This is a genomic window from Brevundimonas nasdae (assembly GCF_016654005.1).
Lineage (GTDB): Bacteria > Pseudomonadota > Alphaproteobacteria > Caulobacterales > Caulobacteraceae > Brevundimonas > Brevundimonas nasdae.
The window spans coordinates 1-114,995 of record NZ_JAEPWN010000005.1 but is presented as its reverse complement, the minus strand read 5'-3'; the positions used below and the strand labels follow the sequence as shown (position 1 = coordinate 114,995).

102 protein-coding genes and 1 tRNA gene (1 of these 103 running past the window's edge) are annotated in these 114,995 nt (G+C 66.0%); 61 read left to right on the top strand and 42 right to left on the bottom strand.

The window, feature by feature from the left end:
* The 4 genes in view from polA to JKF87_RS09380 are tightly spaced (at most 41 nt apart) and all read left to right on the top strand, a layout consistent with a single transcriptional unit that may run on beyond the window.
* Positions 1–1,710: the 3' portion of a DNA polymerase I gene (gene polA / locus JKF87_RS09395; RefSeq protein WP_201099625.1), read on the top strand. Its footprint begins 1,206 nt before the window's first position; 1,710 of the gene's 2,916 nt are visible here — the last part of the coding sequence; its start codon lies beyond the left edge, outside the window; it ends in the stop codon at positions 1,708–1,710.
* Positions 1,711–1,726: 16 nt separating this feature from the next.
* Positions 1,727–2,209 (top strand): hypothetical protein, encoded by a 483-nt coding sequence (locus tag JKF87_RS09390; RefSeq protein ID WP_201099624.1) that lies wholly within the window; start codon positions 1,727–1,729, stop codon positions 2,207–2,209.
* Positions 2,210–2,235: 26 nt separating this feature from the next.
* Complete coding sequence (locus tag JKF87_RS09385; protein ID WP_201099623.1) at positions 2,236–3,024, top strand: enoyl-CoA hydratase-related protein; 789 nt, start codon at positions 2,236–2,238, stop codon at positions 3,022–3,024.
* Positions 3,025–3,065: 41 nt separating this feature from the next.
* Positions 3,066–3,980 (top strand): alpha/beta fold hydrolase, encoded by a 915-nt coding sequence (locus JKF87_RS09380; protein WP_201099622.1) that lies wholly within the window; start codon positions 3,066–3,068, stop codon positions 3,978–3,980.
* A gap of 1 nt (position 3,981) precedes the next feature.
* Here the strand turns inward: JKF87_RS09380 and JKF87_RS09375 are convergent, their stop codons facing one another.
* From JKF87_RS09375 to JKF87_RS09355, 5 genes are all read right to left on the bottom strand, one after another.
* The gene (locus JKF87_RS09375; protein WP_201099621.1) at positions 3,982–5,502 is read right to left on the bottom strand and encodes a S41 family peptidase; all 1,521 of its coding nucleotides are present in this window, start codon (positions 5,500–5,502) and stop codon (positions 3,982–3,984) included.
* An 80-nt stretch (positions 5,503–5,582) separates the two neighbouring features.
* Positions 5,583–7,463 (bottom strand): DNA helicase RecQ, encoded by a 1,881-nt coding sequence (recQ, locus tag JKF87_RS09370; RefSeq protein WP_201099620.1) that lies wholly within the window; start codon positions 7,461–7,463, stop codon positions 5,583–5,585.
* 88 nt (positions 7,464–7,551) lie between these two features.
* Positions 7,552–8,529 carry a complex I NDUFA9 subunit family protein gene (locus tag JKF87_RS09365; protein WP_201099619.1) on the bottom strand — a complete coding sequence of 326 codons (978 nt, stop codon included), beginning with the start codon at positions 8,527–8,529 and terminating at the stop codon, positions 7,552–7,554.
* A 105-nt stretch (positions 8,530–8,634) separates the two neighbouring features.
* Positions 8,635–10,587, bottom strand: coding sequence for a M1 family metallopeptidase (locus JKF87_RS09360; protein ID WP_201099618.1), 1,953 nt, complete (start codon positions 10,585–10,587; stop codon positions 8,635–8,637).
* A gap of 99 nt (positions 10,588–10,686) precedes the next feature.
* Positions 10,687–11,937 (bottom strand): multidrug effflux MFS transporter, encoded by a 1,251-nt coding sequence (locus JKF87_RS09355; RefSeq protein WP_201099617.1) that lies wholly within the window; start codon positions 11,935–11,937, stop codon positions 10,687–10,689.
* Positions 11,938–12,066: 129 nt separating this feature from the next.
* Between JKF87_RS09355 and JKF87_RS09350 the strand changes: the two genes are divergently transcribed.
* From JKF87_RS09350 to JKF87_RS09330, 5 genes are all read left to right on the top strand, one after another.
* Positions 12,067–13,512, top strand: a complete 1,446-nt coding sequence (locus tag JKF87_RS09350) for an AMP nucleosidase (protein WP_201099616.1) — start codon at positions 12,067–12,069, stop codon at positions 13,510–13,512.
* A 118-nt stretch (positions 13,513–13,630) separates the two neighbouring features.
* Positions 13,631–14,254, top strand: a complete 624-nt coding sequence (locus JKF87_RS09345) for a hypothetical protein (RefSeq protein WP_201099615.1) — start codon at positions 13,631–13,633, stop codon at positions 14,252–14,254.
* The gene (locus JKF87_RS09340) at positions 14,254–14,556 is read left to right on the top strand and encodes a winged helix-turn-helix domain-containing protein (protein ID WP_201099614.1); all 303 of its coding nucleotides are present in this window, start codon (positions 14,254–14,256) and stop codon (positions 14,554–14,556) included. Before JKF87_RS09345 ends, JKF87_RS09340 begins: the two co-directional genes overlap by 1 nt.
* Positions 14,557–14,578: 22 nt before the next feature.
* The gene (locus JKF87_RS09335; RefSeq protein ID WP_201099613.1) at positions 14,579–15,358 is read left to right on the top strand and encodes a tyrosine-protein phosphatase; all 780 of its coding nucleotides are present in this window, start codon (positions 14,579–14,581) and stop codon (positions 15,356–15,358) included.
* Complete coding sequence (locus JKF87_RS09330; RefSeq protein ID WP_307417790.1) at positions 15,355–16,668, top strand: anthranilate synthase component I family protein; 1,314 nt, start codon at positions 15,355–15,357, stop codon at positions 16,666–16,668. Before JKF87_RS09335 ends, JKF87_RS09330 begins: the two co-directional genes overlap by 4 nt.
* Here the strand turns inward: JKF87_RS09330 and JKF87_RS09325 are convergent.
* The 3 genes from JKF87_RS09325 to JKF87_RS09315 are packed head-to-tail and all read right to left on the bottom strand — an operon-like array spanning position 16,665 to position 18,177.
* Complete coding sequence (locus tag JKF87_RS09325) at positions 16,665–17,204, bottom strand: TadE/TadG family type IV pilus assembly protein (RefSeq protein WP_201099612.1); 540 nt, start codon at positions 17,202–17,204, stop codon at positions 16,665–16,667. The two genes, JKF87_RS09330 and JKF87_RS09325, sit on opposite strands and share 4 nt — an antisense overlap.
* 2 nt (positions 17,205–17,206) lie before the next feature.
* Positions 17,207–17,698, bottom strand: coding sequence for a TadE/TadG family type IV pilus assembly protein (locus tag JKF87_RS09320; RefSeq protein ID WP_307417792.1), 492 nt, complete (start codon positions 17,696–17,698; stop codon positions 17,207–17,209).
* A 59-nt stretch (positions 17,699–17,757) separates the two neighbouring features.
* The gene (locus JKF87_RS09315) at positions 17,758–18,177 is read right to left on the bottom strand and encodes a pilus assembly protein N-terminal domain-containing protein (protein ID WP_201099611.1); all 420 of its coding nucleotides are present in this window, start codon (positions 18,175–18,177) and stop codon (positions 17,758–17,760) included.
* Between the two features lie 246 nt (positions 18,178–18,423).
* Here JKF87_RS09315 and JKF87_RS09310 point away from each other — a divergent pair, with 246 nt between their 5' ends.
* From JKF87_RS09310 to JKF87_RS09270, 9 genes are all read left to right on the top strand, one after another.
* Positions 18,424–18,597 (top strand): Flp family type IVb pilin, encoded by a 174-nt coding sequence (locus JKF87_RS09310; RefSeq protein ID WP_201099610.1) that lies wholly within the window; start codon positions 18,424–18,426, stop codon positions 18,595–18,597.
* A gap of 110 nt (positions 18,598–18,707) precedes the next feature.
* Entirely contained in the window at positions 18,708–19,223 is a 516-nt protein-coding gene (locus tag JKF87_RS09305; RefSeq protein WP_201099609.1) for an A24 family peptidase, read from the top strand.
* Positions 19,224–19,351: 128 nt separating this feature from the next.
* A complete protein-coding gene (cpaB, locus tag JKF87_RS09300) occupies positions 19,352–20,311 on the top strand; it encodes a Flp pilus assembly protein CpaB (protein ID WP_201099608.1) in 960 nt (319 codons plus the stop codon).
* A gap of 8 nt (positions 20,312–20,319) precedes the next feature.
* Positions 20,320–21,729 (top strand): type II and III secretion system protein family protein, encoded by a 1,410-nt coding sequence (locus tag JKF87_RS09295; RefSeq protein ID WP_201099607.1) that lies wholly within the window; start codon positions 20,320–20,322, stop codon positions 21,727–21,729.
* 8 nt (positions 21,730–21,737) lie between these two features.
* Positions 21,738–22,400: a CpaD family pilus assembly protein gene (locus JKF87_RS09290; protein WP_236261256.1), complete on the top strand. Its 663-nt coding sequence runs from the start codon at positions 21,738–21,740 to the stop codon at positions 22,398–22,400.
* A 3-nt stretch (positions 22,401–22,403) separates the two neighbouring features.
* A complete protein-coding gene (locus JKF87_RS09285; RefSeq protein WP_201099605.1) occupies positions 22,404–23,915 on the top strand; it encodes an AAA family ATPase in 1,512 nt (503 codons plus the stop codon).
* A gap of 3 nt (positions 23,916–23,918) precedes the next feature.
* Positions 23,919–25,577, top strand: a complete 1,659-nt coding sequence (locus JKF87_RS09280) for a CpaF family protein (protein ID WP_201099604.1) — start codon at positions 23,919–23,921, stop codon at positions 25,575–25,577.
* A 3-nt stretch (positions 25,578–25,580) separates the two neighbouring features.
* Positions 25,581–26,555 (top strand): type II secretion system F family protein, encoded by a 975-nt coding sequence (locus tag JKF87_RS09275; RefSeq protein WP_201099603.1) that lies wholly within the window; start codon positions 25,581–25,583, stop codon positions 26,553–26,555.
* 9 nt (positions 26,556–26,564) lie between these two features.
* On the top strand, positions 26,565–27,557 hold the full coding sequence (locus JKF87_RS09270; protein ID WP_201099602.1) for a type II secretion system F family protein: 993 nt from the start codon (positions 26,565–26,567) through the stop codon (positions 27,555–27,557).
* A 12-nt stretch (positions 27,558–27,569) separates the two neighbouring features.
* Here JKF87_RS09270 and JKF87_RS09265 read toward each other — a convergent pair whose 3' ends face one another.
* Positions 27,570–28,010, bottom strand: a complete 441-nt coding sequence (locus JKF87_RS09265) for an SRPBCC domain-containing protein (RefSeq protein WP_201099601.1) — start codon at positions 28,008–28,010, stop codon at positions 27,570–27,572.
* A gap of 59 nt (positions 28,011–28,069) precedes the next feature.
* Positions 28,070–28,420, bottom strand: a complete 351-nt coding sequence (locus JKF87_RS09260; protein WP_201099600.1) for a hypothetical protein — start codon at positions 28,418–28,420, stop codon at positions 28,070–28,072.
* Between the two features lie 88 nt (positions 28,421–28,508).
* Between JKF87_RS09260 and JKF87_RS09255 the strand changes: the two genes are divergently transcribed.
* Complete coding sequence (locus tag JKF87_RS09255; RefSeq protein ID WP_201099599.1) at positions 28,509–29,813, top strand: amidohydrolase; 1,305 nt, start codon at positions 28,509–28,511, stop codon at positions 29,811–29,813.
* On the opposite strand, the gene JKF87_RS09250 is transcribed toward JKF87_RS09255, so the two are convergent.
* The 3 genes from JKF87_RS09250 to dapE all read right to left on the bottom strand — a co-directional run bounded on the left by JKF87_RS09250 (position 29,814) and on the right by dapE (position 32,433).
* Positions 29,814–30,710 (bottom strand): sigma-70 family RNA polymerase sigma factor, encoded by an 897-nt coding sequence (locus JKF87_RS09250; protein ID WP_307417799.1) that lies wholly within the window; start codon positions 30,708–30,710, stop codon positions 29,814–29,816.
* A complete protein-coding gene (locus JKF87_RS09245) occupies positions 30,697–31,161 on the bottom strand; it encodes a carboxymuconolactone decarboxylase family protein (RefSeq protein WP_201099597.1) in 465 nt (154 codons plus the stop codon). The genes JKF87_RS09250 and JKF87_RS09245 overlap by 14 nt, the downstream gene beginning before the upstream one ends.
* 78 nt (positions 31,162–31,239) lie before the next feature.
* The gene (dapE, locus tag JKF87_RS09240; RefSeq protein ID WP_201099596.1) at positions 31,240–32,433 is read right to left on the bottom strand and encodes a succinyl-diaminopimelate desuccinylase; all 1,194 of its coding nucleotides are present in this window, start codon (positions 32,431–32,433) and stop codon (positions 31,240–31,242) included.
* Between the two features lie 43 nt (positions 32,434–32,476).
* Here dapE and JKF87_RS09235 point away from each other — a divergent pair, with 43 nt between their 5' ends.
* Both JKF87_RS09235 and JKF87_RS09230 read left to right on the top strand, forming a co-directional pair.
* On the top strand, positions 32,477–32,953 hold the full coding sequence (locus JKF87_RS09235; protein ID WP_201099595.1) for a cupin domain-containing protein: 477 nt from the start codon (positions 32,477–32,479) through the stop codon (positions 32,951–32,953).
* Positions 32,950–34,242, top strand: coding sequence for an MFS transporter (locus JKF87_RS09230; protein WP_307417802.1), 1,293 nt, complete (start codon positions 32,950–32,952; stop codon positions 34,240–34,242). The genes JKF87_RS09235 and JKF87_RS09230 overlap by 4 nt, the downstream gene beginning before the upstream one ends.
* A 155-nt stretch (positions 34,243–34,397) precedes the next feature.
* Here JKF87_RS09230 and JKF87_RS09225 read toward each other — a convergent pair whose 3' ends face one another.
* Complete coding sequence (locus tag JKF87_RS09225; RefSeq protein ID WP_201099594.1) at positions 34,398–35,423, bottom strand: 2'-deoxycytidine 5'-triphosphate deaminase; 1,026 nt, start codon at positions 35,421–35,423, stop codon at positions 34,398–34,400.
* Positions 35,424–35,504: 81 nt separating this feature from the next.
* On the opposite strand from JKF87_RS09225, the gene apaG reads away from it, so the two are divergent.
* Complete coding sequence (gene apaG, locus JKF87_RS09220) at positions 35,505–35,912, top strand: Co2+/Mg2+ efflux protein ApaG (protein ID WP_201099593.1); 408 nt, start codon at positions 35,505–35,507, stop codon at positions 35,910–35,912.
* Between the two features lie 224 nt (positions 35,913–36,136).
* Here apaG and gcrA read toward each other — a convergent pair whose 3' ends face one another.
* The gene (gene gcrA / locus JKF87_RS09215) at positions 36,137–36,676 is read right to left on the bottom strand and encodes a cell cycle sigma 70 cofactor GcrA (RefSeq protein WP_201099592.1); all 540 of its coding nucleotides are present in this window, start codon (positions 36,674–36,676) and stop codon (positions 36,137–36,139) included.
* A gap of 267 nt (positions 36,677–36,943) precedes the next feature.
* On the opposite strand from gcrA, the gene JKF87_RS09210 reads away from it, so the two are divergent.
* The 4 genes from JKF87_RS09210 (at position 36,944) to argF (ending at position 41,178) form a co-directional block, all read left to right on the top strand.
* On the top strand, positions 36,944–37,777 hold the full coding sequence (locus JKF87_RS09210) for an ABC transporter permease (RefSeq protein ID WP_201099591.1): 834 nt from the start codon (positions 36,944–36,946) through the stop codon (positions 37,775–37,777).
* A 41-nt stretch (positions 37,778–37,818) separates the two neighbouring features.
* A complete protein-coding gene (locus JKF87_RS09205; protein ID WP_201099590.1) occupies positions 37,819–38,841 on the top strand; it encodes a M28 family metallopeptidase in 1,023 nt (340 codons plus the stop codon).
* Between the two features lie 117 nt (positions 38,842–38,958).
* Complete coding sequence (locus JKF87_RS09200; RefSeq protein WP_307417808.1) at positions 38,959–40,152, top strand: aspartate aminotransferase family protein; 1,194 nt, start codon at positions 38,959–38,961, stop codon at positions 40,150–40,152.
* A gap of 111 nt (positions 40,153–40,263) precedes the next feature.
* Complete coding sequence (gene argF / locus JKF87_RS09195) at positions 40,264–41,178, top strand: ornithine carbamoyltransferase (protein WP_236261255.1); 915 nt, start codon at positions 40,264–40,266, stop codon at positions 41,176–41,178.
* A gap of 67 nt (positions 41,179–41,245) precedes the next feature.
* On the opposite strand, the gene JKF87_RS09190 is transcribed toward argF, so the two are convergent.
* Positions 41,246–41,755: a pyridoxamine 5'-phosphate oxidase family protein gene (locus JKF87_RS09190; RefSeq protein ID WP_201099588.1), complete on the bottom strand. Its 510-nt coding sequence runs from the start codon at positions 41,753–41,755 to the stop codon at positions 41,246–41,248.
* A 55-nt stretch (positions 41,756–41,810) separates the two neighbouring features.
* Complete coding sequence (locus JKF87_RS09185; RefSeq protein WP_201099587.1) at positions 41,811–42,020, bottom strand: hypothetical protein; 210 nt, start codon at positions 42,018–42,020, stop codon at positions 41,811–41,813.
* 218 nt (positions 42,021–42,238) lie between these two features.
* Between JKF87_RS09185 and JKF87_RS09180 the strand changes: the two genes are divergently transcribed.
* From JKF87_RS09180 to JKF87_RS09170, 3 genes are all read left to right on the top strand, one after another.
* The gene (locus JKF87_RS09180; protein WP_307417812.1) at positions 42,239–45,103 is read left to right on the top strand and encodes a hypothetical protein; all 2,865 of its coding nucleotides are present in this window, start codon (positions 42,239–42,241) and stop codon (positions 45,101–45,103) included.
* A gap of 100 nt (positions 45,104–45,203) precedes the next feature.
* Positions 45,204–46,127, top strand: coding sequence for a sulfite exporter TauE/SafE family protein (locus JKF87_RS09175; RefSeq protein WP_201099585.1), 924 nt, complete (start codon positions 45,204–45,206; stop codon positions 46,125–46,127).
* Positions 46,127–46,939, top strand: a complete 813-nt coding sequence (locus JKF87_RS09170; RefSeq protein WP_201099584.1) for a TIGR02186 family protein — start codon at positions 46,127–46,129, stop codon at positions 46,937–46,939. Before JKF87_RS09175 ends, JKF87_RS09170 begins: the two co-directional genes overlap by 1 nt.
* Here JKF87_RS09170 and gluQRS read toward each other — a convergent pair.
* Positions 46,923–47,783, bottom strand: coding sequence for a tRNA glutamyl-Q(34) synthetase GluQRS (gene gluQRS, locus JKF87_RS09165; protein WP_201099583.1), 861 nt, complete (start codon positions 47,781–47,783; stop codon positions 46,923–46,925). The two genes, JKF87_RS09170 and gluQRS, sit on opposite strands and share 17 nt — an antisense overlap.
* Positions 47,784–47,860: 77 nt before the next feature.
* Here gluQRS and JKF87_RS09160 point away from each other — a divergent pair, with 77 nt between their 5' ends.
* The 8 genes from JKF87_RS09160 to JKF87_RS09125 all read left to right on the top strand — a co-directional run bounded on the left by JKF87_RS09160 (position 47,861) and on the right by JKF87_RS09125 (position 63,487).
* The gene (locus JKF87_RS09160) at positions 47,861–48,502 is read left to right on the top strand and encodes a DNA-3-methyladenine glycosylase family protein (RefSeq protein WP_201099582.1); all 642 of its coding nucleotides are present in this window, start codon (positions 47,861–47,863) and stop codon (positions 48,500–48,502) included.
* Positions 48,503–48,513: 11 nt separating this feature from the next.
* A complete protein-coding gene (locus JKF87_RS09155; protein WP_370874328.1) occupies positions 48,514–49,164 on the top strand; it encodes a trimeric intracellular cation channel family protein in 651 nt (216 codons plus the stop codon).
* A 152-nt stretch (positions 49,165–49,316) separates the two neighbouring features.
* Positions 49,317–49,877 (top strand): HNH endonuclease, encoded by a 561-nt coding sequence (locus JKF87_RS09150; RefSeq protein WP_201099580.1) that lies wholly within the window; start codon positions 49,317–49,319, stop codon positions 49,875–49,877.
* An 85-nt stretch (positions 49,878–49,962) separates the two neighbouring features.
* A complete protein-coding gene (locus JKF87_RS09145; protein ID WP_201099579.1) occupies positions 49,963–51,846 on the top strand; it encodes a glycosyl hydrolase family 28-related protein in 1,884 nt (627 codons plus the stop codon).
* A 119-nt stretch (positions 51,847–51,965) separates the two neighbouring features.
* Complete coding sequence (locus tag JKF87_RS09140; RefSeq protein ID WP_236261254.1) at positions 51,966–54,020, top strand: glycoside hydrolase family 97 protein; 2,055 nt, start codon at positions 51,966–51,968, stop codon at positions 54,018–54,020.
* Between the two features lie 274 nt (positions 54,021–54,294).
* Positions 54,295–57,531: a TonB-dependent receptor gene (locus tag JKF87_RS09135; RefSeq protein WP_201099578.1), complete on the top strand. Its 3,237-nt coding sequence runs from the start codon at positions 54,295–54,297 to the stop codon at positions 57,529–57,531.
* Positions 57,532–57,706: 175 nt separating this feature from the next.
* A complete protein-coding gene (locus JKF87_RS09130; protein ID WP_201099577.1) occupies positions 57,707–60,004 on the top strand; it encodes a beta-glucosidase in 2,298 nt (765 codons plus the stop codon).
* Positions 60,005–60,313: 309 nt separating this feature from the next.
* The gene (locus JKF87_RS09125) at positions 60,314–63,487 is read left to right on the top strand and encodes a DUF3857 domain-containing protein (RefSeq protein ID WP_201099576.1); all 3,174 of its coding nucleotides are present in this window, start codon (positions 60,314–60,316) and stop codon (positions 63,485–63,487) included.
* 58 nt (positions 63,488–63,545) lie between these two features.
* On the opposite strand, the gene JKF87_RS09120 is transcribed toward JKF87_RS09125, so the two are convergent.
* Positions 63,546–64,559: a LacI family DNA-binding transcriptional regulator gene (locus JKF87_RS09120; protein WP_201099575.1), complete on the bottom strand. Its 1,014-nt coding sequence runs from the start codon at positions 64,557–64,559 to the stop codon at positions 63,546–63,548.
* A gap of 67 nt (positions 64,560–64,626) precedes the next feature.
* Here JKF87_RS09120 and JKF87_RS09115 point away from each other — a divergent pair, with 67 nt between their 5' ends.
* Entirely contained in the window at positions 64,627–66,129 is a 1,503-nt protein-coding gene (locus JKF87_RS09115) for an MFS transporter (RefSeq protein ID WP_201099574.1), read from the top strand.
* A gap of 52 nt (positions 66,130–66,181) precedes the next feature.
* On the opposite strand, the gene JKF87_RS09110 is transcribed toward JKF87_RS09115, so the two are convergent.
* From JKF87_RS09110 to JKF87_RS09095, 4 genes are all read right to left on the bottom strand, one after another.
* Positions 66,182–67,558 (bottom strand): MATE family efflux transporter, encoded by a 1,377-nt coding sequence (locus JKF87_RS09110; protein ID WP_201099573.1) that lies wholly within the window; start codon positions 67,556–67,558, stop codon positions 66,182–66,184.
* An 85-nt stretch (positions 67,559–67,643) separates the two neighbouring features.
* Positions 67,644–68,405 (bottom strand): ligase-associated DNA damage response endonuclease PdeM, encoded by a 762-nt coding sequence (gene pdeM, locus JKF87_RS09105; RefSeq protein WP_201099572.1) that lies wholly within the window; start codon positions 68,403–68,405, stop codon positions 67,644–67,646.
* Positions 68,402–70,921 (bottom strand): ligase-associated DNA damage response DEXH box helicase, encoded by a 2,520-nt coding sequence (locus JKF87_RS09100; RefSeq protein WP_201099571.1) that lies wholly within the window; start codon positions 70,919–70,921, stop codon positions 68,402–68,404. The genes pdeM and JKF87_RS09100 overlap by 4 nt, the downstream gene beginning before the upstream one ends.
* A complete protein-coding gene (locus JKF87_RS09095; protein ID WP_201099570.1) occupies positions 70,882–71,070 on the bottom strand; it encodes a hypothetical protein in 189 nt (62 codons plus the stop codon). The genes JKF87_RS09100 and JKF87_RS09095 overlap by 40 nt, the downstream gene beginning before the upstream one ends.
* An 80-nt stretch (positions 71,071–71,150) precedes the next feature.
* Here JKF87_RS09095 and JKF87_RS09090 point away from each other — a divergent pair, with 80 nt between their 5' ends.
* Genes JKF87_RS09090 through hisC form a run of 5 tightly spaced genes read left to right on the top strand, consistent with a single transcriptional unit; the run spans position 71,151 to position 77,394 of the window.
* On the top strand, positions 71,151–74,006 hold the full coding sequence (locus JKF87_RS09090) for an ATP-dependent DNA helicase (protein ID WP_201099569.1): 2,856 nt from the start codon (positions 71,151–71,153) through the stop codon (positions 74,004–74,006).
* A gap of 1 nt (position 74,007) precedes the next feature.
* Positions 74,008–74,481, top strand: a complete 474-nt coding sequence (gene ybaK, locus JKF87_RS09085) for a Cys-tRNA(Pro) deacylase (protein WP_201099568.1) — start codon at positions 74,008–74,010, stop codon at positions 74,479–74,481.
* 57 nt (positions 74,482–74,538) lie between these two features.
* Positions 74,539–75,591, top strand: a complete 1,053-nt coding sequence (locus JKF87_RS09080; RefSeq protein ID WP_201099567.1) for a DUF2125 domain-containing protein — start codon at positions 74,539–74,541, stop codon at positions 75,589–75,591.
* A complete protein-coding gene (locus JKF87_RS09075) occupies positions 75,591–76,277 on the top strand; it encodes a hypothetical protein (RefSeq protein ID WP_201099566.1) in 687 nt (228 codons plus the stop codon). The genes JKF87_RS09080 and JKF87_RS09075 overlap by 1 nt, the downstream gene beginning before the upstream one ends.
* Before the next feature lie 13 nt (positions 76,278–76,290).
* Entirely contained in the window at positions 76,291–77,394 is a 1,104-nt protein-coding gene (gene hisC, locus JKF87_RS09070; protein ID WP_201099565.1) for a histidinol-phosphate transaminase, read from the top strand.
* Positions 77,395–77,489: 95 nt separating this feature from the next.
* Here the strand turns inward: hisC and JKF87_RS09065 are convergent, their stop codons facing one another.
* The 6 genes from JKF87_RS09065 to JKF87_RS09040 form a co-directional block, all read right to left on the bottom strand.
* Positions 77,490–79,106: a M61 metallopeptidase family protein gene (locus JKF87_RS09065; protein WP_201099564.1), complete on the bottom strand. Its 1,617-nt coding sequence runs from the start codon at positions 79,104–79,106 to the stop codon at positions 77,490–77,492.
* Positions 79,107–79,190: 84 nt separating this feature from the next.
* Complete coding sequence (locus JKF87_RS09060) at positions 79,191–79,970, bottom strand: MipA/OmpV family protein (RefSeq protein WP_201099563.1); 780 nt, start codon at positions 79,968–79,970, stop codon at positions 79,191–79,193.
* A 37-nt stretch (positions 79,971–80,007) separates the two neighbouring features.
* A complete protein-coding gene (locus tag JKF87_RS09055; RefSeq protein WP_201099562.1) occupies positions 80,008–80,745 on the bottom strand; it encodes a lysophospholipid acyltransferase family protein in 738 nt (245 codons plus the stop codon).
* Complete coding sequence (locus JKF87_RS09050; protein ID WP_201099561.1) at positions 80,746–81,390, bottom strand: YdcF family protein; 645 nt, start codon at positions 81,388–81,390, stop codon at positions 80,746–80,748.
* Positions 81,387–82,334, bottom strand: a complete 948-nt coding sequence (locus JKF87_RS09045) for a cell division protein FtsX (RefSeq protein ID WP_236261253.1) — start codon at positions 82,332–82,334, stop codon at positions 81,387–81,389. Before JKF87_RS09045 ends, JKF87_RS09050 begins: the two co-directional genes overlap by 4 nt.
* A complete protein-coding gene (locus JKF87_RS09040; protein ID WP_201099560.1) occupies positions 82,331–83,050 on the bottom strand; it encodes a cell division ATP-binding protein FtsE in 720 nt (239 codons plus the stop codon). The genes JKF87_RS09045 and JKF87_RS09040 overlap by 4 nt, the downstream gene beginning before the upstream one ends.
* A 72-nt stretch (positions 83,051–83,122) precedes the next feature.
* Between JKF87_RS09040 and JKF87_RS09035 the strand changes: the two genes are divergently transcribed.
* Entirely contained in the window at positions 83,123–84,085 is a 963-nt protein-coding gene (locus JKF87_RS09035; protein WP_201099559.1) for an MJ0042-type zinc finger domain-containing protein, read from the top strand.
* Positions 84,086–84,103: 18 nt separating this feature from the next.
* Positions 84,104–84,637 (top strand): phosphoribosyltransferase, encoded by a 534-nt coding sequence (locus tag JKF87_RS09030; RefSeq protein WP_201099558.1) that lies wholly within the window; start codon positions 84,104–84,106, stop codon positions 84,635–84,637.
* Positions 84,638–84,731: 94 nt separating this feature from the next.
* On the opposite strand, the gene lysA is transcribed toward JKF87_RS09030, so the two are convergent.
* Genes lysA through argH form a run of 3 tightly spaced genes read right to left on the bottom strand, consistent with a single transcriptional unit; the run spans position 84,732 to position 87,613 of the window.
* The gene (gene lysA / locus JKF87_RS09025) at positions 84,732–86,006 is read right to left on the bottom strand and encodes a diaminopimelate decarboxylase (protein WP_201099557.1); all 1,275 of its coding nucleotides are present in this window, start codon (positions 86,004–86,006) and stop codon (positions 84,732–84,734) included.
* Between the two features lie 3 nt (positions 86,007–86,009).
* Entirely contained in the window at positions 86,010–86,252 is a 243-nt protein-coding gene (locus JKF87_RS09020; protein ID WP_236261287.1) for a hypothetical protein, read from the bottom strand.
* Entirely contained in the window at positions 86,249–87,613 is a 1,365-nt protein-coding gene (argH, locus tag JKF87_RS09015) for an argininosuccinate lyase (RefSeq protein WP_201099760.1), read from the bottom strand. Before argH ends, JKF87_RS09020 begins: the two co-directional genes overlap by 4 nt.
* Positions 87,614–87,686: 73 nt before the next feature.
* Between argH and JKF87_RS09010 the strand changes: the two genes are divergently transcribed.
* Complete coding sequence (locus tag JKF87_RS09010; RefSeq protein WP_201099556.1) at positions 87,687–88,367, top strand: TlpA family protein disulfide reductase; 681 nt, start codon at positions 87,687–87,689, stop codon at positions 88,365–88,367.
* Between the two features lie 11 nt (positions 88,368–88,378).
* On the opposite strand, the gene JKF87_RS09005 is transcribed toward JKF87_RS09010, so the two are convergent.
* From JKF87_RS09005 to JKF87_RS08995, 3 genes are all read right to left on the bottom strand, one after another.
* On the bottom strand, positions 88,379–88,687 hold the full coding sequence (locus tag JKF87_RS09005; protein WP_201099555.1) for a hypothetical protein: 309 nt from the start codon (positions 88,685–88,687) through the stop codon (positions 88,379–88,381).
* 68 nt (positions 88,688–88,755) lie between these two features.
* On the bottom strand, positions 88,756–89,334 hold the full coding sequence (locus JKF87_RS09000) for an NUDIX domain-containing protein (protein WP_201099554.1): 579 nt from the start codon (positions 89,332–89,334) through the stop codon (positions 88,756–88,758).
* A gap of 37 nt (positions 89,335–89,371) precedes the next feature.
* A tRNA-Met gene (locus tag JKF87_RS08995) sits at positions 89,372–89,448 on the bottom strand.
* A 183-nt stretch (positions 89,449–89,631) separates the two neighbouring features.
* On the opposite strand from JKF87_RS08995, the gene JKF87_RS08990 reads away from it, so the two are divergent.
* The 4 genes from JKF87_RS08990 to JKF87_RS08975 all read left to right on the top strand — a co-directional run bounded on the left by JKF87_RS08990 (position 89,632) and on the right by JKF87_RS08975 (position 94,769).
* Positions 89,632–90,867 (top strand): PQQ-dependent sugar dehydrogenase, encoded by a 1,236-nt coding sequence (locus tag JKF87_RS08990; protein ID WP_201099553.1) that lies wholly within the window; start codon positions 89,632–89,634, stop codon positions 90,865–90,867.
* 56 nt (positions 90,868–90,923) lie between these two features.
* On the top strand, positions 90,924–91,148 hold the full coding sequence (locus JKF87_RS08985; protein ID WP_201099552.1) for a hypothetical protein: 225 nt from the start codon (positions 90,924–90,926) through the stop codon (positions 91,146–91,148).
* A 205-nt stretch (positions 91,149–91,353) separates the two neighbouring features.
* Positions 91,354–92,559, top strand: a complete 1,206-nt coding sequence (locus JKF87_RS08980; protein WP_201099551.1) for an acetyl-CoA C-acetyltransferase — start codon at positions 91,354–91,356, stop codon at positions 92,557–92,559.
* 17 nt (positions 92,560–92,576) lie between these two features.
* Positions 92,577–94,769 (top strand): 3-hydroxyacyl-CoA dehydrogenase NAD-binding domain-containing protein, encoded by a 2,193-nt coding sequence (locus JKF87_RS08975; RefSeq protein WP_201099550.1) that lies wholly within the window; start codon positions 92,577–92,579, stop codon positions 94,767–94,769.
* 162 nt (positions 94,770–94,931) lie between these two features.
* On the opposite strand, the gene JKF87_RS08970 is transcribed toward JKF87_RS08975, so the two are convergent.
* Complete coding sequence (locus JKF87_RS08970) at positions 94,932–95,768, bottom strand: aldo/keto reductase (RefSeq protein ID WP_201099549.1); 837 nt, start codon at positions 95,766–95,768, stop codon at positions 94,932–94,934.
* 47 nt (positions 95,769–95,815) lie between these two features.
* Here JKF87_RS08970 and JKF87_RS08965 point away from each other — a divergent pair, with 47 nt between their 5' ends.
* Complete coding sequence (locus JKF87_RS08965; RefSeq protein WP_201099548.1) at positions 95,816–96,811, top strand: alpha/beta fold hydrolase; 996 nt, start codon at positions 95,816–95,818, stop codon at positions 96,809–96,811.
* Between the two features lie 104 nt (positions 96,812–96,915).
* Here JKF87_RS08965 and JKF87_RS08960 read toward each other — a convergent pair whose 3' ends face one another.
* A complete protein-coding gene (locus JKF87_RS08960; RefSeq protein ID WP_201099547.1) occupies positions 96,916–97,914 on the bottom strand; it encodes an LLM class flavin-dependent oxidoreductase in 999 nt (332 codons plus the stop codon).
* Between the two features lie 102 nt (positions 97,915–98,016).
* Here JKF87_RS08960 and JKF87_RS08955 point away from each other — a divergent pair, with 102 nt between their 5' ends.
* The 4 genes from JKF87_RS08955 (at position 98,017) to JKF87_RS08940 (ending at position 100,733) form a co-directional block, all read left to right on the top strand.
* Positions 98,017–98,367, top strand: a complete 351-nt coding sequence (locus JKF87_RS08955) for a ribonuclease (RefSeq protein WP_236261252.1) — start codon at positions 98,017–98,019, stop codon at positions 98,365–98,367.
* A 77-nt stretch (positions 98,368–98,444) separates the two neighbouring features.
* Positions 98,445–98,969 carry a hypothetical protein gene (locus tag JKF87_RS08950; protein ID WP_201099546.1) on the top strand — a complete coding sequence of 175 codons (525 nt, stop codon included), beginning with the start codon at positions 98,445–98,447 and terminating at the stop codon, positions 98,967–98,969.
* Entirely contained in the window at positions 98,966–99,778 is an 813-nt protein-coding gene (locus tag JKF87_RS08945; RefSeq protein WP_307417825.1) for a phosphatase PAP2 family protein, read from the top strand. The genes JKF87_RS08950 and JKF87_RS08945 overlap by 4 nt, the downstream gene beginning before the upstream one ends.
* Position 99,779: 1 nt before the next feature.
* The gene (locus JKF87_RS08940; RefSeq protein WP_201099545.1) at positions 99,780–100,733 is read left to right on the top strand and encodes a right-handed parallel beta-helix repeat-containing protein; all 954 of its coding nucleotides are present in this window, start codon (positions 99,780–99,782) and stop codon (positions 100,731–100,733) included.
* A gap of 14 nt (positions 100,734–100,747) precedes the next feature.
* On the opposite strand, the gene glmM is transcribed toward JKF87_RS08940, so the two are convergent.
* Positions 100,748–102,097: a phosphoglucosamine mutase gene (gene glmM / locus JKF87_RS08935; protein WP_201099544.1), complete on the bottom strand. Its 1,350-nt coding sequence runs from the start codon at positions 102,095–102,097 to the stop codon at positions 100,748–100,750.
* 163 nt (positions 102,098–102,260) lie between these two features.
* Here glmM and glmS point away from each other — a divergent pair, with 163 nt between their 5' ends.
* Positions 102,261–104,075 carry a glutamine--fructose-6-phosphate transaminase (isomerizing) gene (glmS, locus tag JKF87_RS08930; RefSeq protein ID WP_201099543.1) on the top strand — a complete coding sequence of 605 codons (1,815 nt, stop codon included), beginning with the start codon at positions 102,261–102,263 and terminating at the stop codon, positions 104,073–104,075.
* Positions 104,076–104,106: 31 nt separating this feature from the next.
* Here the strand turns inward: glmS and JKF87_RS08925 are convergent, their stop codons facing one another.
* Together JKF87_RS08925 and JKF87_RS08920 are read right to left on the bottom strand one after the other, a co-directional pair.
* Positions 104,107–105,192 carry a glycosyltransferase family 4 protein gene (locus JKF87_RS08925; RefSeq protein ID WP_201099542.1) on the bottom strand — a complete coding sequence of 362 codons (1,086 nt, stop codon included), beginning with the start codon at positions 105,190–105,192 and terminating at the stop codon, positions 104,107–104,109.
* Positions 105,193–105,268: 76 nt separating this feature from the next.
* Positions 105,269–105,730, bottom strand: coding sequence for an Lrp/AsnC ligand binding domain-containing protein (locus tag JKF87_RS08920; protein ID WP_201099541.1), 462 nt, complete (start codon positions 105,728–105,730; stop codon positions 105,269–105,271).
* Between the two features lie 110 nt (positions 105,731–105,840).
* On the opposite strand from JKF87_RS08920, the gene putA reads away from it, so the two are divergent.
* The 5 genes from putA to JKF87_RS08895 all read left to right on the top strand — a co-directional run bounded on the left by putA (position 105,841) and on the right by JKF87_RS08895 (position 112,663).
* Positions 105,841–108,972 carry a bifunctional proline dehydrogenase/L-glutamate gamma-semialdehyde dehydrogenase PutA gene (putA, locus tag JKF87_RS08915; protein ID WP_201099540.1) on the top strand — a complete coding sequence of 1,044 codons (3,132 nt, stop codon included), beginning with the start codon at positions 105,841–105,843 and terminating at the stop codon, positions 108,970–108,972.
* A 144-nt stretch (positions 108,973–109,116) separates the two neighbouring features.
* Positions 109,117–109,899 (top strand): ABC transporter permease, encoded by a 783-nt coding sequence (locus JKF87_RS08910; RefSeq protein WP_201099539.1) that lies wholly within the window; start codon positions 109,117–109,119, stop codon positions 109,897–109,899.
* Positions 109,900–109,941: 42 nt separating this feature from the next.
* Positions 109,942–111,105 (top strand): chain-length determining protein, encoded by a 1,164-nt coding sequence (locus JKF87_RS08905; protein ID WP_201099538.1) that lies wholly within the window; start codon positions 109,942–109,944, stop codon positions 111,103–111,105.
* Positions 111,105–111,770 carry an ABC transporter ATP-binding protein gene (locus JKF87_RS08900; RefSeq protein WP_201099537.1) on the top strand — a complete coding sequence of 222 codons (666 nt, stop codon included), beginning with the start codon at positions 111,105–111,107 and terminating at the stop codon, positions 111,768–111,770. Before JKF87_RS08905 ends, JKF87_RS08900 begins: the two co-directional genes overlap by 1 nt.
* 2 nt (positions 111,771–111,772) lie before the next feature.
* The gene (locus tag JKF87_RS08895) at positions 111,773–112,663 is read left to right on the top strand and encodes a hypothetical protein (RefSeq protein WP_201099536.1); all 891 of its coding nucleotides are present in this window, start codon (positions 111,773–111,775) and stop codon (positions 112,661–112,663) included.
* On the opposite strand, the gene JKF87_RS18585 is transcribed toward JKF87_RS08895, so the two are convergent.
* On the bottom strand, positions 112,599–113,876 hold the full coding sequence (locus JKF87_RS18585; protein WP_201099534.1) for a glycosyltransferase family 4 protein: 1,278 nt from the start codon (positions 113,874–113,876) through the stop codon (positions 112,599–112,601). The genes JKF87_RS08895 and JKF87_RS18585 overlap by 65 nt on opposite strands.
* Before the next feature lie 93 nt (positions 113,877–113,969).
* Positions 113,970–114,857: a methyltransferase domain-containing protein gene (locus JKF87_RS08885; protein ID WP_201099533.1), complete on the bottom strand. Its 888-nt coding sequence runs from the start codon at positions 114,855–114,857 to the stop codon at positions 113,970–113,972.
* Between the last annotated feature and the right edge of the window lie 138 nt (positions 114,858–114,995).

The window sequence follows — 114,995 nt, the reverse complement described above, 5'->3', positions numbered from 1 at the left end:
AACGAGGCCTGCTACATCCCCCTGACCCACGAACACGAGCCGCAGGCCAATGAAGGCGGTCTGTTCGGCGAACCGGGCGAGGCGCGCCAGCCGATCCATCAACTGGACAAGCCGACGACCCTGGCCAAGCTGAAGACGCTGCTGGAAGATCCTTCGGTCCTGAAGGTTCTGCAGAACGCCAAATACGACATCGCCGTGATGGCGCGTCGGGGCATCCGCGTGGCGCCCTATGACGACACCATGTTGATCTCCTATGTGCTGGAGGGCGGGCTGCACGGCCACGGCATGGACGAACTGGCGCGGCTGCACCTGGGCCACGAACCGATCCCGTTCAAATCGGTGGCGGGCGCGGGCAAGAGCCAGAAATCCTTCAAGCACGTCGGGCTGAAACCGGCGACCGGCTATGCCGCCGAGGACGCGGACGTGACCCTGCGCCTGTGGCGCATCCTGAAGCCGCGCCTGGCCCGCGAAGGCCTGTCGACGGTCTATGAGACGCTGGAGCGCGGGATGCCGACCGTGCTGGCGGACATGGAGCTGAACGGCGTCCGCATCGATCCCGACCGTTTGAAACGCCTGTCCAGCGAGTTCGGCCTGCGCATGGCCGAGTTGGAGGCTCAGGCCCATGAGATCGCCGGGCGGCCCTTCAACATCGGATCGCCCCGCCAGATCGGCGAAATCCTGTTCGGCGAACTGAACCTGCCGGGCGGCAAGAAGACCGCGTCCGGCCAGTGGGGCACCGACGCCAGCGTGCTGGAGGAGCTGGCGCTGACGCACGACCTGCCGCGCGCCATTCTGGACTGGCGCCAGCTGTCAAAGCTGAAGGGCACCTACACCGACGCCCTGATCGCCGCCGCCGATCCAGCGACGGACCGGGTTCACACCAGCTATCAACTGGCCGCCGCCTCGACCGGGCGGCTGGCCTCGTCAGACCCGAACCTGCAGAATATCCCGATCCGCACCGAGACGGGGCGCGAAATCCGTCAGGCCTTCCTCGCCGCGCCCGGCCATGTGCTGATCAGCGCCGACTACAGCCAGATCGAGCTGCGTCTCTTGGCCCATATCGGCGACATCCCTGAGCTGAAACGCGCCTTCAAGGCCGGGCTGGATATTCACGCCGCCACCGCCTCCGAGATGTTCGGCGTGCCGATCGAGGGCATGCCGTCCGAGACGCGCCGCCGCGCCAAGGCCATCAACTTCGGCATCGTCTATGGCATTTCCGCCTTTGGACTGGCGGCCCAGCTGGGCATCGATCAGGGCGAGGCCGGGGCCTATATCAAGACCTATTTCGAACGCTTCCCCGGCATTCGCGGATATATGGACAAGACCAAGGCCGAGGTCCGCGAGGCGGGTTTCGTCTCCACCGTCTTCGGTCGCCGCATCCATATTCCGGCCATCCACTCCAAGTCGGGCGCAGAGCGTCAGTTCGGCGAACGTGCGGCCATCAACGCCCCCATCCAGGGGGCGGCTGCGGACATCATCCGCCGCGCCATGATCCGCATGCCGGGCGCCCTGGCCGACGCCGGTCTGCAGACGCGCATGTTGCTGCAGGTCCACGACGAACTGGTGTTCGAGGCCCCGGAAGCTGAGGCCGAGCGCGCCATCGTGATCATCAAACGGATCATGGAGAAAGCCTCTGATCCGGCGGTCGTCCTGACCGTGCCGCTGGTGGTCGAGGCCCGCGCCGCCGCCAACTGGGATCAGGCCCACTGACGCCCGGAGCCGCCGAATGACCCTGCGCCAGCGCCATCTGTGGATCGCTATCGTCACCACCCTCGGGGTCTGGGGCCTGTATGGCTGGCGGCTGGTCGAACACATCCGGCTGGGTGATCTGGCCCGGTCGGGGTTTGCGGGCAAGATGGGCGGACTGTTCCTGCTGGGGGTGGTGCTGATCGTCGTGACCGAAGGCGTGCTGACCCTGATCGCGCGGCTTCTGCCTCATCCCGACACGCGCGAAGGCGCTGCGGAACGCAAGGCCACCCTTCAGGCCAGCCATATCTCGTTGATGGCCCTGATCGGCCTGGTCACCTTGACGGCGGCGGTCCTGTTCGTTCTGGGCTGGATCGGTCAGCCGGTCCTGTCGCGCCTGATGACGGCCGTGACGCCCGCCAATCTGCTGGTTCTGATCGCAAACGGGCTGATGGCCTGCATCGTCGTGTCCGAGCTGATCCGTTTCTCCATGACCCTCGCCCTGCTGCGGGCGAGGCGTTAGATCACCGTCAAAGAGGAAACATCGCCATGGCCGACGCCTATTCCAACCTGCTGATCGAACGCCACCAAGACGGCTATGCGGTGGTGACCCTGAACCGGCCCGAGGCCCTCAACGCCCTGAATTCGGCCCTGTTCAAGGATCTGGCGGACTTCCTCGACAGCGTCGAACATGACGACAGCGTGCGCTGTCTGATCCTGACCGGATCGGGCGAAAAGGCCTTCGCCGCCGGCGCCGACATCAAGGAGATGGCGGACCAGACCTATGCCCAGATGTATGCAGGCAATTTCTTCGCGCTGGGCCATGACCGGATCACGCGTTTCAGGAAGCCGATCATCGCCGCCGTCAACGGCTTCGCCCTGGGCGGGGGGTGCGAACTGGCCATGCTGTGTGACTTCATCATCGCCAGCGACAAGGCCAAGTTCGGTCAGCCGGAGATCAATCTGGGCGTGGCGCCCGGCATCGGCGGCTCGCAGCGCCTGACCCGTCTGGTGGGCAAGTCCAAGGCCATGGACATGGTCCTGACCGCCCGGATGATGGACGCCGCCGAGGCTGAGCGTGCCGGCCTGGCCTCGCGCGTCTTCCCGCATGACACCCTGCTGGACGAGGTCCGCAAGATCGCCGCCAAGATCGCCGCCCAAAGTCCGCTGGCCGTCATGGCCAACAAGGAGATGGTCAACGCCGCGCTGGAGACGACTCTGACGCAAGGGGTCCAGTTCGAGCGCCGCCTGTTCCACTCCCTGTTCGCGTTTGAGGACCAGAAGGAAGGCATGGCCGCCTTCGTCGAAAAGCGGAAACCCGAATTCAAAGGGCGTTGATCGGTCAACCGATCGCCGTCTTCCGGCGTTAGGGACGGGTCATGATCCGTCTCTTCGCCGTCCTGTTTGCGTCCCTGTTCCTGGTTCTGCCCGCCGCAGCCTGCGCCCAGACCGTGCCGGGCATTCCGTTCACGCCGTCCGCGCCGCCTGTTTTCCAGTCGAACCGGATCATCGTCGAGACGCGGGGAGCCGGGCCGGACATCATTTTCATTCCGGGGCTTGGCTCGACAGCGGACGCCTGGCGCTCCACGGCGGCCCAGCTTCAGGGGCGCTACCGGGTCCATCTGATCACCCTGCGCGGGTTCGGTCAGACCAACATCGGCGGCAATGACAGCGGCGGCCTGGCCGGGCCTGCCGCCTCTGAAATCGAACGTTTCATCCGTACACAGAAGATCGAGCGCCCAGCCGTCATCGGTCACTCGCTGGGCGGCCAGATCGCGATCCGCGTCGCCGCCGACATGGGCGACCGGATCGGGCGTGTGATGGTGGTGGATTCCGCGCCCTTCTTCCCGGCCCTGGTCGATTCCCGCGTCACGTCAGACCAGATCGAGCCGATGGCGCGCCTGGGCTATCAGGCGCTGATGCTGTTCGGCGATCAGGCGCTGAAGTCCCAGGTGGCCAATCTGGGCGGCGATCTGGGGCTGGCCGGAGACATGGTGTTCGGCGGTCTGGGTCTCCAGGGCGGCGACCGGCGCGTGTTGGCCCAGGGCCTATACGAAGCCCTGACCGTCGATCTGCGCCTTCGCCTGCGTCAGGTCACGGCGCCGATGACGGTGGTCTATGGCTGGACGCCAGACACCAACAGCCCCCGCAACCGCCTGGAAGGTCTGTACCGCTACGGCTTCAGCAACCTGCCCCGACCCGCCCGTTTCGAGCGGATCGAAGGCGCCGACCATCAGGTGATGATCGACCAACCCGCCCGGTTCCAGGAAGCGGTCGAGCGGTTTTTGAGCTGATCTAGCGGGCGGCCAAGCCCGCAATCCAGGCGCGCAAAGCTGCGTCATCGGTCATGTCGCCTTCAAACAGGCGATCGGGCCGCTGTGGTTCATTGTTGCCGCGCGCCCGGCCGCGATAGACTTTCATCGGCAGGGCGATCTGCGCCAGACCGCTGGGCAGAACCGGATTGCGGATGTCCATATAGACGGTGTCGGCGGTGGTCTCGCGTCCAACCTGAACAGCGCCAGCGGCCTTCCATAGGTCGACAGCGTCCAGACAGGCCGAGCCGCAGCTTGAATCGGTCAGGACATAGGCCGGACCTGCCATCAATTGGGGCGCGGGTGCGGGGGGCGTGACCGGGGCGCCGGTGTCATCGTTTGCATCGCGCCAATAGACTTGGCCTTCCGCTTGCGCCGCCTTCATGCCTGTCACCACTCTTTCGGCCCAGGCGATCATCTGCGGCTGGCCGTTTGCGGCGCGCAGCTGGTCGAGAAAGTCTGATATCTGGGCCAGATTGCCGTCCGAGGCGCGCCACTCGACAGCCTCAATCGCCGGTTCCGAGTGGGCGGCCATCCAGTCGTCCCCCCACAGAATCTGCGCCATCAGTTCGCTCCAGTGCGAGGAGCCGCCGCCGTTGCCGCGCACGTCAAGCACCACATAAGGGGCCGCGCGCAAGGACGCCTGCCGGACCTGCATTTCTTCGATCAGGGCGGTCAGCTTGGCGTAGGTTTCGCCCGAAGGATCGCCGTTGAAGGAGGGCGTCGAAATCCACAAACCGCCGTCGTCCAGGGTGGTGATGCCGAAGTCGAGTGCTCTGCTCTGAATCAATCGGGTGCGGCGCGCCCCCAGATCATCTGGCGTGGCGCGCCAGTTCAGGCTGTAGGTCTTGGTCGCCCCGTCGGTCTCGAACCGGCAATGGCGCATTTCGCTGATCCACGGGTTTTGGGCGTTGAGGAACATCCAGTCGCCGAAAAGGACGTGCTGCGCTTCCAGGAACCAGCGGCCGCGGAACTGACCGATGCGTTGTTCAGCCAGGGCTTCTGCAGCCACGCCGTCGCAGTCGATCAGCCGGGCGCCCAGCGGCGGGGTCGCGGAATCGGCCTCGTCCCGGTCGGCGACCACCTGATCGGCGTCGCGATAGATCGTTAGAAAGCCGGGCCAGCGGGTGGCGAAGCCGTAGCCCGGCTGCGTCACATTGATGCCGACGTGACCGTCTTCAAAACTGGCGACATAGGCGCGCAGCGCCCACCACCAGCCGCCTGCGTCAGTCGTCGTCTTGGCGCGTTCGAGGGCGAGCTCCAGCCCCCGGTCGAGCCGAGGGCGGAAGGCGGGGTTCAGCGGGTCATGCGTCCCTGGATGGCTGTCCACCATGATGTCGTGAAGGCCCGTTGCGTCCTGGACCAGGGTCGCCGACCAGTCGCGGGGCTGGTCCATCGGCTTGGGTGTTTCAACTGTGGCGGCCTCGGGCTGGCTTTGGTTCTGAGCCTGAACCGCGCTTGTCATCGCCAAGCAGGCTGCGCCCGCCGCCAGAAATTGTTTCACGTTTAGTCCCCTCACTCGTCTCAAATCAAACTAGCAGCGCAACTGAGCCTCGCCAGTTAAGCTTTGGTCATGGATGCCCGTCATCCGAGGGCGGCCAGCGTCTCCAGCACGCCCTTGCCGTAGCGATCCAGTTTCGACTGGCCGACGCCGGGCAGGGCGCCCAGGCTGGCCATGTCGCCGGGCTCGGCGTGGGCGATCTCCAACAGGGTCTTGTCCTGGAAGATGACATAGGGCGGGACGTGCTGTTCAGCTGCGCGGTCGCGGCGCCAGGCGCGCAGGGCCTCGAACCGGGCGCGGACGTCGGCGTCCATCGTCTCCAGCGCGGCGTTGCGGCCTTCGCCCGTGCGGTCGCGGCGACGCGGGGCGATCTCGGCGCGAAGGGGCGCGCGGCGGACCTCGACCTGGCGTTCCGACTTATAGACGGCGCGCACGGCCTCGGCGTCGCCCAGACCCACCAGCGGCTTGCCGTCGTTGGGATCCTCGACCAGCAGGCCGTCGAACAGCAGATGGTCGACAATCTCGCGCCATGAGGTCAGCGAGATCTCACGCCCGATGCCCCAGGTGGACAGCTGTTGCTCCCACGGCTGCACGTCCTTGGTGCGGCCCGTCAGGTGATCGACGACGCGGTTGCGCCCGAACCGTCCGCCCAGCCGCTGCACCGCCGCCAACGCCTTCTGGGCCGGGACCGTGGCGTCATAAAGCTGGGGCGGGTCGCCGCAGATGTCGCAGACGCCGCACGGCGCTGCGTCCTGTTCTCCGAAATAGCGGCGCACGGCCTGCGGGCGGCAGACGCCGCCGTCCAGCATGGCGAACAGCTGGCGCGTCTTTCGGACCTGGACCTGTTTGATCTCTTCGGCCATCGGGCGGCTGTCGAGGCGTCGCAGCGACCAGGCGATGTCGGACGGGCCATACAGGGTGATGCCCTCGGCCGGTTCGCCGTCACGGCCCGCGCGTCCGATCTCCTGCCAGTAGGCTTCCAGAGAACCGGGCGGATCGGCGTGGATGACGAAGCGGACGTCGGCCTTATCCACGCCCATGCCGAAGGCGATGGTGGCGACCATGACCGCGCCGTCCTCGGCCAGGAACCGCTCCAGACGCTTGTCGCGTTCGCGCGTGTCCATGCCGGCGTGATAGGCGATGGCGTTGGTTCCGGCGTCGCGCAGCGCCTGGGCGACGCGGTCGCAGCCGTCGCGGCTGCCGCAATAGACCACGCCCGACTTGCCGCGCCGTTCGCGGACCAGTTCGATGACGCGGGCGTCGGTCTTGGCGCGCGACGCATTCTCCTTGCGCTCGGCCGACAGTTGCAGGTTCGGGCGGGCGAAACTGTCGACGAAGACCCGGGCCTCCTCCAGCCGCAGCGAGCGCAGGATGTCGTCGCGGGTGCGGGCGTCGGCGGTGGCGGTGACGGCGATGCGCGGCACGTCGGGGAACCGCTCGGCCAGCAGGCCCAGATTGCGGTAATCCGGGCGGAAGTCGTGGCCCCATTGGCTGACGCAGTGAGCTTCGTCGATGGCGATCAGGCTGAGGGGCAGTTCCGACAGCCGGTCCAGCATGGCGCCCGCCGCCAGACCTTCGGGCGAGACATACAGAAGGTCCAGTTCGCCCGAGCGGGCCGCGCGCCAGATGGCCGAACGCTCATCCAGCGACACGCCGGAATCCAGACGGGCGGCGGCGACGCCCTGCTGTTTCAGCGCCTCGACCTGATCGGTCATCAGGGCGATCAGCGGCGACACCACCAGACCCAGGCCGGGGCGCAGAATGGCGGGGATCTGATAGCAGACGCTCTTGCCGCCGCCGGTCGGCAGGACCGCCAGCACATCTCGCCCGGCCAGAATTTCCGTCACCACCTGACCCTGCAGCCCCCGGAAGTCGCCGTGGCCCCAGACGCGGGCCAGCAGGGCGCGCGCGTCTTCCAGCGTCTGGCTCTCGGCATAGGTGGGCAGGGTCTGCGTGGCGGTCATCCTTCAGGCGTGCTCTGTTTGTTCCAGCAGCGACATACGCCCGACCGTTTGCACAGCCGGGCGTCGCGACGCCGATCAGGCGAGAATCTCAGTGGGCGGGCGAGGCGGCGAACTGACCGCCGACGCGGTATTTCCACAGATAGGTCGGCGCGGTGGATTCCATGCCGGTCGTGTGGGTGACGCCCAGATCGGCCAGGGTGGCGGCGTTCGGTGAGACGACGTTGTCGTGCTCCAGCATCAGCACCTGATCGCGCGTCAGCGGCGGGGTCACGCCCAGAACGCCGACCAGAGACAGCAGCGAGCCCAGCGGCTTGGCCACGAAGAAGGGCAGGGGCGCCAGCAGGCGATTGCGGCCCGTCTCGCGACGCACCAGCTCCAGAATTTCGCGGAAGCTGTAGGTCGACGGTCCGCCCAGCTCAAAGGTCTTGCCAACCGCGTCGCCGCGGATGACGCCGCGGGCGATGGCCTCGGCGACATCGCCGACATAGACGGGCTGGAACTTCGTCTCGCCGCCGCCGATCAGCGGCAGGACGGGCGAGAAGGTCGCCAGGGCCGCAAAACGGTTCAGGAAGCCGTCGCCCGCGCCGAACACCAGCGACGGACGCAGGATCACCGCATCGGGATAGACGGCGCGGACCTCGGCCTCGGCCTGGGCCTTGGAGCGACCATAGGCGGAGGCGCTATTGGCGTCGGCGCCGATGGCGGAGATCTGGACCAGGCGTTTGACGCCCGCAGCCTTGGCGGCCTCGGCGATGGTCTTGGCGGCCTCGACATGGACGGCCTTGAAGGCGCGCTTGCCGCCGCCTTCGTGCAGGACGCCGACCATATTGACCACGGCGTCGGAGCCGCGCACGGCGGCGGCCACATCAGCAGCATTGGTGACGTCGCAACGCAGGAACTGAATCTGGCCGGGATCGCCCAGCGGCTGGATCTCGATGGCCAGGACGGGGTTGCGCACGGCGATGCGGATGCGCCAGCCGCGACGGGCCAGGGCGCGCACGGCCTGCGACCCGATGAAGCCCGATCCTCCGAAGAGGGTCACGACGCCGGGGGCGAGGTCAGCCATGAGAAATCTCCAGTCGAAATCAGTGTCGGCGGGATAGACGATAGGCCGCCGCGCCGCAACGCACATCCGCCCCTCCATCCAGCGACGAAGGGGCGGATGCGTTGGTCAGGGGCGGCCGACCAGAGCGTCGACCGAACCGGCCGTCACCGGGTGATACAGCGGCCGCGCCTCGGCGTAGATGCGACGCGCCTGGGCGCGGCCCCAGTCGCCCTCGTTCCATAGCGTCTGGAACAGGGGCAGGACGAACTTGCGGCGCCCTTGGCTGGTCAGGAATTTCTCGGCCGTGACGACCGAGGGCTGATAACGGTGGGCCAGGGCGATCTGCAGCCAGGCGAAGATCAGTTCGCTGTTGCCCTCATTGGCCAGGTTCAGGGTCGACTGCAGGTCGCCCAGCTGCGCATCGGTCAGCCAGTCGGCGTTGGCCGCCAGACCTTGCGGACGCCAGCTGAGGAAACGCTGGCGCTGCTGGGTGTTCCAGCCTGACCACGGGATCGCCGAGGCCGGGCCCTTGTTCTGGAAGAAGGCGACGGCGGCGACATCCACCGGCTCGAACGCATGGGACACGGGGGCTACGGCATTGGACGGCAGGCCGGGCTGATAGACCCATTCGTCCAGCTTCAAGGCGGTTTCCAGACGGGCGTCGCCCTTCACCAGATGGGCGCGGATGTCGTCCAGGAACATGGCCGTGGTCATCGGGCGATAGGCGTTGCGGTCGAAATAGCCCCGCATCCAGGCATCGAACTTCTCACGCCCCGCGATGCCCTCGATGGTGCGCAGGAAGGCGGCGCCCTTGTCATAGGCGATGGTGTTCATGCCGTCGTCGGGGTCGCGGCCCGTCAGGTTGAGATGCAGTTTGGTGTCGTCGGCGGGCAGGCTCTTCAGCTCGTCCTGCAGACCGTCCCAGGCCAGGACCTGCTCCTGAACCGCCAGGTCATGACCATAGACGGACTCCATGATCCGGTTCTCGAAATAGGAGGTGAAGCCCTCGTTCAGCCAGAAGTCGTTCCAGGTGGCGTTGGTGACCAGATTGCCCGACCAGGAGTGCGCCAGTTCGTGCGCGACCAGCGACACCAGCGACCGGTCCCCGGCGATGATGGTCGGGGTGGCGAAGGTCAGCTTGGGGTTCTCCATGCCGCCGAACGGGAAGCTGGGCGGCAGGACCAGCAGGTCGTACCGGCCCCAGCGATAAGGGCCGTAGAGCTTCTCGGCGGCGGTGACCATGGCGGCGGTCGGCTCCAGCTCCCACTGGGCGGCGGCCAGGCGGCTGGGCTCGGTCCAGACGCCGGTGCGGTTGTCGAAGGGCGCAAAGGCCAGCTCCCCGACGCCCAGGGCGATCAGATAGGGCGGGATCGGATTGTTCATCCGGAAGCGCCAGGTCTTCTGGCCGTTAGGCGCCGCTTCGCCCTCAGGCGTCAGGTGGTCGGCGCTCATCACCACCGTCAGGTCGGCGGGGGCGGTGATGCGGGCGGAATAGGTCTGGCGGATGCCGGGGCTGTCCTGGGTCGGCACCCAGGTGCGGGTCAGGATCGCCTGACCCTGGCTGAACAGATAGGGTTTCTGCCCGCCCGCCGTCTGGGCCGGGGTCAGCCATTGCAGGGCGGCGGCGTCAGGGCGGGTCGAATAGCGGACGATGATCTTGCGGCGCCCGTCGCCCTCGGCGGCCGGGAAATGAACCGTCAGGGGCTGGCCCTTGATGGCGTCGTCGGGGCCGATGTCGAAGCGCAGAGGCTGGCCCGCCGCATCGCTGACCGACTGGATGTCGAGGTTGCGGATGTCCAAGATCACTTCGCCGGCGTTCGGCGCCGTCAGCAGGTCCAGGGTCGCCGTGCCGGACAGGGTTTTGGCCTGGAAGTTCGCCGTCAGGTCCAGCGCCACATCGACGACGCGGGCGATCTCGGGGCGGCCATAGGTGTGGCTGTCGACAGCCTGCGGGCCGGGCGCGGGGGCGATGGCGGGCGGCGTCATGGAAGCCCCTCCGGTCGTGGTGGAGCAGGCGCTCACGCCCAGCGCGGCGGCGAGGGCGAGGGCGGAGACGAGACCGAAGGCTTTGCGCTTCATCGAGACTTTCCGGGTTCTGACCAGAGGATTGGCCGGAGAACGCGCGGAAACGGCGAAAAGATCAAGTCTTGGGTCGTCGCATCCTTCACGGCCCCTGGGTCAGGCGCCGGGCAGAGGCTTGGCGTGATGGGCCTGGAACAGCCGCCCCCGCTCGGCATACAGGACGCAGGCCAGGGCGATCAGGCCCATGGCCGTGAAGCCGACCGCCATAGGCGTCACCGTGCCATTGAACTGCTGGCCGATGGCGAAGCCCAGCAGGGAGCCGATGATGGTGGAGATGAAGCCCTGGATCGAGGCGGCGGTGCCTGCGATATGGCCCATGGTCTCCATGGCCATGGCTCCGAAATTGCCCGCGATCATGCCGAAACAGAACATAGTCAGGGTCTGAAGAATGGCGAAGGTCCAGATGGATTCATGCCCCGTCAGGGTCACCAGCGCATGGATGCCCGCAATGGAGGTGAAGCCGATCAGGGCCGTGTGCGAAATCTTTCGCGACCCCAGGCTGACGACCAGACGGGCATTCAACAAGGAGGCTGCGGCGATCCCGCCCGCGATCAGGGCGAAGACGGCGGGGAAGATGGCCTCGGCATGGAAGACGTCGGCGAAGATCTGCTGCGATGAGTTGATGAAGCCGAACAGGGCGCCGGTGACGGCCGTCATGGCCAGGGTGTAGCCCATGGCGGTGCGGTCGGTCAGGGCGGTCTTGTAGGCGGAAACCAGACGGCTGAACTGGATGGGCAGACGATCCTCCGGCTTCTGGGTCTCGGGCAGGCGCAGCGACGCCCAGACGATCAGGCTCACCCCAACCAGCCCCAGACCGCCGAAGATCCAGCGCCACGGCCCGACCAGCATGATCAACTGACCGATGGAAGGCGCCAGGATCGGCACGCCCAGGAAGACCAGGAAGCTGAAGGACATGACGCGGGCCATGGTGCGGCCTTCATAGCGGTCGCGCACGATGGAGACGGCCAGAACGCGGGTGCAGGCGCTGCCCAGTCCCTGGCCGATGCGGGCCAGGATCAGCATGTCGAAGGTGGGCGCCATGGTCGCCAGCAGGCTGAACACCACATAGATGCCGACCCCGATCAGCAGCACAGGCTTGCGTCCGAAACGGTCCGCCAGCGGTCCATAGATCAGTTGCGCCCCGCCAAACCCCAGCAGATAGGCGGTGACCACCCACTGGCGGTCATTGTCGTTCACCAGACCCAGGTCTTCGGCGATGTGCGGCAGGGCCGGCAGCATGGCGTCGATGGCCAGGGCGTTCAGCGCCATCATCAGGGCGACGATGCAGACGAACTCGACGAAGCCGAGCTCCTTCTTCGGGGCGGATGACGCGGGGGAAGCGGACATGGGGCTCCAGATGCGCCGCCAAGCCTCGATGCGCAACCGCACAGCCATGACAAGTTGCTGCAACGCAACGAAATCGAGCTTGAACGCGTGGCGCCTCGCCATTGTCATGAAGCTTCGCTAGAGGAAGTCATGACAGAACAAATGACAGCACAGGCGGCGCTGGACCGCCTCGAAACCCTCTACACCCAATCCGTGACCAACCTGCGCGACGCCGTGCGGGATTTCGTCAACACCGGCGAGCGGCCCGATCCGCTGAAACGCGCCGAAGGGGTGTTCGCCTATCCCGAACTTCGCATCCGCTGGGACGGGGATCGCCCCCAGGACCTGGCGCCGCGCGCCTATGCCCGGCTGTCGCGCCAGGGCAGCTATTCGACCACTGTCACGCGGCCGGACCTGTTCCGCCCCTATCTGACCGAGCAGCTGGGCCTGCTTGAGGAAGAATACGGCGCGACCTTCGAGGTCGAGGTCTCGCGTCAGGAAATCCCCTTCCCCTATGTGACCGACGGTCTGGAAGTGGCGCTGGACCGGTCGATGACGGCGGCGCTGGCGCGCTGGTTCCCGACGACGGACCTGGCCCATATCGGCGACGAAATCGCCGATGGCCTGTTCGAGCCGGGCGGCGACTTCCCCCTGTCGCATTTCGACGGCCTGCGGACCGACTTCTCTCTGGCGCGGCTGAAGCACTACACCGGCACGCCGGTCGACGATGTTCAGTCCTATGTCCTGTTCACCAACTATAATCGCTACGTCGATGAGTTCGTGCGCTGGGCCATCGAGCAGCTGCAGACGCCGGGTTCGCCCTACGAAACCCTGTCCTGCGCGGGCGGCATCGTCATCACGCGCGACACGCCCAACCCAGAGGCGGCGATCAGCGACACGGCCTGGAAGAAGCACCAGATGCCGGCCTATCACCTGACGGCGCCGGGCAATCAGGGCGTGACCCTGGTCAACATCGGCGTCGGCCCGTCCAACGCCAAGACCATCACCGACCACCTGGCGGTCGTACGTCCCCATGTGTGGCTGATGATCGGTCACTGCGGCGGCCTGCGCGCCAGCCAGACCATCGGCGACTATGTGCTGGCCCACGCCTATCTGCGTGACGACCATGTGCTGGACGCGGTTCTGCCGCCGGACATCCCCATCCCCTCGATCGCCGAGGTCCAGCGCGCCCTGTACGACGCCACCAAGTCGGTCAGCGGCATGCCGGGCGACGAGGTCAAGCTGCGCCTGCGCACCGGCACCGTCGTCACCACCGACGACCGGAACTGGGAGCTGCGCTATTCCAAGTCGGCGCTGCGTTTCAACCAGAGCCGCGCCGTCGCCATCGACATGGAAAGCGCCACCATCGCCGCCCAGGGTTACCGCTTCCGCGTGCCCTACGGAACGCTGCTGTGCGTGTCGGACAAGCCGCTGCACGGAGAGATCAAGCTGCCGGGCCAGGCCAATCGCTTCTACGAAGGCTCGATCTCCGAACACCTTCAGATCGGCATTCAGGCCGTGGACCTGCTGCGCAACGAAGGCCCGCGCCTGCATTCCCGCAAGCTGCGCGCGTTCGACGAGCCGCCGTTCCGTTAAGCCTTCATCCGCCCGGTCCGTGAGCTGCGGATCGGGCGGATATGATCGCTATAAAAAGAACTTTACAAAATAAAGCAAATGACTGATCCTGAGCTCATCAGGTTCAGGAGGACGCCCCATGGCGCGCGACAATCAGGCTATTCAGGACGACATCGCCTATATGCGGGCGCTGGCGCACGAGGGACGGCACGCCCCGCTGCTGGCAGGGCCGATACTGGTCGCGGCCGCCATCATTTTCGGGATAGCCAGCCTGGGCCAATGGGTCATGCAGGCAGGCTTGGTCGAGGCGGGGCCATGGGCGCCCTTGTGGCTTTGGGTCGGCGCGGGCGTGGTCTTCACAGCCGTCCTGACCGTATTGATCGGACGCATCAAGGCCCGGCCCGGCGCCCACTCCTCGGCCAATCGCGCCGTGGGCGCCGCTTGGTCCGGCGTAGGATATGGCATATTCGCCACCTGGCTGGCCCTGGCCGCCCTGTCAGTGAAGACCGGCAACTGGTCGTGGATGGCGGTCATGCCGACGGTGGTGCTGGTCGCCTATGGCTCGGCCTGGATGATCGGCGCTGCGATGACCCGCACCCGCTGGATGGGCTGGACTGCCCTGCTGGCCTATGTCGGCGGCGTCGCTGTAGCCTGGTTCATCGACAGTCCGGCCATCTATCTGGTTTTCACGGTCGTTCTGATCGCAGTGGCCCTGATCCCGGGCCTGATCCTGATGCGCCAGGAACCGGCTGAGGTCATCTGATGGCGGACGACTTCGACATCAGCCGCATCGACGAGGTCATTCACGGTCGCATCCGACTGGGCATCATGGCCTTCCTGTCGGGCGCAGAGACGGCGGATTTCACCAGCCTGAAGGCCCGGCTGCAGACCACGGACGGCAATCTGTCCGTCCATCTGCGCAAACTGGAAGAGGCGGGCTTCGTCAGGGTCGACAAGAGCTTCAAGGGGCGCAAACCCCTGACGGAAGCCAGTCTGACGGAAACCGGGCGCGCCGCCTTCGTCGCCTATCTGGATGCAATGTCGCAACTGCTGCCAGAACGATGAAGACACGCTAGAAGGCCTGTCTATGAGCAGCCGCCTTCTGACCTTCGACGCCATCGACAACTTCCGCGACTATGGCGATTACGCCGTTGGAGCCGGGCTGCGTCTGCGGCCCGGTCTTCTGCTGCGCTCGGCCCACCATGCCCGGGCCAGCGATGCGGATCTGGAGCGGGTGAAGACCTTGAACATCGGCACGGTGGTCGACCTGCGCCGGGCGGGCGAACGCCGCGACCAGCCCTCGCGCAGGCCCGAAGGTTTCGACGCCCAGGTGATCGCCGGAACGGTCGATGACGGCATGGAGGCGCCGCACATCACTTTTCTCAAGACCGAAGACCTGACGCCGGAATCGGGGCGGCGGTTCATGGAGCGCACCTATCGCCGCCTGCCGTTCGACGTGTCGCATCGGGATGTGTTCAGCCGCTATTTCCGCGCCCTGGCCGAGACGGATCGGCCCGTGTTGATCCATTGCGCGGCGGGCAAGGATCGCACCGGTTTTCTGGCCGCTCTGACGCATCATCTGTTGGGGGTTTCGCGCGACGACCTGATCGAAGACTTCCTGCTGACCAACGCCGCTGTCGATCTGGACCGACGCGCCCCGTCCGTCGCCCGCCAACTGGAGAAGATGACCGGCCGTGTCGCCTCGCATGAGGCGGTGGTCGCCTTCCTGGGGGTGGAGCCGGACTATCTGGACGCCGCCTTCGCCGAAATCGCCAAGCGCAACGGCTCGCTGGACGCCTATCTGGAACAGGTGCTGGGCGTGGATGCGGCCCTGCGCGACCGGATCACGGCGCGTCTGTCGGCGTGAGCCAGGGACTGAACCACGTCGCCACCCGCAGCCACCCATGGGTGGAGCCTCTGCATGTCGTCGCCGGACTGGGCGGCGGCGATGGTGTTCTGGCCCTGTTGTCGGATGGCGGGCCGGGCGGGCGGTGGTCCCATGTCGGGGCTGAGCCGGACCGCATGTCCGTCGGCTCGGTCAATGAGGCGGCCCCGTTCGAAGCCTTGCGCGATCCGACCTTTGGTCCCGGAACGGTCGGCCTGGCCGCCTATGATGCAGGCGCGCGTCCGGCGACGGGGCGGCGGGAGGCGGTCTGGCCTGATTTGATGCTGGCCCGTTATCCGGCGCTGCTGAGCTTTGATCATCATGAGCGATCCGTCCACATCATCGGCCGGGGCGTGACGCAAGCGGATGCCGAAGCCGCCGCCGTTCGTGCGGAAGACTGGCTGGGCGGCGCGAGGCGGCCCCACGCCCGCCCTGCTCCCGCTGAAACCTTCGAGGCGGAGGTATCGGAAGGCGGCTATCAAGATGCGGTCGCCGATGTCGTGTCTCGCATCGCGGCGGGCGAACTGTTTCAGGCCAATATCGCCCGCGCATGGTCCGGCGTTCTGAAGTCCGACGCCGATCCTTTCGACGTCTTCCTGCGCCTGCAGCAGGGGCGGGCGTCACCGTTCGGGGCCTATTGGCGGATCGAGGGTCGGGCCTTGGCGTCGAACTCCCCCGAGTTGTTCCTAGCCTTCGACGCCGCGACGGGCCGCATCGAGGCCCGTCCGATCAAGGGCACGCGCCCCCGCGCCGCCGACCCCGTTCAGGACGCCGCCCAGGCCGCCGATCTTTTGGCCAGCGCCAAGGACCGGGCCGAAAACCTGATGATCGTCGACCTGATGCGCAATGATCTGGCCCGCGCGTCACTGCCCGGTTCGGTGCGTGTCGAAACCCTGTTCGCGGTCGAGAGCCACCCCACGGTCCATCATCTGGTTTCGACGGTGACGGCGCGCGCTGCGCCGGGTGTCACCCCTGCCGATCTGCTGGAGGCGACCTTCCCGCCAGGCTCCATTACGGGTGCGCCGAAGCATCAGGCGATGAAGCTGATCGCCCAGCACGAACCGCCGCGCGGCCCCTGGTGCGGTTCGCTGTTTCTGATCGAAGCGAACGGCGGCCTGACCGCCTCGGTCCTGATCCGCACGGCCTCGTTCGAACTTACCGACAGCGGCTGGCGTTACCGCACCCTGGCCGGAGCTGGGATCGTGGCAGACAGCGATCCTGAGGCCGAATGCGCCGAAACCGACGCCAAGATATCCGCCCTGCGGGACGCCCTGATCTCGACCCGCGACTAGGTGCAGGCGCGTATGCAATCCACCGTGTTGGTGTTGCGTGGCTGAAGATAGGTCGTGTGCTTGAAGTTGGTGAGCGCCGGCATGACGTAGCCCAGGGGCGACCTATAGGCGTAGTAGGCCTCGGTGATGATCACGGTCTGGCCCGGCGCGATCAAGTCGTCCGGCACAGAGGCTTCGCTGAGCGTCATTGGCGACATGCCGTCGCCCTTGCTCCAGTCCAACTGCAGTTTGGTGGCGGAGATACGTGTGACGCTGGTCACGCGCTGTTTCAGCGTCGTCACCGGGAAGGGCGCCATGATCTGACCGCCGATGCCGAAGACATTGGTGAAGCCTGCCTGATCCAGCGAACTGCTCTGGGTCACCAGATCGCCGACCATGGCGGCGACATGGTTGGTGCGCTTCATGGCCATATAGCCTTGGCACACCTCTGCCACGCCGACGTAGATCAGGATCATCACAGGCGCGAGGATGGCGAACTCCACCGCCGCGAGCCCCCTGGTGTCCCGCGCCAGCCTGCTGAGGATATTTCGACCCATCGTCATTTACAGGTTGCGCCGCCAGAGCCGGACTGGGTGAAGGGTTCGTTCTTGAACGCGGTCGTCGCCTGCAGCAGGGCGGTGCGCTGGTTGCCGACGCGGGCAATGGCCTGATCAAGGATGGGCGTGATCACCGGCTGGCGATACCAGACCCGAGCCAGAACCAGACTGCCGGGGCCGCCGCCATTATAACAGTCCTTCAGATCTTCAGGCTTGGAAGGCGCTGGAAGTTCGGTGTTGAACGAGCCGATGACGCGCACATCGACGGTCGCGCGCGTTTGGCAATCGCCAGACCAGACGCTCATGCGGCTGCAGACTTCCTCCTTGAAGCGTGCGGCGTCGAAACCCTGGGCGTCCGCCTGGCCGGTGCGGATCATCCGGCCGGTGTCCATGGTCGCGGCCTCCAGCACGGAATCCAGCACAAAGACCATGGCGAGCTCCATGATCGCGCCCAGAAGCAGAAAGAAGGGAGCGGCGACCAGCGCGAACTCCACCGCCGCAGTACCCTGCGTCGCCTTACTGAATCTGCGAGCGAAACCCATCGGACGAAGGGTCAAGGCGCAGTCGAACGGGCGGCGCCGCTGTCGCCTGCCGTGCGCACGCTGGGCGCGCAACTCGCGCCGCACGCCATTTCCGTCGCCTGGGCGCCGCGCCATACCCGGACAGAGCCGGTCGAACCTGCGGTGACGACGATGTCGCGCTGGAACAGGGTGCGTCCGATGGCGTCGACGGCGACAACCTGGGTAACGCCATAACCCTTGCCCGTGATGAACAGGGTGTTGGCGTCCACGACCGTGACGTCGGCGATCTGCGGATTGCCGACGATCACCGAAGCCGCGCCTCCGGTCAGACGGACGCGGGTGGAACGGTCGATCTCCACATTCATCGTGCTCGCCTGCGCCCAGGACATGGACGGAGTCGTGACGGCGGCGAGGGCGAGAACGAGGCCGAGGGCGGCGGAAGTCCGGGACATGGTGATGCCTGATAAACGGCGCGCACGCGCGTGGTGACGCGCAAGATGCGTCAGTATTTCTCAACAAAGACTGAAGCGGCGAAAACAGAGATCTTGGATATTTTTTTCAAGTAAATATCGGAGTAACCAAACCTCATGACGCGGCTTTAACTCGCGTCGGGCATTTTGATCCTGCGTTTGGGGGTCAAGCGGGCATCCGGCTCCCCCCGCCAAGTTGCTCGCTGATCTATTTGAAAGGGATCCAAAATGACCAAGTTTGTTTCGCGTTTCGTTAAAGACGAGTCCGGCGCCACCGCCATCGAATACGGCCTGATCGCCGCCCTGATCGCCGTCGTCATCATCGGCGCCGTGACCACTCTGGGCACCAAGCTGTCGTCCACTTTCGCTGCTGTGTCGGACAAGCTGGTCGCTGCAAAGTAATAATCAAACGCCTTTTACGCAGAACGGAAGGCCGGAGCGACATCGCTCCGGCCTTTTGCTTTTCGACTTGAGAAACGCGGCCTTAATGTCTTTTGAATAGAGTGCCGTTCATGGACGCCGCCATTTTCATCGCTCTGGGCATCATGCCCGCTCTCGTCATCGTCGGAGGTCTGCACGATCTCTTGACCATGAAGATCCCGAATTGGATTTCATTGGCTCTGGTCATGCTGTTCTTTCCTGCTGCGCTTCTGGCAGGTCTCAGTCCGGCGGCCTTGGCGATCCACGTCGGCGTTGGCTTGGCCGCCCTGTTCGCGGGAATGGGTATGTTCGCCCTGCGCTGGATCGGCGGCGGCGACGCCAAGCTGATGGCTGCGACGTGTCTATGGCTCGGCCTGTCCGGGTCGGGCATGTTCCTGTTGTGGACCGGCGTGGTCGGCGGTGCATTCTGTCTTTTCCTGATGATGGCGCGCCAACATCTTCAAATGGTCACACCCTTTGCGCCCGGATGGGTCACGCGTCTGCTGGAGCCCAAGGGCGATATTCCTTATGGCGTGGCCATCGCCATCGGCGCGCTGCTGGCCTTCCCGGGCGCCGATCTGATGCAGGCGTTCGCGCTCACTCAATAACAGCGCACGTCCAAAGAGCGGCGGTCTTGAAGGTTTAGGGGCGCGTTAACCTACTCGCCTCATGATTGTTAACGGCAGAGTGTTCTTGGACCGAATCCTGGTTCCACTCCCCGCCGGAGACCGCCTGGATGAAGCCCGCTCGCATCGCCGTCATCTGCATCGCCGCCGTGGCCGCTATCGGCTTGGCCCTGGTCGTCCGGGCCATGGGCTCCTCTTCCAGCGCGCCTGCAACGCCTGCGGCCGCCGCCGACACCCAGCCCAAGGCGCGGGTTCTGGTCGCCGCACATGATCTGGCGCCCGGCAAGAAGCTGACGGAGGCTGATCTCGACTGGAAGGAAATGCCGGTCGCAGAGGTCAATCCGCTCTACATCACCGACGGCGCCACGCCCGTTCCGGCCAAGCCGGTCGAGGCCGACGCCAAGGCCGAGCCCGCCAAACCCGCCGCAGGAACCGTCGAGGGCCAGCCCAGCGCCGTCGCCAAGGTGGCGCGCGCCGCCAACGACATCGCCACGGGCGGCGCCAAGGCCGACTATGTCGGTTCGGTCGTCCGTGAACCCATTCTGGCCGGAGAACCCATCGTGGCGCGCAAGATCGTCCGTGCGGGCGACAGCGGCTATATGGCCGCCTATCTGGAGCCCGGCATGCGGGCCATGGCCATCCGCGTCACGGTCGAGACGGCGGCAGGCGGCTTCATCCTGCCTGGCGACCGGGTTGATGTGGTCCTGACCCGTCAACTGGACAACAATAACAACGCGACCGAAGGCGGCGCCTCGGACCGCGCTAAACACGCCACGGGCACGGTGCTTGAGAACCTGAAGGTTCTGGCCGTCGACCAGACCACGCGCGCCGGAGACGATGAACAGTCCGTGGTCGGCGCGACCGCCACGCTGGAGGTCACGCCCAAGGACGCCGAACTTCTGGCCCTGGCCAAGGCGGAGGGCGAACTGTCGCTGGTTCTTCGTTCATACGCCGACACCGCCGGGCCGTCCGGCGCCGTTCGCGGCGCCCAGCGCGCGGCGGTCGCTGCGCGAAACACCTCCGTCCGCGTCTATCGCGGCGGCGCTCCCGAAGTGGTGACGATCCCGTGAGGCTCTCGATGAAACCTGCCACCGTCGTCGCCTGCGCCCTGCTGGCCGCGCTGGGGCCGATCGCTCCGGCCATGGCCCAGACACGCGCCGCCGTGTCGATGGGCGCCGCGCCGCAACTGATCAATCTGCCCCGCGGCACCTCATTCGCCGTGGACCTGCCCGCCGACGCCCGCGATGTGATCGTGTCCAATCCGCAGGTGGCCGAGGCCATGCTGCACTCGCCGCGCCGCATCACCATCATCGGTCTGGGCGCAGGCGAAACCGACGCCGTGTTCCTGGACGCCGCAGGACGCCAGATCCTGACGCTGCGGGTTCGGGTCGATGCAGGCACCGGCGCGCTGCAGGACACGCTGAACCGGCTGATCCCCGGCGGAACGGTTCGCGCGGAAGCCGTCAACGACAGCATCATCCTGACCGGCATGGTCGTCAGTCCGGCCCAGGCCGATCAGGCGCAGCGCATCGCCCGCGCCTTCGTCTCGGCGCCCGAAAAGGTGCTGAACATGGTCAGCGTCGCCGGTTCGGATCAGGTCACCGTCAAGGCCCGCGTCGTCGAGGTGCAACGCACCGCCGTCAAGCAACTGGGACTGGATGTTTCGGCGGTGTTGAACTCGGTCGGCGACGGTCTGTCCTTCGCCAACAGCGCCACCTTCGGCGTGAACGGCAGCATCCTGGGCGGCGGTTCTCTGGGCTATACGGACCAGAGCGGAGACGGCAATCGGCTGAGCACTCGTCTGCGCGCCTTTGAGCGGGCGGGCCTGCTGCGCACCCTGGCCGAACCGAACATCACCGCCGTCAGCGGCGAAAGCGGCGAGTTCCTGGCGGGCGGCGAATTCCCCATCCCGGTGAACCAGACGACCGACAACGGCAGCTCGCGCATCGGCATCGAGTTCAAACCCTATGGGGTGCGTCTGGCGGTGCGGCCGATCGTTCAGTCGGAAGGCCGCATCACGCTGCAGTTGTCGACCGAGGTGTCGGAACTGACCAGTGAAGGCGCCTTCACTATGAACCCGTCAGCGGAAAACTCGCTGGTGATCCCGGCGCTAAGCGTCCGTCGCGCCAACTCCACTGTCGAACTGCCCAGCGGCGGATCGTTGATGATCGCGGGACTGCTTCGGGAATCGACGCGTCAGAACATCGATAAGGTGCCTGCGCTGGGCGACGTGCCGGTGCTCGGCTCTCTGTTCCGTTCGCGCGACTATGTGTCGGGTCAGACGGAACTGGTCATCATCCTGGAAGCCTATGTGGTGTCGCCGACGGCGCCGGGGCGGCTGCAGACGCCAGCGGACGGGCTGCATATCGCCAGCGACGCTCAGAGCATTCTGTTCGGCCAGTTGAGCCAACGTTACGGCAGCCCCGAACCGTCCTCCAATCCTGCGGGCAGCGGCTGGCAGGGCCCCGTGGGCTATGTGATCGAATGAGGCGCGTCATGAAACACACCGCAATCGCCCTGGTGTTCGCCGCGACCGCGCTGGGCGCCTGCGCCACCAGCGTCCCGACGCAGCCGGCCGCTCTGAACAGCCTGTCCAACTATGTGCTGGAGGTCGAGCCGGGCCTGGACCGTATCGCCCTGGCCGTCCACGACAATGGACTGTCGGCCAATCAGCAGGCGGCTCTGTCCGGCCTGGTGCAAAGGTTCGCGGCTGAACAGGCGGAAGTGATCCGCATCGAGGGGCCGTCCGGCGGCGATCCCGTCTCGGCCCAGATCGCCTGGAGCGTGCGCGACGCCCTGACGGGCATGGGCGTGCCGTCGGAACGGGTCGTGGTGATGGCCTATAATGCGCCCCATCCGCGCGCGCCGGTGCTGGCGGGCTTCGAAACCCTGCGGGCGCATATTCCGAACTGCGCAACCGCGCCGACCCAACTGGGCGGATCATGGACCAACCGCACCTCGCCAGACTTCGGCTGCTCGGTCACCGCCAACCTGGCGGCGCAGATCGCCAATCCGCGCGACATTGTTCAGCCGCGCGGCATGACCGGCGCCGATCAGGGCCGCCGATCCAAGGTGTTCGAAATGTATCGCGCGGGAACAGCGACCTCTGCGCCGCAGGAAGAACTGGTCAATGGCAGAATCTCAAAAGCGGTGGACTAGCGGATGAACGCCTACGCTTCCCAGACCCAGGGTTCCTACGCCGACGACGCGTTCGATGTGGACATGGATTTTTCAGAGGCTGCGCCTCAGCCCCAGGCCTCTCCCCTGTCATTCAGCGCGCCCCCGCAACCCCAGACGCCGCCGTCCGCTGGCGCCCCGCAGGGCGGTCATCAGCGCGTAGAGGCGGTCACGGGCTACAACCCCGCTGGCGAACTGGCGCCCCAGGCTCAGACGGGTCTGACGCCGGCCGGCGGCATCGCCGAAGTGTCGGTGCCGCGCATCGCCATCCATGTCTTCGCCGAACGCCAGGACACCCTGAACGCCGCCGAACGTGCGGCCCAGGACCGTCGCATGTCGCGGGCCACGACCCAGATCCGCGTCGGCGGCGTCATGGCGGCGGTCGAAACCTATCAGCACGAACCGACGCCGCCGCTGATCATCGTCGAATGCCTGCGTGACCCTCAGGGGCTGCTGCAGGAAGTGGATCAACTGGCCGAGGTCTGCGACGCAGGCACCAAGGTCGTGGTCATAGGCTCGACCAACGACATCATCCTGTTCCGCGAACTGATGCGGCGCGGGGTCAGCGAATATCTGGTCGCGCCGCTGCAGCCGCTTCAGCTGATCTCGGCCATCGGCGGCCTGTTCAACGACCCGGCCCAGCCGTTCGTCGGCCGCACCATCGCCTTCGTCGGCGCACGCGGGGGCGCAGGCGCCTCAGCCGTGGCCCACAACACCGCCTATGCGATCTCGGAGCGGATCGGCGCCAATACGGTCATGGTCGACTATGATCTGCCGTTCGGCACCGCCGGTCTGGACTTTAATCAGGATCCGCTGAATGGCGTCGCCGACGCCTTGGGCCAGCCGGATCGTCTGGACGCCACCCTGCTGGACCGGATGATGGTCCGCTGCACGGACAAGCTGAGCCTGTTTGCGGCCCCCGCCACCCTGGACGCCGACTGGGACATCTCGACCGAGGCGTTCGAGGAGGTCACCAACCGCATCCGCTCCACCGCGCCGTTCGTGGTGCTGGACCTGCCGCACCTGTGGTCGCCGTGGATGCGCCGCACCCTGATCAGCGCCGACGAGGTGGTGGTGGTGGCGACGCCGGATCTGGCGTCCCTGCGCAACGCCAAGAACATGATCGACCTGATCCGCCACAGCCGCCCGAACGACGCGCCGCCGCGCCTGGTGCTGAACCAGGTCGGGGTGCCGGGACGTCCTGAAATTCCGGCCAAGGATTTTGGCGCGGCGCTTGGCGTTCACCCAAGCCTGATCATTCCGTTCGACGCCAAGACCTTCGGGGCGGCCGCCAACAACGGTCAGATGGTGGTCGATGCAGGCGCCAAGACCAAGGCCGCCGAAGCCTTCCAGACCCTGGCCCAGATCGTGACCCGGCGCGAACTGCCTGCAGCGGGCGCCAAGGGCAAGGCGGCCAAGCCGGCGCGTACCGCCGCCGCCAAGCCCGCGACAGGAGAGTCCAAGTCCGTGATCGCCTCTCTGTTCAAGAAGCGCTGACGCGTGTTCGGCAAGCGCACAGGTCAACCCGGCGCCCCACCCGCGCCCGCGCCTCCCGCAGCCAAGCCGGGCGGCGCTTCCGGCTATGCGGACGCGGCGGTGCTGACGCCTCACTCCGTGTCCGGCGTTCAGCCCGAACCCTTCGCCTTCGGAGAAGAGGGCGCGTTCGAACCCGCGGCCTCATTCGCCGACAATGGCCCGACCCAGACTGGACCCCAGACTGGGCCGCAGACGACCGCCGCAGCGGACCGTCTCGATGCGCTGGCTAATCGGCCAAAGGCGCCGCCTGCGCCCGCGCCCACCCCGCGTCAGGGCGCCGGTCCCAAGCCGACAGCCGGTCTGGAACAGCTGAAGAAGGCGCAGTCGGTCACACAGATCGTCCGTGAACAGAGCGACTATTATCACGCGACGAAGACGACCATCTTCAACGCCTTGATGAACACCATCGACCTGTCCCAGCTGGCCCAGCTGGACCAGAAGGCGGCGTCTGAGGAAATCCGCGACATCGTCTCCGAACTGGTGGCGATCAAGAACGTCTCCATGTCGGTCGCCGAGCAGGAGCATCTGGTTCAGGACATCGTCAATGACGTCCTGGGCTATGGCCCGCTGGAGCCGCTGCTGGCGCGCGACGACATCGCCGACATCATGGTCAATGGCGCGGGCCGGGTCTTCATCGAGGTCGCGGGCAAGGTCCAGCTGACCAATGTCCGTTTCCGCGACAACACCCAGCTGATGAACATCTGTCAGCGGATTGTGTCGCAGGTCGGCCGCCGCGTCGATGAATCCAGCCCCATCTGCGACGCCCGCCTGCCGGACGGATCGCGCGTCAACGTCATCGCCCCGCCTCTGGCGATCGATGGTCCGACCCTGACCATTCGTAAGTTCAAGAAGGACAAGCTGACGATGAAGAATCTGGTGGAGTACGCCTCCATCAGTCCCGAGGGCGCGCGCGTCCTGGGCGTCATCGGCGCGTCGCGATGCAATCTGGTCATCTCGGGCGGCACGGGTTCGGGCAAGACCACGCTGCTGAACACCCTGACGGCCTTCATCGATCCGACCGAGCGGGTCATCACCTGCGAGGACGCCGCCGAGCTGCAACTGCAGCAGCCGCACGTGGTGCGCCTGGAGACCCGCCCGCCGAACCTTGAGGGCCAGGGCACGATAACCATGCGCGATCTGGTCAAGAACTGCCTGCGGATGCGTCCTGAACGGATCATCGTCGGCGAGGTCCGGGGACCGGAGGCGTTCGACCTGCTGCAGGCGATGAACACGGGCCACGACGGCTCCATGGGCACGCTGCACGCCAACAGTCCCCGCGAAGCCATCAGCCGGATGGAATCCATGATCACCATGGGCGGATACGGCCTGCCGTCCCGCACCATCCGCGAGATGATCGTCGGATCGGTCGATGTCATCGTCCAGGCCGCGCGCCTGCGCGACGGTTCGCGCCGCATCACCCACATCACCGAAGTGGTGGGCCTGGAAGGCGACGTGATCGTGACCCAGGACCTGTTCGTCTATGACATCACCGGCGAAGACGAGAACGGCAAGGTCGTGGGTCGTCACCGCTCGACCGGCATCGCCCGTCCCCGCTTCTGGGACCGCGCCCGCTATTATGGGCTGGAACGCGAACTGGCCGACGCCCTGGACGCGGCGGAGTAACCGATGCTTCCGATCCTCGCCGCCATTCTGGCCTTCATCACCATCGGCGGTCTGGGCTGGGCGCTGGTCGGAGGCGATGATTCCAGCAGCCAGGCCCTGAAACGGGCCGAAACGATCACCGGAAAGAAGAGCGCGGCCAGCAGCAAGACGACCGCCGTCGCCAATACGCCCGAAGCGCGCCGCAAGCAGATCATGACGCAGCTGCAGGAGGCCGAGCGGCGCGAACGCAAGGCCCGCATGTCCATGTCGGCCAAACTGGCCCACGCCGGTTTGTCGCTCAAGGTGCAGACCTTCTACATCATATGCGGGGTTCTGGGCGTCCTGGCTCTGGGCCTGACCCTGTTGTTCGGCATGAACATCGTCATCGCCCTGGGCATAAGCCTGATCGTCAGCATTGGCCTGCCGCGCTGGATCATCGGCTTCCTGGCCAAGAAGCGGATGGCGAAGTTTTCACTGGAGTTTCCCAACGCCGTCGACGTCATCGTGCGCGGCATCAAATCGGGCCTGCCGGTCCATGAATGTTTCAAGATCATCGCCCGCGAAAGCCCGGCGCCGCTGGGGCCTGAGTTCCAGCGTCTGGTCGAGGGGCTGGGCGTCGGCATGACGCTGGAGCAGTCGCTGGAACGTATGTATGGCCGCATACCGACCCCGGAACTGCGCTTCTTCGCCATCGTCATCGCCATTCAGCAGAAGACGGGCGGCAACCTGGCCGAGGCCCTGGGCAATCTGTCGAGCGTCCTGCGGGCGCGCCGGATGATGGGCGAAAAGATCAAGGCGCTGTCATCGGAAGCCATCGCTTCGGCCGGCATCATCGGCTCCCTGCCGCCCGTCGTGATGCTGCTGGTCAGCATAACCACCCCGTCCTACATGGGACTGTTGTTCACGGACCCGCGCGGCAACTTCGTGCTGCTGATTGCGGTCATGCTGATGTCGCTCGGCATCTTCGTGATGAAGCGCATGATTTCGTTCAAGTTCTGAGGTGAAGGCATGAACGGCTTCATCCATTTCATCACCCAGCCGCAGAACCTGCTCAGCATCGCCGTCGGCGTGCTGGTCTTTGCATCGGTGATGACGTTGCTGTCCTCGATGGGCGGCGACCGGAACCTGAACAAGCGCATCAAGTCGGTGAACGAACGCCGCGACGAGTTGAAACGCCGCTCGCGCGCCGCCTTGCAGAATCCCGGCTCCGTCGGCCTGCGTCATACGGACGAAGGCTTTCAGAAGCGGGTCGTCGATCGGCTGAACCTGATCAAACTGCTGGAAGATCCCAAGCTTCTGGATCGGCTGGCGGAAGGCGGCTATCGCGGCCCTCGCCCGATCACGACCTTCTATTTCTTCCGCTTTGCGACGCCCTTCATCTTCTTCGCCATCGCGGTCTTCTACGTCTTCATCCTGAATGACTTCGGCCTGGCCTTCACGGTGCGGCTGGTCATTGTCGTCGGGGCGGCGGTGGTGGGCTTCTATGCGCCGAACGTCTTCCTTTCGAACCAGATCACCAAGCGCCGCACCTCGATCATGCAGGCGTTTCCCGATGCCCTGGACCTGCTGCTGATCTGTGTCGAAGCGGGCATGTCGATCGAGGCGGCCATCGCCAAGGTCAGTCAGGAAATGGGCACGACATCGGTCGCCCTGGCCGAGGAGCTCAGCCTTCTGTCGGCGGAGCTGTCCTATCTGCCGGACCGGCGCATGGCCTATGAAAATCTGGGCAAGCGCACCAACCATCCGGGCGTCAAGTCGGTGGCGACCGCCATGACTCAGGCGGAAACCTACGGCACACCCCTGGCCACCGCGCTACGGACCATGGCCAAAGAAAACCGCGACCTGCGTCTGTCGGCGGCGGAGAAGAAGGCGGCAGCCCTTCCGGCCAAGCTGACCGTGCCGATGATCCTGTTCTTCCTGCCGGTTCTGTTCCTGGTCATTCTGGGCCCCGCCATCATCCGCATCCAGGACACGATGGGCGGGGGCGGCGCAGGCGGTTAAGCGGCGTAGGCTTCAGGCGCTCTGAAGCTCCGCCGCTGTCTTCAGACCCTCGACAATGGCTTCCTGGGCGCTGCGGATGCTGGCCCTGTGCTTGTCCAGATGCAGTTCGCCGCGCAGGCCGACAAACCGGATGCCGGAGGTGACGATGCAGCTTCCCTTGTCCAGTTCCTCGATGCCGATGTAGCGGACCGTTGCGAACAGGAAGCCGCGTTTCTCGGTCCAGACCAGGCGCGAATAGGGCTGCCATTCCGCGACCCGGCCGATGGCGCGCCGCTCGGTCATGCCGGGATAGGCCTCGGTCATCGCCAACTGGCCGCCATAGGCGATGGCGCCTTCGACATTCGTGTCGATGGGGTTCCAGTGGTTCCAGGACGGCAGGTCCGAGATCAGCTCCCAGAGCCGATCCGATGTGGCCTTAACGCCAGCGCGCTTGTCGATGCGGGTGTCTTCCATGGCGTGCGATCTGACACGGCTTTTCGCCGGAAGGAAGGCCCGATGCGTTGCTGCGTCGCTTACTCAGGCTGAACCAGTTTCAGCCGCCGCCCGTCATCCAGCCCCAGCCGCGTCTTGACCTCGAACAGGTCGGCGCCGACGGGAATGATCAGCAGCTTCTTAGGCTGGGCCGTATTGACCGCCACCACCGCATCCCTGGGACAGATGTCGAAACAGTCGGCGCCGGTGACGGTCAGCTCGCCCTTGCGGCCCTTCTTACCCTTCTTGAGGTGCAGATATTTCCGCAGGGCCTTCTTCAGCGTCAGGTCGCCGTCGGGGCCGAAGCCGCCATCCAGCTTCTTGGAGCATTTGCGGCAGACCAGAACGACGTCGCGCCACTGGGTGTCTGTGCTCTTGATGGGCTTTGCCATAAAATGATGATCGGCGACCGATGGTGGTTGCACAAGTGGGCGGGGCGCCTTCACCATCGCCGAAAACGAAATTTCACGAGAGCTTCACATGCGCCGTCTGCTCGTCGCCTCCACCCTTGCACTGACGCTGGCGGCGGGCGCCGCTCATGCGCAGGCCGTGCCCATTGCGACTGTGGATGCCGCCGTTCAACGCATCCTGCCGGAAGTCACCGCCTGGCGGCGCGACCTGCACCAGCATCCTGAACTGGGCTTTGCCGAGACCCGCACCGCCGGGGTGGTCGCTGATCATCTGCGGGCCCTGGGGCTGGAGGTCCGCACCGGCGTCGGCAAGACGGGCGTGGTCGGGGTGCTGCGCGGCGCAAAGCCGGGGCGCGTGGTGGCCCTGCGCGCCGACATGGACGCCCTGCCGGTGCAGGAGGCGACCGGCCTGCCCTTCGCCTCGACCGCGACCGGAACCTATATGGGCGCGACCGTGCCGGTGGCCCACGCCTGCGGCCATGACATGCACATCGCCATGCTGATGGGCGCCGCCGAGGTGCTGGCGGGCCTGAAGGACCAGATCAGCGGAACCATCGTCTTCGTCTTCCAGCCCGCTGAGGAAGGCGCCCCTCCGGGAGAGCCCAAGGGCGGCGCCGCCCTGATGATCGAGCAAGGCGCCCTGGCCAATCCCAAGCCGGAGGCGATCTTCGGCCTGCACGTCGTGCCGGGCCGTCCGGGAACTGTCTTCTACCGCCCCGAAGGCTTCATGGCGGCGTCAGACCGGGTCGACATCAGCCTGAAGGGAAAACAGACGCACGGCGCCTGGCCCTGGCGCGGCGTCGACGTGGTGGCGGTCGCGGCCCAGGTGGTCGATACGGTCAACACCCTGACCGCGCGCACGGTCGATCCGACCACCACACCGACCGTCTTCACCATCGCCACGGTCAATGCGGGCGTGCGCTACAACATCATTCCCGACAGTGCGACCCTGTCCGGCACCCTGCGGACCTTCGACGTGGCCCAGCGCGACGCCCTGGTGGCCCGCGCCAACTCGGCCATCGGCCATGTCGCCGAAGCTTACGGCGCGACGGCGGAGTTCAGCGTCAAACAGAACGCGGCCCTGGTCTTCAACGACGTGGGCCTGTCGGCCTGGCTGGCCCCGGTCCTGACCGAGGCGGCCGGGCAGGGCAATGTGAACCCGGCGACACCCCCGACCACCGTGGCCGAGGACTTCAGCTATTTCCAGCAGGTCATCCCCGGCGTCTTCTATCATCTGGGCGCCAGCCCGGACGGCGTCGATCCGTCCCAGTCCGCGCCCAACCACTCGCCCGAATTCTCGCCCAACGAGAAGGTGCTGCCGCTGGGCGTGAAGACCCACGTCCTGACGGCGCTGCGCTTCCTCGAACGCCCCTGATCAGTGGACGCCGCCGGGCGGGGACAGACCCAGTTCGGCGGCGACGCGGGCCAGCTTGTCCGGATTGCGGGTGATGAAGATCTCGACGATCCGTCCATCCTCGATGTTGAGAGCCGTGGTCTGAAGCACCCGCCCGCGCTCCAGGCTGACAAACCCCGGCAGGCCGTCGATCCACAACAGGCGCAGGAAGACGAACGAGTCCATGCCGTATTTGCGATGAAGGCCGGTGTAGAGGCGTTTGATGCGCGCCAGCCCGTCTATCGGATTGCGGAAGGCGATCACCTTGCCGCCGCCGTCCGCGCGCACGACGGCGGTTTCGGACAGCAGGTGGGTCAAGGCATCGACATCGCCGCTGCGGCTGGCGTCAAAAAAGGCGCGGGCGATGCGGTCGCCTTCTTCACGTCCGACGACGTAGCGGGGCCGGGCGTCCTGCACATGGCGGCGGGCGCGGGCGGCCAGCTGGCGCACAGCCGCAGCATCGCGGTCCAGCGTCGTCGCCACTTCATCGAACCCGACGCCGAAGACGTCGTGCAGCAGAAAGGCCGCGCGCTCCAACGGCGATAGTCGCTCCAGCGCCATCATCAGCGTCAGCGTCAGGCTGTCCTGAGCCGGCTCAGCCTCGGCCTCAATCAAGGGTTCGGGCAGCCAGGCACCGAAATAGGTCTCGCGCCGGGCGCGCGCCGACTTCAGCACGTCCAGCGCCAGGCGGCTGGTGGTGCGCGTCAGCCAGGCGCCGGGCTCGCGCACCTGATCCGCGTCGACGGTGCGCCAGCGCAGCCAGGCGTTCTGGACCACATCCTCGGCCTCGGCGACTGAACCCAGCATCCGATAGGCCAGACGCACCAGCCGGGGCCGGTGCGTCTCGAACAGGTCCGTCGCCGGATCAGGCGGCGACACGCGCAGCATCCGCCGGATGGGCCAGCCGCAGGCCGATCGCCAGTCGGTTCCAGGCGTTGATCGTGCCGATGGCGATCGTCAGGTTCACCTGTTCCGCATCGCTGAACTGGGCCTTGACCAGATCATAGTCCGCGTCCGGGGCCTGGGTCTGTTCGATCCGCGTCAGGGCGTCCGTCCAGGCCAGGGCGGCGCGTTCGCGCTCCGAATAGAGGCTGGATTCCCGCCAGGCGCTCAGCATGTAGAGCCGCATCTCCGTCTCGCCCGCCTTGCGCGCGTCGGTCGTGTGCATGTGGATGCAGAAGGCGCAGCCGTTGATCTGGGAGGCGCGCATCTTCACCAGCTCCAGCAGGCTGTGCTCCAGACCGCTGGCGGCGATGGCCGTCTCGACCTTGATCATGGCCTGATAGGCGTCCGGCGCGATCTTGTAGGGGTTGCTGAGGCGTTCGGTCATGGTCGTGTCTCCGTGCGTGGAGTTGCGCGATACAGACATGACGAGACGGGGCGGGCCGTTGTGACACGGCCCCCGGATTTATTTCGCCAGCCGCTCGAACAGGGTGTCGATCACGCGACGATAGACGCGCGTCAGGGCTTCCAGTTCCGCCGTCGGCACGCGCTCGTCGATCTGGTGCATGGTCTGGCCGACCAGGCCCAGCTCCAGCACCGGGCACAGGGCGCGGATGAAGCGGGCGTCGGAAGTGCCGCCGGTGGTCGAGGCCTCGGGGCGGCGGCCCAGTTCAGCCTCGACCGCATCCTGAACGGCGCTGACGAAATCGCCCGGCTCGGTCAGGAAGGCCTCGCCCGAGCACAGGTGCTCCAGCGTGATCTGCAGTCCCGTCTCGGCCTGAACGGCGCCCGCCTCGCGGTTTAGCCACTCGATCAGGCTGTCGCCGGTGTGGCTGGGGTTGAAGCGGATGTTCAGCCGCGCCGTCGCCTGCGCGGGAATGATGTTGGTCGCCGGGTTGCCGATGTCGATGGTCGTGATTTCGAGATTCGACGGGGGAAAAGACGGATAGCCGTCGTCCAGAACATGGTCGTTAAGTCGGGCCATCAGTCTGGTCACCACCGGCGCCGGATTGGCGGCGCGTTCGGGATAGGCGACGTGGCCCTGCTTGCCCTTGACCGTGATCCAGGTGTTCAGCGAGCCGCGACGCCCGACCTTGATCATGTCGCCCAGCTGCTGGGACGAGGACGGTTCGCCGACCACGCAGCCGTCGATGACTTCGCCCTCGGCGGCCAGAGCCTCGACCACTCGCTTGGTGCCGTGCAGGGCCGGGCCTTCCTCGTCGCCGGTGATCAGGAAGGACAGGGAGCCGTTTGGCTCGCCCTGCGCCAACACCTGCGATACGGCGGCGACCCAGGCGGCGATCCCGCCCTTCATGTCCACGGCGCCGCGCCCGTAGAGGACGCCGTCCTTGACCTCGGCGTTGAACGGTTGAGACGTCCACTGATCCGACGGGCCGGTCGGCACCACGTCCGTATGGCCCGCGAAACACAGGTTGGGCGAGGCGGTCCCGCGCCGCGCATACAGGTTCTCGATCCGCGCATCGACGCCGACGCCGCTGGGACCTTCGAACGCCAGACGGCGGCAGGTGAAGCCCAAGTCTATCAGATGGCGTTCCAGCACATCCATCGCCCCTTCGTCGGCAGGCGTGACGGAGGGAATGCGGATCAGGTCGCGGGTCAGTTCGACAGGATCGATTACGGGAGTTGATGCGCGGCTCATGGCGCTATGCTTTAGGGAAATCCCGCAAAGGCGAGAAGGCGTAATGCCCAAGATCGACATCGATATTGCGCCGCGCGGCGACGGCACGACCTACCCGGACGAATTCGCGGGTCCCTGCCTGCCGCGTCAGCGCTGGAAACTGGGTGATGCGGCGGGCCTGAGCCAGTTCGGCGTCAACCTGCTGCGCCTGCCGCACGGCGCCTGGTCGGGCCAGCGTCACTGGCACGCCGCCGAGGACGAGTTTGTCATGATGATCGAGGGCGAGGTCGTGCTGGTCGAGGACGATAGCGAAACCCTGCTGCGCGCTGGCGACTGCGCCGGGTTCAAGGCCGGCGTGCCGAACGGGCACAAGCTTGAGAACCGATCCGGCCGCGACGCCGTTCTGCTGGAAGTCGGCACGCGCAGCCCCACGGTCACCGCCTGCGACTATCCCGATATCGACATGATCCTGCCCGACGGCGCGGACCGCTATTTCCACCGCGACGGCCAACCCTATCCGAAGCATCCCAGACGAACGTGACCGTAGATTCCATAGACACCGGCCCCGCCGCCCCGCCTGTTCCGCCTGCGCCGCCAGACGGTCCGTCCAGCCCCTGGGGCATTCGCGATTTCCGCTTGCTGTGGTTCGGGCGCGTGGTCGCCGTCCTGGCGATCCAGATCCAGTCGTCGGCCCTGTTGTGGCAGGTCTATGAGATCGCCCGCCGCGATCACCCGGTCGCAGAGGCCAGCCTCTATCTGGGTCTGGTCGGTCTGTGTCAGTTTCTGCCGCTCTTGGCCTTTACGCTGCCCGCCGGAGCCATGGCCGACCGACGCGACCGCAAGACGACCGTGTGGATCTCCATCCTGGTCGAGGCGGCCTGCGCCGGGTCGTTCCTGCTGATGGCGCTGCATGGCGCCCCGCCGTTGTGGGGCCTGTTGGCCGTCGCCGCCGTCTTCGGCGCTGCGCGCGCGTTTCTAGCGCCCGCCAGCCAGGCCTTCCTGCCGATGGTGGTGGGACGCAAGGCCTTGCCGCCCGCCATCGCCGCCCAGTCCATCGCCTTCCAGACGGGAGCCATCGCCGGCCCGGCCCTGGGCGGGGTGATCGTGGGCGTGAACGTGCCGCTGGCCTACGCCGTGTCGCTGGGCATGTTCCTGCTGGCCGTCGCCGCATTCATCCTGATCCGCACCAGCGGAAAGCCCGCGCCCCAGGCCAATCCCCTGTCGCCGGTCGAGGCGGTCAAGGAAGGCCTGGCCTATGTCTACAAGACCAAGATCGTGCTGGGGGCCATCTCGCTGGATCTGGTCGTGGTGCTGCTGGCGGGTGTGGCCCTCCTGACACCGATCTTCGCGCGCGACATCCTGCATGTCGGCCCGCAGGGGTTCGGCCTGTTGCGGGCTTCATTCGGCGTGGGGGCCATGGCGGTGGCCATCTATCTCAGCCGCTTCCCCATCGTTCGCCACGGGGGACGGTGGATGTTCGCCGCAGTGGCGGTGTTCGGCCTTTGCACCCTGACGTTCGGCCTGTCCAAGATCGTCTGGCTCAGCGCCCTGGCCCTGCTGATCGGCGGCGGGGCCGACATGATCAGCGTAAACATCCGCCAGACCCTGATCCAGCTGGCCACGCCCGATCACATGCGCGGGCGGGTGTCGTCGGTGTCCATGCTGTTCATCGGCGCCTCCAACGAACTGGGCGAGGCCTATTCCGGCCTGATGGTGCGGATGCTAGGCGCCGTGGGCGCAGCCGTGTTCGGCGGTGTCGGCGCCCTGGCCGCGACCGGCGCCTGGTCCGCCATGTTCCCGGGGCTGAGGAAGGCGGACCGGCTGAGTTGACGCTTGACGGGTGTTTTTGTCGCCTTTAAGTTGCTTTTATTGTGCCCTTGTAGCTCAGGTGGATAGAGCACTCCTTTCGCAAGGAGAGGTCGCTGGTTCGAGTCCAGCCTTGGTTTCGAGAGACGGGTCAGCGCATGACCCGTCTCTCATACCCTTCACCACACCTTGAAATGCTTCGACAGCTTCAGGCCCTGGCTCTGGTAGTGACTGCCGCTTTCGCCATAGAGGCGGCTGGGGCGTTCGGTCAGGGGTTCATAGACCAGACGCGCGACGATCTGGCCGTGCTCCAGCAGGAAGGGCGTGTCGTGGGTGCGCACTTCCAGCACGCCCTTCGAGCCCGCGCCATGCGCCTCGTCGGTGCCGAAGCCGGGGTCGAAGAAGCCGGCGTAGTGGACGCGGAACTCGCCGACAGACGGGTCGATCGGGGTCATTTCGGCGGCCTGATCCACCGGGATCTCCACATCGTCCGACGAGGCCAGGATATAGAACTCGCCCGGATCGAGCAGCAGTTCGCCGCGGCGCAGGCTCAGCGGCTCCCAGAAATCGCGCGGATCATGACCGGCGATATGGTCCAGATCGACCACCCCGGCATGGCGACGCCCGCGGAAGCCGACAATGTCGCCGCCCTGCAGGTCCACGCCGACCGAGCGGGTCTCCAGCTTCGGCGGATCGCCCGCCTTCAGACGCAACTGGTTCAGACGCGTGCCGGGACGGACCAGGATGGAGAAGGTCTGGGGTGCGACCTCCATATAGAGGGGACCGTCATAACCCTCGTCCACGTCGTCGAAGCTGGCGCCGCGATCGGTCAGCAGGCGCACGAAAACGTCGACCCGTCCGGTCGAGCTTTTCGGATTGGCGCGGGCGATCAGGCCCTGGGGCAGTTTCAGCCGCTCCTGCAGGCGCACGATATAGACGCAGCCCTTTTCCAGCACGACGCCCGCGTCGGTGATCTCGATCGCGTGCATGGCCACGTCGGCGATCCGCTCCTCGACCTTGCGCTTGCCGGGCAGGAAGGAGGCGCGCACGCGCCAGGCCTGGTCGGACAGGCGCAGGTCCAGGCTGGCGGGTTGGACCTGATCGGCATCGAAGGGCGTGTCGGAGGTGATCGCGCCTGCGGCGATCAAGGTCTCGATTGACTGGGCGGGCAGGATGCCGGGACGGGGCGCTTGGAAAGTGCTCATGCCATCTGTCTCACACGGATTTCACGACTTGTCTTCAAGTCGCGCTTGCAGCCCGCGCTCGGCGGGGCGAGCATATAGCCCATGCACGATGGTCCTGCCTATAGCGCCGAAACGAACGGCATCCTGATCCGGGTGCGTCCCTCCTATCTGGCGGGGCAGTCTGACCCCGAGGCCGGTCGCTGGGTCTGGGCCTATCAGGTCGAGATCGTGAACCTGAGCGGATCGACGGTGCAGCTCATGGCGCGGCGCTGGACCATCACCGACGCCCACGGCCATGTCGAAGAGGTGCGCGGTCCCGGCGTGATCGGCGAACAGCCTGTGATCGCGCCGGGCGCCAGCTATTCCTACGCCTCGGGCTGTCCGCTTGGGACCGACAGCGGTGCGATGGTGGGCGCCTATATTATGACGGATGCGGAGGGGCGCAGTTTCGAGGCGGATATTCCCGCCTTCTCGCTGGATACGCCCAATGCCCGGCGGGTGCTGAACTAGTGGAAAAGGCGGATTGGGCTGCGTCAACCCGGATGAACCGCAGCCCCGCCCCGAAATCTCGCCGGCCGCTTGCGCAGGTCGGCGAGGGGGAAGGCGGCTCCCTAAGGAGCATCTCTTCTTGGGCGCTAGGTTCGCGACGCGGTTCGCTCACGGCTTGAGCGCGTTCGGTGCGCGAAGCGCCGCGCTCAAGCAGCAAGCCGCCGCGCGGCGAGCGATCGCGCCCTTTAGATGTAGCGACGCAGGCTGCGGGCCAGGTCCGAACCGCTTTCCTTGCCGCGCTTGATCTGCGGCTGGTAGGCGACGCGGGCGTGTTCGATGCAATAGACGCCTTCCGAGGCGCGACGGCCGCAGAAGCTGAACTCACGCGACGACGGGTCGCCGATCGGCCATTTGCACATGTGCGCGCCCAGGGTCATCACCGTGGCGGTGCCGGGCAGGTCGGGGATCGGCGCGGGCGCCGGGGCGACGGGCTGGATCGGCTTGGGCTGCACAGCCTCAAGACGACGCGGAGCCGCCGGTTGGGCCGGGGCGGCCGCAACGGTCGGCGCCGGGCGCGGACGGGTGGTGCGGAAGGTGGTCGCGGCGGTGCGTGCCGGTTGCGACGGCGCGGCGCGGCCCGACAGGCCCAGACGGTGCACCTTGCCGATCACGGCGTTGCGGGTCACGCCGCCGCCCAGCTGCTTGGCGATCTGGCTCGCGGATTGGCCTTCCAGCCAGAGCTTCTTCAGCGCGCCTACGCGGTCGTCGGTCCAGCCTGCGGTCATGGCGTCCTCCAGCGAGTAATTGATTCAATATCTAGGGCCCGGCGCCTCTCAGAGGGGCTTGACCTACAACTAATCGTAAACCAGCCGTTAAGAGACGCAAGATGTGCGAATCATCCTGTCCACAGAAACCAGATATTGAATCATCGTTAAGGTTAAGATGAATTCGCGTGGCGAGTGGCGCGTCCTGAAACCTTCTTCCTCGTCGCTCGCCACTAACCACTCGTCACGCCCTTGCGCAGCAAGGCCTCAAAGCGCATCTGGCGGCCCATGACCGAGACGACGCCTGACCTGATCTCCACCCGTCCCGCTGGATTGCCGCAGCCGCGTCGCTATCCGGGGATCAACTGGATCGGGGTGCAGACCCTGTATCTGCGCGAGGTGCGCCGCTTCTGGAAGGTCGGCGCCCAGACGGTGGCGGCGCCGGTGGTGACGACGCTTCTTTACATGCTGGTCTTTGTTGTGGCCCTGCAGAACGCGCGTCCGCCGCTGCACGGCACGCCCTTCGCCCTGTTCGTTGCGCCCGGCCTGATCATGATGGCCATGCTGAACAACGCCTTCGCCAACGCCTCGTCCAGCCTGATCCAGGCCAAGATCATGGGCACGGCGACGGACTTCCTGACGCCGCCGCTCAGCCCGCTGGAGCTGACGCTGGGCTTTACGCTGGGCGCCGCGACGCGCGGTTTGGCGGTGGGTCTGGTGACGGCGCTGTGCGTCCTGCCGTTCGCGCCGCTGGGCGTGGCCAACATCTTGGCCGTCATCTGGTTCGCTCTGGCGGCCAGCTTCATCATGGGCATGACCGGCGTTCTGGCGGGTCTGTGGAGCGAGAAGTTCGATCACCTGGCGGCGGTCCAGAACTTCATCGTCATGCCGATGACCTTCCTGTCCGGCACCTTCTATCTGGTCGACAACCTGCCCGAGCCGTTCCGCTCGATCAGTCACTACAATCCCTTCTTCTATCTGATCGACGGCTTCCGTTACGGCTTCATCGGCCATGCCGAGAGCAATCTGGCGGTCGGGGTGGTCGGATCGGCGGTGCTGATGGCGGTGATGGGAACGGTTTGCTGGCTGGTCTTCCGTTCAGGCTGGCGTCTGAAGAGCTAGATCGCTACCACGGGCGGATCGCCTTTTCGGAAAGATCCGTCATGCTGTTCCGTTCGCTCGTCGCCGCCACGGTGCTGTTCGCCGCCGCGCCTGCATTGGCTCAGGAGGGCGCCAGCGACCGCGCCGACATCGTCGCCGGCGCACGCCAGTTCATCAAACCCACCAACGCCGAGCGCACCCAGGTTCTGGTCGGCTTCCTGACCACCTTGGGCCTGACGCCGGAGATCCAGGTCTTCCAGGGCGGCAACCGCGCGACGGGGCCGATGGAAGGCGCCAATGTCATCGTCACGGCGGGCGAGGGCGACCAGGACATCGTCCTGACCGCCCACTATGATGCGGTGAAGCTGAAGGACGGAAGTCTGTCGCAGGGCATTGTCGACAATGTCGGCTCGGTCATGGCCATGATGGAGGCCGCCAAGATCCTGGACATGGGTCTGGAAGGTCAGCCGGTCGGCCATCGCTTCGTCTTCGTCTTCACCGATCAGGAAGAACTGGGCCTGCTGGGCGCCAAGGCCTTTCTGGAGCATCACGACAAGGACCGCATCGCGGCCGTGATCAACGCCGACGTCGCCGCCTATGGCGAGACGATCATGTATGGCGAGAACAACGGCGACCAGTCGGACTTCGTGCTGGAGACCCTGCGCAACCTGTGCGCCGAACGCGGCTTCGACTGCGAAGGCTTCCCCGTCTATCCACCCAGCGACGACCGGGTTTTCTCGGAGGCGGGCGTGCCGGTGGTGTCGCTGGGAACCCAGGACGCAATCGGCGCGCGCCAGATGTGGCTGGCTTTCAACGGCGGTCAGGACAACGGTCTGCGCGAGGGTTTCGTCCCGACGGTGTTCCAGCGCATCCATACGACCGAGGACAAGCTGTCCTATCTGAAGGGCGCCGACGTCGCCCGTTTCGGCCTGTTCATCGCGGACCTCGCGCTGAACCTGGACAAGAAGCTGGTGTCGTTGCGCCCGCCTGCCCCCCTGGTGGAGCCGGAGGAGGTCGAACCGGATGAAACCGACGAGCCAGCTGTCGCGCCGGACGGCGAAGCCGAGGCGCCTTCGTCAGAGTAACGCCCGTCCGTGTCGGTGTTGACTAAGCCTGTCACTAATCCGACAACGCCAGTCCGTATCAATCCGGCTCCGTCGCGCTCGCGGCGGGGCCGTCTCGCTTTTGGAGGTCTTAGTCCCGTGTCCACGAACCATCTGATGGGTGTCTACAATCGCGCGCCGCTGGAAGTGGAACGCGGCCGAGGCGCACGCCTGTGGTCGACCGACGGGACCGAGTATCTCGATTGCGTCGCCGGCATCTCGACCAACGGCCTGGGCCACGCCCACCCCGAACTGGTCCAGGCGGTCAAGGATCAGGCCGAAAAGCTGTGGCACGTGTCCAACATCTTCCGCATTCCGGGCCAGGAAGCCCTGGCCGACGCCCTGTGCGAAAGCAGCTTCGCCGACGTGGTCTTCTTCACCAACTCGGGCACCGAGGCGGTGGAGTGCGCGCTGAAGACGGCGCGCAAATATCACTCGGCCAACGGCCAGCCCGAGCGGATCGACATCTACGGCTTTGACGGCTCGTTCCACGGCCGGACCTATGGCGCGATCAACGCCGCCGCCAACCCCAGCTACACCGAGGGCTTCGGCCCGCCGATGCAGGGCTTCCACCAGCTGAAGTGGGGCGACAAGGACGCGCTGAAGGCCGCCTTTGAAAACCCGACCACTGCCGCCGTGATCCTGGAGCCTGTTCAGGGCGAGGGCGGCTGCCGCGAGACGCCGGTCGAGGATCTGCGCTGGATGCGCGAACAGGCCGACGCCAACGGCGTGCTGATCATCTTCGACGAGGTTCAGTGCGGCATGGGCCGGACCGGCAAGCTGTGGGCCCATGAATGGGCCGATATGGCGCCGGACATCATGGCGGTGGCCAAGGCCCTGGGCGGCGGCTTCCCCATCGGCGCCTGCCTGGCGACCAGCAAGGCGGCGTCGGGCATGACGGCGGGCGTCCACGGCTCGACCTTCGGCGGCAATCCGCTGGCCATGGCGGTCGGCCAGAAGGCTCTGTCGCTGATCAACTCAGCCGAGACGCTGAACAATGTCGCCGAGATCGCGGGCTATCTGAAACAGCAGTTGGCGGGCCTTCAGGAACGCTTCCCCGACGTGATCGTGGACGTGCGCGGCAAGGGCCTGCTGATCGGGGTCAAGCTGGTCCCGAACAATCGCGAGTTCATGGCCCTGGCGCGTGACAGCCAGCAGCTTCTGGTCGCGGGCGGCGGCGACAACTGCATCCGCCTGCTGCCGCCGCTGAACCTGACGCTGGACGAAGCGCGCGAGGCCATCACCCGCCTTGAAGGCGCCTGCCTGGCCGCTCGCGAAAAGCTGACGGCCTGACGTCAAGGACACAGGGACCGGCGCCTGCCCGGTCCCGATCTTTCCTCACCCTTCCGCCGTTGGTTGCGGCGGCCCCTCCCTCTCCCGCCGGGAGAGGGGCTGGAGATCGAGATGGTTCGGCACTTTCTGGACATTCACCGGCTCGAAGCCGCTGAGCTTCGCGCCATTCTGGACGACGCCCACGCCCGCAAGGCCGCGCGAAAAGGCTGGCCGCAGGGCCGTCCCGACGCCGACGCGCCGGGCAAGGAGCGTGTCCTGGCCATGGTGTTCGAGAAGAACTCGACCCGCACCCGCTTCAGCTTCGACGCCGCCATCCGCCAGCTGGGCGGCGCCTCGATCATCGCCACCGCCTCCGACATGCAACTGGGCCGGGGCGAGCCGGTCGAGGACACGGCGCGCGTCCTGTCGCGCATGGTCGATGCGGTGATGATCCGCGCCAACAATCACGAGGACGTCGAACGCTTCGCCCGTGTCTCGACCGTGCCGGTGGTCAACGGCCTGACCGACCGTTCGCATCCCTGCCAGATTCTGGCGGACCTGCAGACGATCGAGGAGCATATCGGCCCCATCGCGGGCAAGACCATCGCCTGGGTCGGCGACGGCAACAACGTCTGCCACAGCTTCATGCACGCCGCGCCCAAGTTCGGCTTCCACCTGAACGTCGCGTGCCCCGCGGAATATCATCCCGATCTGCGCGATCTGGAGAAGGGCGGCGCCTCCGTCTCCCTGACCAGCGACCCGCGTGAGGCGGTGCGCGGCGCCGATGTGGTGGTCACCGACACCTGGGTGTCGATGGGCGATCAGGATTATGAAGCGCGTCTGGCGGCGTTCGAGGCCTATGGCGTCGACGAGGCCCTGATGGCCCTGGCCGCCCCTGACGCCGTCTTCCTGCACTGCCTGCCCGCCCACCGCGGCGAGGAAGTCACCGACGCCGTCATCGACGGACCGCGCTCGCTGGTCTGGGACGAGGCCGAAAACCGCATCCACGCCCAGAAGGCCGTGCTGGCCTGGTGTTTCGGGGGGTGACGTCTCCAGCCTCGCCGCCATTTGACGGCGAGGCTGCTAAGGTTGCTGGCTGCGGCGAGCTTGATGGCTACAGGTTCACGTCCGCGACGCCGCCGGCGTCTGGCATTGTCTTGGTCAGATTGGCCTTCAGCACTTCATAGCCAAAGCCTAAAGCGCCCTTGTTCGACACCCAGACCCGGCCGTGTTCGGCGTCGAAGCGGATCAGGGTCAGGTGGGGGTCGTCCTTGCCCTCTGGATACCAGGCGGCGACGACGGGGTTCCAGTATTTGTCGATGCGGGCGCGGTCGGCGTCAATGGACAGGGCGCCGTGGAAACAGGCCTGAACCTTCTGGTCCTTGGCCTGATAGCAGAACATGCCCATCACTCCGCCGCCCCGGCCGCCTGCGGCCACGTCACGCGCGAAATCCGTGTCCGTGCGGGTGAAGAACCAGATGGCGCCGATCTCCGGCTCGCCAAATCCGGTCATCGGTTGGTGGTGATAGCCCGGCTTGTCCAATCCCAGCATGCCGGTGTTGGATTCCTTCAGGCTTTTCCAGAATTCCGTCTCCGCCTCGGCGGGGGTCAGCGTCTCGGCCATGATCGTCTCCTGCTTTTGGGGTGCAGGACCAACTGTTCGCAGCGCCAGGGGTTCCTCAGACCCAGGGCGCGCGGGCGGCGCCGAACAGGGTCGCCAGGTGGATCAGCAGCAGCATGGCCACCGCCGCCGCCCCGATCATCAGGAAGCGCCACGGGATCATGCGCGGTCCCTTGAAGGGATCGGGCGCGCGGGCGCCGCGCCAGCCGCAGAAAACCATGACGGCGACGGCGGCGCCCAGAAGAATGAGGGTGGTTGTCAGGGTCATGAGGCGCAGGTGGCGAAAGGTCGAGGTCTTGGCAAGTCAAACCCTTGCCGAATGGTTAAGCTTCATCATGCGTTAACCATACTGGAGCCACAAGCATCGGGCATCCGTCGTGCTGTCCACAGGATTGACCGACCGTTGCTAGATATTGGGGTTAACCATGAGTTTACACCCCTGATATGGAGAGTATAGCCTCCGACTATGGGCCGGGAGTCGAATCAGTGAGCGCAGCAGCGCCGTGGAGCGTTAAGGGCATCGACCCCAAGGCGCGTGAGGTCGCAAAGGATCTTGCGCGGCGTTCCGGGATGACCCTGGGCGAGTGGCTGAATTCCATGATCATGGAGGACGAGGACGACGGCGTGGTGCCGTTGGCGCGCCGTCCGCACATGGCCGAAACCTATGAACGCCGGGGACGCTCGCGCCGCCTGGACGACGCCTACGACACGACCAGCGAAGACAGTCTGCACCGCATCAGCGCATCGATCGACGTCATCGCCGCGCGCCTTGAGGCGGCCGAACGCCGCTCGACCCTGGCGATCCAGGGCGTGGACCAGGCCGTGTCGGGACTGGTGCGCCGCCTCGATGGGCAGGAGGAAGAAGGCAAGACCTACACCCGCCGCCTGGACGACATCGCCGAGGAATTGCGCGAGGGCCATCGCCGTCTGCGCGCTTTCGAACGGGATACGGGGCCGAGCACCCAGGAAAACTTCAACAAGGTCGAAACCGCGCTGGGTTCGCTGACCGGGCGTCTTTACGACATCGAAGAGCGCCAGCGCGCGAGCGCTGTTGATCTGCGTCAGCGCATGGAAGCAGTCGAGAAGGCCGCCGGTCCGGGCGTCGGCACGGACCTGCTGGCCCAGGTCGGCGCGCGTCTGGACCAGGCGCAGAGCCGCACGACCGAGGCCTTGAAGACGCTGGAGCGCTCGTTCGCCGAACTGGACCAGCGGATGCGCGCCGCCGAGGGTCGGATCGAACCCGAAGGCGTCCGCGACGCCGCCCGTTTCGAGAAGCTGGCCGAGAGCCTGTCGCGTCAGATCGACGCCAACCGCTCTGAAATGATGCAGCGGCTGGACGTGGCCGAAACCGGCGCCCGCATCGACCGGATCGAACGCACGGTGCAGACCTTCGGCGATCAGTTGAAGCTGTCGGAGGAAAAGGGCGCGCACGGAATCGAGGCCATGGGCCGCGAGGTCCTGCGCATCGCCCAGAACCTGAACGCCCGCGTGCAGGGCGTGGAGACCGGAGAGGCCGCCCGCGCCGACGCCGTGACCCGCGCGGTGACGGCCCGGGTCGAAGAGAATTTCGCCCGCCATGTCGAACGCGTCGACCAGAGGCTGACGGCGGCCGACGACCGCAACGCCCTGGCGCTGGAGAAGCTGGGCGGCGAGATCACCCGGATTTCGGATCGCCTCAGCGACCGCATCGCCCAGTCCGAGCGCCGCTCGCAGCAGGCGCTGGAAGACATCGGCCGCCGTCTGGTCGAAAGCTCGGACAAGATCGAGCAGCGCTATGACCGAGCTTCGGGCGAGTTGGCCGAACGGATGCGCCAGAGCGAGGAGCGCACGGCGCGCCTGCTGGCGGAGGCGCGCGAAACTATCGAGGCCCGCGCCGCTGCTCCCGCGCCGGAACGTCCGATGGACAGCCTGGATTCACTGTTCGTCGCCGAGACGCCGCGCGCGGTTGCTGAACGCACGGCGCCTGAGCCTGTGCGGTCGGCGTCCCCCGCCGCGGACTGGCGCGCCGCCGCCTTTCCTGAAGACTCCTTCGAGGCCGACGACTGGTCCGCCGATCCGGTGACGCCGGAGGCTGCGGTCGCCGAACCCTTCCCGGGCGCCGCCTCGGACATCGTCACGCCCCGGTTCGAGGCGTCGCGCGATCTTGAGGACGAGCTTGAACTGCAGGTCCGCGGCCCGGCGTCCGCCCCGACCGCTGCGCCCGAGCGCATCATCCAGCCGTTCGGCGGTTTCGGCGGCGCCGATGTCGACGATGTGCTGGAGGCGATTTCCAGCCCGGCGGATGCGCCCCGCGCCGCGCGCCCCGTGCGGGACGACTTCGACGGTTTCGACGCCGGGGATGTGGATTTCGACGGTGAGACCGACTTCGTCGATCAGCGCCAACTACAGGCCAGCATGAGTGCGGCGGCCGCGGCAGGCCGTGGCGCAAGCACGCGCGGCGCGGTCGACGCCGCCCGCGCCGCCATGGCGGCCTCGGCCGACGAACCGGCGGCGCGCCAGGGCTTCGGCCTCAAGCCGCGCGGCGGCAAGTCCAAACTGCAGGAACGTCTGGACAAACAGGCGGCCCGCGAAGGCTCGACCGTCCGCAAGACCCTGCTTGCCTCTGTCACGGCGGTCGCTCTGACGGGCGGCGGCATGTTCGGCTACAGCGCCCTGACCGGGGGCGCAGGCCTGCCTGACTTCGCCATGCCGGATTTCGGCGCAAAGGCCGACAGCGACGCGGCGGCGCCCATCGCCGCCCTGGCCATGACGTCGGGCGACGCGCGCCTGACGGCTTCGACGAACACGGGCGCCGACGACTACGCCAAGGCGGTTCAGCAGTTGCAGGCGGGCGACGCCGTCGGCATCGACACCCTGAAGCGTGCGGCCAACCAGAACTATGGTCCGGCCCAGGCGCATCTGGCGGCGCTTTATCAGTCCGGCGAGAACGGCGTCGGCGTCAATCTGACCGAGAGCCGTCAGTGGGCGCGCCGCGCCGCCGAGGGCGGCGACGCCAAGGGCATGCATTTCTACGCCATGCAGTTGTATGACGGCGTGGGCGGGGTGAAGAACCGCCCGGAGGCCCTGATCTGGCTGCAGCGCGCGGCGGAGCATGGTCTGGTGGACAGCCAGTTCAATGTCGCCCGTCTGTACGAGAACGGCGCCGACGGCATCGCCCGCAACACGACCGAGGCCCTGAAGTGGTACACGATCGCGGCGCGGGCTGGCGACACGGGTGCGCAGGAGGCCCTGACGCGCCTGACGCCTGCGGCCAGCGCCACGGCCCAGCGCGCCGCCCGCGCCGCCGCCGACGCCTATCAGGCCCAGGCCGCGTCCGCTGCGCCATCGGCTGCTTCGGCGGCCCAGGGCTGACCATTCGCGCGCTGCGGGTGGCCTGACGCCGCCCGGGCCGCTAAGACCGCCACGTCGCCGTCCGGCGCCCTTGTGTCCGCTCCAGCCGAAGGCGCGTCCTTTGGATATCTATCTGCCGATCGCCGAGGTTTCGGTGAACTGGCCGACCCTGGTGATCCTGGGGGCGGTGGTCGGATTCGTGTCCGGTCTGTTCGGCATTGGCGGCGGCTTCCTGATGGCCCCGATCCTGGTCTTCCTGGGCATTCCGCCGACCGTCGCCGTCGCCAGCCAGGCCAGCCACGTCGTCGCCTCCTCGACCTCGGGCGTCATTCGCTACGCTGGGCAGGGATCGGTCGATTTCAAGATGGGCGCGGTCATGGCCGGCGGCGGAGCGTTGGGCGCTCTCGTGGGGGTGGAGCTGTTCCGTTACCTGCGCCTGCTGGGGCAGGCCGACCTGGTGGTGGCCCTGTCCTATCTGGTCTTCCTGGGCGCCATCGGCACATTGATGCTGAACGAAAGCCTGACCGAGATCCTGCGCCGCCGTCGCGGCACGCCCGCCCCGCGCAAGGAACGTCGCCGCCCGATGTGGCTGTACGGCCTGCCGTTCAAGATGAAGTTTCCCAAGTCGGGCCTGTACATCAGCGTCCTGCCGCCTTTCGGCCTGGGCGTGTTTGCGGGCATTCTGTCGGCCATCATGGGGGTGGGCGGCGGCTTCATCCTGGTGCCCGCCATGCTCTATATCCTGCGTATGCGGGCCGGGGCCGTGGTCGGCACCAGCCTGTTCCAGATCATCATCACCACGGCCATCACCACCATCCTGCAGGCGGGGCGCAACCAGACGGTCGACATCGTCCTGTCCACCATCCTGCTGCTGGGCGGGGTGATCGGCGCCCAGGTCGGAGCGCGGTTCGCGGGCCGGTTCCGGGCCGAGGAGCTGCGGGCGGCGCTGGGCCTGATCGTGCTGCTGGTCGGCATCCAGATGGGGCTGGAGCTGTTCGTGCGGCCCAGCGACATCTTCCTGCTGGCGCCGGGGATCGCCGACTGATGTTCCAGGCGCTTCCTCCGCCCCCGCCCGCCATCGCGGCCCCGCCCCCGGATCGGTCAGAGGCCACGACGGACGACCTGCGCGTCGCCGCCGCCCTGACGGACGCCCAGGTTCATGTCGATTCCAGTTTCCGGGGCGCGGCGATCGTCCTGTATGGCGCGGTGTTCAACCCGACGCCTGATCCCGCCGATGTGGTGGTCGTCGTGCGCGGGCCGGACGCGCCGGTTCGACTGGTCAAGAAGACCCGCAACATGGGCGTCTGGCTGAACAGCCGCCCGGTCCTGTTCCAGGGGGCGCCCGGATTCTACATGACGGCCTCGACGCGGCCCCTGTCGGACATCGCCGACTTCGGCCAGTTGCGGCGCCTGGGCGTGGGGGTCGACCACCTGCGCATCGACGCGCCGGAAGAGGCCTCGACCGTCACCCGCTACGGCGTGCGCGACGTGGTCGTCAGTCGTCTGGGCGAGGATTATCTGGAATGGCGCCGCGCGGTGATCCGGCTGAAAGAGGCGGCCCAACTGTATGACACCGACCCCAAGGGGGTGGAGTTCGTCGATCGCGGCCTGTTCCGCGCCGAGGTCAAACTTCCCACCGTCGCCCCGACCGGCAAATACTACGCCGAGGTCTGGCTGTTCCAGGACGGCGAGCCGAAGTCGGTGTCCAACCTGACCCTGACGGTCGAGAAGGTGGGGCTGGAGCGCGACATCTATGAGTTCGCCCATCGCCGCCCATGGCTGTACGGGGTGCTGTGCGTCATCCTGGCGGCCCTGACCGGATATGGCGCCTCGCGCATCTTCAGCCGCCGGAGCTGAAGCCCAACTCCGCGCGCAGGGCCTGGGGCGTCAGGCCGCCCGCCCGCAGTTCAGCCAGCGTCACCGACTGGTCGCGCTTGGCGTAACGCCGCCCGTCCGGCCCCGTGATCAGCCGATGATGGCGATAGGTCGGGGCGGGCCAGCCCATCAGGGTCTGAATCAGCCGCTGGACGTGGGTGGCCTCGAACAGGTCAACACCCCGGATGACATGGCTGATCCCCTGCAAGGCGTCGTCGTGGGTGACGGCCAGATGATAGGCGACGCCCGTGTCTTTCCGGGCCAGGACCACGTCGCCCGCCGCATCGGGGCGAACCGAGACGACGCCGGTTTCACCGTTCGGGCCTTCGCCTTCTTCGATGAAGCTGAGGCTGTTCCACTGATCCTCACCCAGGGCCGCGCGCGCGCGGTCCAGCGACAGACGCCAGGCGAAGGCGCGGCCTTCGTGCAGCAGGCGGGCTTCTTCCTGTGGCGAGTGCGGTCCCGGACGCGCCGCCTCCATCGCGCCGTGGGGGGCGTCGCCGATGGCGTCGAGAATTTCCTTCCGCGTACGGAAGCAGCGATAGAGCAGTCCGCGCTGGTTCAGGTTCTCGATCACGGCGGCGTAGTCGGCCAGATGGTCCGATTGCCGCCGCACGGGCATTTCCCAGTCCAGCCCCAGCCAGGCCAGATCTTTAGAAATCACCGTCTCGAACTCGGACTTGCAGCGGGTCGGGTCGATGTCCTCGATCCGCAGGATGAAACGGCCCCCTGTTGCCTTCGCCGCTGTCCAGGCGGTCAGCACCGAGAAAGCGTGGCCCTTGTGCAGGCGTCCGGTAGGCGAGGGGGCGAAGCGGGTGGCGAACATGGTGCTAGACTAGCGGTTTCCGGACGTGGACAGCAGTCCCTGCTTCTCGCCCCATCAGCCGGGTCGTATGAGGCGGCATGAACCCGGTTCCAACGCCTGATCAGATCGCGACCGCACGGCAAGCTCTGGCCGCCGCCGATCCGACCCTGGCGCGCGCCCACGCCCATACGCCCGTGTTCGAATGGCGCGCCCGGCCCGGCGGCTATGAGGGCCTGTTCCGCATGATCGTGGAGCAGCAGGTGTCGGTGGCCTCCGCCGCCGCCATCTGGGCGCGGACCGTGGCGGGGCTGGGCGGCGTGGTGACGCCGCAAGCCGTGCTGGCGCTGGACATCGAAGGCCTGCGGGCGCTGGGCCTGTCGCGCCCCAAGGCCAGCTATGGCCGCGAGATCGCCCTGGCTCAGGTCGAGGGGCGGATCGACCTGACCCATATGGCGGCCCTATCGGATGAAGACGCCATCGCCGCCCTGACCGCGATCAAGGGCGTCGGTCGCTGGACGGCAGAAACCTATCTGATGTTCTGCGAAAACCGGCTGGACGTCTTTCCGGGCGCGGACATCGCCCTGCAGGAGGCGATACGCTGGGCGGACGGCGTCGAGGCGCGCCCGAACGAGAAACAGGCCTATGTCCGCGCGGAAATCTGGCGTCCGCATCGCGCGGTGGCGGCGCATCTGCTCTGGGGATGGTATGGCGGTGTCAGGCGCGGCGAAATCGCGCTCTGAGGAGACGACCCGTGACGCCCATCGACCCGGTCCTGACCGAGCCCCTGCGCGATCCCCAGACTGTGCTCAGCGCGCTTGATTTCGCAGGCGTCGCCGTCTTCGCCGCGACCGGCGCCCTGGCGGCTGCGCGCGAGAAGCATGACGTGGTCACCTTCGCCTTCTTCGGCGCCATCACCGGCGTGGGCGGGGGGACGCTGCGCGACCTGTTGCTGGGCCTGCCGGTCTTCTGGGTGAAGGACTGGCGCTATATCGCCGTCTGCCTGATCGCGGCGGTCGTCATCTGGCTGCTGGGCCAGAGGGACTGGCGGTTCCGCGCCCTGTTGTGGCTCGATGCGGCGGGTCTGGCGGCTTACGGGGTGCTGGGCGCTGCCAAGGCCGAGGCGGTCAATGCGCCGCCGCTGATCTGCATCGTCATGGGGGCGCTGACGGCCTGTTTCGGCGGGGTGGTGCGCGACACATTGGCGGGCCAGCCGTCGATCCTGTTGCGGCGAGAGATCAACGTCACGGCGGCCATTCTGGCGGCGACCGTCTATATGATCCTGCGCGCATTCGAGCTTCCTCTGTGGCCGTGCGCCATCGCGGCGGCTTTGGCGGGCTTCACCCTGCGCGCGGCGGCCCTGCGCTGGGGCTGGACCCTGCCCGCCTTCCCCAGTCGGGCCTGATTGCATTTTATGGGGGCGCGTCACGAAAACGCTGCACTCTGGTCATGGCGATGAGCGGGAATCACGCGTAGGCTGATCGCCTAAGACTAGGGAAGGAGACGTGTCCTCACTCCTGTCGCCTCGATATCCCCCCGTCCGCGCGGGAGGGCCTGATGCAGGTTCTCCATCGACCGCCCTCCGGGTTTCCCGCCCTGGTCCTGAACGCTGATTTCAGGCCGCTGTCCTATTATCCGCTGTCCCTCTGGCCATGGGAGGAGGCGGTCAAGGCGGTCTATCAGGACCGCGTCGATGTGGTGTCCCTGTACGACAAGGTGGTGCGTTCGCCGTCGATGGAGATGCAGCTTCCCAGCGTGATTGCGCTGAAATCCTATGTCGATCAAGACCGGCATCCGGCCTTCACCCGCTTCAATGTCTTCCTGCGCGACGGCTTCGCCTGCCAGTATTGCGGCGAGTCCGTGGAGCTGACCTTCGACCACGTCATCCCCCGCTCGCACGGCGGGCGTACGACCTGGGAGAACATCGTCGCCGCCTGCGGACCCTGCAATCTGCGCAAGGGCGGCCGCACCCCGCGCCAGGCTCTGATGCCGATCCGTCGCGAACCCTACCGGCCCAACGCCTGGCAACTTCAGGAAGCCGGCCGCCGCTTCCCGCCCCACTACCTGCACAAAAGCTGGCTGGACTACCTCTACTGGGACATTGAGCTCGAACCTTAGGGCTCGCCGGTGTTCTTCGGTGTTCCCATTGATGTTTTGGAAGCCAGGGTTCGCGGTGAACTGACGTGCCAAGGCGCAGCGTTCTTTGAGGCTGCGGCGATGGTGCAGCAGACGCGTTGATGACAATCGTTTATCCGCGTCCGCCACGCAGGCTGATCGGCGCCTGACAGCAGCAAGTCTTGCTGACGGGTGTGCGGATGTGCGCCACCGGATCGCGTTCTCAGGGAAAGTCGCCATGCTCGCCATTCTTGCTTTCAGCGCACTCTTGGCCGGTCAGGCGACGCCCATAACCGTCGCGGCCGAGGCGCCTGAAACGGTCGCTGGGCGTGGCGCCGAAGTGTCATTCTTGGAGGTGGAAGCCGAGAATAGCGTGACGAACGGGCTTGTGATCGGGCCCGACCTGGCTTTCGGTTCGATGGCGGCCGAAGCCTCTGGCCGACGAGCGGTGCAACTGGCGCCAGGGCAATATGTCGAGGTGGTTCTGGCTGCGGCAGCGGATGGATTGACCATTCGTTACGTCTTGCCGGATGCGCCAGGCGGCGGCGGGGTGGACGCGGATCTGACGGTGTCCGTCGATGGCGTGCCTGTCGATCGAGCGCCGATTTCGTCGCGTTTTAACTGGTATTACGGCCGTTATCCCTTCACCCGGAATCCGGCGGATGCCCACGAGGGCAGGGGGCATCATGTGTTCAGCCATGTGCGCTTGCATCTGGCGCAGATTATTCCGATCGGCGGGCGGCTAAGGCTGACCCTTCCCGAAGATGCGGGCGTCGAGTGGGCGGCGATCGACCTGATCGACTATGAGCGGGTTCCAGAGCCTGTTCCGGCGCCGGAAAACGCCTTGTCGGTGCTGGATTTCGGCGCCGATCCTACGGGAGCGGTTTCATCCGCCAATGCATTCGACGCGGCGATCGCAGCAGGCAGGGCGGCCGACCGCCCCGTTTTTGCACCCGAGGGGGAGTACAGGATCGAACGGCACATTTTGATGGACCGAGTGTCTTTGCGTGGGGCTGGCCAGTGGCGCACCGTTCTGACAGGCGACGGTGTTGGTCTGTATGGCGAGCGTGAAGGCGGCGGGCCTGGACGCGCCGTGACAATCCGCGACCTGGCGATCTTTGGCCGGGTCGATCACCGCGACGATCATGCCCAGGTCAATGCATTGGGCGGCGGGTACGGCGACGGATCGCTGATCGAGAACCTCTGGCTGCAGCACGTCAAGGTCGGGGCCTGGCTGGATGGGCCGTTCGACGGCCTGACGATGCGTCATCTGCGGATTTTTGATGTGGCGGCGGACGGGATCAACCTGCGCAACGGCGTGAGCAACGCACTGGTCGAGCACGTGTTTGTGCGCGGAGCAGGGGATGACGGCCTGGCGCTATGGTCTAACCCGGGCGAGGACCGGGACATCGTGTATCGCCGCAATACCGTGATCGCGCCGACCCTGGCCAACGGCATCGCCGTCTATGGCGGGCGTGACATCACGGTCGAAGGCAATCTGCTGGCGGACACCCTGAGCGGCGGCGGCATTCATCTGGGCGCACGATTCGAGGCGACGCCGTTCCAGGGGGTGATCCGGGTGTCGAACAACGCCATCCTGCGCAGCGGCGTGCTGGATCCGAACTGGCGTCATGGCGTCGGCGCCCTGTGGCTGTTCGCGTTGGACAAGCCTATCGCCGCTGACATCCGCTTCACGAACAATCGCATCGTCAATAGCGCCTACCCGGCGTTGCACGTCGTGGGCCAGCATTCGATCACCGGATTGCGGTTCGACGGCCTCGATATTGATGGTGCGGGGGATGTCGCATTTCAGGTGCAGGCGCCGGGCGAGGCGCGTTTCGACAACGTCACAGCGCGCGGCGTGAGAGACCCTGGCGTGCATATTTGCGGCGCAGACTTCGTCATCCGACTGGGGGCGGGCGATCACGGTTGGGCTCAGCCTCGGCAATGCAAGAACTTGCATAAAGAGTGACCTTCGGGACACGCATTGTTACGTTTGATTGCGCTAACTTGACATGAGAGCCTTATAGCGTCAGCCCTAAGGGTAAGTGCGCCGGTCATTATCAGAGCGCAAAATCTTGCGGAGGATGCATGCAAAGACTGTTGGGATGCCTGATGGCGGGCGCTGCGATGAGCAGTGTTTTGGCTTTCTCCGGGCAGGCTGTTGCGGCGGATGACAGCGCCTGTGTGTCGTCGCCCAATCAGGCCCTGACATTCTGCGTCCAAACCGGCGCTGACGGCGCGCACTATGTCGTGTCGCGCAATGGTCAGCCCTTGATCGCGCCCTCAGCTCTGGGTTTGACGCTGCGCGACCGTTCGACGACGCCGGTCAACCGCATCGTGCGCGTGACCCGCGATTCCAAGGATGCGACCTGGGAGCAGCCGTGGGGCGAGCAGCGCGTTATTCGCGATCACCACAACGAGGCGCGGGTGTCGCTGGCGGGGCGCCGGGGAGCGACGCCCTATGATCTGGTCGTCCGCGTGTTCGATGACGGCTTCGGCTTCCGCTACGACTACAAGTCTTTGGGCGCGCAAGAGGCTGTCGCCATCACGGATGAGGCGACGCAGTTCAATCTGATCGGTTCGTATGACGCCTGGTGGTATCCGGCGCGTGGTCCCGAGCGGGACGAATATCTGTATCAAAAGAGTCCGCTGAACGAGGTGGGCCTGGCTGAGACGCCCTTCACCCTTGAGGGGGCCGGCGGAACCTATCTGTCGATCCACGAGGCCGCGCTGACGCATTACGCCAGCATGAATCTGAAGCGGACCGGGGAGAACCAGTTCAAGGCCGACCTGATGCCGTGGTCGGACGGCACGCTCGTATATCGCACCGGTCCGTTCGAAACCCCGTGGCGCATGGTTCTGGTGGGGGATTCGCCAGCGGCCCTGGCGGATTCGCGCATCGAACTGAACCTGAACGAGCCGAACAAGCTGGGCGACATCTCCTGGTTCCAGCCCGGTAAATATGTCGGCGTCTGGTGGGAGATGCATCTGAACAAGTCGACTTGGGGCTCGGGCGAGATGCACGGCGCCAATAACGCCAACGTGCGCCGCTACATCGACTTCGCCGCCGCCAACGGCTTCAACGGGGTGCTGGTCGAGGGCTGGAACCTGGGTTGGGACGGCGACTGGGTCGCCAATGGCGACAAGTTCAACTTCACCCAATCCTATCCCGATTTCGACCTGCCCGGACTGGCCGCCTACGCCCAGTCCAAAGGCACGAACATCATCGGCCACCATGAGACGGGCGGCGCTGTGCCGAACTATGAGGCGCAGATGGAGGCGGGCTACGACCTGTACCAAAGCGTCGGCGTTCATGTGATCAAGACCGGCTATGTGCGGCCCAGCGGCACGATCGTGCGCGGCTTCAACGCCGACGGCACGCCGCAGCATGAATGGTTCGCGGGCCAGTACCGTGTCGAGCACGAACTGCGCGCCGCCCTTGAGGCCGCTCAGCGCAATATCGCCCTGAACGCGCATGAGCCGGTCAAGGATACGGGCATGCGTCGCACCTATCCGACCATGATCAGCCGTGAAGGCGCTCGCGGGCAGGAGTTCAACGCCTGGGGGCGTCCGACCAATCCGCCGGAACACGTCACCATCCTGCCGTTCACGCGGATGCTGGCTGGTCCGATGGACTATACGCCGGGCATCTTCGACCTGACCTTCGGCAAGACGGATGTGAACGAGCGGGTTCAGTCGACGCTGGCGACCCAACTAGCTCTGTATGTGGTGCTTTACAGCCCGGTGCAGATGGCCGCTGACCTGCCCGAAAACTACGCCAAGCATCCGGACGCCTTCCAGTTCATCCTGGACGTGCCGACGGATTGGGAAACGACCCGAACCCTGGACTCCAAGATTGGCGACTACACCGTGATCGCGCGTCAGCAGCGCGGGGGTTCGGACTGGTTCCTGGGGGCCGTCACCGACGAACAGGCGCGCACTCTGCCGGTCAAGCTGGACTTCCTGGATCCGGCCAAGCGTTACGAGGCGCAGATCTATCGCGACGGTCCTGGAGCGAACTATCTGACCAACCCCTACGCCTTTGAAACGGCCAAGCAGATCGTGACTGCGCGTGATGTGCTGAACGTGGCGATGGGGCCGGGCGGTGGTCAGGCGATCCGTTTCCGTGCGCTGAACGAGTAGTCTTATCTGGTTTTGTTTCTCTGCATTAAAGGGAGGTCGATATTTGGTTTGCACTTCCCGTAAGGGCAAGAACCTCGCCCTGCGGCGCCGGTAGATCGAGTTTCCTCGCACGTATTTGCGCGGATTCAGCTCAGTAATGAGATGAGTAGGGGCGCTGTGCGGTCGATTGGCCGCTCAGCACAATCACGTTCAACATAAGCAAAAAACTAAGGGTCGGCTTTGCCGCTGACCCTCTTAGGGAGGGATAGATATGTCCAACATGGTTGGAAAAAGAATGTCGAGCGGGCGTTCGCGTTCGCTGAAGCACGGCGTGTCCGTGCTGGTGCTCGGCGCATTCGCCGCTGTCGCTGCGCCGTCGCTGGCCATGGCGCAGCAGGCCGCCGCGACTGATCAGGATGATGCGGCTGAAGTCGGCGAAGTCCTGGTCACGGGCACGCGTCGCGCGCTGCAAACCTCGCAAGAGGCGCGTCGTAACGCGGACACTGTGGTGGACACCATCACCGCAACTGATATCGGCGCCTTCCCCGACAAGTCGGTGGCAGAGGCCCTGCAGCGCGTTCCCGGCGTGACCGTCAACCGTTTCACCGCCACCGATGACGCCTCCCACTATGGCGCCGAGCCGTCGGGCGTGATCGTGCGCGGCCTGTCTCAGGTGCGTTCGGAATATAACGGCCGCGACAGCTTCAGCGCCAACTCGTCGCGCGGTCTGAGCTGGGGCGACATCTCGCCTGAGCTGATGCAGGGCGTCGACACCTACAAGAACCAGACGGCAGAACTGATCGAAGGCGGCATCGCCGGCACGATCAACCTGCGCACCCGCACGCCGTTCGATTCTTCGGGCCGCCTGCTGCAGGTTTCCGGCACGGTGAACTATGGCGACCTGTCGCAGAAATACACGCCGGAAGTCTCGGGCATCTACAGCGACCGTTGGGAGACCCAGTACGGACAGTTCGGCTTCCTGGTGAATCTGGCCCACTCGGAAGTGACGACCCAGTCGGAAGTGATCCAGTACGGCCGCATGGGCATCTTCGACAACGTCTTCGGTCCGGGCCGGAAGTATATCCCGTCCAGCGTCAGCAACCGTCAGACCGAATACAAGCGTCAGCGCGACGGCATCGCCCTGGCCGGTCAGTGGCGCAGCAATGACGGTCAATTCGAGCTGACGGGCCAATACAACCGCTCAGAATACACCAACGAGTGGCGCGAGCGCGGCATCGTCTCACTGGGCGCCGACATGTGGGCTGTGCCGGTCGACTTCGTCTACACGCCAGGCGGCGCGCGTTCGCCGCACATCCCGACCCCTGGCCTGAACGGCGCCCCCTTCACGTTCGGCGCTGACGGCCTGTTCCAGAACGGCACCTTGCTGCTTCAGCAGGTCGATACAGGCTACTGGGGGGCTGACAACGCCGCCTCGATGAACATTGCACGCAACAGCGCCGGTCAGCCGATGTTGAATGTCTGCTATTGGTACACGGGCTGCGAGAACTCCTTCAAGGCGGGCGAACTGAATGCGGTGACGCGCTTCAACCGCCAGGAGAACATGACGCAGGATCTGGCGCTGAACCTGAAGTGGCGCATCAGCGACAAACTGCACGCCAGCTTCGATGCGCAATACGTCGACTCCACGGTCAAAGCTTACGACATCGAAGTCGCCCAGTATTCCTTCGCCAATCTGACGCTTGACGCCTCGGGCAGCCGTCCGAAGATCAGCTTCAGTGCGCCGACCAACATCAATCAGTCGCCGGGCGGCCTGACCAACCCGAACAACTATCGCTACAACCACGTGATGGACCACATCGAAGACGACGAGGGCCATGAACTGGCTCTGCGCGCGGACGTTCGGTACGATTTCGACAATCCCTGGTTCAACGCGATTTCGGCGGGCGTGCGTTATGCCGACCGCAACCAGACGGTCCGTTTCAGCGGATTCAACTGGGGCAATATCGCCAACACCTATAATTTCTGGGAAGAACAGTACCGCTTCTGGAACATCGACAAGCATGCGCCGGACGGAAACTTCAAGGGTTATCCGACGGGCCTCTATGAGACCCGCCAGTTCGGCAACAGCTTCCTGGGGTCGAACGGCGAATACGTCTTCTTCAACCTGGATCGACTGGCTGAAGGCGCCGCGAACCAACTGAGCTATGCGAACCTCGGCGCGGGTCAGGATCAGTGGGCCCCGATCTGCGAGCGCACGGGTCGTGTCGATGGCTGCTTCCGTGCGGAAGAGTTGAACAAGGTTCAGGAAGAAAGCTACGCCGCCTACGCCATGCTGCGCTTCGGCGGTCCGGAGGCCCTGATCGGCGGCGTGCCGGTGTCGGGCAACATCGGCGTCCGCTATGTGGAGACCAAGAACTCCAGCACCGGTTCCATCGCCTATCCGATCGCCTTCACGACAGGCGACCTGGAATGCCGCGACATCGTGCCGGTGCCGGGCGTTCCCAGCGTTCCCAAGACGATCGGCTGCTATCTGTCGCCGGAGGAAATCGCGTTCAACTCGGGCGGCGGCACGGCCAGCACGGCCAACGCCACGCACCGCAACTGGCTGCCGAGCTTCAACCTGAAGATCGACGTCGCGCCGCAGTGGGTGGTTCGCTTCGCCGCTTCGCGCGCCATGTCCCGTCCGGACATCGGGCTGATGAAGAACTACGTCAGCCTGGGCCGCAGCCTTCCGGGCAGCGACCCGACCGATCCGCGCTGGATCAAGAACTCGGCCGGCGTCATCACCGGCGTCAATCCGACCTACCAGGCCAGCGCCTACAACCCGTATCTGAAGCCGATAACGGCGGATCAGTTCGACCTGGCGATCGAGCACTACTTCGCCAACGCCGGCTCGTTCACCGCCACCGCCTTCTACAAGAAGTTCGACAACTATATTCAGTACGGCGGCTATACGCTGGACGTCACCAACAACGGCGTGACGCGCAGCGTCGACTTCCGTGGTCCGATGAACGGTGCAGGCGCCAAGGTCGCCGGCTTCGAGTTCGCCTACCAGCAGTTCTTCGACTTCCTGCCGGGACCGTGGGCGGGGCTGGGCATCCAGGCCAACTACACCTGGATCGACAACAGCGGCGTGACCAACACCAACGTCAAGTCGGTGACGGGCGGTTCTGACGGCACGACGGCCCAACCGGGTTCGGGCGGCACTGTTCTGGGTGTTGACCGCCTGGAAGGCCTGTCGGAGCACCAGTACAACCTGGTCGGCATGTACGAGCGCGGTCCCTGGGCGGCGCGTCTGGCCTACAACTGGCGTTCGGACTATCTGGTCAACGCGGTCGACTGCTGCGTCTTCTTGCCGATCTGGCAGGACGACACCGGCTTCCTGGATGGTTCGATCCGCTACAACCTGAACGACCGTCTGGAAATCAGCCTGCAGGGCAGCAATCTGCTGTCGACCGAAACCAAGCTGTTCCAGCAGGTCACGGACGCAGCACAAGGCGGCACCCTGATGCCGAACGCCTGGCTGCGCTCCGACCGCCGCTTCGTTCTGGGCGTTCGTTTCCGTTACTGAGCAACTGGCGGGGCTTCGGCCTCGCCGACGCGCCGTCCTTCGGGACGGCGCGTTCTTTTTTCCGGATAGGGCGTCGCGCCGCCTCCGGTCAGATCAGCGCGCAGTTTCCTTCGGGCGGTTCCGTTTCCGGGTCGCCGTTCGAACCCTCCCCAAGATGCGACTTAGAGAGAGTTCCATGACCCGACGCCATCAATCGACCCGCCGCGCCCTGCGCATCCATGCCGCTGCCGCCGTGCTGGCCCTGGCCGCCTTTGGACTGGCGCAAACCGCCGTCGCCCAGACCATGCCGACGCCGGACAGCCCGCCGCTGGCGGCGCGCGTCAACGACCCGGTCTGGGACCGCGCCGACGCCCTGGTCAAGCAGATGACCGAGGCCGAGAAACTGCTGATGGTCCACGGCTATTTCCCGCCGTTCGCCGACCGGACGCCGGGCGCGCCTCTGGACGACATGATCCCCTCGGCAGGCTATGTGACCGGGGTGCCGCGCCTGGGCATCCCCAATCTTCGCGAGAGCGACGCCAGCCTGGGCGTCGCCAATCAGGTCGAACAGCGCAAGGGCGACACGGCGACAGCGCTGCCTTCCGGCCTGGCGCTGGCCGCCACTTTCGATCCGCAACTGGCCTATCGTGGCGGCGCGATGATCGGCGCCGAGGCGCGCGCCAAGACCTTCAACGTGCTGCTGGCGGGCGGCGTGAACCTGACCCGCGATCCGTGGGCGGGCCGCAATTTCGAATACCTGGGCGAAGACCCCTGGCTGGCGGCCCTGATGGCCGCCGAACAGATCCGCGGCGTTCAGTCCAACCACATCATCTCGACCATCAAACACTTCAGCCTGAATCCGCAGGAGACGGGGCGTCACATCATCGACGGTGTGATCGACGAAGCGGCGCATCGCGAAAGCGATCTGCTGGCTTTCCAGATCGCCATTGAGCGCAGCCACCCAGCCTCGGTGATGTGCGCCTACAACAAGGTCAACGGCGACTGGGCGTGCGAGAACGACCATCTGCTGAACCAGGTGCTGAAGCGCGACTGGAACTATCCGGGCTTTGTCATGTCCGACTGGGGCGCGGTCCATTCTACGGTCAAGGCGGCCAACGCCGGTCTGGACCAGCAGTCGGGACAGGAACTGGATCGCCAGATCTATTTCGGCGACGACCTGCGCGCGGCCATTGACGCCGGCGAGGTCAAGAAGGCGCGGCTGGACGACATGGTGCGACGCATCCTGTACGGCGTGATCCAGACCGGCCTGATCGACCATCCGACGCCAGCGACCGAGCAACCTATCGACTACGAGGCCAACGCCGACGTGGCCCAGACCATGGCCGAGGCGGGCATCGTGCTGCTGAAGAATGATGGCGGGGCCTTGCCGCTGCTGGCCACGGCCCGCAAGATCGCCGTCATCGGCGGTCGCGCCGACTATGGCGTCATGTCCGGCGGCGGCTCCTCGCAGGTTCGTTCCGTCGGCGGGGTTCAGGAATATGCGTTCGAGGTCGGGGAGTCCCACGGCTTCGTGCGAATGACCTGGCACAAATCCTCGCCGCTGGACGCCATCCGCGCCGCAGCGCCAAGCGCTGAGGTGGTCTATCTGGACGGCAAGGATCGCGCCGCAGCCGCCCGCGCCGCCGCCGAGGCCGACGTCGCCATCGTCTTCGCCTGGCATTGGCAGACGGAGGCCGAGGATTCCGAGACCATCGACCTGCCGGACAATCAGGACGACCTGATCAACGCCGTCTCGGCCTCGGGCAAGAAGACAGTCGTGGTTCTGGAGACCGGCGGCCCGGTGCTGATGCCGTGGTTGAACCAGGTCAACGCCGTGGTCCAGGCCTGGTACTCCGGCCAGCGCGGCGGACCGGCGATCGCCAATGTCCTGTTCGGCAAGGTGAACCCGTCGGGCCGCCTGCCCATGACCTTCCCCGCCAGAATTGATCAGGCCCCGCGTCCCGAAGTGCCGGGCATCCAGCTTCAGAAGGCGGTCGAGGCCGCGCGCTTCGATCAGCGACAGCCGCCTGCATTCGACAGCTGGGAGCAGCCTTACGTCGAGGGCGCAGCCGTCGGCTATCGCTGGTACGACCAGCAGGGGCATCGCCCGCTGTTCCCGTTCGGCTACGGCCTGTCCTACACCGATTTCCGTTACTCCAACCTGCGGGTCGAGGACGGCGACCGTCTGACGGTCAGCTTCGATGTCACCAACACCGGCCGCCGCGCAGGCGCCGATGCGCCTCAGGTCTATCTCCGTGCGGGGCAGGCGCGCCCGACGCTGCGTCTGATCGGTTTTGAGAAGGTTGAACTGCAACCAGGCCAGACGCGTCGCGTCACGGTGACCGCCGAGCCGCGCATCATCGCCGACTATGACGCGGCCAATCCGGGCTGGCGCATCGCGGCCGGATCCTATCCCCTGTATGTCGGCCGCCATGTGGGAGACGAGGCGTTGAAGGGTTCGGCCCATCTGAACGCCTGGACGCGTCAACCGTAACGACAGAGCGGGCGTCGGAGCATCGTCAGCGCTGTTCCGACGCCTTTGCCGGGGTTCTATTCCTTGGGGCTTCTATTCCCTGGAGCGAGTTGATCAACGACCTCAATCCGTGCGGATGAGGCTTGCCGCATTCGCGACTCTACCTAGGTCGCCTGCGATCAACCGTTCTCTCCGCCTGCCATGAGCATGATGATCACCATAGGCGATCTCAGCCAAGCAGGACGCTCTCTGGTTGTCGCCTACGCAATGGATTGCCGCCCTCCGCTGCTACGGATATCAGACATGTAACGACGGTTTTCGGTGACAAGAATGTCCAACAAATTCTGGCTTCGCGCCTTCAGTGTCTTTGGCGGTGCGGGGCTTTGCAGTCTGGCGGGCGGTTCTCTGGCCGGAGAGGTTATATTGCGGGGAGAGGCGCCGGCCTGGGTGGTCGCCTCGGCCGAACCGCCGTCTGCTGGCGCGGGCGCTGTGAATGACGGCCTGCGAGTGCTCTTGTTCGATGTCCAGCAGCGCGCCGACAAAGGTGTCCAGTCGGGCTTTGTGCATCTGCGACGTCAGGCCCTGTCGCCGCAGGCTTTGCCCATGGTCGGCAATGTCGGGCTGACATGGAATCCGGCCAGCCAAGACGTCACCGTGCATCAGGTCAGCATCATTCGGGACGGGCAGGTCCTGGACGTTCTGGAGACCCAGACCTTCGAGACCTTGCGGCGCGAGGCGAACCTCGAACAAGCCATGCTGGACGGGCAACTGACCGCAGTGCTGCAGCCCGCCGGATTGCGGGTCGGAGACATTCTCGACGTCGCCTACACCGTCACATCGCGGGATCCGGTGACTGCTGACCATGCTGAGCAGGCTCTGGACCTCAACCTGCCGCTGGTGGTGGACCAGGTCCGCTATCGCGCCTCCTGGCCTTCGGATCGGTCCATGCGCCTTAGGGCGGAGAAGGACTGGACCCCGCTGACGGTCAAACAGCGCGACGGCTATTCCTACATTGATCTGTCCTTCCAGAATCTCCAACCCATCATCGTACCGGCGGACACGCCGGTCAGGTTCCATTTCCCACGGCGGATCGAGCTCAGCGAATATCGAGACTGGGCGGAGATCGCCGTTGCTCTCAAGCCGCTCTATGACAAGGCGCGGGCTCTGCCTTCAGATTCACCGCTCCAGGCTGAGGTCACGCGCATCCGCGCCCTTTCCAACGATCCTATGATCCAGACAGCGGCGGCGCTGAGGTTGGTTCAGGACGAGATTCGATACGTCGCCTTGATGATGGGGGAAGGCGCCCTGACGCCAGCGGCGGCTGACGAAACATGGCGGCGGCGCTACGGAGACTGCAAGGCCAAGACCGCCTTGTTGCTCGCCTTGCTGGACGAATTGGGGATTGAGGCCGTTCCAGCGGCCGTGAGCTTGCGAAGCGGCGACGGCTTGCCGGATCGCCTTCCCATGATTTCAGCGTTCGACCATGTCCTGGTGCGGGCGGTCGTCGACGGAAAGGTCTATTGGCTGGACGGAACCCGGACCGGGGATCGGCGGCTGGAGGAAATCGTAACGCCGCCCCTGAACTGGGCCTTGCCCCTGTCAGGTCCGCAAGCGCGCCTGGAACGTCTGGAGGCGGCGCTTCCAGCGGCCCCGACCACCGAAACTCTTCTCACGCTCGACGCCAGCGCAGGCCTGTACGCCCCAGTCGGGGTCGAGGGTGAAATGATCCTGCGCGACGACGAGGCCGCCGCTTTCGGCCAGGCCGTCTCGCTCATTTCAGAGACGCAGAAAAACGAGGCGCTGCGCAGCCTTTGGGGCTGGATCTCCGATTTGAAAATCAGCGAAGTCGGATCAGTCTATGATCCGCAGGGCAATGTCGTGCGCATGACGATGAAGGGATCGACGTCGCTGACCTGGAGCGACAGCGGCCTTACTCCGCCTGGCGCCGCCTATATGAGTTATTCCCTGGCTCGGCGCCCGGATGGTCCGTTTAAAACTGCGCCCTTTGCGATCAGCCACCCTGTCTATACTCGCCAGCATCTGACCTTGCGGCTGCCAGAAGGCGGAGTTGGTTTTCGCGTGTCGGGCGGCCAGGTTGATCGGGTCGAACTGGGTCACCAACTGCGCCGCACTGTTGCTTTGACGGGCGACCTGATGACTGTGGACTTCACCCGCCAAAGTCAGACGGCCGAAATCACTGCCGCTGAGGCTGAGCAGTCCGTGGCGGCGGGCAAGGCGCAACCTTATGATCCGCCACGTATCTTTGCGCCCGCCTCCTATCGCCTGAGCGAAGCCGACAGAACGGCCCTGGCTGCCGATGCGCCGACTACTGCGAGCCAATGGCTGGATCGCGCCTGGGCCCTGTCTCAGGCCGATGAGAACGACCAGGCCGTTGAGGCCGCAGCCCGGGCCATCGCTCTTGAACCCGAAAACAGCAACGCCTGGGCCAATCGCGGCGTCTATCGCTTCCACGCCGGCGACCGCGCGGGGGCGCAAGCCGATCTGGAGAAGGCTGTCGATCTGGACCCGTCAGAGCGTATCGCCATGAACGGCGCGGCTTTGATCGCCATGAGCGACGGTCGCTATGGCGATGCTGTCATTGAGTTGTCGCGGGCCTTGCGCCAAGCGCCCGGCGACACCTTCGCCTTGAAAAGGCGCGCCCAGGCCTATGTGGCGCTGGAGCAATATGATCGTGCGCTCCGCGACATCGACACCCTGATCGCCGGGGGAGAAGATGGCTATGAACTCAAGGTCGTGCGGGTTGGTCTGCTGGAGCGCGCCGACCGCATCGAAGAAGCCGACGCCGCGATGGCCGCCGTTGTCGCGGCCCGTCCCGATGACATCGAGCTCAAACTGCAACGGATCGGCTTCCTAAATCGGGTCGGGCGCAAAGAGCAGGCGGAGACGGAAATGGACGCCTTGGCCGCCGCCATGCCGTCTGACGGCAGGATTTTGCTGAATCAGGCGGCGCTCAAGCTTGAAAGGGGCAGGCCGCAGATCGCCATGGCCCTATTGGACAAGCTGCTGCCCCTGGATGAGGAGCGGTCGCAAAGCATTCTGATCTATCGCGCGAAGGCCGCCATCCAACTGGAGCGACTGGACCTCGCTGTGCAGGATTTTGCTACGGCCCGGGCCAAGGCCGTCGATGACGCCGAAGTCCTCAACAACCTGTGCTGGACCGCTGCGACCACAGGCGTCCTGCTGGATCAGGCGATCAAGGACTGTGATGCAGCCTTGGCCATTTCGCCGGAGGCGCCGCACATTCAGGACAGCCGCGCGCGAGTGCTGCTTCAAATGGGTGATGCGGCGGCGGCCCTGACGGCCTACGACGCTGTATTGGCCGCCAGTTCCGAATACGTGGGGGCCCGGTACGGGCGGGGGTTGGCGTTGGAAGCTCTGGGGCGGACCGAAGAAGGGCGAGCCGAGAAAGCCGCCGCCATCGCCAAGTTTTCGCATGTCGTCGATGATTTTGCGGCCTATTCGCCTCCGACGATCCAGCCGTAGCCTATAGGTGCGGTGTTTCCCTTAGGCGGGGCGTCGATCTGAAGTCAAAAGGCGGCGTTCAGGACCCGCAGGATTCGCGGACGATCAGTTCGGTCGGCAGGACGCCTCGGCCCTTGAACAGCTTGGGATCAAGCAGGCTGGCGACCATCAGCCGGCCGGCTTCATAGGTGTCCTGGCGGATCGTGGTCAGGGTCGGGGTGCTGAGGCGGGCCAGCAGCATGTCGTCGTAGCCGACGACCGAAACATCTTCCGGCACCGACAGGCCGGCCCGCCGGATGGCCTTGATGGCGCCCAGCGCCATCAGGTCGCTGGTGGCGAACAGGCCGTCGAACTTGACGCCGCCTTCGATCAACTGGGCCACGGCCCGTTCGGCGGATTCCAGTTCGAACTCGACCTGGACCATCAGTCGATTGTCCACCGCGATGTTTGAGGCGGCCAGGGCTTCCAGATAGCCCCGGCGACGCTGGTCGGCTTCCGGGTCCGTGCCGCCCAGGAACAGGATGCGTCTGCGCCCGCCGCGCGCGATATGCTGGGTCGCGCGGCGTCCGCCGACGACATTGTCCGATCCGACCGAGCGATAGCGTTGTCCGGGCAGGTGGGCGCCCCAGACGACGAAACGGGCCTTGGTGTCGGCCAGTTCGTTGAAGGCGTCGTGCAGGGCCGCCTGACCCAGGAAGATGACGCCGCTGGTCGTGCCGGTGTTGGTGGCGTCCTTCAGGTCCTGCAAGGATCCGGCGGCCGCATGGCTGACGGTGAAATCGCAGTCGCGCGCGCGCGCCGCCTCTCCGATGCTGGCGAGCAGCTCCAGGAAGAAGGGGTGCGACAGGGGCAGGGGGCGCCCGCGATTATAGGGGGTGACGATCGAGATCGATCCCCCGCCGCTGAGCGCCGGTCGCGGCAGGGTCGATTTGAACGCATAGTCGTGTTCGCGCGCCAGGGCCCAGATGCGCTGCTTGGTCGGGACGCTGATCAGGGCGTGATCGTTCAGCGCGCGTGAGACGGTCGATGGAGACACCCCTGCAAGACGTGCAAGATCGTCGAGGGTCGTTTTTCGGTTGCCGCCGCTGGTCATCACAATCAACCTACACGGAGCGACGCGGGCGGGACAGTCCGCTTGCAAGGCCTGGGGAGGCGAAGGGTTGACGGACCGGAAGCGGGATCGAGGGGGGATCAATTCCAAGGCCCTGGCCCTGGTTGCGAACGCCAGCGCAGGTCTGTTCGGCGTCCAGATCGTCTGGGGTCTGCAGGGCGTCGCGACCAGTCGTGTTTTCCAGTCTCTGGGCGCGGAGATGGCGGACCTGCCTTTGCTCTGGATCGCCGCGCCGGTGACGGGGCTGCTGGTGCATCCGGTCGTGGGTTGGCTGAGCGACCGAACCCGCGGGCGGTTCGGACGACGACGACCTTATATTGCGCTCGGTGCGCTCATGACCGCCGCCGCCATGGTGCTGATGGGCTGCGCGGACAGCCTGTCCACGGCCGTGCTGGCCCTGTGGTTGCTGACCCTGTCGGTGAATGTCGCGATGCAGCCGATGCGGGCCCTGGTCGCCGATCTTGTCGGCAAGGAGGATCTGAACCGCGCCTACGCCTTGCAGGTGCTGTTCATCGGCGCGGGGGCGATCTTCGCCTCCTGTCTGCCATGGCTGTTGACCCGGCTGACGTCCAGCAGCGCGCAGGGGCTTGATGTCGGTCCCAGCTGGCGCCTGGCCTTTCTGGTCGGGGCCGTCGTCTTTCTGATGGCCGTGGCGTGGACCCTGGCCAGAACCCGTGAGACAGGCTCGTCGCACGCCGATGTCGTGCAGGGCGTGACGATTGAGGAGTGCCGCCTCAGGCCGGGCCTGTGGGTGGCGGCGGGCGTCGCCGTCGCCGCCGTCGCCGCCATTCTTGACGTACGTCGCGAGGTCTATCTGCTGGCGGGCGTGCTTGCCCTGTATGGCGTATTGCAGAGGGCGGTCTTCATTCGCGGACGGCGTGACCCCTTGCGTCCCTTGACGGGCGTGCTGGGGATCGTGGCGTCCATTGCGGCCATGCCGACGATCATGCGCCGCCTGGCCCTGGTGCAGTTCTTCACCTGGTTCGCGCTCTTCACCCTGTGGGTCTATGCGGTGCCCAGCATCGCCGCGCATCAGTATGGAAACGCCAGGCCCGGATCGCCCGTTTATGAAGCCGCTGCGGACTGGGTCGGGGTGCTGTTCGGGGTTCAGGATGCGGTGGCGATCGGGGCGGCTATGTTCCTGCCGTGGTTCGTCAGGAAGATCGGGGTCGCGCGCTGCCACGCCGCCTGTCTGGCGATCGGCGCCCTGTGTTTCGCCTCGATGAGCCTGGTTCCAGGCGGAGGGATGCTGGTCCTGCCCTGGGCGGGCGTCGGCCTGGCCTGGGCGTCCATTCTGTCCGCCCCCTATGCGATTGTCGCAGCCGCCAGCCCGGCCGACAGGGTCGGCGTCAATCTGGGGGTGCATAATATCTTCCTGGTTCTGCCTCAGCTTGTCGGCGCCAGTCTGCTTGGCGTCGTGGTCCAGCGCGTGTTCGAAGGACGCATGCATCTGGTTCTGCCGTTGGCCGGGTTGTCGTTCTTCATCGCCGCGGTTCTGGCGCTGCGCTTGCGAAGCGACAGCTTGGCGGTGCGTTTCCGCGTCCTGCCTTAAGGGCTGAGCCGCCTGACCCGGACGACGGTTCGCGCCGTCGTCCGGGTCTTTTTTATTCTGCGCTTGCTGCGGCGGAGGCTGTCCTGTCCGCGCCTGACAGCTTGGTCTTCATCTGGCGCAGCAGGAACAGGATGACGACGGCGGCCTGGGCGGCCGAGGCGACGGCGGCGGCCCACCAGAAATGCTCGAGCCTGCTCCACGGCTGGGCGACCAGGAAGACCATTGATCCCGCATAGACCGCCAGCCGAACCACGCCGCCGACCAGCGATGGGCGGGTGTCGCCCAGGGCCTGAAAGGCGCCGGATGCGGTGAAGGCCAGTCCCGAGGCCACGAAGACCAGAGAGACGATTTTCAGATAGTGGGCGGCGATCGCGGCGGTGGCGGCGTCGGCGGCGAAGGGCGCGACCAGCAGGGGGGCGTTCCATTGGCAGACCAGGGTCAGGGTCAGCATGATGCCCGAGCCGATCGCCGCCGCGTCGCGCACGGTGCGGACGACGCGGCTGAACTGGCCCGCGCCATAGTTCTGACCGGCGATGGGGCCGACCGCAAAGGCGATGGCCATGGCGGGCAGGAAGACGGCCTGCATGACCCGCGATCCTACGCCGAACCCGGCCTGGGCCTCGGCGCCGAAATGCTGGATGAAGCCGTAGGTCAGGCTCATCGAGACGAACAGCAGCAGGAACTCCGCGCCCGCCGGGAAACCGATGCCGACGATGCGGCGCAGGACCGCGCTATCGGGCGGCGTCAGGCGCATGGGCTGGGCGATCAGCGTCTGGACGCGGCTGAAGATCACGACCGCGCCGACGAAGCCCGCCAGCGCCGCAATCGCGCTGGCCAGACCGGCGCCGAAGGCTCCCAGCGGCAGTCCCAGGCCCCAGCCCGCGATCAGCACGGGGGCGAGCACGACGTTCAGCAGGACGGTGGCCGACTGGACCATCATGGTCGGACGCACGACGCCTGCGGCGCGCAGGGCGGCGCCCATGGTTCCGGTCGGGAACATCAGGGCCAGAGCGGGCAGGAAGCCGTGCAGATAGGCCGCGCCTTCCTTCGCCGTCAGCGGGTCGGCCGAAAGGCTGCGCATCGCCATGCCGCCAAAGGCGTATCCCGCGATCAGGGTTACGACGGCCAGCACGACCGACAACAACATGGCCTGGCGATAGACCGCCTCGGCGCCCGCATGATCCTCGGCGCCGATGGCGCGGGCCATCAGGGACATGGTTCCGACCGTCACCATCTGCGACGCGGCCATGACCAGGAAGAAGACCACGCCCGCCAGGCCGACTCCCGCCAGGGCCGCCGGTCCGATCCGCCCCACGAAATAGAGGTCGATCAGATAATAGAGCGTCTGGAACAACAGTCCCAGCCCGATGAAGAACGCCATCCCGAGCAGGCGCCGGGTGATAGAGCCCTGTGTGAGATCGTGTTGCATTCGACGTGTCCTGAACGCGCGGCGATCCGCAGCGTGGATGCGCCCCTTAGCGGCAGCTTACGTCCAAATCAATATCACCCGGGTCTTATTGTCGGTCGCCGGACAGCTTCTCCCAGGCCAGGGCGTGGACCCGGCCGCGGCCCAGGGCGGCGATCAGGGGTTCGCGGGCGAACAGGTCGGCGATGGCGGGGTCACGCACGCTGAGCCCTCCGGTGAAGGCGCCGAAGGCGGGCAGGATCAGGCGCGATCCGTCCGTGATGAAACAGGGGCGGCGCACGCCTCGGCCATAGGCGACGACGCGGGCCGAGGGGTGCAGGTGCCCGGCGACCTCGCCATGGCGGTTGTCAGCGGCGGACAGAGGTTCCGGCTCGTGGGTGAGGCGCAGCGCACCCAGGCTGATGTCACCGACGACGGCGCCGGGCAGACGTACGTCGGCCCCCATCTGCGCCAGGGCCTCGCGGTCGTGGTTGCCCTCCAGCCACAGCCAGTCGCGACCCGCCGCCAGCCGGTCCAGCCGCGCTCGGTCGGCGGCGGCCATGCGGGCGATGGCCCGGGCGTCATGGAAGCTGTCGCCCAGCAGGATGACCGTGTCAGGATTCAACTCGGCGATCTCGGCCTCCAGCCGGTCCAGGGTGGCGCGGCTGTCATAGGGGGGCAGCAACTGGCCGCGTGCGGCGAAGGCCGAGCCCTTCTCCAGATGCAGGTCGGCGGCGATCAGGGTCCGATAGGTCGGCAGCCACAGGGCCCCGGAGCAACGCAGGTCGCAGGTCTCGCCCGCGATCAGCACGCGCAGGGCGCCGCAGGGCTTGCGGGCGGGCGACAGGGTCTGGCGCAGGGCGGCGTTCACGCGGCGTCTTCCATCACTTCGGCGATCAGCGCGTCGGCGCTTTCGTCCAGGATCATTTCGGCGGCGTCCCCGCCCACGCGCTCGCGCCCGATCTGCACCAAGACCGGCACGCTGAACGGCGACGGGCGGGACAGGGCGATGGGGCGTATGCGGCCCTCGATTCGCGTCAGCATCTGACCCAGGCGCGCCACGTCCAGCAGGCCCGACGCCGCATCGGCGCGGGCGGTCTTCAGCAGCAGATGATCGGGCTGGTGGCGGCGCAGCACGTCATAGATCAGGTCGGTGGAGAAGGTGACCTGACGCCCCGTCTTCTCCGCGCCCGGCAGGCGACGCTCGATCAGGCCCGAGATCAGGGCGCAGTTGCGGAAGGACCGCTTCATCATGAAGCTTTCCTCCAGCCAGGCCTCCAGGTCGTCGCCCAGAATGTCGGGCTGGAACAGGGCGTCCAGATCGATCCGGTCCATCGGCTTGATCGACCAGATGGCGAATGAATAGTCCGTGACGACAAAGCCCAATGGGCCGACGCCCAGCCGGTCCAGCCGCCGCGTCAGCAGCATGCACAGTGTGGTGTGGGCCAGCCGCCCCTCGAACGGATAGGCGACCATGAAGTGGCGATTGCCGCGCGGAAAGGTCTCGACCAGCATGGATTCCGCATCGGGAATGACCGAGCGCGTCTCCTGAAGCTCCAGCCATTCCTGAACATCGGGCGGCAGGACGCGCCAGTGGTCGCGGTCTTGCACCATGGTGCGCACCCGGTCGGCCAGCGAGGTCGACAGCGGGAATTTGGCCCCGCCCCAGGAGGGGATCTTCGGGTCCTTGTCATTGGCGTGGGTGACCAGGGCGTCTGTGCCGGTGATGCCCTGAAAGGCCCAGACCTGACCGGCGAACAGGAAGGTGTCGCCTGGCGTCAGCTGTTCGAAATACCATTCCTCGGCCTCGCCCACCTTGCGCCCGCCCACCCAGGCGCGGGTTCCGCCGCCGCCCCGCCGCGACGCTACGCGCACGTTCAGATTACCGGCGGAGACGATGGCGCCGACGTTCATGCGGTGGCGCTGGGCGATGTGCTGGTTGCGGACCTTCCACTGGCCGTTCTGTGTACGGACGATACGGGCGAACCGGTCGTAGGTCCGCAGGGCGTATCCGCCTGTGGCCACGAAATCCACGACATCCTCGAACTGCTCCCAGGTCAGGTCGCGATAGGGGCCGGAGGTGCGGATTTCGTCATAGAGCGCCTGCATGTCGAACGGCTCGGAACAGGCCACGCCCATGACGTGCTGGGCCAGGGTGTCCAGTGTGCCGATATGAACCGGCTCCCAGTCGAAGGCGTTGTCGGCGACGGCCTCGCGCGCGGCCTGGCATTCCAGCATTTCGAACCGGCTGGCGGGCACCAAGAGGGCGCGGGACGGCTCGTCCAGCCGGTGGTTGGCGCGGCCGATGCGCTGGACCAGACGGCTGGAGCCCTTGGGCGCCGCCATCTGGATGACCAGGTCCACGTCGCCCCAGTCGATCCCCAGGTCCAGCGTCGAGGTGCAGACCACGGCCCGCAGGTCGCCCCGAGCCATGGCCGCCTCGATCTTGCGCCTCTGTTCGGCGGCCAGGGATCCGTGGTGCAGCCCGATGGGCAGATTGTCGTCATTGACGGCCCACAGCTGCTGGAAGACGAACTCGGACTGCCAGCGCGTATTGACGAATATTAGGGCGAGGCGCGCGCGCTGGATGGCGGCATAGACCTCGGGGATGGCGTGCTGGCCGGTGTGGCCCGCCCACGGCACCTTGCCCTCCGAAATCAGCACATCGATCACCGCAGGGGCGCCGGGATCGCCGCGCACCAGCGTCACGCCGTCTTCTCCCGTTAGCGCAGACGGGCTGAGCCATTCCCGGATCAGGTCGGGATCTTCGATGGTGGCGCTCAATCCCACGCGGCGCATCGCGGGTGCGAAACTCTGCAGCCGCGCCAGCCCCAGGGCCAGCAGATCGCCGCGCTTGCCGCTCCAGATCGCGTGCACCTCGTCCAGCACGACGCATTTCAGATCGGCGAAATAGGATCGCGCGCCTTCCCAGGCGCAGAACAGGGCCAGTTGTTCGGGCGTGGTCAGCAGGATGTCGGGCGGGAAATCGCGCTGGCGTTGGCGCTTGGACTGTTTGGTGTCGCCGGTGCGGGTTTCGACATGGATGTTCAGACCGATCTCGCGGATCGGCGTCATCAGGTTGCGTTCGACGTCGGTGGTCAGGGCCTTCAGCGGCGACAGATACAGGGTGTGGACCCCAGACCCCGGCCCGGTCGCGGGGCGCGGTCCACGTTCCGCCAGATCGATCAGGCTGGGCAGAAACCCCGCCAGCGTCTTGCCGCCGCCGGTCGGGGCGACCAGCAGGGCGTGCGAACCGGCCTCGGCCGCGGCGACCATCTCCAGCTGATGCCGCCGGGGCGACCAGCCGCGGCTGGCGAACCAGTCGGCGAAAAGCGGGGGAAGCGGCGTCACCCCAACCGAGCGCCCACACAGGCCTGACCGTTCCATGCCCCGCCCGCATCGAGGCAGGAATCCTGAGCCAGAGCGGCGCTGAGCATCGGCCAGACGGCGAACCCGATCAGGATGACAAGCGCCGCCGCCAGCAGGATCACGGCCAACAGGCCCGTGGGTGTCAGAAGCTTCGTCTTGGCGGCCATGGTCTACAATTAGCGCGCCGGAGCGTCGGTCGCTAGATGTTCCCGTTCCGTTTCGGTCTCAGGCTCGCTATCTATCGGCTGTGTCAGACGAATCCGTCATTGCAGAAACGACCCGGCCTGGGCCCGAACTTCGGCTGGACCTGCCGCCTGCGCTGGCGACGCCGCCGGGGGCGGGGGCCGTCTGCGATGAGGCGGGCGCGCGAAAGATCGGGCGCGGCGCGGCGGAAGGTTTCTTCACCGCCGGCCCGGTTCTGGTCGCCCATGCGTCCCTGACGGCGCGACGCCTGGGCCTGACGCCGCCGCCCCGGTCGTCCGATCTGATGGATGTGCTGGAGCTGTACGCCTTCGTGCGCCCGGCGCGGTTCTGCGCTCCGTCGCCGACGGGACTGGCCCTGGCGCTGGGGCGGGCGGAGCCGAAGTCGCCCGAGGAACAGGCCACGGCCCTGCGTGAGGCCGCCGCAGCCCTGCTGGGCGAACTGGCCGCGCCCGCCTATCCGGAACGTGAGGCCGCCTATGTTCTGGCCCTGACGATGCAACGCGCGGGCTGGGCCTGGGGCGAACGGGTGGTGCAGACGCTGGAGGCGGGCGGGGTGCGTGCGCGTCAGCATCGCGGCTCAGGTCTGGATGTCTGGACCCGCCTGACCGAATGGGAGGACGAGGCCCCGCGCGGCGAGGCCGGGTCCGCCCCGGTCGACAGCGAGAGCGCCCGCATCCGGCTGGAGAAACTGCTGCAGGCCTCAGGGTTGGACGAGACGCGCCCGACCCAGTCCGACTACGCCGCCGAGGCCGCCTTCGCCTTTTCGCCGCGTAACGAAGAGGGGCGGCCCCGCGTTCTGCTGGCTGAGGCGGGGACGGGCACGGGCAAGACCCTGGGCTATCTGGCGCCCGCCTCCCTGTGGGCCGAGCGGAACCAGGGGGCGGCGTGGATTTCGACCTACACCCGCGCCCTGCAACGCCAGATCGACCGCGAAAGCCATTCGCTGTGGCCCGATCCGGCCGAGCGCAGGAAGAAGGCGGTGATCCGCAAGGGCCGCGAGAACTACCTGTGCGTCCTGAACCTGCAGGACATGGTGCAGGCGGCCCAGCTGGGTAACGGCGACCTGATCGGGCTGGCCCTGGCCGGTCGCTGGGCGGTGCATACGCGCGACGGGGACATGACGGGCGGGGACTTCCCCGGCTGGCTTCCCGGCCTGTTCGCCCTGCCTGCGGCCCATGCGGCGGGGGCGGCCAATCTGGTGGATCGGCGCGGCGAATGCGTCCACGCCGCCTGCCCGCACTACCGCACCTGTTTCGTCGAAAAGACCATCCGCGCCAGCCGCAAGGCCGACATCGTGGTGGCCAATCACGCCCTGGTCCTGACTCAGGCCGCGTTCGACGGCGCGCGTTCGGCGCGAGGCCAGAAACAGGACGGCGAGACGGCGGCCCTGAAACGGATCGTTTTCGACGAGGGTCACCACCTGTTCGACGCCGCCGACAGCGCCTTTTCCGCCTGTCTGTCCGGGCAAGAGGCGGCTGAACTGCGCCGCTGGATACGCGGGCCGGAGGGCAAGGGCCGTCGCGGGCGCGGGCTGGAACAGCGTTTGGGCGACATGGTCAATGACAATGAGACGGCGCTGAAATCGCTGCAGGACGCCGTGCGCGCCGCCGCCAGCCTGCCGGGCGAGGGCGTGTCGGGCCGGGTCGCGCCCGCCTCGGGCGAGGTGAACCCCATCGGGCCGATCGAGGCGTTTCTGGCCGCCGCTCTGAACCAGCTCAGGGCGCGCACCGCCGAGACCAATCCTTATGGCGGCGCCGAGTTCGGCATGGAATGCGCGCTGAAGCCGGTGACCGAGCCGGTGGCGGAGGCCGCGCGCGCGGCGGCTCAGGCGCTGGCGGCGATCGAGACGCCGCTTCTGGCCCTGTCGCGGCATCTGGAAGACATTCTGGACGATGAGGCCGCCGAACTGGACGGTTCGCAGCGGTCGCGGATCGAAGGGGCCTTGCGCGGTCTGGACCGGCGCGCCCGCATGACCCTGCCGGGCTGGCGCTCCATGCTGGCGGCGCTGGAGGACGGCGGGGACCAGCCGGACCCCGATTTCGTCGACTGGCTGTCGGCGGAGACCGCGTTTGGCCGCATCCACGACGTGGCCCTGCGTCGCCACTGGATCGACCCGACCGTGCCCTTGGAGGCCGCCGTGATCGTGCCGTCGCACGGGGTGCTGGTGACCTCGGCGACCCTGTCCGATCCCTTGCAGGATGATCCGTTCGATCTGGCGCGGATGCGGACCGGATCGGCGCGCCTGATCGATCCGCCCCGCACCCTGAAGGTCGAAAGCCCGTTCGACTACGCCGCCAACAGCCGGGTCATCGTCGTCAATGATCTGGTCAAGGATGATCCGCGCCAGACGGCGGCGGCGATGCGCGAACTGTTCCTGGCGGCGGGCGGCGGGGGGCTGGGCCTGTTCACCGCCATCCGTCGTCTGAAGGCGGTCTATGAGCGGCTGGGGCCGGATCTGGCGAAATCGGGCCTGCCGCTTTACGCCCAGCACGTCGATCCGCTGGAGGTCGGGGCGCTGGTGGACATGTTCCGGGTGGAAGAGAACTCATGCCTGCTGGGCACCGACGCCGTGCGCGACGGAGTCGATGTGCCGGGGCGGTCTTTGCGGGTTCTGGCCTTCGACCGCGTGCCATGGCCGCGCCCGGACCTTCTGCACAAGGCGCGTCGAGAACGTCTGGGCGGGAAAGGCTATGACGACGCCATCGCCCGCGCCCGCATCGCCCAGGCCTTCGGGCGGCTGATCCGGCGCGGCGACGACAAGGGGGTGTTCCTGATGCTGGACGCCGCCACCCCCACCCGCCTGTTCGCCAGCCTGCCGCCGGGAACCGAGGTGCAGCGCATGGGCTTGGCCGATGCGGTCGAGCTGACCAAGACCTTCCTCAATCCCGAGACGACCTGAAATGTCGAAGACCACGCCCGCGACCCTGGCCCTGACCAAGGCCGGGATCGCATTTGAGCTGTTCCCCTATGACTATGATCCCGACGCGCCGCGCGTGGGACTGCAGGCGGCGCAGGCCTTGGGCAAGGCGCCGGAACAGGTGTTCAAGACGCTGATGACCTTGGCCGACGGCAAGCCCGCCTGCGTCATCGTTCCCTCGGACTGCGAGGTCAGCATGAAGAAGCTGGCGGCGGCTCTGAGGGCCAAGTCGGCCCAGATGATGAAGCCCGCCGACGCCGAACGCCTGACCGGCTACAAGGTCGGGGGCGTCAGTCCCTTCGGCCAGCGCAAGTCCGTGCCGATGGTGATGGACGAGACGGCCATCCTGTTCGACCAGGTGCTGATCAACGGCGGCCAGCGTGGTCTGCTGCTGGGGATCGCGCCGGACGATGCGGTGCGGGCTGCGGGCGCCAGCCTGGCGGACCTGACCGCCTGAACCGCCCTTATGTCGGCGCCGATCCTTGCGCTATAGGGCGTTGAACCCGGAGATCGCATGTCTGACGCCCCGACCAAGCCGCACAGCCGCAAGGGCCTGTATGCGCCCTTCATCATCGTGTTGCTGGCCTTGGCGGCGTGGACGGGCTGGTGGTTCTATCTGACGCATCAGATCGACAGACAGATCGAGACCCAGGCGGCCGCCATGCGTCAGGCGGGCTGGGATGTCCGCTTTTCCGAGAAGACCATATCCGGTTGGCCCTTCCGCGCCCGCGTGGGCCTGCGCGACGTGACCATCGGCGCGCCGTCGCACCATGCGGTGTCGGCGCTGGAGCTGGCGGCCGAGGCCAACGCCTATCAGCCGACCAAATGGGTGATCGTCGCGCCGCAGGGATTGGTGTTGACCCGTGCAGGCAAGGGCGAGGTGGCGGTCGCGGGCGACGCCATCCGCATGAGCACCAGCGGCATCGACCAGCGCTGGCCCAATCTGGCGCTCGAGATGGTCAATCCGGTCTTCACCGTGGCGCCGCAGGGCGAGCCCTTCCCCATAGCCCGCGCCGCGCGGATCGAATTCTACACCCGCCCACATCTGGCCGCCTCGACCACGCCGGGTGACGACATCGATGTCATGTTCCGTCTGGTGGACGGCCAGGGCCGCGCCAATGGTCCTGTCGAGGGCTTCGCTCAGGACGGGATGCTGACCCTGCAGCTTGAGGCCACCATCGGCCAGGCCAGTCTGCTGAAGGGCGGCGATGCGGCAGGGGTCTTTTCGGCCTGGACGCGGGGGGGCGGAACCTTCCGCAATCTGCGCGGCGATATTCAGGCCGGGGCCAGTCGCGCCACCCTGAGCAGCGATGTCCTGCGCGCCGACGCGGACGGGCGGCTGATCGGGCAGGTGGCGCTGCAGTCGCAAAAGCCGCTGCCCGCCCTGTCCGGCCTGCTGGAATCGCGCGGCGGCGTCGCCAACCGGATCGGGGCGGCGGGCGCCGCAGCGGCGGCGGGCGCGACCCAGGCGGCAGGCAAGGACGACATGGCCCTGACCCTGGTGTTCCGCGATGGGCGCGCCTGGCTGGGCCCGTTCTCATTGGCCCCTGCGCCCAAGCTGTTCTGATGGGCCTGCTCGACGAACCCCAGCCTGACGAAGCCCTGCTGGCGCTGGACCGGGCGGTAGTTGAGGCCGTGCGCGCCCGTGTCGCCGCTGGGCCGCGTGATCGCGCGGATGCGGGCGCCATCGCCTTGCGCCAACTGCTGAACGGCGTCTCGCCTGCAGAGGCTGCGGCGCTGAAAGCCCTGTGGGGACGGATCGAGGCGGCGGGCGGTCCCGTGATGGCCGCCAGCGGCGGTCTGGCCAATGTGCTGGCGGCGGATCGCTACGGCCTGTCCGCCCGACCCATGGCGGCGGATGAGGTGCTGAAGGCGGTCGATGCCGGCGCGCGCGGCCTGCTGGACCTGTCGTCGGATCGCCCATGGTGGGGGCGACTTCTGGCGCGGCCTGACCTGCGGATCATCGCCGCCCTGCCGGATGACCGGCGCGCGCGGCCGCAGGCCTTTCTGGTGTCCAGGGAGCAGTCCGGCCCGACCGGCGACGACCGCAGCTTCTGGGTCACGGACAGCGGCCTGCCCGACGCCCGCATTGTCGACACCCTGGGCCAGTCCGGCCTGATCGCGGACCCGCTGGCGGCGGCAGGCGGCTTGAAGCTGTTTGTGCTGACGGGCTATGTGCAACCCGAGGACGGACGGCTGAGCGACGCCCCCGGCCGCCTGACCGGCGTCATCGGCGCTGCCCCCATCTTCTGACTCAAGGCATTTCATGACCGACGCGACCGCACCCAAAGGCCCCGTAGCGAAGCCCGGCATCCTCGACATCGCGCCCTATGTCGGCGGCAAGTCGTCCATCGCCGGTGTCGCCGAGCCGATGAAGCTGTCCTCGAACGAGAACATGCTGGGTGCGGGTGAAAAGGCGCGCGCCGCCTATGAGGCCGCCGTCAAGAACATCCACATCTATCCCGATGGCCGGGCGACCAAGCTGCGCGCCGCCGTCGCCGAACTGCACGGACTGGAGCCCGAGCGCCTGATCTTCGGCAATGGCTCGGACGAGGTCTTCGCCCTGCTGAACCAGACCTATCTGACGGCGGGCGACAATATCGTCTGCGGTCAGTACGGCTTCCTGGCTTACCGCATCAGCGCCCTGGGCTGCGAAGCCCAGGTCAAGCTGGCGCCCGAGCCGGACTACAAGGCCGAGGTCGACGCCCTGCTGGCCCAGGTCGATGACCGCACCAAGATCGTCTATGTCTCCAACCCGTCGAACCCGACCGGCAGCTACAATACGGGCGAGGAGATCCGCCGCCTGCACGCCGCCCTGCCGTCCCATGTCATTCTGGTCGTCGATGAGGCCTATGCCGAATATGTGACCGAGGCCGACTGGGAGACGTCCTTCCCGCTGGCCAAGGCGGCGTCGAACATGGTCGTCACCCGCACCTTCTCCAAGATCCACGGTCTGGGCGGTTTGCGCATCGGCTTCGGCTATGCGCCGCTGGCGGTGGCGGAGGCCATCGACCGCATCCGCCTGCCGTTCAACGTGTCCGTGCCGGGGCTGGAGGCGGCGACCGCGGCCCTGTCCGATACCGCGCACCAGACGGCGTCGCGTGATCTGGTGACCAACTGGAAGCCGCGCCTGACCCAGGCCCTGCGCGGCTTCGGCTTTGAGGTCTTGCCCAGCGCGGGCAACTTCGTGCTGGTCATATTTGACAGCCCCGACCGCGCCGCCGCAGCCAACGACTATCTGAACACCAAGGGCATCATCGTCCGCCCCGTCGGCGGCTATGGCCTGCCGCAGGCCCTGCGCATCACCATCGGCACGGAAGACCAGAACCGCGCAGTGATCGATGCGTTGAGCGAGTTCGCGGCGCAGTAGGTCGTGATTGTGCGCCGCTTGCGTCCGGCCTGGCGCGAGCGGCGCACAAAGGGTGTTTGAGGCTCAATCCAGCTTGGAAAAGCGCACCATGCCGGTCAGTCCTGCTTAGCCAGCGACGGCGCTGTCGTGAGGGCATAGGCCAGAGGCGTGGTCAGCGGTGTCTTGCACAGGGCCTCGCGCACTGTGGTCTGGCCGCGTGCGGTGAAGCGGACGGGTTCGCCGGCTGCGCACCGGGTCTGAACCGCTTCGAACATCGGCCGGGCGTCGGCCATGGGATCGAAGCCTTCGATCTTGTCCAACTCAAGATCGCCCGCCAAGGCGCCGCAGGCCGCATCATTGTCCATCTGGACATAGCCGTCGCGCAGATAATAGCCCTTGCTCACCCCCGGCGCGCAGTTGCTGGCGTTCAGGTGCGACAGAGCCGCCATCAGATAGGTCTGGCGCGAGGGCCGGTTCTCCCAACGGACTCCAAGGGCGGTCAGGCGCGCCTCAAGCGCAGACCAGCGCTGATCTGCGGGGGCGTCGAACAATGCCGGGACCGCCGACCCGGCGGGCAGGGCGCTCACGAAGTCGGCGGGACCATAATCGGGGCGTCCCGCACGGGCCTGGGCGATCAGGTCGCGCCAAACGTCGATGACGCCGCGCTGGCCGTTTGAGGCATGGCGCAACTCCAGATCTGCCAGCCACTGGATCGTCACGCCGCAGTCGTACATGGCCGGGCCGCCCGCGATGCGTTCGGCAAGGCTGCGGCTCTGCCCCACAGCACGGCGACAGTTGGTCAGGCTGGCGCTGATCGCGTCCAGGCCGTCGTCGTGGTTCAGCACGCCGGTCGAAGAGGCGGCGACCAGGGCCAGATACTGCGCCCCTCCTTCATGCAGCCAGGGCGAGCCCTCGGCGGGGACGGCGAAATGGCTGTTCCACAGATGGACGGATTCATGGAAGACCAGCAGGCGGATGTCCGAAAGGGCGCTGTCCGTCGGCTCGGCCCAGTCGTCGCCGTGCAGACGGGCGGAGATGACCTCTGTGTCGGTCACGTCGGCGCGGAAGGATATGGGGCCCGCGCCCTGATCCGTGAACACCAGAGTCGGCGGCTTGGGCGGTGCGCCGAACCTGTGGCCGAAGAAGTTGACGGCCGTGTCGAAGGTGTCCAGCGCGGTTGTCCGCACCTGAGGCGACAGGCCGGGCGCCATGATCGCGGCCCCGCCCACGCGTTGTTCGATCCGGGCGGCGGGACCGACATAGACATAGCCGCTGACGTCGTTCGCGGGCCACAGGGTCCAGCCCTGGGGCGCGTCGAGGGTGAGTTGCAGCGTATCGTCCGCACCGGTCAGGGCCGGGGCGAAGAGCAGATAGCCGTCGCCCACGCGGGTCACGGCGATATAGCCGCGCCCTTCTTCGGTGGTGTCTGGCTTCAACAGCAGGGTGAACCGATCGAAGGCGTCGCCTGCGCCTTCAACTGCGTCGCCGCTCAGCCGGGCGTCCCGTGTCTGGGCGTCCCGTGTCGGGGCGGTCCAGTCGTCGCGCGCCACACCGGCGTCCTGAAACCTGAACCGGGTGGTCGGCGTCGTCAGGCGTATGCTCGCGCTCAGTCCGTCTGTGGTTGGCTTCAGCGTGACGGACTGCGCCTGTGCTGACATAGGGGCGGCCAGCGGGGCCGCGCCCATCAGGGCTGCGGTCGCCAAGGTGCAGGCCAGCCTGGTTTTGAAGCTCATGATCTCACTGCGTCGGTCATCCGTATCGACCGGGTGTTTCAGCCAGCACACACCGATTGGCGAGTGAAATATCGGTAAGCGTCTTCAGTCCGCGCTGGAGAACCGCACCACGCCGATCAGGCCTGCGCGCCAGACGTGGTCGTCGTCGACCAGCGGGCTGTTCTTGGTGTCGCCCAGGCGCTGTTCGTAGTTGACGAAGCCGCCGACGCCGAAGCGCGTGCCGACCGGGATGGCGAGGAAGGCCACGGCCCCGGCGCCCGACAGGCCGCCCGACGCTTGGTAGGGTTGATAGCCGCTGCCCGGCACCTGTTCCGGGGTGATGCCGAAGTAGCGTTGCAGGCGCTCGTCGTTGCCGCCGGTGACATAGCCGCTGACACGCAGCAGACCGACCGGGGTCACGTGCTGATGGCCGACCGAGGCGAAATACTGCATTCCCGCGTCGTCGCCGCTGACGTCCTGGGCCACATGGCCGCCGACCACGATCCCGCCGAAACGCTTGTAGGCGTACAGGGCGGCGTCGGCACCCAGGCCGGGGCGATCCAGGCTGGAGCCCTCGATCTTGCCCGCCGAGAAGCGGGGACGCAGCTGGACCCCGGCGTTGAAGTCGTCGGTCTTGATCGCATTCCAGCCCAGGCCGTCCAGGCCGTTGGCGTAGAAGATGTTCTTGTAGTTGGCTGAACCCCAGGCGGTGTAGTTGATGTCGTCGCCGGTATTGCCGGTGGGGCTGAAGCCGTGGGTGATCCCCCCGCCGACCTCGACCCGCCAGGTCTTGGGCACCTCGACGTCCTCATAGGGTTGCGACTGGGCCAGGGCCGATCCGGCGACGGCGGCGAATGCGGCGGTGAGAATCAGGGTGCGGATCATCGGGCGTTTCCATTGCGGCGCCCGAACGCGGGGAGGATCAGGCCGGTGCGGAATGCACTAGCGCGGTTTTTGGCTCCAATAAGGCGGTCGAAGCCGTCTCGATGCGGCTTTCCAGCAACGCCATCATGGCGCCCCGCTTCAACTGGGCCGGAATGGGCTCCAGAAACTCGAACACCACGGTGCCCGGATAACGACGGAAACCGTGGGCGGGCCAGTGGACGCCGGAGTTGGTGGCGACGGGCCAGCAGGGGCCTTCCAGATCGCGATAGATGGCGGCGACGCCGGGCTTGTAGTCGCCGGGAACGCCTGGCGCGTTGCGCGTGCCTTCCGGGAAGATGACGATCTGGCGGCCTTCGGCCAGGCGGTCCTTGGCCTGACGTGTCATGTCCTTCAGCGCCTTGGCGTGGCCGGCGCGGTCCACGGCGATCATCTTGGCCTTCCAGGCGAACCAGCCGAAGAAGGGCAGGGGCATCAGCTCCTTCTTCATTACGAAGCAGGCGTCCGGCAGCACCGCCAGCAGGGCGACAATGTCCAGCATTCCCTGGTGCTTGGACGCCACCAAGGCGGCGCCTGACGGGCGGTTCTCAAGCCCGCGGAATTCGACCTTCACGCCCGCGATCCAGCGCAGGCCGAACAGAACGCTCCTCGCCCACAGTTTGATGACGCCGCGAACGACGCTGTGCGGCATCAAGAGAGCGGGCGACAGGCCGATGGCGACGACGGGCATCGATAGATAGAGCCAGGCCGTGAAGAGGAGGGAGCGCAGGGTGTTCACTTAGGCGGGCGCCTTTTCTGGTGTGTCCGCATCGGCGGCGACGGCCCGGACGGTGGAGCGGTCGCGCGTCAGGCGACGCACCCCCTCGCGGCCCAGCGCGGTCAGATATTTCATGTATTCCAGCGTCATGCGCCGCGCGGAAACCACGGCCCGCCACCAGCGCGCATTGTCCAGCGACGGCGTCGAAACAGCATAGGGCGTCAGATCCACGCCCGGCAGCTGGCCGCGCAGCTCAACCAGCGAGCGCGGCATATGATAGTCCGAGGTGACCACGATCAGGTGGGTGTAGCCCTTGGCCCGGGCCCATGAGGCGATCTCCTGGGCATTGCCGACCGTGTCCTCGGCCTCGAAGCCCAGGTCGACGCAGCAGTTGAACAATTTGGTCGAGCCGGGGGTCAGTTCGCGCAGCTCCTGGCGGCGGACCTCGCGGTTGACGCCCGAGATCAGCACCCGCTCGCCCTTGCCCTGCTCCAGCAGGCGGATGGCGGCGTTGACCCGTTCGGCCGAGGGGCCGGTCAGGGCCACGATGGCGTCGGCGCGCGCGGGATCGTCGGCGGGCGTCAGCTCGCGCACCCGATGCGCAAAGGCGAACAGGCCGACCAGCCAGATCAGGGCGACGACGCCGATGACGGTCAGCAGCCTCATCCCTTGCCTCTTGCCGATCCCAATACCTGCATGGCGGCGAATCTGGCCGCGAGAAGCGCCACCGTAGCGGCCAGCAGCGGGCATGGCGAGAGCAGCAGCAGATCGCCCCAGGCGATGGGCAGGGCCTGGCTCAGGCCGCCCGACCCGCCCAGGAAACGCAGGAAGCCCAGCAGAAGCGCCGCCAGCAGGGCGCCGATGGCCCCTGCGCCCGCCGCCAGCAGGGCGAAACGGCGCTGGAACAGCCAGGCGATCCGGCCGTCGGTGGCGCCGTTCAGGCTCAGGGTCTCGATCACGCCGCGACCGGCGGCCAGGCCCGCTCGGGTGGCGTAGGCGATGGCGGCGGCGGCGGCGAAAGCGGTGGCCAGGAAGGCGGCCCCGGCCAGGGTGGTGATCAGTGCGGCCGAGCGTTCCACCTCGCCGCGCCAAAGACTGTGGTCGTCGACGGTGGCGTCCAGTCCGGCGGCGGCCAGGGCGCGGCTCAGGGTGACGGCGCTGGCGGGCGCATCCGCCTTCAGACGCACGGTCACCAGATGCGGCAGGGGCAGGTCCGGCAGGACGGCGTCGCCCAGCCAGGGGCGCAGCAGATCCTCGGCGTCCTTGCGCGACAGGGCGGCGGCCTCCTCGACCCCGTCGACCCCGGCCAGGGTCTCGGCGGCGCGGGCGGCGGCGGTGTCGCCGGTCTCGCCCACGCGGGGGCGGACCTGGACCGTGGCCTCCGATCCCAGTTGCCGGGCCCAGCCGTGGGCGGCGCGGTCGGCGGCGGAGGCGGCGACCGCGGCCAGACAGGCCAGGAAGCACAGCACGGCGATGACCGTCATCAGCCACGGCTCGCCCGCCGCGGCGGGGGGCAGCAGGCCGGGACGGCCGGAGGGCAGGCGCAAGCCCGAAAGGCCCAGACTCGAAAGGCGCAGAGAAGGCAGGCGCAGGACAGACAGACGGATCATGCGGCGGCGCGCTCCGTCGGCGCCAGCCGCCCCCGGTCCAGCCGCAGCACGCGCGCGCCGGAACGTTCGGCCAGGGCCTGGTCGTGGCTGGCGATCAGGACCGTGGCGCCCAGCCGGTTCAGCGACTGGAACAGGCGCAGCAGCTTTTCGGCCATCACGCCGTCCACGCTGCCGGTCGGCTCGTCGGCGACGATCAGGCCGGGGCGGGTGATGACGGCGCGGGCGATGGCCAGTCGTTGTTTCTCGCCGCCGGACAGGGCGGGCGGCAGGGCGTCCATGCGGTCGCCCAGGCCCACCCACTTCAGCATCTCGGCCACATCGGCGGCATAGGCCGCCTCGCGCTGATGCGTCAGCCGCAGCGGCAGGGCTGCGTTTTCAAAGGCTGACAGGTGGTCGAGCAGGTGAAACTCCTGGAAGACGACGCCCATGCGGCGGCGGAAGGCGGGAATATCACGCCGTTCGATCTGCGTGACATCTGCGCCGAACAGGCGGATTGTGCCCTTTCGCGGCCGTTCGGCCAGGGTCAGAAGCCGCAGCAGCGACGACTTTCCCGCCCCCGACGGCCCGGTAAGGAAGTGGAAAGAGCCTCGCGGCAAAATGAGGTTAACGTCTCGCAGAACGTCAGGCGCGCCCGCATAGCCGAAACCAACGCCCGACAGGCGGACGGTCTCGGGCGTGGCGGTGGTTTCGACGGCGCTTGCGGGCGAGGACGGCATGGGCTTGGTTTCAGGGACGGGGTGCGAGATCGCGCCTCTCGGGAGGGGGCGCAAGCCTCGCAGTCAGACGACATGATACTGACCTGCCCGTCCTGCGCCACCAGCTATTTCATTGCGGACGACACTGTCGGTCCAAATGGCCGCAAGGTGCGCTGCCAATCGTGCGGCGAAGTCTGGCGCGCGACCAATGACGAGCCGCTGGAATTGACCGTCGCGCCTGAACCCAGCGTCATTCACAGGACTGAACCCGAGGCTGAACCGGCCAGCCTGGCCGAGACCCCGGCGCCCGAACTGCCCCGGGCTTTCCGCGCCCGCGCCGAACAGCAGCGCCGCCTGCGCCGGGCGGCGACCCATGGCGCCGTCTGGGCCGGACTGGCCAGCGTCTTCGCCGCCCTGATCATTTCCGCCTTCCTGTTCCGCGTGGAGGTGGTCGAGATTTTCCCGCGCGCCGCCGCCGCCTACGCCAATGTCGGCGCGCCGGTGAATGCGGTGGGTCTGGATTTTGAAGCCCTGAGCGCCAAGGACGTGCCCAGCAGCCCCGGCATGGTGGTAGTGTCCGGCGCCCTGAGGAATGTGCGCGACCGGGAAATCGTCGCCCCGCCGATCCGCGTCTCCCTGCTGGACGAGCACGGGGCCGAGATCGGCTTCAAGGTGGTGCAGATCGACGCCGCGCCGGTCCTGCCCGGCAAGGTTCAGGGTTTCGCCGCCCTCATCGCCGATCCGGGCCAGGCGACCGCCGACATCGGGGTGAATTTCCTCGCCGTCGCCCCTGCGTCCAAGGCTCGCGCGAATCAGCCCGCGTCGCAGCGTCAGGCCGACGCCAACGGCCTGTCGGTGGTGTCGCGTGCGCCGGTCCTCAACGCCGATGTCTCGCGCGGGCCTGCGCCCTTCCCTCCGACGGAGGTGGCTCCGGCGCCGGGTTCGGCGGCGGCCAACGGCCTGCGTCCGGCGACGGCGCCCGGCGTCGGCGGCCAGAGCGTGACGCCTCCGGTTGAGGCCAAACCGATTCACATGGTGGACACGGGCCACGGCTAGGCGGTATCGCCTCGCATCATGGCTGACACCTCCCCGACGCCGACGGTCCTTCTGCCCGAGGCCGACATCGCCCGCATCGTCGCCGAACTGGCGGACCGCATCGCACCTGTCATCGACGATGATACGGTGGCGACCGTGCTGCTGACCGGCGGTCTGTGGTTCGCCGCCGACCTGACCCGCGCCCTGTCGCGCGCGGGCCGCAATGTCCGTTTCGACGCCCTTTGGCTGTCGTCCTATGGCGATGACAAGACCAGCCGGGGGCAGATCAACGTCTATGCGCCTTTCCAGCGTCCGATCGCCGGTCGCCGGGTGCTGATCCTGGATGATGTGTTCGACACCGGCCTGTCGCTGGCCGAGGCTGTGCGCATCGCCAAGGAAGGCGGGGCGTCAGAGGTTTTGACCTGCGTCTTCGCCCGCAAGCCCTGGCCCAAGCCCCGCGCGCCTGAGCCGGACTTCGTCGGCTGGGAGGCGCCGAACCGCTTCCTGGTCGGCTACGGGCTGGACCACGCCGGATCGCTGCGCGGCCTGCCCGACATCTGCGCGATGGATTGATCCTCAGCGGCGAGTAGAGAGCGGCGAGTGACGAGGTCGGACAGACGTCCAGCAGCCTCTACTCACCACTCGCCGCTAATCACTCGCCACACGACTAGAGCCAATCCGCGAAAGGCTCGCGGTCCAGCATTTCCTCATAGGTCGGGCGGGCGCGGATGATCGCCCACTTGTCCCCGTCGACCAGGACTTCCGGCACCAGAGGCCGGCTGTTGTATTCGCTGGCCATGACCGCGCCGTAAGCGCCGGCGCCGGTCATGACGACCAGATCCTCGGCCTCCAGCGGCGGCAGGGAGCGGTCGCGGGCGAAGGTGTCGCCGGTCTCGCAGACAGGGCCGACCACATCATAGTCCATGGCCGCGCCCTCGCGGGGGCGCACCGGCGCGATGTCGTGGAAGGCGTCATAGAGGGCTGGGCGCATCAGGTCGTTCATCGCCGCGTCCAGCACCAGGAAGCGCCGTCCGTCAGACCGCTCGTTGACCTGAACCACCTCGGTCAGAAGAATGCCGGCATTGGCGGCCAGCAGACGGCCCGGCTCGAACGCCGCCTCGACCTCCAGACCTTCCAGCACGCGCGCGGCCATGGCCACATATTCGGCAGGCGAGGGTGGGTTCACCCCGCCGGAATAGGGCACGCCCAGACCGCCGCCCAGGTCCAGCCGGGTCACGGCATGACCATCGGCCCGCAGCTTGTGCGTCATCTGCGCCAGCACGCGGAAGGCGGCCTCCAGCGGGGTCAGGTCGGTGATCTGGCTGCCGATGTGGCAGGCCAGGCCCACGGGCGTGACATGGGGCGAGGCCGAGGCGCGGGCGTAGAGTTCATACGCCTCCTCCACCGGCACGCCGAACTTGTCGCCCTTGCCGCCTGTGGTGATCTTGGCGTGGCCGCCTGCGCCGATGTTCGGATTGACGCGCACGGCGATGGCCGGGCTGGCGTTCATCATGGCGGCGACCTGGATCAGGCGATCCAGCTCCGCGCCGGATTCAATATTGATCTGACGCACACCGACAGCAATGGCGAAGGCCAGTTCGGGATCGGTCTTGCCCACGCCGGAGAAGATGATCCGTTCCGCCGGAATGCCCGCCGCCAGGGCGCGACGGATCTCACCTTCCGACACCGTGTCCGCGCCCGAGCCCAGCTTGGCCAGGGTCGCCAGCACCGACAGGTTGGAGTTGGCCTTGACCGCAAAGGCGATCAGGGCCTCGCCCAGCGCGTCCGTATGGGCGTCGGCGGCGGTGCGTAGCAGGCTGTAGTGCCGCTTCAGCGTGGCGGTGGAATAGACATAGACGGGCGTCCCCACCTCGTCGGCCAGGGTGTCCAGCGGCACGCCCTCGGCATGCAGGGCGCCGTCCTTGAGATCGAAATGGTGCAAGGTTTAACGTGGATCGTTCTGTGCGGCGCCGGCGCCGATCGGGTTGGAGGGGCCGCCGTCGATGGGGATGCTGCTGGACGGGCGGTTGACGGTGGCGGGTTCGGGCAGGTGACCGGCCCAGCGGTCGCGCGTGGCGCGTTCCGGCGCCGGACGCGGCGATTCCAGATCGGCCATGCGCCCGCAGGCGGAGGCCATGAGAGCCAGAGCGCCGACGGCGATCAGGCTGGTCTTGCGAAGAAGGGTCACAGACGGTTCCTCCAGTCGGCGATGCGCGCACGGACCTGTTCCGGCGCGGTGCCTCCATAGCTTTGGCGGCTTTGGCACGAAGCCTCGGCGGTCAGCACCTTGTAGACCGCTTCGGTGACGCCTGGCTCCAGTTTCTGCAGTTCGGCCAGCGGCAATTGCGACAGGTCCACGCCCAGGCTTTCCGCCTGTTTCACTGCGGCGCCGGTGACATGGTGCGCCTTGCGGAACGGCAGGTTCAGTTCGCGCACCAGCCAGTCGGCCAGATCGGTGGCGGTCGAGAAGCCCGCGCCTGCGGCTGCGGCCATCCGCTCGGTGTTGGGACGAAGCGCCGCGACCATGGCGGTCATGGCGTTCAGGGCCAGGTCCAGGGCGTCGAAGGCCTCGAACACCGGCGGCTTGTCCTCCTGCATGTCCTTGGAATAGGCCAGCGGCAGGCCCTTCATCACCGTGGACAGGGCGACCAGCGAACCCATGATCCGGCCCGTCTTGGCGCGCACCAGTTCGGCGGCGTCGGGGTTGCGCTTCTGCGGCATGATCGACGAGCCGGTGGTCAGGTCGTCGGGAAGGGTGGCGAAACCGAACATCGGCGTCATCCAGACCACGATCTCTTCGGCCAGACGCGACAGGTGGCCCGCCGTGATCGAGGCGGCGGCCAGGCTTTCCAGTGCGAAGTCGCGGTCCGACACGGCGTCCAGGCTGTTGGCCATCGGTCGGTCGAAGCCCAGTTCCTGGGCCGTCATGTGGCGGTCGATGGGGAAGGGCGAACCGGCCAGGGCCGCCGCGCCCAGCGGGCTTTCGTTCATGCGGGTGCGGGCGTCGGCGAACCGGCCTGCGTCACGGCCGAACATCTCGACATAGGCCATCAGATGATGGCCCAGGGTCACGGGCTGGGCGGTCTGAAGATGGGTGAAGCCCGGCATCAGGTCGCCTGCGTGCTGTTCGGCGCGGTCCAACAGGGCGGCCTGCAGGCCCTTGAGCTGGGCGACGGAGCGGTCGCAGGCGTCGCGGACCCACAGGCGGAAGTCCAGCGCCACCTGATCATTGCGGCTGCGGGCCGTGTGCAGGCGGCCCGACGGTTCGCCGATCAGCTCGTTCAGGCGCGCCTCCACATTCATGTGTATGTCCTCGAACTGGTCGCGGAAGGGGAAGGTCCCGCCCGTGATCTCGGATTCGATGGCGTCCAGTCCGCCCAGAATGGCGTCGGCGTCGGCCTGTTGCAGGATGCCCTGTTTGGCCAGCATCCGGCAGTGGGCGCGCGAACCGGCCAGATCCTGACGCCACAGGCGCTGGTCCACGCCGATTGAGACATTGATCGCCTGCATGATTTCGGCGGGGCGCGACGAAAAGCGTCCGCCCCACATGTCTTGACCCGCAGGCCGGACCGGCGCAGTCGATCCGCCTTGTTGTTTGGCGTCGGCAGAGGTGGATTCAGTCATGAGCGGCTCGAGAAAGGCGATCTGGGCAGGCATCGGCGCGATCGTGCTGATCAGCACGCTCGCCGGCGCCTGGGGCATGGCGATGTCGCTATACGCCAATCATCGGCAGGACACGCAAGCCTCTGAGGCCGCAAAGACGTCCGAAGCGCCGAAAAGCGAGCTGTCGCGCTACGCTGTGGGGCCTTTGGCCGCGTTGCAGACCCCGGCTGAGCTGAAACCGGCGCCGGAATATATGTTCCGCGACCGCAATGACACGGCGGTGCGGTTCGACGCCTTCCGGGGCAAGGTGGTGGTGGTCAATCTGTGGGCCATGTGGTGCGCCCCCTGCCGTGAGGAAATGCCGACCCTGGCGGCCCTGGCCAAGACCTATCGGGCGGACACGGACCTGATCGTCCTGCCCATCAATGTCGATGCGACGCCGGAGGCGGCGACCGAGGCCAAGGGCTTCATGGCCGACCATGCGCCTCTGCCCTTCTACAGCGACATGCGTTTCCAGCTGCCGTTCGAGTTCCCGGGCAAGGGCGCGATGCCCAGCACCATCTTCCTGGACCGCGAAGGCCGCATCCGCGCGGTCTTCTCAGGCGGCGCCGATTGGGACAGCGCCGAGGCGCACGCCCTGATCGACGCCCTGCTGGCCGAGGGCCGTCCGGCGCAAGGCGCCGAAGCGCCCGCCGCCTGAAATCAGCCTCTTCAGTTCTTGGCGGGCACGCGCTGGTTGGTTGCGGGGTCGACCGCGCCGGGGCGGCCTTCTGCGGCGGCCTTGGCCTGATTGTCCTCCAGCTTGTCGGCGACCTTGCCGGCGCCTGTCTCGACCGCCTGAGCGGCCTTCATGGCGCCGGACTCGACCACTTCACCGGCTTGAGCAGCGGCGGATTTGGTTTCGGCGGCCGCCGTATGGGCCTGGCGTTCGGCCTTGTTCTGCTCGGCCGGGGTGCAGGCGGCGGCGCCCAGGGCCAGGGCGGCGAGGGCGGCGATCATTGCGGGGGTGCGCAGGGGCATCTTCGACTCTCCGGGCGGAATTCTGGTCTGCGCCGGATAACGCGGTGTGACGGCGCCGGTTGCGTGGCTCAGCTGTCAGGGCTGAACAGCTCCGGTCTGCGCAGACGCAGGTGCAGCGTCAGGGCCAGGGTCTTCAGGTCCGCCAGTTCGCCCGCATCGGCCACGCGCGCCAGTTCCGCCAGCGGCAGTTCGACCACCTCGATATTCTCATGCTCCGAAGCCAGCCCGCCGCCTTCGGAAACACGATCCGTCTGGCCATACTGACCCAGATAAAGGCTGATCCGCTCGGTCGAGACGCCGGGACAGGAGAAGGTGACGCCCAGCGACTCCAGTTCGCCGATCTCGACGCCGACTTCCTCTATGGCTTCGCGCCGCCCGGCGGCGGCCGCGTCCTCGCCCGGATCGATCAGTCCGGCGGGGGCTTCCAGCAGGCGGGGCTCGTCGACGCCCGCCACCAGCGGCCCATTGCGCAACTGGCGCACCAGCAGGGCGACGCGCCGCTCCGGGTCATAGGGCAGGACAGCGACCGCTGCCCCATGATCCTCGACCTCGCGCGCCAGACGCAAGCCGTCGTCCAGCTCGATGGTCGCCCGATACAGGGTGGACCAGCCTTTATAGAGGATGTCGGTGGAGATCAGTTTGGCCATGCGCTGCGCCTTAGCACGAATGGCGAAAAGGGGGAGGTGGTGGTTGGAGGCGGGATCGAACCGCCGACCTGTGGGTTATGAATCCACCGCTCTAACCATCTGAGCTACCCAACCAAGGGTCCCGCCGCCGGACAGGTCCGCGCGGAAGAGGCGTGCCTATATCGCCGCCGCGCGTCCGGTTCAAGTCGTGTTCCGCGCCATTGTGCGGCGATTGAGCGCAAGACGGGCTCTATCAGGAACGCTAACCCTGAAGCTTCTGTTTTCTGACGAACCCGAAATTCAGACCGGAGCCCTGTCATGCGCCTGATCGCCGTCGCCGCCTCGACCTCTCTGCTTGTCCTTGCCGCCGCCTGCGGCGCCAATGGCGAATCGTCCGGCGCGCCGGTCCAGACCGGCGCGCCGCTGGAGACGCGCCCGGCCAATAACTCGGACCAGAAGCCCGCTTTCGCCGGCCAGACCCGCGCGCCCGGCGTGGTGACCCAGGCGCGGCTGATGCACACGGTGGTGGCCGAGGGGTTGCAGAACCCATGGGGCCTGGCCCTGCTGCCGGACGGGCGCTGGCTGGTGACGGAAAAGCCGGGGCGTCTGCGCGTGGTGACGGCTGAAGGTCAGATCAGCGATCCGGTTCAGGGCCTGCCCGCCGTGGATGCGCGCGGTCAGGGCGGTCTTCTGGATGTGATCACCAGCCCGACCTTCGGTCAGGACCGCCTGATCTACTGGAGCTACGCCGAGCCGCGTCAGGGTGGAAACGGCACGGCGGTGGCGCGGGCGCGGCTGTCTGATGATCTGAGCCGGGTCGAGAATGTCCAGGTCATCTTCCGCGTCCAACCGACCTATGACGGCGACAAGCATTTCGGCTCGTCCCTGGCCTTTGCCCCGGACGGCACGCTGTTCATCACCGTGGGCGAGCGCTCCGACAAGCCGATGCGGCCCCAGGCCCAGGATCTGAGCTCGCACCTGGGCAAGACGATCCGCATCAACGCCGACGGCTCCGTGCCGCAGGACAATCCTTTCGTCGGGCAGGCGGGCGCGCGGCCTGAAATCTGGAGTTTCGGCCACCGCAATGCGCAGGGCGTCGCCATTCAGCCCGGCACAGGCGCGGTCTGGACCGTGGAACACGGGGCTCAGGGTGGCGATGAGGTCAATCTGGATAAGCCGGGCCTGAACTACGGCTGGCCGGACGCCGCCTATGGCGTCGAATACGGTGGCGCGCAGATCGGCGAGGGCGCGACCCAGCATCCGGGAACCGAGCAGCCGGTCTATTACTGGGATCCCGTCATCGCGCCGGGCGGAGCCGTCTTCTATGAAGGGCCGATGTTCCCCAACTGGAACGGCAATCTGCTGGTTGCGGGTCTGAGAGAGAAACACATCGCCCGTCTGGTGATCCAGAACGACCGCGTCGTGGGCGAAGAGCGGCTGCTGAGTGATCTGGGCGAGCGTATCCGCGATGTGGCTGTCGGACCGGACGGATCTGTCTGGGCAATCTCGGATGAGCGCAACGGCAAGCTGGTCAGGCTGTCTCTGGCGCAGTAACCTGGCGTCGCCGGGGGGTGTTGGAACGCATCGCGTTTCAGGAAACAGGAGCAGCCATGCGTATCCTAATTCTGTCCGCCATGATCGCCATGCCCTTGCTGGCGGCGTGCGGCACTGCGGGCGGCGTCAGCCAGTACCAGAAAGACATGAACGCCCTTGAGAAGACCTGCACCGAGCGTCAGGGCATCCTGACGCCGACGGGTCTGCAGACGGGCAGGCCGGAAACCGAATACGCCTGCACCATCACCGGCGGCGCTTCTCGCCTCTCACAGCCGCGCTGACGGAAGGGCGCGTCCCCCGAAAGTCTGCTCTTTAAACTTACGAACAACATGACCCGCCGCGCGTTTCCGCGTGGCGGGTTTTTCGCGTCTGGAAACCATCCGGCGCCATGGCGCCGCATCACGCGGCTTATTACTTGACGTTGACGTAAACGTAGGGTTCTTGGCGTCCGAGCTTAGACCCGTCCTTTATTGGAGACGCATTCTCATGGCTGACGCCTATATCTATGACGCCGTCCGCACCCCGCGCGGCAAGGGTAAGAAGGACGGCTCGCTGCACGAGATCACCGGCCTGTCGCTGGCTTCTCAGGTTCTGGAAGCCCTGCGCGACCGCAACGATCTGGACACCTCCAAGGTCGATGACGTGATCCTGGGCTGCGTGACTCCGGTGGGCGAACTGGGCGCCGACATCGCCCGCACCGCCGTTCTGACCGCAGGCTGGTCGCAATATACGGCGGGCGTTCAGATCAACCGCTTCTGCGCCTCGGGCCTGGAAGCCGTGAACATGGCCACCGCCAAGGTGAAGTCCGGCGAGGCTGATTTCGCCGTCGGCGGCGGTGTCGAGGTCATGAGCCGCGTGCCGATGGGTTCGGACATGGGCGCCTGGCCGACCGATCCGTCCTCGGCCTTCCCGACCTATTTCGTGCCGCAGGGCGTGTCGGCGGACATGATCGCCACGAAATACGGCTTCAGCCGCGCCGACGTGGACGCCTATTCGGTCGAAAGCCACAAGCGCGCCGCCAAGGCCTGGGCCGAGGGCCGCTTCAAGAATTCGGTCATCGCGGTCAAGGACCAGCTGGGCCTGACCATTCTGGACCACGACGAAACCGTGCGTCCGAACTCGGACATGCAGGCCCTGGGCGCATTGAACCCCTCCTTCGCCATGATGGGCGAAATGGCCTTCGACGGCGTGATCGGCCAGCGCTACCCCGAGGTCGAGCGCGTCAACCACGTCCACACCCCCGGCAACTCGTCGGGCATCGTCGATGGTTCGGCGGGCGTGCTGATCGGTTCGCTGGAAGCCGGCAAGGCCCTGGGCCTGAAGCCGCGCGCCAAGATCCTGGGCGGCGCCTCGATCGGTTCTGAGCCGTCGATCATGCTGACCGGCCCTGAGTATGTGACCCGCAAACTGCTGGGCAAGCTGGGCATGACGCCCGACGACATCGACCTGTGGGAGCTGAACGAAGCCTTTGCGGCCGTCGTCCTGCGCTACATGCAGGCCCTGAACATCGACCACGCCAAGATGAATGTGAACGGCGGCGGCATCTCAATGGGCCACCCGCTGGGCGCCACCGGCGCCATGATCACCGGCATCGCCCTGGACGAGCTGGAACGCTCGAACAAGTCGACCGCTCTGGTCACCCTCTGCATCGGCGGCGGCATGGGCACCGCCACCGTCATCGAACGCGTCTGATCCGGGAGCGATAGACTATGGAAAACTTCAAGATCGACGTCGACGCCGACGGTATCGCGCTCGTCACCTTCGACGTGCCGGGCCGTTCGATGAACACCCTGACCAGCTCGGTCATGGCGGAAATCCCTGAACTGGTTGAACGCATCAAGACCGACGACGCCATCAAGGGCGCGGTCATTACGTCGGGCAAGGCTTCGGGCTTCTGCGCGGGCGCCGACCTGGGCGACATGGCCGGCGGCGTCCTGTCGGGCGGCGGCGACCTGCAAAAGGCGTTTGACGCCGGATGGAAGCTGAACGGCGCCTTCCGCGCGCTGGAGACCCTGGGCAAGCCCATCGCCACGGCCATCAATGGTCTGGCCCTGGGCGGCGGCCTGGAGTTCACCCTGGCGACCCACTACCGCGTGGTCGAGAACGACAACAAGATCCAGCTGGGCCTACCCGAGATCAAGGTCGGCCTGTTCCCCGGCGGCGGCGGCACCCAGCGCTTGACGCGCCTGATCGGCGTGCAGAACGCCATGATGGCCATGAGCGAAGGCAAGTCCTTCCGCCCCAACGACGCCAAGGGCGCAGGCATCGTCCATGAGGTCGTTGAAAAAGGTCAGTCGGTCGAGGCCGCCAAGACCTGGATCAAGAACGGCGGCAAGGCCGTGCAGCCGTGGGACGAGAAGTCCTTCAAACTGCCCGGCGGCGGCCCCTTCCATCCGGCCGGCATCCAGAACTTCATGGTCGGCAACGCCATGTTGCGCAAACAGTCCTACGGCAACTATCCGGCCGTGGTGAACCTGATGAAGGCCGTGTTCGAAGGCACTCAGGTGCCGATCGACGCCGCGCTGCGCATCGAGACCCGCTACTTCATCAAGACCCTGATGACGCCGCAGGCCCAGGCCATGATCCGCTCGCTGTTCCTGTCCAAGCAGGAACTGGACAAGGGCGCCGTGCGTCCGGTCGGCGTGCCCAAGTCTGATCCCAAGAAGGTCACCGTCATCGGCGCGGGCATGATGGGCGCAGGCATCGCCTATGTTCAGGTCATGGCCGGCATCGAGACCGTGCTGATCGACCAGAGCCAGGAAGCCGCCGACAAGGGCAAGGCCCACGTCGAGGAACTGCTGAAGAAGCGCCTGTCGCGCGGTCAGATGACCCAGGACAAGTATGACGCCACCCTGGCCCTGGTCACGGCGACGACAGACTACGACCTGATCAAGGGTTCCGACCTGGTGGTCGAGGCCGTGTTCGAAAGCCGCGAGATCAAGGCCGACGTGACCAAGCGCGCCGAGGCGCAACTGGCTGAGGGCGCCGTCTTCGGCTCCAACACCTCGACCCTGCCGATCACCGGCCTGGCCGAAGCCTCGGTGCGTCCGGAAGACTTCATCGGCATTCACTTCTTCTCGCCTGTCGACAAGATGATGCTGGTCGAGATCATCCTGGGCGAAAAGACCGGCGACGCCGCCATCGCCAAGGCGCTGGACTATGTGCTGAAGATCAAGAAGACGCCGATCGTCGTCAACGACAGCCGCGGCTTCTACACCTCGCGCTGCTTCTCCACCTTCCTGATGGAAGGCATGGCGTTGCTGGAAGAGGGTTACGGCCCGGCCCTGATCGACAACGTCGGCCGCATGACCGGCATGCCGCGCGGTCCGCTGGAAATGCACGACGATGTGGCGCTGGACCTCAGCTACAAGATCGCCAAACAGACCCGCGAAGACCTGGGCGACAAATACGTGCCCAACGAAGGCGAGAAGATCGTCGCCACCATGGTCGAGGGCGGGCGCTACGGCCGCAAGAACGGCAAGGGCTTCTACGACTATGACACCAAGCCCAAGACGATCTGGGCCGGTCTGTCCGAACTGGCGCCGACCACCAAGGGCATCGACAAGCCCGAGGAGCCGACCGCCCTGGCGCAGATCGATGAGCTGAAGACGCGCCTGCTGTACCGTCAGGCCGTCGAAGTGGCCCGCTGCTGGGAAGAGGGCGTCATCGACGACCCGCGCGAGGCCGATCTGGGCGCCATCCTGGGCTGGGGCTTCGCGCCCTGGACCGGCGGTCCGATCAGCTTCATCGACGGCATCGGCCTGGCCAAGTTCGTCGAAACGGCGGATCGCCTGGCCGCGTCCTACGGCGACCGCTTCAAGGTCCCGCAGCTGCTGCGCGACATGGCCGCCAAGAACGAGACCTTCTACGGCAAGTTCGCGCCGGAGAAGAAGGTGGCCTAAGAGCCTGATTCCCTTCTCCCCTTGCGGGAGAAGGTGGATCGCGAAGCGAGACGGATGAGGGGTTGGCCAATGCATGGCCAACCCCTCAATCAATTGCGGAGCGACCCCTCATCCGAGCCCTACGGGCCACCTTCTCCCGCAAGGGGAGAAGGACAGAAGAAGTCAGATTATCTCCAGCGGGGTTTCCTGCGTCCGCGGGGGGAAGGCCTGATCCAGCCGTTCCAGATCCTCGATGTCGAACTGGATCTCCAGCGCATCGGCGTTGGCCTCGACGTGCTCCACGCTGCTGGCCTTGGGAATGGCGATGATCCCGTCGTTTCTCAGTACGGCGGCCAGGGCCACCTGGGCCGGTTCGGCGCTGTGGCGGTCGGCGATGTCCACGATCAGCGGATGCTCCAGCAAGCCGCCGCGCCCCAGCGGCGAATAAGCCATCATCGGCATATCGCGCGACTGCATCCACGGCAGCAGGTCGTACTCGATCCCGCGCGAACCCAGATTATAGAGCAGTTGGTTCGAGGCGCAGTCCTCGGCGCCGTCGATCTGCATCAGCCGCTCCATCGTGCGCAGGTCCAGGTTGGACACGCCCCAGCGGGCGATCATCCCCTCGTCCACCAGTTCGCGGAAGGCGTCGACCGTCTCCTCCAGCGGCACCCGGCCCTCCCAGTGCAGCAGATAGAGGTCGATCCGGTCGATCCCCAGCCGCTCCAGCGACTTCTCGCACGACAGCATCATCTTCATTTCCGAGGCGTTCTCGGGCCGCACCTTGGAGACGATGAAGACCTCGTCGCGGCGCCCCGCGATGACCTCGCCCACCAGACGCTCCGAGCGTCCGTCGCCGTACAGTTCAGCCGTGTCGATCAGGGTCATGCCTAGGTCGATGCCGCGCTCCAGCGCCTGCTGTTCGGCGTCGCGCCAGGCGGGATCGTCGCCCATCTCCCATGTGCCTTGGCCCAGGGCCGGAACGGTCGTACCGTCTGCAAAAGTAACGAGGCGGGTCATGTCCGTCCTGATTTATGAGGCGGCGAAACAGCCGTCCGGAGGTTGGAATGCGCACGCGGCTTATCAAGACCGACGGCTTGATCCAACAGGTGCTGGAGGCGGGCCACGACAAGGCCGATGCGCCGCTGGTCTTGCTGATCCACGGGTTTCCTGAACTGGGCGTCAGTTGGTTGGCGCAGGTTCAGGCGCTTTCGCAGGCAGGATACCACGTCGCGGCCCCGGACATGCGCGGATATGGCGGGACCGAAAAACCGCAGCAAGCATCGGACTATTCGATCCTGAATCTGGTCGGGGACATGGTCGATCTGGTTCGGGCGCTGGGCAAGCAAAACTGCGTGGTGGTGGGCCATGACTGGGGCGCGCCCGTGGCCTGGCACTGCGCCCTGCTTCGGCCCGACCTGTTCACGGCGGTTGCGGGTCTGTCGGTGCCGTTCCAGCCGCGCCGTTCCAACGGCCCCCCGACCCCCGCCATGGCCGCCATCTCGAAACGCGCCGGGCTGGGCGATCTCTACATTAGCCGTTTCCAGGCGCGCGACGCCCATCTGGCCCTGCAGGCCGATCCGGCGACGACATTGAGGAAGCTGTTCTGGGCCTATGACGGGGCCACGCCCGCCGACAAACGCTCGACCGGCTTCATGCCCGAGGGCGTGGACCTGCTGGAGACCGTCGATGACGCCGCCACCCTGCCGCCGTGGATGAGCGAGGACCATTTCGAGGACTATGTCTCGGCCTTTGCCGCGGGCGGGTTTGACGGGCCGTTGAACTGGTATCGCGCGCTGGACCTGAACTGGTCGCTGACAGCCTTTGTGCAGGGTCAGAAGATCCTCCCGCCCGCCCTGTTCGTGGTCGGCACCGACGACCCGGTCCGTCACTACGCCGGGGCGGCCGAGGCGGGGCTGAAGGACTGGGCGCCCAACCTGATACGCACCGTGGTCGTTCCGGGCGCGGGCCACTGGATCCAACAGGAGCGGGCGGACGAGGTGAACGCCCTGCTGCTGGAGTTTCTGACTTCGCTACCCCTCTCCCGTCGGGAGAGGGCTTGAGCGCACGGCGGCTTCGCCGCCGTTCTCGCGCGAAAGGGTGAGGGAGAGCGGACCCTCATCCGTCTCGCTGCGCGAGCCACCTTCTCCCACCGGGAGAAGGAAGATCAGGTCGCCTTCTCCAACCGCTCACGCACGTCAGCGACGATCTCCAGGCCGCGAATCCGGGCGGCGTTGTCGAACATCATGCCGGTGACCATCAGCTCGTCCACCTGCGTCAGGGCGATGAAGTCGGCGATCTGTTTCTGGACCGTCTCCGGCCCGCCCACGGCGGAATAGATCAGGCGGCTCCTGGCGCCCGCGATCTGCTGCGGGGTCAGGATGGCCTCGATGTCGTCGACGGGCGGCGGCAGCTTGCCGGGTTTGCCCGAGGTCAGGCGTGCAAAGCTCTGCTGCATCGAGGTGGACAGGCGCTTGCCCTCTTCGTCGGTGTCGGCGGCGAAGACATTGATAGCGGCCATGGCGTGGGGCTTGGCCAGACGGTCGGAAGGAACGAACTCGCGTCGATAAAGCGCCAGAGCCTCCAGCAGCAGCTCAGGCGCAAAATGGCTGGCGAAGGCGTAGGGCAGGCCCAGCTGACCGGCTAGCTTCGCGCTGAACAGGCTGGAGCCCAGAAGCCAGATCGGCACCCGCAGGCCAGCGCCGGGGACGGCGCGGACGGGCTGGTTCTCAGATGCAGGCTCGAACCACTGGATCAGTTCGACCACGTCGCGCGGAAACTGGTCAGCGCCTTCGAAATAGCGGCGCAGGGCGCGGGCCGTGGCGCCGTCCGTGCCGGGCGCGCGGCCCAGGCCCAGGTCGATGCGGTCGGGATACAGGGTCTCCAGCGTGCCGAACTGTTCGGCGACGACCAGAGGGGCGTGGTTGGGCAGCATGACGCCGCCCGACCCGACGCGGATTCGCTCGGTTCCCGCCGCCACATGGCCGATGACCAGGGCGGTCGCGGCGCTGGCGATGCCGGGCATATTGTGGTGCTCGGCCAGCCAGAACCGCTGGTAGCCCAGACGGTCTGCGGCCTGGGCCAGGGCAAGGGTTTCATCGAGCGCGCGGCGGGCGTCGCCGCCTTCGACGATGGGGGACAGGTCGAGGACTGAGAACGGGATCATGGCCGTTAGATCGGAACTGGCTTCGCCGGTTCAAGGGGAACCGCAACAGAGGCGGCGACTTTAAACTGAGACCCCTTACTCAGACCGACAAGGAGCGCCGTGATGACCGATCAACCCCCGCCGACCGACCGTGAGGGCCAGGATGCGCTGGAAGCCGCCGAGATGGGCGAGAAGCCGGACCGAGGCCACAAGGCCGATACGCTGATCGACGCGCTGGACGGCTCGGACTCGGGTTCCGACACCCGTGCGGGATCCTTGCGCGGCGGGTCGGCCAGCGGATCGGACGATGATCCTGATTCGGCGGCGATCAACGCCAGACTGGCCGAAGAGGGCCGCGAATCCGCTGATCCTGACTCGCCGTCCAACGCCGGACCGGATGCGGTCGAAGGCTCAGGACGCCGGTTTGACGGCGACGGCGGCGATCCGGCGGAGGGCGCCAGAGGCGAGGACTGACGTTCGCGCCTTGCTGCCGCCGCATGGAGGCGCCACGGTGCGCCTTCGACTATCGAGCCCAAGGGAAATCACCCCCGATGATACGCCGTCTGGCGGTTTCGACCGCCGCAGTTCTGTTTTGCCTGGCGGGTTGCAGCGACCGTGCGGAAAAGCCTGAAGCGTCTTCCGACATTGGTCTGAACGCCCCGACCGCCGCGCCTGCGGCCTCGGACGCGGCGGCGCAGCCAGCGACGGGGGCTGGCGCGGCCGCGGCATCGACGACGGCGGCGACGGTGATTCCGGCCCTTCCGGGCGCGCCGGCCTATGCGGCCCTGTATCCGGGCGCCGAACTGGATGGACGTCCCACCATCGGCGCGGGCGACGCAGGCGCGGGCGGCCTGGTCACCTTCCGCACGTCCGCCAGCCCTGACGAGATCGTGGCCTTTTACAAGGAGCGCGCCGAGGCGGCGGGCATGCGTTCGGTCATGGGGCTGAATCAGGGCGACGCCCGGGCCTATGGCGCGGCGGGCGAGGCCAATGACGGACCACGGCTTCAGGTCGTGGCTGCGCCGGGCGACGGCGGCGCCACCTCGGTTCAACTGACCTGGAGCGAAGGCCAGTGAGCCGTAGCGGTCCGGTCGGCGTCTTCGGCGCGGCGGGGCTGCTGATGGTCCTGGTTGCCTGTGCGCCCACCGAGAACCGCGCGCCCAAGCTGACTGAGGTTTCGACCGGCTATCTGACGGCGGGCGATCTGGCGCGGCTGGCCGATGCGGTTCCGCCGCCGCCTCTCCCGGCCTCTGAGGCCGATCTGGCCGACAAGGCGACATCGGCCCGGTATCGGGCGTTCGAAGACAGCGATCGCTGGCTGCTGGCGACATCCCATGCCGAACTGCGGCCGCCGCTGGCCCTGCAGCATTTTGACTGTGCGCTGGGCGTGCGGTTCGGCTCGACCGAGACGCCCAATCTGGACCGGGTGATGGCGCGCGTTTTCCATGACGCCGAGAGCGTGGCCGAACAGGTCAAGCGTCGCGCGGCGCGGCCCCGCCCCGTCGGCGATGATCCGCAGCGCCGCGCCTGTCAGGTCGTCAGCGAGGCCGGTCGCAAGTCCGCCTCCTATCCATCCGGCAGCGCCGCCGTCGGCGCCGCCTATGGCGAAGCCTTCGCCGCAATCGACCCATCGCGGGCCGAGGCGGTGCGCCGCATCGGCCATGAGATCGGCGTCAGCCGCCTGGTCTGCGCCATGCACTATCCCAGCGACGTGGCGACGGGTGAAGCCATCGGCAGGGCGGCTGCAGCACAGGCTGTCGCCACACCGGCCTTCCAGGCCGACTTGGCTGCGGCGCGGGTTGAACTGGCCGCCGCGCGCGCCAAAGGCCTGACCAATCCCGGTTGCGCCGCCGAGCGAGCCGTCTTGCCGACCGTCCTGCCCTAGAATGATCGCGCTGCTGGCGGCTCTGGCCATGCAGGTTGCTGAACCGGCCCCGGCCGCCCGGGCCTGCACGGCGGCTGAAGTCCGGGACCTGACGACGCCGTCCCCCCAGCCCTATCGCCTGACCTGTCGGGCCGTCTTGTCGGGAGCGACGGTGCCTCGGCGCGTGCTGATCGAGGGACCGGAAGCCTCGGGCGCGGGCCTGGACTGCGGCGGCGGACGCATCGCTCCGTCGGGCGAGGCGGGACCGCGCACCCCCACAGTGGCCATCTGGTCGCGCAACGACGACGGCGTCTGGCGCAGGCCTGCGGGCGTGAGCCTCAGCAACTGCACCATCGTCGGCAATGTCCGCATCTGGGGCATGGGGGCGGGCGGATCGATGCGTGATCTTCTGGCCTCATCGCGCACGGCGGATCACACCCACGCAGCCCAGGCGGCGGCGCCTTTGAACGTGACGCTGAGCCGCATCCGGTTCGAGGCGACCGGGACCATTCCCCTCTATGTCGGGCCGGGGGCGTCGGGGACGCAGCTGATCGGATCGACCTTCACGGGCCGCTCAACCTCCACCGCCGTCTATCTGGACGCCGAGAGCCGGGGCGCCGACATCCGCGACAACCGTTTCGACATCCGCACGGGCCGCGAACAGATCGCCGTGGATGGCTCCGCCTATAATCAGATCACCGGCAACCGCTTCGCCCTGGGCGGGCGTGGCGGCATCTTCCTGTACCGCAACTGCGGCGAGGACGGAGTGATCCGGCATCAGACGCCGTCCTACAACCAGATCACCGGCAATATCTTCAGCGGGGCCAACTGGCTGCGGCCCCGCACGGTCGTGGTCGGGGCGCGCGAAGGGCGGCGACCCTATTGCGCAGCGGATGCGGGCTATCCGTTCGGATCCAGTGTCGATGACGGCGACGGGGCGGCCCACAACCGGGTCGCCGACAACCGCACCGAATAGCCGTCCGGGCAGGCTCAGCCCGCCGCCCGCACCGCCGCAGACACATCTGAAACCACGCGCCGCACCAGTCCCTCGTCGTCGCCCTCGGCCATGACGCGGATCAGTTTTTCCGTGCCAGAGGGGCGGACCAGCAGGCGGCCCGAGCCGTTCAGCGCCGCTTCCGCCTCGGCGATGGCGGCCTTGACCGCGTCATTCTCCAACGGCTTGCCGGCGTTGAAGCGGATGTTCTCCAGCAACTGGGGCACGGCGTCGAACTGATGGGCCAGTTCGCTCATCGGCTTTCCGGATTCGACCAGGACGGCCAGCACCTGCAACGCCGCCATCAGGCCGTCCCCGGTCGTCGCGTGATCGCGCAGGATGATGTGGCCCGACTGTTCGCCGCCGATGTTGAAGCCGCCTTCGCGCATCCGCGCCATGACATAGCGGTCGCCGACCTTGGTGCGCTCCAGCGACAGGCCTTCAGACTTCAGACGCCGCTCCAGGCCCAGGTTGGACATGACGGTGGCGACCACGCCGCCGCCGGTCAGCAGGCCGCGTTTGGCCCAGTCCAGACCGACCAGAGCCATGATCTGGTCGCCGTCCACCACCTGGCCCTTCTCGTCGCAGATGATCAGCCGGTCCGCATCCCCGTCCAGGGCGATGCCGATGTCGGCGCGGTAGCGTTTGACCGCCTCGGAGAGGGTGGCCGGATGGGTCGATCCGCACTCGGCGTTGATGTTGATTCCGTTTGGCTCGACCCCGACGGGGAAGACCTCGGCGCCCAGTTCGAACAGGGTGGTGGGCGCGACCTTGTAGCCTGCGCCATTGGCGCAATCGACGGCGATGCGCAGACCCTGCAGGCTGAGCCGCTTGGGGAAGGCCTGTTTGGCGATCTCGATATAGCGGGCCTGGGCGTCGTCGATGCGCTTGACCCGGCCCAGCTTGTTCGACGGCGCCAGATCCTGGTCCAGACCGGCGTCCATCAGGGCTTCGATCTTCAGCTCGATCTCGTCGGACAGCTTATAGCCGTCCGGGCCGAACAGCTTGATGCCGTTGTCCGCATAGTCGTTGTGGGAGGCCGAGATCATCACGCCCAGATCGGCCCGCATCGACCGCGTCAGCATGGCCACGCCCGGCGTCGGCACGGGGCCGAAGGTGCGCACATCCATGCCCACCGAGGCGAAGCCCGCCACCAGGGCCGGTTCGATCATATAGCCCGACAAACGGGTGTCCTTGCCGATCACCACCAGATGACGCCGGTCATCGCTGGTGCGGAACAGCTTGCCCGCCGCCAGACCGACGCGCAGGGCGACTTCCGCCGTCATCGGATAGGTGTTGGCCCGACCGCGCATGCCGTCGGTGCCGAAGTATTTTCTGTCGCCCAAGGTGCGGTCCTTTTGTTTCGGGTAACGTTCCGAAACCCCTTTTTTGATGCGGCGCGCCTTAAGATTGCATAGACGGCCAATGGGGCTTGGTCTGTGGCTTAACCCCGGATCGCCCTCAGTGCAAAGCGGCGACCCTTTTGCGTTGTTACGGAGCCTTCCAGACATGTGCGGCATTATCGGCGTCATCGGCAACGGCCCAGTTGTTCCCCGCCTGATCGACAGCCTGAAACGGCTGGAGTACCGGGGCTATGATTCCGCCGGGGTCGCGGCCATGGTCGACGGCTCGGTCGAGCGCCGTCGCGCCCAGGGCAAGATCCGTAATCTGGAGGCTGTTCTGGCCGAGGAGCCGCTGAAGGCGACCATCGGCATCGGTCACACCCGCTGGGCCACTCACGGCGCGCCGACCACGGTGAACGCCCACCCGCACAAGGCCGGGCGCGTGACCCTGGTCCACAACGGCATCATCGAGAATTTTGCCGAACTGAAGGCTGAACTGGCCGCTGAAGGCCACATCTTCGAAAGTCAGACCGACACCGAGGTCATCGCCCACCTGCTGGACGCCGAACTGAAGACGGGCCGCAAGCCGCTGGAGGCCTTCAAGGTCACGCTGGATCGTCTGACCGGCGCCTATGCCCTGGCCGTTCTGATCGACGGCGAGGACGGCCTGATCCTGGGCGCCCGTCGCGGCAGCCCGCTGGTCGTCGGTTGGGGCGAAGGCGAGATGTATCTGGGGTCTGACGCCCTGGCGGTCGGCCCCTTCACGCAGCAGATCTCCTATCTGGAAGAGGGCGACTATGTCGCCGTGACCCGCGACGGCGCCGAAATGTTCGACGCATCGGGCCAGCCGGTCGATCGGGCCGTGGTTCAGGTGTCCGCGTCCTCGGCCATGGTCGAAAAGGGCGAGTACCGTCACTTCATGGAGAAAGAAATCCATGAGCAGCCCGACAGCGTCCAGCACACCCTGTCGGAATATCTCGATCTGGTCACCGGTAAGGTGAAGCCGCAGGGCGTCGATTTCGCCGCCATCGACCGCATCCAGATCGTCGCCTGCGGCACCGCCTTCTACGCCGGTCAGATCGGCCGTTATGCGTTCGAGAAGCTGGCGGGCCTGCCCTGCGACGTGGAGATCGCATCCGAGTTCCGCTACCGCTCACCCGCCGTCTCGAAGACGACGCTGGCGGTCGCCGTCAGCCAGTCGGGCGAAACCGCCGACACCCTGGCCAGCCTGACCTGGTGCAAGGCCCAGGGTCTGCCGACGGCGGCGGTGGTCAATGTCCATACCTCCTCGATGGCGCGCGAGGCGTCGGTGCTGTGGCCGACCCACGCCGGGCCGGAGATCGGCGTCGCTTCGACCAAGGCCTTCACCGCCCAGGTCGCCGCCCTGCTGGCCTTGGCCGTTGCCGCGGGCGTCGCGCGCGGCCGGATCAATGCGGCTGCCGAGGCGGAACTGGTCAAGGCCCTGTTCGAAAGCCCGCGCGTGATCGCCGAAGCCCTGCGGATGGACGAAACCATCCGCGCGGTGACCCAGGAGTTGTCAAAGGCGACCGACGTTCTGTTCCTGGGCCGTGGCCCCATGTTCCCGCTGGCCATGGAAGGCGCGCTGAAGCTGAAGGAGATCAGTTACATCCACGCCGAGGGTTATGCCGCCGGCGAACTGAAGCACGGCCCCATCGCCCTGATTGACGAAGAAACCCCGACCATCGCTCTGGCCCCCCTGGACGATGTCTTCGACAAAACCGCGTCGAACCTTCAGGAAATCGCAGCGCGTGGTGGCCCGGTCATCATGATCACGCCCGAGAACGCGCCCGATCCGCACGGCGTCGGCATCCGCCGCATCGACGCCCCCGACTGCCACCCCCTGATCGCGCCGCTGGTCTACGCCGTGCCGATGCAGCTTCTGGCCTATTACACCGCCGTCCAGAAAGGCACCGACGTCGACCAGCCCCGCAACCTGGCCAAGTCCGTCACGGTGGAGTGAGGGACCTCGACGGCCTGAATCTCTGTGGGCTCTAGGCCGCCGCCCGCTTACGGATGCGGGCGATGCGGCGCAGGCGGCGCCAGAAGCGACCGCGCTCGGGCTCGGGATAGGGCTGCAGGTTCTCGACGAACTGCTCGGCGGACGCGCGCCAGCTGAACTTCTCGGCGTAGGCGCGCACGTCCTTGCGGTCGAGCTTCAGGCATTCCAGGCAGGCGGTCTTCAGATCCTTGTCGATCGCGCCGGCGTTGGAGCCGGGGATGATGTCGATCGGGCCGTGGGCCGGATAGGCGGCGACCGGCGTGCCGGTGGCCATGGCCTCCAGAATCACCAGGCCGAAGGTGTCGGTCCAACTGGGGAAGACGAAGACATCGGCATCCCGGAAGCAGCGGGCCAGGTCGTCGCCGAACTTGGCCCCCAGGAATTTGGCCTCCGGATATTTCTCCTGCAGGTCGGCGCGGGCGGGGCCGTCGCCGACGATGATCTTGGTGCCGGGCAGGTCCAGCTGGAGGAAGGATTCGATGTTTTTCTCGACCGCCACGCGGCCGACGTTCAGGAAGAAGGGGCGGGGCCAGTTTTTTCCGCCCATCTCGTCATAGATGCGCTCCAGGTCGGGATTGAACACCTCGGTGTCCACGCCGCGCGACCAGGGCGAGACATTTTTGAAGCCGTGCTCGACCAGTTCGTCGCGCAGGGTCGGGGTCGCCACCATCAGACGGCCCGACGGTTTGTGGAACCACTTCATATAGGCGTAGCCGACCTGCACCGGGATCGGGAAACGGGCCGACACATATTCCGGGAATTTGGTGTGATAGCTGGTCGTGAACGGCAGCTTCCACTCTACGCAGATGCGACGCGTGGCGATGCCGATGGGGCCTTCGGTGGCGATGTGCACGGCCTCGGGCTCGAAGGCGCGCAGCATTTCGCGAATCTCTTCCTCGGCGCCCAGCGCCAATCGAATTTCCGGATAGGTGGGGCAGGGAATGGTCTTGAACAGGCTGGGCTCGATGACCTCGACCTCATGCCCCATGGCGCGGCATTCCGCGATGGTGCGGGTCAGGGTGCGGACGACGCCGTTGACCTGGGGCTCCCAGGCGTCGGTGGCCAGAACGATGCGCATTGAGGCGGGCGGACCCTGAGCCGTTAATCAAGAGCGGAACTTCTAGCCGGTTCGGATGACGATGGCGAGACGGATGCTAGATCGGCAGCACGGTCGTCGACTTCACCTCTTCGAGAACCGCATAGGTTCGGGTTTCGCGCACCCCCGGCATCCGCACCAGAACATCGCCCAGGAAGGCGCGGTAGGCGTCCATGTCGCCGACGCGGGCCTTGATCAGATAGTCGAAGCCACCGGCGACCATGTGGCATTCCAGAACCTCGGGCTGGGTGCGGACGGCCTCGGCGAAGGCGTCGAAGACGTCGCCGGTGGTGCGGTCCAGCAGAACCTCGACGAAGATCAACAGGTCGCGCCCGACCTGGGCCGGGTCGATCATGGCGGCATAGCCGGTGATGATCTTCTTTTCGCGCAAGCGTTTGACCCGCTCGAAACAGGCTGCGGGCGACAGGTTGCAGCGCCGGGCCAGTTCGGCGTTGGAGATGCGGGCGTCGGTTTGCAGCACCCGCAGGATGCGGCGGTCGACGGCGTCGATTTCAATCATCGGAAAATCGCCCCTGAATACGAATGATCATCGGCTCGTTGATCTATCATACGAAGCACCTTCAATGAACTCCGGCATATAGGGCTTAAATCCACAGGATTTGCCGCGCCATGACTACTGCCCCCTTCACGCCTTCGAGCCTGGCCGCATGGGACGGTCTGGATGCGCGCAAGTTTCAGAATGAGCGCGAGGCCGTCGCCGCCAATCTGGCGCGGATTCCGCTGAACTCCGCTGAGCGCGCTGCGGTGGTGGATGAGGCGGTCGCCCTGGTCGAGCACGCCCGCCGCAGTCAGAAGAAACAGGGGGTGGTCGAAAGCTTCCTGCAGCAGTTCTCGCTGGGCACCCGTGAAGGCCTGGCCCTTATGTGCCTGGCCGAGGCCCTGCTGCGCGTGCCGGACGAAGAGACGCGCGACCGTCTGATTGCGGAAAAGATCGGTTCCGCCGACTGGGCGTCGCACCTTGGCCAATCCGACAGTCTGTTCGTCAACGCCTCGACCTGGGGTCTGATGCTGACCGGCAAGCTGGTCGATGTGGATGATGAGGCCAAGACTGACCTGTCGGGCTTCCTGAAGTGGATCGCGGGCCGGATCGGCGAGCCGGTCATCCGCCAGGCCGTCGCCACCGCCGTCAAGATCATGGGTGAGCAGTTCGTGGTCGGGCGCACCATCCAGTCGGCGCTGAAACGCTCGAACAAGGAAGGTTGGCTGTGCAGCTTCGACATGCTGGGCGAGGGCGCCCGCACCGTCGCCGACGCCGACCGCTACGAAAAGATCTACGCCGACGCCATCGAGGCGGTGGGCAGGACGTCAAAGGGGCAGGGGCCGGAACACGGCCACGGCGTGTCGGTGAAGCTGTCGGCCCTGTCGCCCCGCTATGAGGCGACGCACGAGGACGACATCTGGGCGACCCTGTATCCCCGCATCCTTCGTCTGGCCCAGATCGCGGCCAAATACGACATCAACTACACGATGGACGCCGAAGAGGCGGACCGTCTGGCCCTGTCGCTGAAGCTGCTGGATCGGCTGGCGCACGAGCCGTCGCTGGGCGGCTGGACCGGTCTGGGCCTGGCGGTTCAGGCCTATCAGAAGCGGGGTCTGGAGACGATCCAGCGGGTCGCCGACCTGGCCCGCCGCTCAAACCGTCGCCTGATGGTGCGTCTGGTCAAGGGCGCCTATTGGGACACGGAGATCAAGCGCGCCCAGGTCTTCGGCCGCACCGATTATCCGGTCTTCACCACCAAGGCGGCGACCGATCTGAACTATCTGGTCTGCGCGCGCGCCATGATCGAGGCCTCGCCCGACATCTATTCCCAGTTCGCCAGCCACAACGCCCACACCCTGGCCGCCGTGCGCCGCATGGCGCGCGATCGCGGGGTCACCGTCGAGCATCAGCGCCTGCACGGCATGGGCGAGGCCCTGTACGACGCCGCCATCGAGAAATGGTCGGATGAGACGGTGATCGTGCGCGCCTACGCCCCCGTCGGCGGGCATGAAGAACTGCTGCCCTATCTGGTGCGCCGCCTGCTGGAGAACGGCGCCAACTCCTCCTTCGTCCACGCCTTGCTGGACGAGCGTGTTCCCGCCTCGGCCGTTGCGGCTGATCCCATTTCCCTGGTCGAGCAGGCGCCCGACCGTCACCCCAAGATTCCGGTTCCGCAAGATATGTACGGCGATCGTCAGAACTCCCTCGGCCGCGACTATTCCCAGGCCGCCGACCGCGAAGCCCACGCCAAGGCGCTGCAGCTGGTCGATCGTGAAAAACTGACCTCCGGCCCCCTGATCGGCGGCAAGTTGCGCGCCGGGATCAACGCCCAGGACGTGACCAATCCGTTCGACCGCACGCAGGTGCTGGGTCATGTGTCGGAGGCGACCGAGGCCGACATCGGCGCCGCCGTCGAAGCTGCCGCCAACGCCCAGGTTCAGTGGGACCGTCAGGGCGGCGCCAAACGCGCCGTGATCCTGCGCGCCATGGCCGACGCGCTGGAGGCGGACATGGACCGTCTGGTCGCCCTGCTCAGCCGCGAGGCGGGCAAGACGCTGAACGACGGCGTCGCCGAGGTGCGCGAGGCCGCCGACTTCTGCCGCTACTATGCGCTGTTGGCTGAACGCGACTTCTCCGCGCCCGAGACGCTGAAAGGCCCGACTGGCGAAACCAACCAACTGATCCTGCACGGGCGCGGCGTCTTCGCCTGCATCTCGCCGTGGAACTTCCCGCTGGCCATCTTCACCGGCCAGATCGCCGCTGCGCTTGCCGCCGGCAATGCCGTGCTGGCCAAGCCTGCCGAACAGACGCCCTTGATCGCCGCCGAGGCCGTGCGTCTGTATCACAAGGCGGGTCTGAACCCCGACCTGCTGGCTCTGGTTCCCGGTCGTGGCGAGACGGTCGGCGCGGCCTTGGTCACGCATCCGGGCATCGACGGGGTCGCCTTCACCGGCGGCACCGACACGGCCGCGGCCATCAACCGCTCCATCGCCGCGCGCCCCGGCGCCATCATCCCCTTCATCGCCGAGACCGGTGGTTTGAACGGCATGTTCATCGACACCACGGCGCTGAAGGAGCAGGTGATCGACGACGTCATCCTGTCCGCCTTCGGTTCTGCGGGGCAACGCTGCTCGGCCCTGCGCGTCCTCTATGTGCCCAAGGATTCCGCCGACGCCCTGATCGAGGGGCTGAAGGGGGCGTTGGCCGTCCAGACCGTCGCCGACCCCGCCGACCCCAAGACCGACATCGGCCCCGTCATCGACCCGGAGTCGCGCCGCGCCCTGGAAGCCCACGTCAGACGCCTGTCGAAAGAAGCAAAAATCATCGCCCGCGCCAACCTGCCGCTGGGCGCCGAAAAGGGCGACCTGTTCGCCCCGACCATCGCCGAAATCCCAACGCCCGACTTCCTGGAGCGCGAGGTGTTCGGCCCGATCCTGCACCTCTATCGCTACGCCCCGTCTGACCTGAAGGCGGTCGCGGGCAAGCTGGCCGCGCGCGGCTACGGCCTGACCCTGGGCGTCCACAGCCGCATCGAGGCTTTTGCCGATGAAGTCGTCTCCCTGGTCCCCGCCGGCAACGTCTACGTCAACCGCTCCATCACCGGCGCCGTCGTCGGCGTCCAACCCTTCGGCGGCGAAGGCCTGTCAGGCACTGGCCCCAAGGCCGGCGGCCCCAACAGCCTGATCCGTTACGCGGCCGAGAAGGCGATCAGCGTGAATATCGCGGCGCAGGGAGGGGATCCGGCGCTGTTGAATTTGTGAGTTTATGAAGGTGGCGCGTTGCGAGGCCGCGAGAAGATTGTTTTCTTGAGGCCAGTTCCGCGCCATACGTCATGCTAAATCGTCGCGGCCAGGACCTGAACGGGTTGGAAGTGCGCGTCGTTTCTCGCATTTCGAAGGATGTCGATGGTCGTCGCGGAATTTCGGCAGCATAGTCGAGTTATCGGCGCGCTTCTGATGCGCGAGATGACCACGCGGTTTGGTCGCGAGGGGATCGGCTTTTTATGGCTGGTTGGCGAGCCAATGCTGTTCTGCGGCGGCGTCATTGCGCTGTGGAGTCTCGTTAAGCCGACGTTTGCTAGTGAGCACGGCCTTCGTCTCGCGCCGTTCGTCATGACCGGCTATATGTGCCTCATCCTTATGAGGCACCTTATAAGTCTGCTTACCCCTGCCGTTCAGTCCAATGTCGGTCTTCTATATCATCGGTTCGTAACGCCGACTCATATATTGGCGACGCGAATTCTGCTGGAGATCGCCGGCGGTACGCTGGCATTCGTCATTCTTTATGCGTTTCTCGGTCTGATCCAGCAGGTTCAGCCACCTGAAAACTACCCGTTACTTTATGCAGGTTGGGGCGTGATTGCATTCTGCTCTACAGGCCTGGGTCTCATAATGACTGGATTGGTGATGAGGTATGAGATCATAGAACGCGTTGTTGGATTGGTCAGTTATTTGTTGATGCCGGTTTCTGGAGCGTTCTTTATGGTGGCGTGGCTGCCGCCATCGGCTCAGAAGGTGATGATGTATATTCCTTTTGTTCATGGGACAGAGGCTATTCGTGGTGCGATCTTCGGTGAGTTCGTTGAGACGCATTATGATCTTGGTTATGCACTCGTGGTCGGTGCAATCATGAATATCATAGGCCTGTTGATCATATATTCTTCATTAGATCGCATCGAGGTCGAATAATGTGCTTGGTGTTTCGGTCAAAGATTCCTGGTCTGTGCTGATATGAATGAAACGCAGTTTAAGTATCTGGGCGCTCTCAAGAATGAGGGATCTGACAGATCTGCCGAACATCTGTGGTTGAAACGGCTGCCTCTAGGATTTCTCCTGGTAGTTGCGCTGCCCACTGCATTGGCGATGATCTATTATCTAGTCATCGCTTCGCCGCTTTACGTCTCTGAGGCGCGTTTCGTCGTTCGCAGCCCTAATCAGCAGCAACCCTCGAATCTCGGCATGGCCCTTCAGGGCGTGGGGATTCAGAGCGCGATGAACGATTCTTTCGCCGTGCATGAATACGTCACTTCGCGCGACGGGCTTGCCTATGCTCAGGAGGCCGTTGATGTGCGGGGCAAGATTGGGCGACCTGGCGCAGACTTCTTCGTGCGTTATCCGCGCTTCGGTGAAGATGACAGTTCGGAGGGGCTTTATAAAGGCTATAAGCGCTTCGTGACGGTCGGTTATGAAGGCCGCACAGGTATCAGCACGCTGCGCGTTAAGGCTTTCCGAGGGGAGGATGCACAGGCAATAGCAAACGCCCTCCTGTCCGGGGGGGAGGCTCTGGTGAACCGCCTGAATGAACGGGCGGCTAGAGATGCGGTCCAGGGGGCGGAGCGTGCTGAAGAAGAGGCGCGGGCGGATCTGGTTCTGGTGCGCCAGCGTCTGACGGCTTTCCGCAATACTCAAGGTTATGTCGATCCGGAGCTTTCTGCGCGTGAAAGCTCTGCTGTCTCGTCGGATCTGCTGGTGGCGATCGCCCGTTTGAAGGCCGAACGCGACCAACTGCAGGCGGGCGCGCCTCAAAGCCCTCAGCTCGCCAGCCTGAATGGCCGCATTACGGCGCTTGAGCGCCAGTTGACCGCAGAGCGGGCGAGAATGGCGGGCGCGGCAGGTTCGTTGGCGTCTTCCGTCGCCGGTTATCAGCAGCTTCTCGTCGAGCAGGAGATTGCTGACAAGCGCCTAGCACAATCCACGGCCGCCGTAATTACAGCACGCAACGAGGCGCGCCGCCAAAATCTCTATTTAGAGCGGATTGTGAATCCTAATCTGGCGGATCAGCCTACATTGCCGCGGCGTTGGTTCGGGATATTCAGCGTGCTGCTTTCGAGCCTGTTGGTCTATAGTCTGGGCTGGTTGGTTTACGCGGGCATTAGGGAACACAAGCAGTTCTAATGGACGATGGAATCGGGCTCCGTGTCAGGGAGCTAAGCAAAATCTATACGTCCGCGTCGGCGCCTCTTTTTCGAGGGTTGTCGTTTGACGTCGCGCGCGATGGAAGATTGGCGATACTTGGCCGTAATGGCCAGGGGAAATCGACCCTTATCAAGATGCTTGGCGGAATTCTAAAGCCCACCGCTGGCGCTATTGATTGGCGCATGACTTCTTCCTGGCCCATCGGTTTCGGCGGCGGGTTTCAGGGAAGTCTTTCTGGTCTGGATAATATCCGGTTTTTGTCGAGGCTCTACAATCGAAACTACCAGGACATTCTTTTAAGAGTCGATCAGTTCGCTGAATTGGGTGAGGCGCTGAAAAGACCCGTGAAGCATTATTCTTCAGGGATGCGCGCTCGTTTGGCTTTTGGCCTTTCATTAGCCATCGAGTTTGACTGCTATCTTATCGATGAACTTGTTGCTGTGGGCGATGCTCGTTTTCAAAGAAAATGTGAAGAGGAGCTTTTTCAGCATCGTGCCGGGCGTGCCTATCTGATGGCGTCGCACGATATGAATTTGATCGCTCAACATTGTGACTGCGCCTTGATTATTGAGTCAGGCAAGGTGAAGAGTTTCAATGATATAGAAGAAGCTATTGAAATCTATTCTTGGCTCAGGGCGGCGTAATAATGCAGTTCGCTTTGAATGCCGGGCCTTCACTTGCAGCCTGGAATTGGGGCAATCAGATTGTCGCGCAAGCGGTATTGAGGGGGTGGCGTGTCCATGATCGTGATTCAGCAGAGTCACTTCTGCTAGGGCAGCCCGATTGGCTTCTCTGCGGACCGCCAGAGACTGGCGCTGATGAGGCTGTGGACGTGGTTGTGCTTGGGCCCGACTTCAAGGCTGCCGACCTTGGGGGGCTTGATGTTGCGCAACTGAGTGAGCGATTTGCCGCTCGGGTCTTGCCGGATGTCGAAGGGACGCGCTGGTTCTCGAGCGCTTTTGTCGCTGCTGTTGCAGCGCGACGCATGCATCTAATCGATTCCGAAGTTAGTGTTATCGAAATCGATGGACTGGGCTCCTTGAAACGCCCCGATGATCTCGGGGAATTGCGGTCAGGTGACCCTGCATTAGGCATTTACCGGAACCCCCTTTTCGTGGGCGCCAGGGCATTTTGGAGTTCTGATCTGTTCGCTGCGGCGAAGCATCCGATCTTGAGCGGGCCCGCTTGGCTCGACGTTACGGGGCGCGCAAAGTCTGTCGCCGAAGAGCCTGGAATGCAGGTGCTGGCAGGGCTTTGGTCTATTGATTGGCTTATCGAGGTCGATCCGGAAGGTGGTTTCGTTGAACTTGTGTTCCAGTGGGGAGATCAAGTGTTCACCAAGGCCATTGACCGTCCGGGTTTGTATTCGGTCACTCAATCTGCCGCGTGGCCGGATGGCGGTCCCGCGGTGGCGCGGATTGCGTCCTCTAGGCCGCATTTTCAAGGTAAAGTCAGGTTCGCAGGTGCCGCTGTCACTTACCTCGGAGCGGTTTTGCCTCAAAACCGTGAGACTTTAGAACCTCTAGAAGAGTCGTGACGCTGTCTTCCCAGGTTATGGGTTGGACGCCAGTGACATCAGCGGTTCCGACTGCGGCCTCATCCATCCAACTCAAAATGCGATCGGCGAAAGTCTGTGGTGACGAATAGGCTGGGAAATAACGCACGCCTGCGTTCTCATGCACTCGAAACACCTCAATATCGCGAGCTAGAACAGGCTTTCCATATCCTAGGGCCTCTATGAGAGGCAGGCCGTAACCTTCAGCAAGCGATGGGATGATGACGCCATCACAGGCCTCGTACAATCGCATGAGAGCTTCGTCGCTTGCCTTGTCGAAATAGAACAGCCTGTGACCAAGCTCTGGGTGCGATCGAATGCGCGCCATCAAGCCTTCGACGCTCCATCCTTCTCGACCGACGAGAACAAGTTTGGTGCTGCCGTTGCGCGACCATATTTCAGCAAACGCGTCGAGAAGCTCATTATGGCCCTTGCGCGGCTCAAGGGTGCCGACAGTCAAAACCATCGGGCCGTCCAGTCGTTCTAACCACGATTCAAAACCATCTGGCAGACCTGTGGTGTGAAGGCTGTTCTTTATGTCGGTGCCCATGGGCAAGACGTGCGAAACGTAGCCATCCTTTACACCAAAGAGTTCGCTAAGGCTGTGCTTCAGGTCGGATTCGGTTTGATTGGAGTTACAGAAATATCCATCGCTGACGGAGGCCAGCACGCGCAGCCATTTATGAAATCGTAAGCTGGCGCTTGGCGGGAACCAATCGGGTCTTTGCAGAGGCAGGAGATCGTGAACGAGGTACCATTGAAGCACGCCTTTCTGCGCGAGGTGTCGCAACTGGCGCTCCTGGAAGCGTACCGTGTCGAGAGCGTAATCCAGTCCAAGAAACACGTCTCCGATCTGACCTTGGATCGGGGTGAGGTCGATATTGTCCGAGTGCGGCCAGTTGATGCGATGGTATGGGCGTTTGCGGGTCGCGCATACAAACCAGACATCCCACCCTGCATGGCGAAGCTGTTCTTCTCGCAAGGCTATGCCGCGCACCACGCGCTGAATGCCGGTGCCGGCATCGTTCTTGGCAATGACCGAAATGTCTATAAAGAGCCGACGAGAACCATGAGCATGGCTGGTTCGCCTGCTAGCCGTTATGGCGTGGCGGCTCCATTGGATTTTTGCTCGTTCTAGCCAGCGCGGCGCAGGGCACCGTTCGAGCGTATTGCGTGTTTTTGTCCAAATGCCCACCAAGGCCCCTCAGATTTTAGATAGAGCAATGGGCGGCAACCGTATGACGCCACTTGCGTACGGGTCCTATTATTGAGGCCGGTCCGTATCTGGTCACTCGACCAAGCGCCACTCTGGCGCTTCTATTTTTTCTATGACCGCCGTTATTTCGTAATTTCCGTACGGCGGCATTGTGGGGTTGAGATTGTAGTCGAACAGATCGTCATTTTCGGAAAGGTGTCGAATCTTGAACGTGTTAGGGGCTAAGGCGGCTTCTATTTCCGCCAGCAAGGAGGCGCATGTGTACATGCGAAGGTGTTCCGTGTTCCAGGAAGATGGGGGGCGGCGGCGACGTTCGAAAAGATCGCGACTGGGGACGGCGATAATGATGTGGCCCCCAACCTTGGTGACCCGGTGCCAGTCTTGAATGATGCCAAGGTGGTCTGGAATATGCTCAAGGCAGTGACTGGAGTAAACGGCGTCCTGACTGCAGTCCCCAAAAGGTAAATATTTTCCGTCGTATCCCGGATAGTCAATGTCGACGCCAATAGCATCTTCCATGATGGGCACTACGCGAGGATCTCCGTAGCTTGAAAATCCCACGTCAAGTACCTTTGGGCCCGTGATGTAGCTTTTCCAAAATCCAGTCAGATGTTTGTGATCCCAGGTTTTTCTTGATTCCGTGCCAACATAACGAGATCCGATAATGTTGAGCGTCGATGATACATTGGCCGGGTCATTTATATTTCCAACCCAAATTCGGTTAATGCCGATGCCAAGTTTTCGGTCATCATCACTGCCTCCAAATTTTTTGGGGCTCTCAGCGTCTGGAATCTCGATATCCAGTTCGATGTGTTCGTCCGTAGACAATGCACTGAAGGGTATCAAAAGGCCTTTTAAGCGGTACCATTTATCGGGAATATTCCACTCAGAAATGACACGGCCACCATGAAATATGGTGACATTCTGCGATTCTAGTGCCTTCCCATGAGTATGGGCCATCAGCTCTATTATTATAGCCACGTCACCATCATAAGTGGGGTCTCTAGGCTCAGGACCCATTGATGTGAGGCGCGCGATCTGATTCAGGCTCCTGAGGAGTCTGGATCATGAGTGACCTGTATTGGCTGACGGACGAGC

Coding starts and splice junctions, on each gene's coding strand:
- JKF87_RS09390 (WP_201099624.1), top strand. CDS start 1,727: ATGACCCTGCGCCAGCGCCATCTGTGGATCGCTATCGTCACCACCCTC.
- JKF87_RS09385 (WP_201099623.1), top strand. CDS start 2,236: ATGGCCGACGCCTATTCCAACCTGCTGATCGAACGCCACCAAGACGGC.
- JKF87_RS09380 (WP_201099622.1), top strand. CDS start 3,066: ATGATCCGTCTCTTCGCCGTCCTGTTTGCGTCCCTGTTCCTGGTTCTG.
- recQ (WP_201099620.1), bottom strand. CDS start 7,463: ATGACCGCCACGCAGACCCTGCCCACCTATGCCGAGAGCCAGACGCTG.
- JKF87_RS09365 (WP_201099619.1), bottom strand. CDS start 8,529: ATGGCTGACCTCGCCCCCGGCGTCGTGACCCTCTTCGGAGGATCGGGC.
- JKF87_RS09360 (WP_201099618.1), bottom strand. CDS start 10,587: ATGAAGCGCAAAGCCTTCGGTCTCGTCTCCGCCCTCGCCCTCGCCGCC.
- JKF87_RS09355 (WP_201099617.1), bottom strand. CDS start 11,937: ATGTCCGCTTCCCCCGCGTCATCCGCCCCGAAGAAGGAGCTCGGCTTC.
- JKF87_RS09350 (WP_201099616.1), top strand. CDS start 12,067: ATGACAGAACAAATGACAGCACAGGCGGCGCTGGACCGCCTCGAAACC.
- JKF87_RS09345 (WP_201099615.1), top strand. CDS start 13,631: ATGGCGCGCGACAATCAGGCTATTCAGGACGACATCGCCTATATGCGG.
- JKF87_RS09340 (WP_201099614.1), top strand. CDS start 14,254: ATGGCGGACGACTTCGACATCAGCCGCATCGACGAGGTCATTCACGGT.
- JKF87_RS09335 (WP_201099613.1), top strand. CDS start 14,579: ATGAGCAGCCGCCTTCTGACCTTCGACGCCATCGACAACTTCCGCGAC.
- JKF87_RS09325 (WP_201099612.1), bottom strand. CDS start 17,204: ATGGGTCGAAATATCCTCAGCAGGCTGGCGCGGGACACCAGGGGGCTC.
- JKF87_RS09315 (WP_201099611.1), bottom strand. CDS start 18,177: ATGTCCCGGACTTCCGCCGCCCTCGGCCTCGTTCTCGCCCTCGCCGCC.
- JKF87_RS09310 (WP_201099610.1), top strand. CDS start 18,424: ATGACCAAGTTTGTTTCGCGTTTCGTTAAAGACGAGTCCGGCGCCACC.
- JKF87_RS09305 (WP_201099609.1), top strand. CDS start 18,708: ATGGACGCCGCCATTTTCATCGCTCTGGGCATCATGCCCGCTCTCGTC.
- cpaB (WP_201099608.1), top strand. CDS start 19,352: ATGAAGCCCGCTCGCATCGCCGTCATCTGCATCGCCGCCGTGGCCGCT.
- JKF87_RS09295 (WP_201099607.1), top strand. CDS start 20,320: ATGAAACCTGCCACCGTCGTCGCCTGCGCCCTGCTGGCCGCGCTGGGG.
- JKF87_RS09290 (WP_236261256.1), top strand. CDS start 21,738: ATGAAACACACCGCAATCGCCCTGGTGTTCGCCGCGACCGCGCTGGGC.
- JKF87_RS09285 (WP_201099605.1), top strand. CDS start 22,404: ATGAACGCCTACGCTTCCCAGACCCAGGGTTCCTACGCCGACGACGCG.
- JKF87_RS09275 (WP_201099603.1), top strand. CDS start 25,581: ATGCTTCCGATCCTCGCCGCCATTCTGGCCTTCATCACCATCGGCGGT.
- JKF87_RS09270 (WP_201099602.1), top strand. CDS start 26,565: ATGAACGGCTTCATCCATTTCATCACCCAGCCGCAGAACCTGCTCAGC.
- JKF87_RS09265 (WP_201099601.1), bottom strand. CDS start 28,010: ATGGAAGACACCCGCATCGACAAGCGCGCTGGCGTTAAGGCCACATCG.
- JKF87_RS09260 (WP_201099600.1), bottom strand. CDS start 28,420: ATGGCAAAGCCCATCAAGAGCACAGACACCCAGTGGCGCGACGTCGTT.
- JKF87_RS09255 (WP_201099599.1), top strand. CDS start 28,509: ATGCGCCGTCTGCTCGTCGCCTCCACCCTTGCACTGACGCTGGCGGCG.
- JKF87_RS09245 (WP_201099597.1), bottom strand. CDS start 31,161: ATGACCGAACGCCTCAGCAACCCCTACAAGATCGCGCCGGACGCCTAT.
- dapE (WP_201099596.1), bottom strand. CDS start 32,433: ATGAGCCGCGCATCAACTCCCGTAATCGATCCTGTCGAACTGACCCGC.
- JKF87_RS09235 (WP_201099595.1), top strand. CDS start 32,477: ATGCCCAAGATCGACATCGATATTGCGCCGCGCGGCGACGGCACGACC.
- JKF87_RS09225 (WP_201099594.1), bottom strand. CDS start 35,423: ATGAGCACTTTCCAAGCGCCCCGTCCCGGCATCCTGCCCGCCCAGTCA.
- apaG (WP_201099593.1), top strand. CDS start 35,505: ATGCACGATGGTCCTGCCTATAGCGCCGAAACGAACGGCATCCTGATC.
- gcrA (WP_201099592.1), bottom strand. CDS start 36,676: ATGACCGCAGGCTGGACCGACGACCGCGTAGGCGCGCTGAAGAAGCTC.
- JKF87_RS09210 (WP_201099591.1), top strand. CDS start 36,944: ATGACCGAGACGACGCCTGACCTGATCTCCACCCGTCCCGCTGGATTG.
- JKF87_RS09205 (WP_201099590.1), top strand. CDS start 37,819: ATGCTGTTCCGTTCGCTCGTCGCCGCCACGGTGCTGTTCGCCGCCGCG.
- argF (WP_236261255.1), top strand. CDS start 40,264: ATGGTTCGGCACTTTCTGGACATTCACCGGCTCGAAGCCGCTGAGCTT.
- JKF87_RS09190 (WP_201099588.1), bottom strand. CDS start 41,755: ATGGCCGAGACGCTGACCCCCGCCGAGGCGGAGACGGAATTCTGGAAA.
- JKF87_RS09185 (WP_201099587.1), bottom strand. CDS start 42,020: ATGACCCTGACAACCACCCTCATTCTTCTGGGCGCCGCCGTCGCCGTC.
- JKF87_RS09170 (WP_201099584.1), top strand. CDS start 46,127: ATGTTCCAGGCGCTTCCTCCGCCCCCGCCCGCCATCGCGGCCCCGCCC.
- gluQRS (WP_201099583.1), bottom strand. CDS start 47,783: ATGTTCGCCACCCGCTTCGCCCCCTCGCCTACCGGACGCCTGCACAAG.
- JKF87_RS09160 (WP_201099582.1), top strand. CDS start 47,861: ATGAACCCGGTTCCAACGCCTGATCAGATCGCGACCGCACGGCAAGCT.
- JKF87_RS09150 (WP_201099580.1), top strand. CDS start 49,317: ATGCAGGTTCTCCATCGACCGCCCTCCGGGTTTCCCGCCCTGGTCCTG.
- JKF87_RS09140 (WP_236261254.1), top strand. CDS start 51,966: ATGCAAAGACTGTTGGGATGCCTGATGGCGGGCGCTGCGATGAGCAGT.
- JKF87_RS09135 (WP_201099578.1), top strand. CDS start 54,295: ATGTCGAGCGGGCGTTCGCGTTCGCTGAAGCACGGCGTGTCCGTGCTG.
- JKF87_RS09130 (WP_201099577.1), top strand. CDS start 57,707: ATGACCCGACGCCATCAATCGACCCGCCGCGCCCTGCGCATCCATGCC.
- JKF87_RS09125 (WP_201099576.1), top strand. CDS start 60,314: ATGTCCAACAAATTCTGGCTTCGCGCCTTCAGTGTCTTTGGCGGTGCG.
- JKF87_RS09120 (WP_201099575.1), bottom strand. CDS start 64,559: ATGACCAGCGGCGGCAACCGAAAAACGACCCTCGACGATCTTGCACGT.
- JKF87_RS09110 (WP_201099573.1), bottom strand. CDS start 67,558: ATGCAACACGATCTCACACAGGGCTCTATCACCCGGCGCCTGCTCGGG.
- JKF87_RS09100 (WP_201099571.1), bottom strand. CDS start 70,921: ATGGAACGGTCAGGCCTGTGTGGGCGCTCGGTTGGGGTGACGCCGCTT.
- JKF87_RS09095 (WP_201099570.1), bottom strand. CDS start 71,070: ATGGCCGCCAAGACGAAGCTTCTGACACCCACGGGCCTGTTGGCCGTG.
- ybaK (WP_201099568.1), top strand. CDS start 74,008: ATGTCGAAGACCACGCCCGCGACCCTGGCCCTGACCAAGGCCGGGATC.
- JKF87_RS09080 (WP_201099567.1), top strand. CDS start 74,539: ATGTCTGACGCCCCGACCAAGCCGCACAGCCGCAAGGGCCTGTATGCG.
- JKF87_RS09075 (WP_201099566.1), top strand. CDS start 75,591: ATGGGCCTGCTCGACGAACCCCAGCCTGACGAAGCCCTGCTGGCGCTG.
- hisC (WP_201099565.1), top strand. CDS start 76,291: ATGACCGACGCGACCGCACCCAAAGGCCCCGTAGCGAAGCCCGGCATC.
- JKF87_RS09065 (WP_201099564.1), bottom strand. CDS start 79,106: ATGAGCTTCAAAACCAGGCTGGCCTGCACCTTGGCGACCGCAGCCCTG.
- JKF87_RS09060 (WP_201099563.1), bottom strand. CDS start 79,970: ATGATCCGCACCCTGATTCTCACCGCCGCATTCGCCGCCGTCGCCGGA.
- JKF87_RS09050 (WP_201099561.1), bottom strand. CDS start 81,390: ATGAGGCTGCTGACCGTCATCGGCGTCGTCGCCCTGATCTGGCTGGTC.
- JKF87_RS09045 (WP_236261253.1), bottom strand. CDS start 82,334: ATGATCCGTCTGTCTGTCCTGCGCCTGCCTTCTCTGCGCCTTTCGAGT.
- JKF87_RS09040 (WP_201099560.1), bottom strand. CDS start 83,050: ATGCCGTCCTCGCCCGCAAGCGCCGTCGAAACCACCGCCACGCCCGAG.
- JKF87_RS09035 (WP_201099559.1), top strand. CDS start 83,123: ATGATACTGACCTGCCCGTCCTGCGCCACCAGCTATTTCATTGCGGAC.
- JKF87_RS09030 (WP_201099558.1), top strand. CDS start 84,104: ATGGCTGACACCTCCCCGACGCCGACGGTCCTTCTGCCCGAGGCCGAC.
- argH (WP_201099760.1), bottom strand. CDS start 87,613: ATGTGGGGCGGACGCTTTTCGTCGCGCCCCGCCGAAATCATGCAGGCG.
- JKF87_RS09010 (WP_201099556.1), top strand. CDS start 87,687: ATGAGCGGCTCGAGAAAGGCGATCTGGGCAGGCATCGGCGCGATCGTG.
- JKF87_RS09005 (WP_201099555.1), bottom strand. CDS start 88,687: ATGCCCCTGCGCACCCCCGCAATGATCGCCGCCCTCGCCGCCCTGGCC.
- JKF87_RS09000 (WP_201099554.1), bottom strand. CDS start 89,334: ATGGCCAAACTGATCTCCACCGACATCCTCTATAAAGGCTGGTCCACC.
- JKF87_RS08990 (WP_201099553.1), top strand. CDS start 89,632: ATGCGCCTGATCGCCGTCGCCGCCTCGACCTCTCTGCTTGTCCTTGCC.
- JKF87_RS08985 (WP_201099552.1), top strand. CDS start 90,924: ATGCGTATCCTAATTCTGTCCGCCATGATCGCCATGCCCTTGCTGGCG.
- JKF87_RS08980 (WP_201099551.1), top strand. CDS start 91,354: ATGGCTGACGCCTATATCTATGACGCCGTCCGCACCCCGCGCGGCAAG.
- JKF87_RS08975 (WP_201099550.1), top strand. CDS start 92,577: ATGGAAAACTTCAAGATCGACGTCGACGCCGACGGTATCGCGCTCGTC.
- JKF87_RS08970 (WP_201099549.1), bottom strand. CDS start 95,768: ATGACCCGCCTCGTTACTTTTGCAGACGGTACGACCGTTCCGGCCCTG.
- JKF87_RS08965 (WP_201099548.1), top strand. CDS start 95,816: ATGCGCACGCGGCTTATCAAGACCGACGGCTTGATCCAACAGGTGCTG.
- JKF87_RS08960 (WP_201099547.1), bottom strand. CDS start 97,914: ATGATCCCGTTCTCAGTCCTCGACCTGTCCCCCATCGTCGAAGGCGGC.
- JKF87_RS08955 (WP_236261252.1), top strand. CDS start 98,017: ATGACCGATCAACCCCCGCCGACCGACCGTGAGGGCCAGGATGCGCTG.
- JKF87_RS08950 (WP_201099546.1), top strand. CDS start 98,445: ATGATACGCCGTCTGGCGGTTTCGACCGCCGCAGTTCTGTTTTGCCTG.
- JKF87_RS08940 (WP_201099545.1), top strand. CDS start 99,780: ATGATCGCGCTGCTGGCGGCTCTGGCCATGCAGGTTGCTGAACCGGCC.
- glmS (WP_201099543.1), top strand. CDS start 102,261: ATGTGCGGCATTATCGGCGTCATCGGCAACGGCCCAGTTGTTCCCCGC.
- JKF87_RS08925 (WP_201099542.1), bottom strand. CDS start 105,192: ATGCGCATCGTTCTGGCCACCGACGCCTGGGAGCCCCAGGTCAACGGC.
- JKF87_RS08920 (WP_201099541.1), bottom strand. CDS start 105,730: ATGATTGAAATCGACGCCGTCGACCGCCGCATCCTGCGGGTGCTGCAA.
- putA (WP_201099540.1), top strand. CDS start 105,841: ATGACTACTGCCCCCTTCACGCCTTCGAGCCTGGCCGCATGGGACGGT.
- JKF87_RS08910 (WP_201099539.1), top strand. CDS start 109,117: ATGGTCGTCGCGGAATTTCGGCAGCATAGTCGAGTTATCGGCGCGCTT.
- JKF87_RS08905 (WP_201099538.1), top strand. CDS start 109,942: ATGAATGAAACGCAGTTTAAGTATCTGGGCGCTCTCAAGAATGAGGGA.
- JKF87_RS08900 (WP_201099537.1), top strand. CDS start 111,105: ATGGACGATGGAATCGGGCTCCGTGTCAGGGAGCTAAGCAAAATCTAT.
- JKF87_RS08895 (WP_201099536.1), top strand. CDS start 111,773: ATGCAGTTCGCTTTGAATGCCGGGCCTTCACTTGCAGCCTGGAATTGG.
- JKF87_RS08885 (WP_201099533.1), bottom strand. CDS start 114,857: ATGGCCCATACTCATGGGAAGGCACTAGAATCGCAGAATGTCACCATA.